General features: G+C 60.3%; 90 protein-coding genes and 2 tRNA genes (2 of these 92 running past the window's edge). 49 read left to right on the top strand and 43 right to left on the bottom strand.

Going from position 1 to position 115,343, the window contains the following annotated elements:
- The 4 genes from CKW30_RS12700 to CKW30_RS12685 all read right to left on the bottom strand — a co-directional run.
- Positions 1-696: the beginning of a molecular chaperone gene (locus CKW30_RS12700; protein WP_095180971.1), read on the bottom strand. 1,053 nt of this gene lie to the left of the window's left edge; the window shows 696 of its 1,749 coding nt (coding positions 1-696); the start codon lies at positions 694-696; the stop codon falls past the left edge of the window.
- Between the two features lie 66 nt (positions 697-762).
- Positions 763-1,623: an archaetidylserine decarboxylase gene (gene asd / locus CKW30_RS12695; RefSeq protein ID WP_095180970.1), complete on the bottom strand. Its 861-nt coding sequence runs from the start codon at positions 1,621-1,623 to the stop codon at positions 763-765.
- Between the two features lie 18 nt (positions 1,624-1,641).
- Positions 1,642-2,457: a thiosulfate sulfurtransferase gene (rhdA, locus tag CKW30_RS12690; protein WP_076565369.1), complete on the bottom strand. Its 816-nt coding sequence runs from the start codon at positions 2,455-2,457 to the stop codon at positions 1,642-1,644.
- Between the two features lie 42 nt (positions 2,458-2,499).
- Positions 2,500-4,038, bottom strand: a complete 1,539-nt coding sequence (locus CKW30_RS12685) for an HDOD domain-containing protein (RefSeq protein WP_095180969.1) — start codon at positions 4,036-4,038, stop codon at positions 2,500-2,502.
- A 166-nt stretch (positions 4,039-4,204) separates the two neighbouring features.
- Between CKW30_RS12685 and motA the strand changes: the two genes are divergently transcribed.
- Together motA and motB are read left to right on the top strand one after the other, a co-directional pair.
- On the top strand, positions 4,205-5,056 hold the full coding sequence (motA, locus tag CKW30_RS12680) for a flagellar motor stator protein MotA (protein ID WP_024011357.1): 852 nt from the start codon (positions 4,205-4,207) through the stop codon (positions 5,054-5,056).
- A 3-nt stretch (positions 5,057-5,059) separates the two neighbouring features.
- Entirely contained in the window at positions 5,060-6,100 is a 1,041-nt protein-coding gene (gene motB, locus CKW30_RS12675; RefSeq protein WP_095180968.1) for a flagellar motor protein MotB, read from the top strand.
- Positions 6,101-6,159: 59 nt separating this feature from the next.
- Here the strand turns inward: motB and CKW30_RS12670 are convergent, their stop codons facing one another.
- The 3 genes from CKW30_RS12670 to rsgA form a co-directional block, all read right to left on the bottom strand.
- Positions 6,160-6,645 (bottom strand): toll/interleukin-1 receptor domain-containing protein, encoded by a 486-nt coding sequence (locus CKW30_RS12670; RefSeq protein ID WP_041480739.1) that lies wholly within the window; start codon positions 6,643-6,645, stop codon positions 6,160-6,162.
- Entirely contained in the window at positions 6,645-7,604 is a 960-nt protein-coding gene (locus CKW30_RS12665) for a caspase family protein (RefSeq protein WP_095180967.1), read from the bottom strand. Before CKW30_RS12665 ends, CKW30_RS12670 begins: the two co-directional genes overlap by 1 nt.
- Positions 7,605-7,917: 313 nt before the next feature.
- Positions 7,918-8,949, bottom strand: coding sequence for a small ribosomal subunit biogenesis GTPase RsgA (gene rsgA / locus CKW30_RS12660; RefSeq protein ID WP_024011360.1), 1,032 nt, complete (start codon positions 8,947-8,949; stop codon positions 7,918-7,920).
- 107 nt (positions 8,950-9,056) lie between these two features.
- Here rsgA and orn point away from each other — a divergent pair, with 107 nt between their 5' ends.
- From orn to CKW30_RS12630, 6 genes are all read left to right on the top strand, one after another.
- Positions 9,057-9,599 carry an oligoribonuclease gene (gene orn, locus CKW30_RS12655; protein WP_016771957.1) on the top strand — a complete coding sequence of 181 codons (543 nt, stop codon included), beginning with the start codon at positions 9,057-9,059 and terminating at the stop codon, positions 9,597-9,599.
- Positions 9,600-9,750: 151 nt separating this feature from the next.
- The gene (locus tag CKW30_RS12650; RefSeq protein WP_177342722.1) at positions 9,751-10,365 is read left to right on the top strand and encodes a trimeric intracellular cation channel family protein; all 615 of its coding nucleotides are present in this window, start codon (positions 9,751-9,753) and stop codon (positions 10,363-10,365) included.
- A 177-nt stretch (positions 10,366-10,542) separates the two neighbouring features.
- Complete coding sequence (locus CKW30_RS12645; RefSeq protein ID WP_095180966.1) at positions 10,543-11,568, top strand: hypothetical protein; 1,026 nt, start codon at positions 10,543-10,545, stop codon at positions 11,566-11,568.
- 185 nt (positions 11,569-11,753) lie between these two features.
- Positions 11,754-14,273 carry a leucine-rich repeat domain-containing protein gene (locus CKW30_RS12640; RefSeq protein ID WP_143497952.1) on the top strand — a complete coding sequence of 840 codons (2,520 nt, stop codon included), beginning with the start codon at positions 11,754-11,756 and terminating at the stop codon, positions 14,271-14,273.
- 341 nt (positions 14,274-14,614) lie between these two features.
- Entirely contained in the window at positions 14,615-15,601 is a 987-nt protein-coding gene (locus CKW30_RS12635) for a hypothetical protein (RefSeq protein ID WP_095180964.1), read from the top strand.
- 80 nt (positions 15,602-15,681) lie between these two features.
- Positions 15,682-20,424: an RHS repeat domain-containing protein gene (locus CKW30_RS12630; protein WP_095180963.1), complete on the top strand. Its 4,743-nt coding sequence runs from the start codon at positions 15,682-15,684 to the stop codon at positions 20,422-20,424.
- A gap of 55 nt (positions 20,425-20,479) precedes the next feature.
- On the opposite strand, the gene queG is transcribed toward CKW30_RS12630, so the two are convergent.
- A complete protein-coding gene (gene queG / locus CKW30_RS12625; protein WP_095180962.1) occupies positions 20,480-21,580 on the bottom strand; it encodes a tRNA epoxyqueuosine(34) reductase QueG in 1,101 nt (366 codons plus the stop codon).
- A gap of 63 nt (positions 21,581-21,643) precedes the next feature.
- Here queG and CKW30_RS12620 point away from each other — a divergent pair, with 63 nt between their 5' ends.
- The 9 genes from CKW30_RS12620 to hflC all read left to right on the top strand — a co-directional run bounded on the left by CKW30_RS12620 (position 21,644) and on the right by hflC (position 31,715).
- A complete protein-coding gene (locus CKW30_RS12620; RefSeq protein WP_095180961.1) occupies positions 21,644-23,143 on the top strand; it encodes an NAD(P)H-hydrate dehydratase in 1,500 nt (499 codons plus the stop codon).
- Positions 23,131-23,601: a tRNA (adenosine(37)-N6)-threonylcarbamoyltransferase complex ATPase subunit type 1 TsaE gene (tsaE, locus tag CKW30_RS12615; protein ID WP_095180960.1), complete on the top strand. Its 471-nt coding sequence runs from the start codon at positions 23,131-23,133 to the stop codon at positions 23,599-23,601. The genes CKW30_RS12620 and tsaE overlap by 13 nt, the downstream gene beginning before the upstream one ends.
- 51 nt (positions 23,602-23,652) lie before the next feature.
- Complete coding sequence (locus CKW30_RS12610) at positions 23,653-25,032, top strand: N-acetylmuramoyl-L-alanine amidase (RefSeq protein ID WP_370593506.1); 1,380 nt, start codon at positions 23,653-23,655, stop codon at positions 25,030-25,032.
- Positions 25,029-26,936 (top strand): DNA mismatch repair endonuclease MutL, encoded by a 1,908-nt coding sequence (gene mutL, locus CKW30_RS12605; protein WP_095180959.1) that lies wholly within the window; start codon positions 25,029-25,031, stop codon positions 26,934-26,936. The genes CKW30_RS12610 and mutL overlap by 4 nt, the downstream gene beginning before the upstream one ends.
- Complete coding sequence (gene miaA / locus CKW30_RS12600; protein WP_095180958.1) at positions 26,936-27,907, top strand: tRNA (adenosine(37)-N6)-dimethylallyltransferase MiaA; 972 nt, start codon at positions 26,936-26,938, stop codon at positions 27,905-27,907. The genes mutL and miaA overlap by 1 nt, the downstream gene beginning before the upstream one ends.
- A gap of 95 nt (positions 27,908-28,002) precedes the next feature.
- Entirely contained in the window at positions 28,003-28,269 is a 267-nt protein-coding gene (gene hfq / locus CKW30_RS12595) for an RNA chaperone Hfq (protein ID WP_016771947.1), read from the top strand.
- Positions 28,270-28,281: 12 nt separating this feature from the next.
- Positions 28,282-29,583 carry a ribosome rescue GTPase HflX gene (gene hflX / locus CKW30_RS12590; protein WP_041480728.1) on the top strand — a complete coding sequence of 434 codons (1,302 nt, stop codon included), beginning with the start codon at positions 28,282-28,284 and terminating at the stop codon, positions 29,581-29,583.
- Between the two features lie 96 nt (positions 29,584-29,679).
- Complete coding sequence (gene hflK / locus CKW30_RS12585; protein ID WP_024011368.1) at positions 29,680-30,846, top strand: FtsH protease activity modulator HflK; 1,167 nt, start codon at positions 29,680-29,682, stop codon at positions 30,844-30,846.
- Positions 30,846-31,715 carry a protease modulator HflC gene (hflC, locus tag CKW30_RS12580; protein WP_016771945.1) on the top strand — a complete coding sequence of 290 codons (870 nt, stop codon included), beginning with the start codon at positions 30,846-30,848 and terminating at the stop codon, positions 31,713-31,715. Before hflK ends, hflC begins: the two co-directional genes overlap by 1 nt.
- 17 nt (positions 31,716-31,732) lie before the next feature.
- Here hflC and CKW30_RS26870 read toward each other — a convergent pair whose 3' ends face one another.
- Positions 31,733-31,939, bottom strand: coding sequence for a hypothetical protein (locus CKW30_RS26870; RefSeq protein ID WP_143497950.1), 207 nt, complete (start codon positions 31,937-31,939; stop codon positions 31,733-31,735).
- Between the two features lie 88 nt (positions 31,940-32,027).
- Between CKW30_RS26870 and CKW30_RS12575 the strand changes: the two genes are divergently transcribed.
- From CKW30_RS12575 to CKW30_RS12565, 3 genes are all read left to right on the top strand, one after another.
- The gene (locus CKW30_RS12575) at positions 32,028-33,215 is read left to right on the top strand and encodes an ATP phosphoribosyltransferase regulatory subunit (RefSeq protein WP_095180957.1); all 1,188 of its coding nucleotides are present in this window, start codon (positions 32,028-32,030) and stop codon (positions 33,213-33,215) included.
- A 54-nt stretch (positions 33,216-33,269) separates the two neighbouring features.
- Positions 33,270-34,559 (top strand): adenylosuccinate synthase, encoded by a 1,290-nt coding sequence (locus tag CKW30_RS12570; RefSeq protein WP_095180956.1) that lies wholly within the window; start codon positions 33,270-33,272, stop codon positions 34,557-34,559.
- Positions 34,560-34,698: 139 nt separating this feature from the next.
- Complete coding sequence (locus tag CKW30_RS12565; protein WP_041480726.1) at positions 34,699-36,633, top strand: methyl-accepting chemotaxis protein; 1,935 nt, start codon at positions 34,699-34,701, stop codon at positions 36,631-36,633.
- Between the two features lie 90 nt (positions 36,634-36,723).
- Here CKW30_RS12565 and CKW30_RS12560 read toward each other — a convergent pair whose 3' ends face one another.
- From CKW30_RS12560 to CKW30_RS12545, 4 genes are all read right to left on the bottom strand, one after another.
- A complete protein-coding gene (locus CKW30_RS12560; RefSeq protein WP_095180955.1) occupies positions 36,724-38,289 on the bottom strand; it encodes an iron ABC transporter permease in 1,566 nt (521 codons plus the stop codon).
- Complete coding sequence (locus tag CKW30_RS12555) at positions 38,289-39,299, bottom strand: extracellular solute-binding protein (RefSeq protein WP_016771941.1); 1,011 nt, start codon at positions 39,297-39,299, stop codon at positions 38,289-38,291. The genes CKW30_RS12560 and CKW30_RS12555 overlap by 1 nt, the downstream gene beginning before the upstream one ends.
- 185 nt (positions 39,300-39,484) lie before the next feature.
- Positions 39,485-39,571: transfer RNA gene (locus tag CKW30_RS12550), tRNA-Leu, on the bottom strand.
- A 180-nt stretch (positions 39,572-39,751) separates the two neighbouring features.
- A tRNA-Leu gene (locus CKW30_RS12545) sits at positions 39,752-39,838 on the bottom strand.
- A gap of 225 nt (positions 39,839-40,063) precedes the next feature.
- On the opposite strand from CKW30_RS12545, the gene rnr reads away from it, so the two are divergent.
- From rnr to dnaB, 7 genes are all read left to right on the top strand, one after another.
- A complete protein-coding gene (gene rnr / locus CKW30_RS12540) occupies positions 40,064-42,694 on the top strand; it encodes a ribonuclease R (RefSeq protein WP_024011371.1) in 2,631 nt (876 codons plus the stop codon).
- The gene (rlmB, locus tag CKW30_RS12535; RefSeq protein ID WP_095180954.1) at positions 42,691-43,458 is read left to right on the top strand and encodes a 23S rRNA (guanosine(2251)-2'-O)-methyltransferase RlmB; all 768 of its coding nucleotides are present in this window, start codon (positions 42,691-42,693) and stop codon (positions 43,456-43,458) included. The genes rnr and rlmB overlap by 4 nt, the downstream gene beginning before the upstream one ends.
- 296 nt (positions 43,459-43,754) lie before the next feature.
- On the top strand, positions 43,755-44,177 hold the full coding sequence (rpsF, locus tag CKW30_RS12530) for a 30S ribosomal protein S6 (protein ID WP_016771938.1): 423 nt from the start codon (positions 43,755-43,757) through the stop codon (positions 44,175-44,177).
- A 29-nt stretch (positions 44,178-44,206) separates the two neighbouring features.
- Positions 44,207-44,437: a 30S ribosomal protein S18 gene (gene rpsR / locus CKW30_RS12525; RefSeq protein WP_002551829.1), complete on the top strand. Its 231-nt coding sequence runs from the start codon at positions 44,207-44,209 to the stop codon at positions 44,435-44,437.
- Between the two features lie 36 nt (positions 44,438-44,473).
- Positions 44,474-45,367, top strand: coding sequence for a hypothetical protein (locus CKW30_RS12520; RefSeq protein WP_016771937.1), 894 nt, complete (start codon positions 44,474-44,476; stop codon positions 45,365-45,367).
- An 18-nt stretch (positions 45,368-45,385) separates the two neighbouring features.
- A complete protein-coding gene (gene rplI, locus CKW30_RS12515; protein ID WP_003221136.1) occupies positions 45,386-45,832 on the top strand; it encodes a 50S ribosomal protein L9 in 447 nt (148 codons plus the stop codon).
- Between the two features lie 119 nt (positions 45,833-45,951).
- Entirely contained in the window at positions 45,952-47,349 is a 1,398-nt protein-coding gene (gene dnaB, locus CKW30_RS12510) for a replicative DNA helicase (protein WP_016771936.1), read from the top strand.
- 39 nt (positions 47,350-47,388) lie between these two features.
- Here the strand turns inward: dnaB and CKW30_RS12505 are convergent, their stop codons facing one another.
- Together CKW30_RS12505 and CKW30_RS12500 are read right to left on the bottom strand one after the other, a co-directional pair.
- Positions 47,389-52,029, bottom strand: a complete 4,641-nt coding sequence (locus CKW30_RS12505; protein ID WP_256584328.1) for an NEL-type E3 ubiquitin ligase domain-containing protein — start codon at positions 52,027-52,029, stop codon at positions 47,389-47,391.
- 3 nt (positions 52,030-52,032) lie between these two features.
- A complete protein-coding gene (locus tag CKW30_RS12500) occupies positions 52,033-54,738 on the bottom strand; it encodes a hypothetical protein (RefSeq protein WP_143497948.1) in 2,706 nt (901 codons plus the stop codon).
- 229 nt (positions 54,739-54,967) lie between these two features.
- On the opposite strand from CKW30_RS12500, the gene CKW30_RS12495 reads away from it, so the two are divergent.
- From CKW30_RS12495 to CKW30_RS12480, 4 genes are all read left to right on the top strand, one after another.
- Complete coding sequence (locus tag CKW30_RS12495; RefSeq protein WP_016771932.1) at positions 54,968-57,271, top strand: YgiQ family radical SAM protein; 2,304 nt, start codon at positions 54,968-54,970, stop codon at positions 57,269-57,271.
- Between the two features lie 366 nt (positions 57,272-57,637).
- Positions 57,638-60,913 (top strand): DUF2126 domain-containing protein, encoded by a 3,276-nt coding sequence (locus CKW30_RS12490; protein ID WP_095180951.1) that lies wholly within the window; start codon positions 57,638-57,640, stop codon positions 60,911-60,913.
- Between the two features lie 88 nt (positions 60,914-61,001).
- The gene (locus tag CKW30_RS12485) at positions 61,002-63,488 is read left to right on the top strand and encodes a circularly permuted type 2 ATP-grasp protein (protein WP_095180950.1); all 2,487 of its coding nucleotides are present in this window, start codon (positions 61,002-61,004) and stop codon (positions 63,486-63,488) included.
- A complete protein-coding gene (locus tag CKW30_RS12480; protein ID WP_041480721.1) occupies positions 63,488-64,378 on the top strand; it encodes a transglutaminase family protein in 891 nt (296 codons plus the stop codon). The genes CKW30_RS12485 and CKW30_RS12480 overlap by 1 nt, the downstream gene beginning before the upstream one ends.
- Positions 64,379-64,586: 208 nt before the next feature.
- On the opposite strand, the gene CKW30_RS12475 is transcribed toward CKW30_RS12480, so the two are convergent.
- Together CKW30_RS12475 and CKW30_RS12470 are read right to left on the bottom strand one after the other, a co-directional pair.
- Positions 64,587-64,775 carry a hypothetical protein gene (locus CKW30_RS12475; RefSeq protein ID WP_016771927.1) on the bottom strand — a complete coding sequence of 63 codons (189 nt, stop codon included), beginning with the start codon at positions 64,773-64,775 and terminating at the stop codon, positions 64,587-64,589.
- Positions 64,776-64,843: 68 nt separating this feature from the next.
- The gene (locus CKW30_RS12470) at positions 64,844-65,431 is read right to left on the bottom strand and encodes a TIGR00730 family Rossman fold protein (RefSeq protein WP_095180949.1); all 588 of its coding nucleotides are present in this window, start codon (positions 65,429-65,431) and stop codon (positions 64,844-64,846) included.
- Between the two features lie 342 nt (positions 65,432-65,773).
- On the opposite strand from CKW30_RS12470, the gene azu reads away from it, so the two are divergent.
- A complete protein-coding gene (azu, locus tag CKW30_RS12465; RefSeq protein WP_095180948.1) occupies positions 65,774-66,217 on the top strand; it encodes an azurin in 444 nt (147 codons plus the stop codon).
- A gap of 157 nt (positions 66,218-66,374) precedes the next feature.
- Here the strand turns inward: azu and nadE are convergent, their stop codons facing one another.
- The 3 genes from nadE to CKW30_RS12450 all read right to left on the bottom strand — a co-directional run bounded on the left by nadE (position 66,375) and on the right by CKW30_RS12450 (position 69,544).
- Positions 66,375-67,202 carry an ammonia-dependent NAD(+) synthetase gene (nadE, locus tag CKW30_RS12460; protein WP_056787583.1) on the bottom strand — a complete coding sequence of 276 codons (828 nt, stop codon included), beginning with the start codon at positions 67,200-67,202 and terminating at the stop codon, positions 66,375-66,377.
- A gap of 4 nt (positions 67,203-67,206) precedes the next feature.
- Positions 67,207-68,430 (bottom strand): nicotinate phosphoribosyltransferase, encoded by a 1,224-nt coding sequence (gene pncB, locus CKW30_RS12455; protein ID WP_041480717.1) that lies wholly within the window; start codon positions 68,428-68,430, stop codon positions 67,207-67,209.
- A gap of 214 nt (positions 68,431-68,644) precedes the next feature.
- On the bottom strand, positions 68,645-69,544 hold the full coding sequence (locus CKW30_RS12450; protein ID WP_041480716.1) for a LysR family transcriptional regulator: 900 nt from the start codon (positions 69,542-69,544) through the stop codon (positions 68,645-68,647).
- 164 nt (positions 69,545-69,708) lie between these two features.
- On the opposite strand from CKW30_RS12450, the gene CKW30_RS12445 reads away from it, so the two are divergent.
- The 8 genes from CKW30_RS12445 to CKW30_RS12405 all read left to right on the top strand — a co-directional run bounded on the left by CKW30_RS12445 (position 69,709) and on the right by CKW30_RS12405 (position 79,822).
- Positions 69,709-71,199: an aldehyde dehydrogenase family protein gene (locus CKW30_RS12445; protein WP_095180947.1), complete on the top strand. Its 1,491-nt coding sequence runs from the start codon at positions 69,709-69,711 to the stop codon at positions 71,197-71,199.
- A 197-nt stretch (positions 71,200-71,396) separates the two neighbouring features.
- Positions 71,397-72,680: an FAD-binding oxidoreductase gene (locus CKW30_RS12440; protein WP_095180946.1), complete on the top strand. Its 1,284-nt coding sequence runs from the start codon at positions 71,397-71,399 to the stop codon at positions 72,678-72,680.
- A 368-nt stretch (positions 72,681-73,048) separates the two neighbouring features.
- A complete protein-coding gene (locus CKW30_RS12435) occupies positions 73,049-74,182 on the top strand; it encodes an ABC transporter substrate-binding protein (protein WP_041480713.1) in 1,134 nt (377 codons plus the stop codon).
- Between the two features lie 244 nt (positions 74,183-74,426).
- Positions 74,427-75,341, top strand: a complete 915-nt coding sequence (locus CKW30_RS12430) for a branched-chain amino acid ABC transporter permease (RefSeq protein WP_041480712.1) — start codon at positions 74,427-74,429, stop codon at positions 75,339-75,341.
- A gap of 3 nt (positions 75,342-75,344) precedes the next feature.
- Positions 75,345-76,646, top strand: coding sequence for a high-affinity branched-chain amino acid ABC transporter permease LivM (gene livM / locus CKW30_RS12425; RefSeq protein ID WP_095180945.1), 1,302 nt, complete (start codon positions 75,345-75,347; stop codon positions 76,644-76,646).
- Positions 76,643-77,515 carry an ABC transporter ATP-binding protein gene (locus CKW30_RS12420; protein WP_041480710.1) on the top strand — a complete coding sequence of 291 codons (873 nt, stop codon included), beginning with the start codon at positions 76,643-76,645 and terminating at the stop codon, positions 77,513-77,515. The genes livM and CKW30_RS12420 overlap by 4 nt, the downstream gene beginning before the upstream one ends.
- On the top strand, positions 77,512-78,228 hold the full coding sequence (locus CKW30_RS12415) for an ABC transporter ATP-binding protein (RefSeq protein WP_016771915.1): 717 nt from the start codon (positions 77,512-77,514) through the stop codon (positions 78,226-78,228). Before CKW30_RS12420 ends, CKW30_RS12415 begins: the two co-directional genes overlap by 4 nt.
- Positions 78,229-79,057: 829 nt before the next feature.
- A complete protein-coding gene (locus tag CKW30_RS12405) occupies positions 79,058-79,822 on the top strand; it encodes an SDR family oxidoreductase (protein ID WP_016771914.1) in 765 nt (254 codons plus the stop codon).
- Between the two features lie 95 nt (positions 79,823-79,917).
- Here CKW30_RS12405 and CKW30_RS12400 read toward each other — a convergent pair whose 3' ends face one another.
- From CKW30_RS12400 to CKW30_RS12370, 7 genes are all read right to left on the bottom strand, one after another.
- On the bottom strand, positions 79,918-81,051 hold the full coding sequence (locus CKW30_RS12400; RefSeq protein WP_095180944.1) for an AGE family epimerase/isomerase: 1,134 nt from the start codon (positions 81,049-81,051) through the stop codon (positions 79,918-79,920).
- A gap of 106 nt (positions 81,052-81,157) precedes the next feature.
- Positions 81,158-81,730, bottom strand: coding sequence for a HupE/UreJ family protein (locus tag CKW30_RS12395; RefSeq protein ID WP_041480708.1), 573 nt, complete (start codon positions 81,728-81,730; stop codon positions 81,158-81,160).
- A gap of 27 nt (positions 81,731-81,757) precedes the next feature.
- Positions 81,758-82,372: an urease accessory protein UreG gene (gene ureG / locus CKW30_RS12390; RefSeq protein ID WP_016771910.1), complete on the bottom strand. Its 615-nt coding sequence runs from the start codon at positions 82,370-82,372 to the stop codon at positions 81,758-81,760.
- 23 nt (positions 82,373-82,395) lie between these two features.
- Positions 82,396-83,070: an urease accessory protein UreF gene (locus CKW30_RS12385; protein WP_095180943.1), complete on the bottom strand. Its 675-nt coding sequence runs from the start codon at positions 83,068-83,070 to the stop codon at positions 82,396-82,398.
- Positions 83,067-83,567: an urease accessory protein UreE gene (ureE, locus tag CKW30_RS12380; protein WP_039756959.1), complete on the bottom strand. Its 501-nt coding sequence runs from the start codon at positions 83,565-83,567 to the stop codon at positions 83,067-83,069. Before ureE ends, CKW30_RS12385 begins: the two co-directional genes overlap by 4 nt.
- A 300-nt stretch (positions 83,568-83,867) precedes the next feature.
- On the bottom strand, positions 83,868-84,500 hold the full coding sequence (locus tag CKW30_RS12375) for a TetR family transcriptional regulator (RefSeq protein WP_056787610.1): 633 nt from the start codon (positions 84,498-84,500) through the stop codon (positions 83,868-83,870).
- Between the two features lie 154 nt (positions 84,501-84,654).
- Positions 84,655-85,038: a hypothetical protein gene (locus tag CKW30_RS12370; protein WP_041480705.1), complete on the bottom strand. Its 384-nt coding sequence runs from the start codon at positions 85,036-85,038 to the stop codon at positions 84,655-84,657.
- A gap of 383 nt (positions 85,039-85,421) precedes the next feature.
- Here CKW30_RS12370 and CKW30_RS12365 point away from each other — a divergent pair, with 383 nt between their 5' ends.
- A complete protein-coding gene (locus CKW30_RS12365) occupies positions 85,422-87,497 on the top strand; it encodes an AsmA family protein (RefSeq protein ID WP_095180942.1) in 2,076 nt (691 codons plus the stop codon).
- Positions 87,498-87,588: 91 nt separating this feature from the next.
- Here the strand turns inward: CKW30_RS12365 and CKW30_RS12360 are convergent, their stop codons facing one another.
- Positions 87,589-88,119 (bottom strand): bacterioferritin, encoded by a 531-nt coding sequence (locus CKW30_RS12360; RefSeq protein ID WP_041480703.1) that lies wholly within the window; start codon positions 88,117-88,119, stop codon positions 87,589-87,591.
- A 282-nt stretch (positions 88,120-88,401) separates the two neighbouring features.
- On the opposite strand from CKW30_RS12360, the gene CKW30_RS12355 reads away from it, so the two are divergent.
- Positions 88,402-89,280 (top strand): triacylglycerol lipase, encoded by an 879-nt coding sequence (locus CKW30_RS12355; RefSeq protein WP_095180941.1) that lies wholly within the window; start codon positions 88,402-88,404, stop codon positions 89,278-89,280.
- Positions 89,281-89,376: 96 nt separating this feature from the next.
- On the opposite strand, the gene CKW30_RS12350 is transcribed toward CKW30_RS12355, so the two are convergent.
- Positions 89,377-90,264, bottom strand: a complete 888-nt coding sequence (locus tag CKW30_RS12350) for a DMT family transporter (RefSeq protein WP_095180940.1) — start codon at positions 90,262-90,264, stop codon at positions 89,377-89,379.
- A gap of 96 nt (positions 90,265-90,360) precedes the next feature.
- On the opposite strand from CKW30_RS12350, the gene CKW30_RS12345 reads away from it, so the two are divergent.
- From CKW30_RS12345 to CKW30_RS12335, 3 genes are all read left to right on the top strand, one after another.
- Positions 90,361-91,155: a helix-turn-helix transcriptional regulator gene (locus CKW30_RS12345; protein WP_095180939.1), complete on the top strand. Its 795-nt coding sequence runs from the start codon at positions 90,361-90,363 to the stop codon at positions 91,153-91,155.
- Between the two features lie 63 nt (positions 91,156-91,218).
- The gene (locus CKW30_RS12340; protein WP_016771900.1) at positions 91,219-91,524 is read left to right on the top strand and encodes a PsiF family protein; all 306 of its coding nucleotides are present in this window, start codon (positions 91,219-91,221) and stop codon (positions 91,522-91,524) included.
- 331 nt (positions 91,525-91,855) lie between these two features.
- Positions 91,856-92,869 carry an AI-2E family transporter gene (locus CKW30_RS12335; RefSeq protein ID WP_016771899.1) on the top strand — a complete coding sequence of 338 codons (1,014 nt, stop codon included), beginning with the start codon at positions 91,856-91,858 and terminating at the stop codon, positions 92,867-92,869.
- 176 nt (positions 92,870-93,045) lie between these two features.
- Here CKW30_RS12335 and CKW30_RS12330 read toward each other — a convergent pair whose 3' ends face one another.
- Positions 93,046-94,320 carry an Hsp70 family protein gene (locus CKW30_RS12330; protein ID WP_095180938.1) on the bottom strand — a complete coding sequence of 425 codons (1,275 nt, stop codon included), beginning with the start codon at positions 94,318-94,320 and terminating at the stop codon, positions 93,046-93,048.
- A 290-nt stretch (positions 94,321-94,610) separates the two neighbouring features.
- Here CKW30_RS12330 and CKW30_RS12325 point away from each other — a divergent pair, with 290 nt between their 5' ends.
- The 3 genes from CKW30_RS12325 (at position 94,611) to CKW30_RS12315 (ending at position 97,488) form a co-directional block, all read left to right on the top strand.
- Positions 94,611-95,555 carry a DnaJ C-terminal domain-containing protein gene (locus CKW30_RS12325; RefSeq protein WP_024011397.1) on the top strand — a complete coding sequence of 315 codons (945 nt, stop codon included), beginning with the start codon at positions 94,611-94,613 and terminating at the stop codon, positions 95,553-95,555.
- A gap of 23 nt (positions 95,556-95,578) precedes the next feature.
- On the top strand, positions 95,579-95,884 hold the full coding sequence (locus CKW30_RS12320) for a chaperone modulator CbpM (RefSeq protein ID WP_016771896.1): 306 nt from the start codon (positions 95,579-95,581) through the stop codon (positions 95,882-95,884).
- Between the two features lie 203 nt (positions 95,885-96,087).
- A complete protein-coding gene (locus CKW30_RS12315; RefSeq protein WP_256584327.1) occupies positions 96,088-97,488 on the top strand; it encodes a hypothetical protein in 1,401 nt (466 codons plus the stop codon).
- A gap of 60 nt (positions 97,489-97,548) precedes the next feature.
- Here CKW30_RS12315 and ureC read toward each other — a convergent pair whose 3' ends face one another.
- From ureC to urtA, 11 genes are all read right to left on the bottom strand, one after another.
- A complete protein-coding gene (gene ureC, locus CKW30_RS12310; RefSeq protein ID WP_095180937.1) occupies positions 97,549-99,249 on the bottom strand; it encodes an urease subunit alpha in 1,701 nt (566 codons plus the stop codon).
- Between the two features lie 139 nt (positions 99,250-99,388).
- On the bottom strand, positions 99,389-99,694 hold the full coding sequence (locus CKW30_RS12305) for an urease subunit beta (RefSeq protein ID WP_095180936.1): 306 nt from the start codon (positions 99,692-99,694) through the stop codon (positions 99,389-99,391).
- Positions 99,691-100,227, bottom strand: coding sequence for a GNAT family N-acetyltransferase (locus CKW30_RS12300; RefSeq protein ID WP_095180935.1), 537 nt, complete (start codon positions 100,225-100,227; stop codon positions 99,691-99,693). Before CKW30_RS12300 ends, CKW30_RS12305 begins: the two co-directional genes overlap by 4 nt.
- Before the next feature lie 5 nt (positions 100,228-100,232).
- Positions 100,233-100,766, bottom strand: coding sequence for a GNAT family N-acetyltransferase (locus CKW30_RS12295; protein ID WP_095180934.1), 534 nt, complete (start codon positions 100,764-100,766; stop codon positions 100,233-100,235).
- Positions 100,767-100,775: 9 nt separating this feature from the next.
- On the bottom strand, positions 100,776-101,078 hold the full coding sequence (gene ureA / locus CKW30_RS12290; protein ID WP_003221215.1) for an urease subunit gamma: 303 nt from the start codon (positions 101,076-101,078) through the stop codon (positions 100,776-100,778).
- Positions 101,079-101,305: 227 nt separating this feature from the next.
- On the bottom strand, positions 101,306-102,145 hold the full coding sequence (locus CKW30_RS12285; protein WP_095180933.1) for an urease accessory protein UreD: 840 nt from the start codon (positions 102,143-102,145) through the stop codon (positions 101,306-101,308).
- A gap of 43 nt (positions 102,146-102,188) precedes the next feature.
- Complete coding sequence (gene urtE, locus CKW30_RS12280; RefSeq protein WP_016771889.1) at positions 102,189-102,887, bottom strand: urea ABC transporter ATP-binding subunit UrtE; 699 nt, start codon at positions 102,885-102,887, stop codon at positions 102,189-102,191.
- A gap of 135 nt (positions 102,888-103,022) precedes the next feature.
- Positions 103,023-103,892: an urea ABC transporter ATP-binding protein UrtD gene (gene urtD, locus CKW30_RS12275; RefSeq protein ID WP_016771888.1), complete on the bottom strand. Its 870-nt coding sequence runs from the start codon at positions 103,890-103,892 to the stop codon at positions 103,023-103,025.
- Positions 103,889-104,968 carry an urea ABC transporter permease subunit UrtC gene (urtC, locus tag CKW30_RS12270; RefSeq protein ID WP_095180932.1) on the bottom strand — a complete coding sequence of 360 codons (1,080 nt, stop codon included), beginning with the start codon at positions 104,966-104,968 and terminating at the stop codon, positions 103,889-103,891. The genes urtD and urtC overlap by 4 nt, the downstream gene beginning before the upstream one ends.
- Complete coding sequence (gene urtB / locus CKW30_RS12265) at positions 104,968-106,470, bottom strand: urea ABC transporter permease subunit UrtB (protein WP_095180931.1); 1,503 nt, start codon at positions 106,468-106,470, stop codon at positions 104,968-104,970. Before urtB ends, urtC begins: the two co-directional genes overlap by 1 nt.
- Before the next feature lie 215 nt (positions 106,471-106,685).
- A complete protein-coding gene (urtA, locus tag CKW30_RS12260) occupies positions 106,686-107,951 on the bottom strand; it encodes an urea ABC transporter substrate-binding protein (protein ID WP_056787644.1) in 1,266 nt (421 codons plus the stop codon).
- 162 nt (positions 107,952-108,113) lie between these two features.
- Between urtA and CKW30_RS12255 the strand changes: the two genes are divergently transcribed.
- Complete coding sequence (locus CKW30_RS12255) at positions 108,114-113,120, top strand: DUF4329 domain-containing protein (protein WP_095180930.1); 5,007 nt, start codon at positions 108,114-108,116, stop codon at positions 113,118-113,120.
- A 51-nt stretch (positions 113,121-113,171) separates the two neighbouring features.
- Here the strand turns inward: CKW30_RS12255 and CKW30_RS12250 are convergent, their stop codons facing one another.
- Together CKW30_RS12250 and CKW30_RS12245 are read right to left on the bottom strand one after the other, a co-directional pair.
- A complete protein-coding gene (locus CKW30_RS12250; RefSeq protein ID WP_095180929.1) occupies positions 113,172-114,545 on the bottom strand; it encodes a PepSY domain-containing protein in 1,374 nt (457 codons plus the stop codon).
- Positions 114,546-114,689: 144 nt separating this feature from the next.
- A protein-coding gene (locus CKW30_RS12245) for a TonB-dependent copper receptor (protein ID WP_095180928.1) crosses the window boundary here: on the bottom strand, positions 114,690-115,343 show its 3' portion. Its footprint extends 1,467 nt past the window's final position; only the last 654 of its 2,121 coding nucleotides appear in the window; the start codon falls outside the window, past its right edge; it ends in the stop codon at positions 114,690-114,692.

Below are 115,343 nucleotides of genomic sequence, written 5' to 3'. Positions count from 1 at the left end.
CCATGGCTCGATCACCTCGGCCAGACGAGCAATCTGGCTCTGGCGTAATTGATTGCAACGGGCACTGCCCAATAGCAGTGCGGCGATGTAGGTCTGTTCGACGCTCAGTTCGCTGGTCAAAAACGTCAGATCATCGCGCAGCCGCCGTTGTTGCAGCTGCAATTGCGCCGCGCTGCGATACAGCTGATGCAATTCGAACCACACGTGTTCCGGCGGTGAACTGTACAGCTGCGTGGCGCGCACCAGTTGCGCCTTGAGGGCATGCGCGGCGCGTTGCAAGGCGGTGCCGACCAACGTCGCGCGATCCTTGCTGTATTTGGGCAGGATGCGCAGAACGATCTGTTTATAGCCGATGGCCAACTGACCTTGCAGCGCCTGACACAGGTTGCTGACTTTGCGCGAACGCTCGTCGAGCATGATCGCCTGATGCAGAAAATGCCGTTCCAGATGCTGGCAGACGAAATACACCTCGGGCCGCAGCAGCTCAAGCAATTGCAGGCGATTGTCGCTGGGAGTGAGCAACAGGTTCAGTTCGCCGAGGCCTTGATACAGCAGGCGGGCGGTTTCGCCGATGTTGGCTTTGGGCAGGCTGGCGATCCAGCGCTTGAGGTCGCGCGGGCTGGCGTCGCAGAACGACAGGCGTGTTTGCGTGGGAGTCGGAGCGCGCAGCTTGGGAGAAAAGTTGGTCTGGCTCATGAGCAAAACCATAGCAGCAAATGCCGCAGTTTGCGGAAGCAGCCTCGGCTGCTTCCGCGAACAGAGTCACGCTTTTGGCAGTGCCAGACCTTGGCCCATCTGCACGGGTGAACCGGCCACCAGCTCTTCCGCCCACTTCACCTGATCCGGGCCAAACAGCACGATCGCCGTCGAACCGAGCTTGAAGCGCCCAAGTTCCGCGCCTTTTTCCAGATGAATCGGTGCGCGTGCGGCTTCGTCGTAGCGGAAGGTTTTCAGCTCGCGCTTCGGTGGCGTGACCAGACCGGCCCACACGGTTTCGATCGAAGCGACAATCATCGCACCGACCAGCACCACGGCCATCGGCCCGCGTTCGGTGTCGAAAATGCACGCCACGCGCTCGTTGCGGGCGAACAGCTCCGGGACGTTTTCGGCAGTGGTCTGGTTCACCGAAAAAATGCGGCCCGGGATGTAGACCATTTCGCGCAGGGTGCCGGCCAGCGGCATGTGCACGCGGTGGTAGTCCTTAGGCGACAGGTAAATGGTAGCGAAGTCGCCGCCCATGAACGGCGCTGCGTTGGCCGCATCCCCGCCGAGCAACTCCAGCACGCTGAAGCTGTGGCCCTTGGCCTGGAACACACGACCGTGCTCGATCGGGCCGAGCTGGCTGACCGCACCGTCGGCCGGGCTGAGGATCGCGCCCGGGGTCTCGTCCAGTGGACGCGCGCCGTCTTTCAGGGCGCGGGTAAAGAAGGCGTTGAAGTGCTCGTAAGCGGTCAGGTCTTCGACCAGCGCTTGCGACATGTCCACTTGATAACGCTTGGCAAACCATTGGATGAAGGCATTCTTGAACCAGCGCACGCGGCATTCGGCGATGCAGCCGGCCAGACGCGACAGCAGGTGATGCGGCAGCAGGTACTGGCTGAGGATAAACAGACGCTCTTTCATTAGTTGTCCTTAAAAACCTTAAATCTCGACTGGCGTGTCAGGGTGGTTGCCCCATTCGCCCCAGGAACCGGCGTAGCCCTTGACCCGCGGATAACCGAGGGCTTTGGCCACCAGATAAGTGAAGCCCGACCGGTGATGGGTCTGGCAGTGGGTAATGATTTCCTTGTCCTTGGTGATCCCGAGGTTTTCGAGGATCTGCGGCATGTCGCTGCGGATACGCAACTGACGCGTCTGGTCCATGCCGGCAGTCCATTCGAAATTGACCGCACCGGGGATGTGGCCACCCTTGGCGGCGAGGACTTTCTCGCCGGAATATTCCAGCGGCCCACGCGCGTCCCAGATCGCCAGATCGGCCGCGCCGAGACGGCTTTGCAGGTATTCGCGGGTGGCGGTCGGTTCGTCGTGCAGGGTCAGCGACACTGGGCCACCGACGGCGGCCGGCACTTGAATCGACATGGGCATGCCGTCCGCCAGCCAGGCCGGAAGACCACCGTCTATATAGTGGTACTTGTCGTGGCCAATGACATCGAGCAGCCAGATGAAACGCCCGGCCCAGCCGCCGCCCTCATCGTCATACACCACGTAGACCGCGTCTTTGCGATGACCGAGCTCACCAAACAACGCTTCCAGATCGGCCTTCGCCGGCATCAGCCCGGGGGCCGGTGGCTGGCCGAGCTGGGTGCGTTTCGGGTCGACAAAACGTGCGCCGGGCAAGTGACCTTCGGCATACCGGGCAGGGCTGGTCAGGTCCACCAGGATCAGTTCCGGGGACTCCAGACGCGGCAGCAGGTCGCTCGGCTCGATGACAAGCGGCAAGCCAGAGAAGTCAGACATGTGAGGTCTCCAGAGCACAAAGGGGAGGATTGTAGCGCAGGCTCATTGGCCACGGCTGCTAAAGCTGTGCAGGGCTTTTTCGATGCACTGCGCGGTTTTGCCGAAGGCTTGCACAGTGATGTCGGCGAAGGGGCCGCCGCCCTGATCGGCAACGACGATCATGATCACCCGACCATTGTTGACCAGCGAACGCAGAAACAGATGTTCGCCACGAAACAGCGTGCGCAGGCTCGCCGGTAACAAGGCCGAGAATTGTGCGTTGGTCTCCGGCGTGATCCGCACCTGCGCCTGCTGAGCGAGCAGGCGTTGCAGGACTTTGCTCTGGCTGACGACAAAACTCAGCGCCGCCGCATCCTTCGGCAAACCGGCGGTCTGGTGTACGCGCAGGGTCGAGTGCGTGCGGTCGGCCATCAGAATTATCACCCGGCGCATGCCGCTGGCCACCAGTGCCTCGCGGGCGGCGACGGTCAGGCTCATGGCATTGGTGAAGCGGCTGGGTTCGGCGAGCAGTTCGGCGCATTGCCGACGCCACTGGCCCAAGTCATCCGCATTCGGCGCTGCTGCCGGGAGCATGCCGGCCGGCAAGCGACGAGTGCCCCACGGCCAGATCAGCGAAACCGCCGGGTGCCACAAATCGGGCATCGCATGCTGACGCGCGCTGTTCGCCGCTTGCTGGTGCAACTGTTGCTGCACTTCGTCCATGGAAATCTGCAGATAGAGGCTGGTCAGGTACTGCCAGCGCTTGCTGTGCGGACTGTCCCAGGCCTGTTGCGCCGACAGCGCCAGCCCATTGGCCAGCAGCACGGTATTCGCCGGCTGGTTGAGCCAGCGGCGCAATGTCGGGTCATCGTCGAGGCGATTCTGCTGGCGCAGCGGGTGTTCACTGTCGCGGGCGATGCGCAGCACTTTGACCAGTTCGCGTTGTTCGCTGAGCAGCAATTTGTAGCCTTGCTCGACCCAGATCGGCAGATGCCAGGCGTGGACCAGTGCCTCGGCGATCTTCAACAGGCGCACGCCGAACAATTGCTTTTCGACCACACGTGCCGACTCGCCCTTGTGGATCACGCGCAGTTCCCACTCTTCGAGCAACTGCGGATACGTCAGTGCCAAGGGCCACAGCGGCGACAAAAACAGCAAGCTGCCCCAATGAATGTCCTGCCACAGCCGCGCGAGGCGACTGGCAAAAAAACCGTTGGCCTGTTGTGTCGCGTGTTGGCTGATCAGTTGCAATTGGCGCAAAGCCTTGGGGATTTGCCGGTGCGGTTCGGCGGGCAGGCGCGCGAGCAATTCTTCGGTGCGGGCAAGGCCCAGGCGATTGATTGCCACCTCAAGATTTTCCGCCGGCGCGGCCATGGTGCCGTGGGTGTGACGATTCGCCTCACGGATGACGCTCAAGGCCAGCGCCGGGCTGTCCTGCATCAGATCGGCGATGTCGCGCAGCGAGCTGCGATTGTCGCGGATCGCCCGGCAGACTTTGTCGTGAGCCTCTTGTGGTACGGGCAGGCGGACGCTGTCGAGCAGCTTGACCCAAGCCTGGAGCGTGGTCGGTATTACCGATGGAATGTTCGTTTCATTAGCCATGTCTGGACGAGATCTTCACTGACTGTAGACGCGCCCGGCATGGGCTAAATTGGCTTTTCGCCTGAACTGGCTATAGTCTGGCGCAGTTTTGCCGATAAGTAGAAGAAGAGATTTTTTAACTTCCGAATATGACCTTGAACCCGACTTAAACAAGTACCTTCTACCTATGGCTAAAATTATCGGCATCATCGTCGTATTCGCGAGCGTGCTCGGCGGATACGTGCTCTCCCACGGCAAGATTGCCGCTCTGATCCAGCCCTTCGAGGTGATGATCATCGGCGGTGCGGCCCTCGGCGCATTTCTCCAGGCCAACCCCGGTTACATGACGATGCACGTGCTCAAGAAATCCCTGAGCATGTTCGGTTCGCGCTTCACCCACACCTTCTACCTGGAAGTGCTCGGGCTGATCTACGAAATCCTCAACAAGAGCCGCCGTGAAGGCATGATGGCGATCGAAGGCGACATCGAAGATGCCGCCGCGAGCCCGATCTTCGCCAAGTACCCGGCGGTGCTCAAGGATGAACGCATGACCGCGTTCGTCTGCGATTACCTGCGCATCATGTCCTCCGGCAACATGGCTCCGCACGAACTGGAAGGCCTGTTCGACATGGAACTGTACAGCCTCAAGGAAGACCTCGAGCACCCATCGCACGCAGTCAACGGCATCGCCGACGGCATGCCCGGTTTCGGTATCGTTGCGGCGGTACTCGGTATCGTGGTGACCATGGCTTCGTTGGGCGAGGGCGACCAGGCGTCGATCGGTCTGCACGTGGGTGCGGCACTGGTCGGTACCTTCTTCGGTATTCTCGCGGCGTACGGTTTCTTTGGCCCGCTGGCACATTCCCTGGCCCACGATGCCAAGGAAGAACTGAACGTCTACGAAGCTATCAAGGCCTCGCTGGTGGCTTCGGCGTCCGGCATGCCGCCGTCACTGGCGGTCGAGTTCGGGCGCAAGGTTCTGTACCCGGCGCACCGTCCAAGCTTCGCCGAGCTGGAACAAGCGGTTCGCGGTCGCTAAGTCATGGAAAATAATCAGCCGATCATCGTCAAGCGCGTCAAGCGCATTGCCGCCGGGCACCACGGAGGGGCGTGGAAAATCGCCTTCGCCGACTTCGCCACGGCGATGATGGCGTTCTTCCTCGTGCTGTGGCTGCTGTCCACCGCTACGCCGGAACAGAAGATCGCCATCGCCGGTTATTTCAAGGACCCGGTCGGCTTCTCCGAAAGCGGCACGCCGTACATCATCGACTTGGGTGGCACGCCGACCCTGGCGCCGGAAAACACCCTCAACCCGGAAGTGAAGTCGCAGCCGCAACCGGACAAGGTCACGGTCGACACCGATCAGGTTGAAGGCATGGCCGAGCAAGTCGAGAAGGAGCGTCTCGAGCTGCTGTTGCAAGAACTGCAGAACAAGGTCGACGAGAACCCGCAACTGCAGAAGTTCAAGGATCAGATCCTCTTCGAAATCACCCCGAACGGCTTGCGCATCCAGATCATGGACGCCGAGAACCGGCCGATGTTCGACTCCGGGTCCGCACGCCTGAAACCGTACTTTGAAGACATCCTGCTGGCCATGGCCGACACCATCAAAGCGGTGCCGAACAAGATCAGCATCAGCGGCCACACCGACGCCAAGCCGTACATTGGCACTGGCGACTACGGCAACTGGGAGCTCTCGGCCAACCGCGCCAATGCGGCTCGCCGTGCCCTGGTCGCGGGCAGCTATCCGGATGAGCAGGTGGCGCGGGTGGTCGGTTATGCCTCGTCGGCGTTGTTCGATCGGGAAAATCCGTTCAACCCGGTCAACCGCCGGATCGACATTGTCGTACTGACCAAAAAAGCCCAGGCCGCCATCGAAGGTGCGCAGGGGCCTGAGGCAGCGAAACCGGCAGATCAGGGGCAGAACGGTGCTGCTCCGGCAGCCCCGGTTGATCCGAATGCGTTGCCGGCGGACAAACAGCCAGTGCCGGCTCACGAGTTGCGCGAGCGGTTGAATCTGTTTGACGATGCGGCGCCGAAACCGGCTGAGCCGGGTGGGGCGGCGCCTGCGCCGAAGCAGTGAGTGAAAAAAAGCCGACAGTGATGTCGGCTTTTTTGTGGCTATCACAGGCCGGCACAGTCTCAGAATCCCCGACGAATCCGGTTCTTCAACTGTTCATGAAACATCTCTGCATCGCGCTTGTAAGCCCCTTTGACCGATTCGCTGATCGAATCCAGCGCCATCGACCGCTTGTTCGACACCTCATCACGATACGCATCGATAAAGAAATCCAGATCGCTGGCCGTGCTCAGCTTCGGCCATTTGTCCAGATAGATCGGCAGTTGCGCAGGTCCGGTCTTGAACGTACAGATCCGCCGATTGCTGATCGTCGCCTCGCCAATTTCGAACGGCACCCACCACGACAGTGCAGTTGTCTCCGACACCACCGCCAGCAGATGCGTGCACTCGGTGATGTTGCGGGTAATGACTCCGGTGATGTCGTCGGTGGTCTGCGATTCCGGATCCAGTACGTCGAGGTAAGTCCTGATCTTCGCCTGGGTCAGGCGGGTGTTGATGGCGATCGCATGGGCGCGATCCATGTGGCGGTAGCTGATGAAGACAGGCATCAGAAATGTCCTTTGAGGGCGAGTTCGCGGTAATAGGCGCCGAGTGCCGTCAGGCGGCAGCCGGTCGAGTGAATGGCGGCGTAGTACATGTGCTCGGCGTCGACCGGCTCGATCAGGCTGTGGCGGTTGCACTTCTGCAACTGGGCAAAGACCTCGCCATGTTCAGGCACGAACGCCTTTTCGGTGGGCTCATAGCTGGGGTCGAGCGGGTAGACCGATTCGGCTTCGGCGAACCAGTCGGGCAATTTGCGCAGGATCTCCTTGGGGATCAGCGGCGAGACTTCGCGCAGGGAAATGAACTGCGACACATTGGTCTTGAACACCGGACGCTGTTCCCAGGCGCCGAGGGCGTTGTCGACAAAGGAATACAGACTACCGGGGGTGATTTTGCCGAGGATATTCGCCGCGCCGCCATGCAGCGCTTGCAGGAGCAGGCCGGTGAACACGCCGTGCTGCGCGCCCTCCAGCGCCGGCTCGGCTTTTTTGCAGGCGGTGAGGATCGTCATACCCTCGCTGACCATGCTGCTCTCGCTGCGCAGGGCGCGCACTTCGCCGGCCGAACCGCTTTCGCAGCAGTCGAGGATGATCACTTTGTTTTTGATCCGCGTGGCCTTGTCCGCCCAGTTCAGGATGTCGCTGATGCGGATGCCGTCCTTGGCGTTGCGGTAGTCCTGGGGTATCAGCATGCCTTCGTCAGTGTCGGCGTCGAAACCGCCATGGCCGGCGAAATACAGCAGAGCGACGTTGCAGTCACCGGAAAACAACTCGCGGATCTGGTCTTCGAGTTTTTGCCGGCTCAAATAATCCTCGGCGGACGTCAACACGACATTCTTGAAGTTGGGGTCGCCGTTGGCATTGGTTTTCAGCACCGAAGCCATGGCCATGGCGTCGTTGCAACAGCCGCTCAGGCCGCCGATATGCGTGTAATCGTTGATGCCGATGAACAGTGCCTTGCGCATGCTCATACCACCGTGTGCAGGCGGATCGCGCCGACGATGCTGTGGGCACTGCACGCGTGGATGTAGCGAGACGAATGGCGGATGAATAAAACACAGGTTGGCATGGCTTTCCTCGAAGGTCGCTGTGAGCGAAGGAGGAAAGGAATGTAGGCCGCTGGCTCAGGCCTACAAGGTCTGCGCGGCAAAACAGAAAGGTCCTGCAAGCAGCCGCGCAAAAGCCTACAGCAGAGGCTTATGTTTAAGTGGGGGAGAGCTGATTCAGATGCGGTCCGACAACCGGCAGCCCGTGGTGCGGGGCTGCCGGCGCGACTGTTTAATAACCGTTTTCGGGCAGGCTGGCGATGATCGAGCGATAGCTGTTCATCCGTTGCTGCTGGATGCGGCCATCTTCGAGCGCCTTGAGCAGCGCGCAACCCGGTTCGCGGTCGTGCTTGCAGTCGCGGAAACGGCAAGTGCCGAGCAGGTCATCGAACTCGATGAAACCGGCTTCGACATCGGCGCGGCTGACGTGGCCCAGACCGAATTCACGGATGCCCGGGGAGTCGATCAGTTCGCCGCCGCCAGGGAAGTGGAACAGGCGCGCGGTGGTGGTGGTGTGCGTGCCCTGACCGGACAATTCCGACAACGGCCCGACGCGGGTTTCGACTTCCGGCAGCAGGCTGTTGACCAGCGACGACTTGCCGACGCCGGACTGACCTACGAACACGCTGATGCGCCCGTCGAGCTGCTTTTGCAGTTGCTCCATGCCGTCGCCGTGGTGGGCCGAGACTTCCAGCACCGGATAACCCAGCGTGCGGTACACCGCCAGCAACGCGTTCAGCGCCGGGGCGTTCTGCTCGTCGATCAGGTCGAATTTGTTCAGCAGCAGAAGCGGGCGGATACCGGCATGTTCGGCGGCGACCAGATAGCGGTCGATCAGGTTGGCGTGCGGCTCGGGCAGCGGCGCGAAAACGATGACGATCATGTCGACGTTGGCGGCAACCGGCTTGAGCTGGCCACGACTGTCGGGGCGGCACAGTTCGGTGCTGCGCGGCAGTTGCGCGACGATCACGCCAATGCCTTGGTTGCCGGCGCGCCAGACCACTTTGTCGCCAGTGACCAGCGCTGGCAGGTTGGCGCGCAAGTGGCAGCGGAACACTTGACCGGCGAGTTCGCCGTCGACGGCTTCGACTTCGACCTGCACGCCGAAGTGGGCGATCACCAGGCCGTGTTGCTCTGGGCCAAGGTCGCCGCCCTCGAGGGCTTCGACCGCCGAGGACTCGCGTTTGGCGGCGCGTGCGGCGCGCTCGCCCTGGATCTTTTCGATGCGCCAGTTTTGACGACGATTGAGTTGGCGTTTGGCCATGGGTGTTCCGTCTGAAGAATGCAGCGATTAGGTAAAACGGCCGCGAGTTTAGCACGCCCGGCCACCGGCCTAGGCTAAACTGCGCAGCATTGCCTAGGAGCCCGAATATGCAAAACCCGCAGAACCTGATCTGGATCGACCTGGAAATGACCGGTCTGGACCCGGACAACGATGTCATCATCGAAATGGCCACTATCGTTACCGACAGTGAGCTGAACACATTGGCTGAAGGTCCGGTGATTGCCATCCACCATAGCGACGAAGTGCTCGCGCGCATGGACGAGTGGAATACCCGCACCCACGGCAACTCCGGTCTGACCCAGCGTGTGCGCGACAGCCGCATCAGCATGGCTGAGGCAGAAGCTGAGACCATCGCCTTTCTGGAAAAGTGGGTGCCGAAGGGCAAGTCGCCGATCTGCGGCAATAGCATCTGCCAGGATCGTCGCTTCCTTTATACCCACATGAAGGCGCTGGAAAGCTACTTCCACTATCGCAACCTCGACGTCTCCACGCTCAAGGAACTGGCCGCGCGCTGGGCGCCGGATGTGCGCGACAGCTTCAAGAAGGGCAGCACCCACCTGGCTTTGGATGACATCCGCGAATCGATCGCCGAGCTGCAGCACTACCGCAAGCACTTCATCAAGTTCTGATGCGGCGGCATCAGCCCTGACGCTTTCGCGAGCAGGCTCGCTCCCACATGGAATGCGGCTTATGTGGACGCGAGCCGGCTCGCGAGAGGCGCGCCCTCTTCTGGTGCGGCGCCGAAATGGCTAGACTGCGCGCCTTCCTGCCTGGACTGCCATCATGTTGCTGATGCTATATCTGATCGCCATTACCGCCGAAGCCATGACTGGCGCGCTGTCCGCCGGACGACGAGGCATGGACTGGTTCGGCGTGGTGCTGATCGCCTGCATCACCGCGCTCGGTGGCGGTTCAGTGCGCGATGTGTTGCTCGGGCACTACCCGCTGACCTGGGTCAAACACCCGGAATATCTGGTGCTGACCTCGGTGGCGGCGATGTTTACGGTGTTTGCCGCACGCTGGATGCGTCACCTGCGCTCGCTGTTTCTGGTGCTCGACGCGGTGGGGCTGGTGGCATTTACCTTGATCGGTTGCATGACAGCGCTGGAAATGGGCCACGGCATGCTGGTGGCCTCGGTCAGCGGCGTCATCACCGGTGTGTTCGGCGGCATCCTGCGCGACATTTTCTGCAATGACATTCCGCTGATATTTCGCCGCGAACTTTATGCCAGTGTTTCATTCGCTGCGGCATGGTGCTACATGTTTTGTCTTTATATAAATGTGCCGGGCGAACAAGCCATCCTGATCACTTTGTTTGGCGGGTTCCTGTTACGTCTGCTGGCCATCCGTTTCCATTGGGAAATGCCGAAGTTCGTCTATAACGACGAACATTGATCATTCTTGCGTTGGTGTATTGGAGGCTGGTTTAAAGGCATATGAGTTGCCGGCGGCTGGTGCACGCATATTTCTTACACTTTTCACTTTGATATTTTCTTGGTGGGTATGTAACTTTTTTTGCTGACATGTTTTCGATGTCACTATCAAGTTATATTCTCACAGAGGAGCTGTATTATGAGTGAAAGCATGGATGCTACAGGTAATCAACAAAACACTTCGCCCGTTCTTGTGGGGTTGTCCAGTCTGAAGGTCAAGTTTGACGCCAGTGATAACACTCAAAGCAGGGCACTTTTTGCTAATGGCCGGATGCAAGTCAAAGTTCAGGTGCTCGTTGCCGGAGTAGACGCCGACGGCAACGCTGTGCATGTACCGGAAGATGTACTGGAAAGCATCCAGCTTATTCATTACGCGACCGGCAAGACCTTGCGCGATGGTTGGGTCGCGAGCGCAGTCCAAGGGCGGTTTACGCGTGAGGCACGGCCTGCACCGGATGCCTTGGACAGGCACGATGATGATCTTGAGAATGACAGCGTTCATCCACAGGTGCGTACGTTCTGGGTTTCCTCGTCGAGCGCCGGAACGACTGAGGTCGGTGCGCGCCTGTCTCTCAACGGGGAGAGGATTTTGAGCAACGGAACCACCCCTGCCAGTGTTCATTACAGCAGCGTGACTCTGGAGGCTGAAAAGCCCGCGACATATGGAGTCTTTCAGTTGTATCAGAACAGGATTGGTAATGAGTCGCCTGGTAATCGTATCTGGAAGTACCATCTGGGGCTGTACCCGGACGGGAAGCAAATCCGCCTGGTCGATTGGATGGTCGAGGGGGCTGAAGAGGGCGAAAACCTCGATTTTGCGGGCGGGAACAGGCTTAACGAAATCAAAACCAATTATATGAAGTGCATTTTCGTCCGTCCCGAAAAAACCAGTGTGACCGTCACCTTGCCTGATAGGGGTGATCCGTTTGTATATGCTTTCACCGGCGATGCGCAAACATGGAATCACAAGCATTACAAAGTAAATACGCAAAGCGACGGAGAACTCACTATTGTGCAGGCGTTATCCGAATACTCGGAAAATACCGGTGCGCAAAAATATGGAAGTGTCCTCTACTTTATCGCTATCGATGAATATGGTACCGGGCATAAGTTGGCGATTCGCGTGAGTTTTTATGAGCGCAATTTGTCTCTTCAGCGAGGCTGAGTTTCATCATCCATTGATGCAATGTCTTGGGATGTAGTAGCTGTATATGCGTTTGGCATCGCGGCTGCAGATAAGCTGCCATGTTCGATGATCAGGCATATGCACGAAAGTGCTTTATCTGATGTCTTGCGCTGGCCCCGCAGCGATGTGTGGCCAGCGTCACCACTCCTCAAGGATGAGCATTCATGACTGGCAAACCGCCGAAAATCAAACCTGTATCTGCCCCAACCAGACCCATCGAGTCCAGCGGGGATGGCCTGCCCCGGGCTCTGAACCCGTCTTCGACAATGCCGCATTCGACTGTTGCACATCATCAGGGACCCTTGCCTTCGCCATCTTCTTCAGATTCGCTTGCAGTGATGCCTGTCATCAGTGTGAGCACGAGGCCGAAATATTCCACGATCGACGAGTTCGCAAGTGTGTCCGCAAGGAATTCGCTGGAGAACTACTGGATACCCACGCAAGAGCGTCTCGACAAGACCGATGCATGGGGCATCGCAATCATGAAGCAGCGTCAGTATGTTGCCGTCGCTGACAATCACATCGTACAAGTGGTCCGAGACCCCGAGAGCGGCCTGTTTCGCGCCACACATGCCAGAGAACTGCATCCTTCCGGTCCGCTGTTGAGGCCTGACAGCGAGTGCCGTTTGTGGCATCCGCTGGATGATCCTGAGTCGGCCAATCCAGTTGCAACTGTCTTTACCGGACAAAATCGCACGACAGAGCTTCCCGGCACGGAGTATTCAATAAAGGATTTCCCTCCACTGATGACCCAACGCATATTTGCCGTGAGCGGCGTCGACGCGATGATGGCGCACAGGTCCGACATTCATCCCGCTTCGCTGGCATTGCTGCAGGACACTGCGAGGCGCTTCGCCCTCGATCAAAAGATCCGCCAGTTCATCACCCAAGTGCAACATTCCGATCCGACCGTGCGTGCGCAAGCCGATTCACAACTGCAGGCTTTGTTAACGCTACAGGCAACTGATCTGAGCGAGCGCGTTATCGAACAGTCCCGCGCTTTGCTCTTTGAGCAGAGCGAGCGGGCGTTCGAACTCGATTGCGATGACAATACGTTGCAGATGCGACGGATTTTTCCTCATCTGCCCAAGACGATTGCTCAGGCGTTGTGGCGAGAGGCCAGTGCCGCCGACCACAGGCATTTGCGCCTGCGGCCGGGAATGCCGCGGCACATGGCAGAAAAAACGCTGGTGGCGCTACGCGAGGTGCGTCTCGCCAGGGCGTGCGAAGGAATCTATCTGGATGCGGTAGCCAGCCTGGACAGTGACCAACTGGCTTTGCAGATGCTCGGGCAGCTTGATCAGTGGCCGCGACAGATTCGTATCGAGATTCGTCTGCAAGCGTCAGAGGGTGAGTCATTGAGTGCTATTGGCGATGCTCGATCGCCAGTGCGGCACATATTGATTCGTCAGCATGAAGGCTACGTTATCCAACGCAGCGGCATCGCGTCCCCTCAGGATCGGATGGATCTGTATGCCGCCGTCTGGCGCCTTTTACTGCCCGGGCAGCGCCAGTTGCTCGGTGTAGCGCAGGGCGGTGGTGCGGCGCTGCGGCAACTGGTACGCGCACAGCCATTGCCGTCGCGCCAACGCGTGAGCGAATTGTTGGGACTGGCACCGGTGCAGGTAACGGCTGTTCCGGCCAGCGCCCAATACGCGCAAGCGGGGCTGCGAGGCGGCGGCGATGTCAACCCGATGTTGACAGGATCCGTTGTGGAACGTGTCCGTAGCCTCTATCCGCAACTTGATGACAAGGAGTTGGCCGCGTTCGTTTCCGAGCGCCTGGGATCTGAGCCGTCCACAGTTTTAGCGCGCCTGGAGACAGACCTCGCAATATTGCGCAATGAATTGGCGATCTGGAGTGCGGAAGGATTATCGACCCAAGCGGACTCTTCGCAGGACGCAATGCAGATCGCAGAACAGCGCCCGGCTCGCGAGCAATTTAGCGCAAAACTGCAAGATATCTGGCGACGCAAGTCGGTTTCCAGGTGGGGTTACGGTGACTATCATTTTTCCCATCATGTCGATTTTACTGGTGAGTTACCAAGATTATCCGCCAGGTTCGACTATGTAACAGAGTTGATATTGACTGTGGAAACGCCAGGCGCACGCATCGGCGCTTTTTTTGACAGTTTTCCCAATGTTCAATATTTGATGGTCACTGGCATAAAAATGGAGGACTTCCCGTCAGGGATATTCCAAATGCGCCAGTTGCGTCAACTGGTACTGGACGATTGTTCGCTTGAATTATCTGAAGCGACGGCTGAAGGTGTGTCCAGGATCGAGACGCTCACTTTGTTGAATCTGGCCAACAACCCTCTGACAGTTGCTCCGCATGTAGGCTTCATGACAGGTTTAACCGAGTTGATGCTATATAACGCCAATCTCTCCAGCCTACCCTCCGGCATAGACAGGCTGGGAGATCTTCGGGTCATGGCGTTACAGGATAATAATATCTCAGACGTAGGGGGCGATTTGTTCGATATTCCGGATACTCAAGATCTATATGTTGGTTTATTGAACAATCCGCTGAGTGACGAGTCGATGCGGCGGATTAATCAATACCTTGAAAATTCCAGTATGGACCGGAAAGTGGAAATCCAAACGGAAGAAGCAGTTTCAGATTTTGATTCCGATAGTGAGTCATCGGAGAGCGGATTTTCGACAGGTCCAGATAGCGACTGAGTGTTGTCGAAAGTAACGGATCGATCACGCTGCCAACATGATTTGGCAAACATAAGCTACTCGCCGACTCCCCTTCCGGTTCGGGTTGATTGAATTCGGAAGGGGTAACAGGCCATCGTGGGCCAGAATCAAAGGGGCGAAGGGCTTAGTGTTGAATCTCGTAACATGCAGATCGCATTTTTTGAAGTTATTAGCATCTGTGTGAATTATTAAAGATAATGTTGAAAGTTTGCTTTTTCACAAAATGTCAAATGTCGCGGCTGTTTATATTTAAATTCGACGTTAATACTTTGCCGAGCCCTTGAAGGGCGAAATATATTAATCGGCTGAGGTGTTATCAGATGTTTGATGAGCAAGTTGGTATTTCCCGTATCGAGGTAAAGCTCGACGCCACAAATCATGGCCAGCACAAAGTGCTTTATGCCAACGGTCGCATGCAGGTGCGTGTATTGGTGCTTCTGCACGGTATCGATAACAATGGCGACGGCGTATCGCTGCATGGACATCCTGCATTGCCGTCATTGCGGCTGATTGCCTACAACGGTGCTCGGCCTCTGGAGGGAGACTGGAGTGTTTCGATTCAGGAAAATCGTTACGCTCACGAAATGTCGGGTGGTGCAACGCGCCTGACAGAACTCCCTCGGGTTAGTGACAACCAGGTAAGCAACGCCGCAGATCCGGTACAGATTTTCCAGTTCTGGGTCTCGGCTTCCCGACCTGGAATTATGGAAGTGGCTGCCGAGATCTCCTTGAATGGCGTGGTATTGCGAAGTAATGGGGTTGGTTTCGACAGCAGTGTCACGCTGGAGGCGATTCCTCCAAAAGAGTACTCGCTGAGCAGCTTTTCATTGAGCAAGTATGATGAGAAACGGCAGAGGGGTCGATACGATTCGATTCAGCATTATCATATTGCCCTGCGCGCTGAAGGCAGGCAGATTCACCTCCTTGACTGGTACAGCAGTGAGGTGAAACTTGATCCTTATGATTCCGAAGAGGCGGTGCAAGTCTATGTGTCCGGTAATATCCCCGGAATACAAGGTAGTCGCAAAGTTTTTTATGGCTATATGGCACCGATATATGGCGTGCAAGCAACATTCCGCAGTCCCCTGAGCTACGTTACCGTCCCTATCAATAAGGTGCCTGGGCAATTAACCCTTGTTCAGTATCTTTCCGCTGACCCGCAAGCAGCACGGGAAAATGAAAGCGCATTCGAGTTTGCCGTGTTCGATGAGTTCGGTACGGAGCACCGCCTTTGTATCGATGGTGATAAAGAGCGGCTCACTTTTATTCTGGATCAATCCAGGCGGTCAATGAAGCAGCTTAGCTGACTTCGTTGTGTGGTCGGCGCTTTTTGCTGGCCAGTTTTAACTGCTCAACCTAAGTCTGGAAATAAAAGGACGGTTTACCAATGGAAAGTAATTTCTCTCCCTCTGTTCATTCAAACGCTTTCAACTTTGGTGAATTTGTTTCAGGAGGCGTTGATCCCCGCACGGGCATGTACACCTGCGCATTTTCGCTTGGCAAGTTGCACTCGGCGGATCTCAATGGTCCGGAGCTTGCACTTTCAGTGGGCTTTAATCCGCTCAATCAGGCGGATAGTGGTTTCGGCGTTGGCTGGTCTTTGACACTGACCAATTATGACTTGCGCAGCAAAGTGATGACCTTGTCCAACGGTGAGCGCTACAAGGCTGTCGAGACGTCTACCGGCCTTAAGTTCAAGGAAATGAAACTGCAAACGGCGAAAGTGTCAGTCGCTGGAGCAGGGCGCTATGAAGTTCGATACAAGGATGGCTGGCGTGAACTGCTCAAAGTCCTGGCCGGCACTCAGGTCGCCGTCGCGGAAAAAATAATCGCGGCGAACGGTGTGAGCATTACGCTGAAGCATGAGTTGTTCAACCAGTTTCCCCGATTGGCCGAAGTCCGTGATGCCAAGCGCTGCCTGTTGAAAATCACCCGCGCGGCTGGCCAGGTGACGCTGTCCCGGCATCCCGACACTACTTCCAGTTCCAACTACAAGCTGATCTTGAAAAACTCTCGAGTGACGGCCATCGAGCTGCCGGTTGGTAAGGGTTGGGACCTTGAGTATGAAGTCATCGCTGGAGCCAGCTATGTTCATCGCATCGTCAATCCGCTGCGCGGGGTCGAAATCATTCGCTACAAGCGGCACGGCCACCGCTTCATCAGCGGTGTGGAACGGACACTGCCGTTTGTGATTGCTCACGATGTCTACCCAGGGCGCGGCCAGCCCCGACTTTGCAAGACCTACACGTACTCCGACCATAACTTCCTTGGGCAGGGCCTCCTTCCTGCCAAGGATAGTGACCTGGATCCTCTCTATCTTGCGCCCGGCCACTACGTCTACACCTCGGACGAGCACTTGCTGGTCAGCGGCAAAGTACATACCCGCATCAAACGCACCTACAACAAATTCCATCTGTTGGTGGCTGAGGTTACAACCTGTGGTGACGCTCAGATCGCCACCACCACGGAGTATCACTGTTCCATTACCAAGCCATTCAGTGAGCAGGTTGCTCAGTTCCGCATGCCTAAGGTCCACACGGTGACGTACCTCGATCGGCGCACCCAACAGCAGCGTGTGGAAATCACCGTCACCGAGTTCGATGACGAAGGTAACTTGCTCAAGCAGGTCGAGCCCACTGGGGTGACGACGACCACGGAATTTTATCCGGCCAGTGGTGGAGATAACTGCCCAGAGGATCCGCTGGGCTTTTCCAGATTTCCGAAAAAGAGGACGGTGACTGCTGCCGCATCCGATGGTGCTTCGACAGTCACCTACTACGACTACGCGCTGCATCCGGCGCTGGACGGTGCGGAACTGGCATCCGTGTTACCGGTCGAGGAGCGTTTTTGTGAAGTGTTGGAAGGCGTTGAGGTATTGCGTTCGAAAACCGCACGCAGTTATTTGAATACGCCCGGGGATCCACTCAAGCATGGAGCCACGAAAGAGCAAAGTGTCGTTCTGAATGATAAAAAAACCGCTATCGAATTTTCCTATGAACTTGAGGGTGACAGGTTGCGAGTCAGGTCCAGCACGCGCGGATTTGACGGCACGCTGCAGACCAGTGAGAAAGTGCTGTCGACGCTGACCGGATTACAGGTCTCTGAAGTCGGTGTCGATGGCGAGCACATCGAGCATGAGTACGACGCAATCGGTCGGGCAGTGGGCAAAACGGTTGCTGGCGGCACCCCATATGCGGCCGTTACCCGGTGGACCTATCTGGCTGCCAGCAAACAGCATCCGGCGACAATGGTGACCACGGATCCTGCTGGCGGCGAGCAAAAAGTGACTTATGACGGGATGGAACGGGTGATCACCGTTCATGAAAAGGACTGCGACCATCCCGACAAGGACGGTCTGATTCAGACACGCACGCTTTATTCTGCGCTGCATGATTCGGTCGGCCACAAGGTGAAAGTGACGCTGACTGATTGGCGTGATGGCAAGCCTTATCCGGTCAGCACCGGCTACGAATTCGATTCCTGGGGCCAGGTCAGCAAGACGCTGCACGATGATGGACGTATCGAACACAGCGAGGCGGACCCGGTTCTTCGCCGGCAGACCCATTGGCTCCAGGGGATGGGCAAGACGATCACCCTCGTCAATGATTTCGGTAAACCGCTGAGTGTCGAGAGCTTCAATCTGAAGAACAAAAGTCTCGGCAAAACCGTGTACACCTATGACGGCTACGGGCGCACAACCAGTCAGACAGACCCTGTCGGCAATACCAGCCGATATGAGTACGACGTTTTTGACCGGATAACCCGCAGTGTCCTGCCCGACGCCACTGCGGTCGTGACCGACTACGCCGGGCACAGTGATGAAGGTCTGCCGATCAACATCAAGGTCGCTGACAAAGTGTTGGGGCAGCAAACTTATGACGGTCTGGGTCGCTTGATCCAGAGTACCGTGGGCGGACGTAAGACCGAGACTGGTTATGAAGCGGGCTTTAGCCAGCCGCAGTGGTACAAGAGTGCTGATGGCAAAAAAACCGAATTCACTTATTTGCGGGAACTGGGCGGCCTGCTGACTGAGCGCAAGGCAGGGGATCTGGTCACGACCATGACGTATGACCCCCTCAGTGGCAATCCCTTGACCTGTACCGAAAACGGCAGACAGCGCAATTTCGCCTATCACCCCTCCGGGCGTGTGAAAACCGAAACGACGACCCTCGGCGCTATCACCAAAGCAACCTCCAGTAGCTGGTCCCTGCAGGGGCGACCGATCAACCATGTCAATGTGCTCGGAGTCGAAAGCACATCCGAATACGATAAGCACGGCCGCCTGCTATCCACCTCTCAAGGCTCGCTTAAAACCGAATTCCACTACGACGCGCAGACGGGGATGCTGGACTGGACGAAAACCGAAGAAACGTCAATCAAGCGTCAAATGCTCACCCGGTTTGCCTATGACGATATCGGGCGTGAAACCCGCCGAACATTCGAGATTCAGGGGCAGCCAGACCAGACCCTGGAATCGACTTACACGCTGGCTGGCAAACTGGCGCAGAAAGTGTCCAGACGTGGCACTCAAGTGTTACGTGATGAACAGTTCACCTACGATGTGCGCGGGCGCTTGATCCAGTACGACTGTGCCGGCACGCAAAAGCCGCGCGATCCGTATGGCAAGGAAATTATCCGCCAGACATTCACCTTCGATGCATTGGATAACATCCTCACCGTGCAGACGAAGTTCCCGCTGGGGGTGAATCTGACCACCTTCAGTTACGACAATCCTGATCCTGCACAGCTCAGCGCCGTCAAACATTCCCACGTCGACTATCCCTCGGCAGTGACGCTGGAATACGACGCCAACGGCAGGATGATCAAGGACGACCAGGCGCGAACGCTGGCCTATGACGCGTTCGGACGTCTCGAGCAGTTGTCCAGCGCAGGGGGATCAGTGATTCGTGGCTACCATTACGACGGTTTCGACGATCTGGTGGAGCTGTCGCAAGCCGAAAAAGCAATTGTGCAGCGTTACTACTACGCAGGCCGGGTTGCCAACGAGGTGAGTGGTGAAAGTTCAACCAGTGTTGTGCGTCACGGTGGAGCGCTAGTGGGGCAACAGCAATCGGGGTTGAACCCCGACGCGCAGCTATACGCCACCGATCAGCAGCAAAGTGTGCTGGCAACGCTGGGCAAGGAGCAGCTCACCGATTGCGCCTACAGCCCTTATGGGCATCGTCCCGCCGAAGGTGGATTGTTCAGCGTGGCAGGGTTCAACGGCGAACAGCTGGATCCGGTTACCGGGCTGTATCTGCTGGGCAACGGTTACAGGGCTTATAGTCCGACACTGATGCGCTTTCTCGCCCCCGACAGCATGAGTCCATTTGGCGCGGGCGGATTGAATGCCTACAGTTATTGCCTGGGCGACCCTGTCAATCGTGTCGACCCTACCGGGCATATCTCCTGGCAATCGATCCTGGGCATCGGCCTCAGTGTTCTCGGAATTGTTGCCAGCGTGGTGACGATGGGCGCGGCGACGCCATGGGCAGTGGCGGCATTGGGGCTGGCGGTTGCTTCAGGCCTGGCGGGTATTGCCAGCGAGGTGGTCAATGAACTCGCACCGGGTTCTCAAGCGGGCGAGATTTTGGGCTGGATCAGTTTCGGTCTTGGGCTGGCTTCGGTGGGGGCAGGGCTGGCAGCTGGTGCCAAAGCGGGCATCAATGCTGGCAGGAAACTGGCTGGCGCCTTCAAGCAGGGCCTGAGTAGTAAAGGCTCCAAGGCAGCGGGTCAAGAGATGGCCCGAGGCATGATCAAGGGTAAGGGAAACAAGGCGGCGGCCAAGGCGAAGGCGAAGGCCAGCGCGGCCGTTCAGGAGGAGGCCGAGAAACCATGGTCACTCGTCAGGGTCGACCCCAAAAAGAACATCCTTGAGAAAGAGGGCCTTACCGGCTTGCTTGAAAAGGCCGAAACTTTCATGCAGCACATAGAGGCGGGTAACTCTCCGACGTCTTCTGCAGCGCTGATTCATGCCAAATACACGCCCATGCATGGTCCATCCGGCTCAGCATCAAAGCCGATGCATCTCTATCTGTCGCAAGGAGACCGAATATATATGACCGAAAACGCCAAGGAGCGGATCGCGGTCATCAACCAGCTGGGTGGTCATTTAAAGGAAAAAAAGTAGGTCGGAGCACGCAACGAAACGATACAAGGCGAAAGCAGGAACACTCAAGGTCCGGCTACGATTTGAACAGTGCGCTTGCCGGTTTTGCGAGCGCGCGGTGGGCGTGCTGTTCCAGTGCCCACTCGACATGTTCCCTGACCAACTCTGACGGATAATCGCGTCGCGCCTTCAACGCTTCCAGCACAGGAATCGTTGAAGGCGCATTCCCCAGCCCCACCGCCAGATTGCGTAACCAGCGCTCGTACCCGGCACGCCGCAACGGTGAACCTTCGGTGCTGCTCAAGAACTTTTCTTCATCCCACATGAACAGTTCAGCCAGCTCGGCATTATCGAGATTGTGCCGTGGCTTGAAATCGCTTTCTCCAGTCGGCCGAGCGAAGCGGTTCCATGGGCAGACGATCTGGCAGTCATCGCAGCCAAATACCCGATTGCCTATCAATGGCCGCAATTCTTCGGGAATCGCGGTTTTCAGCTCAATGGTCAAATAGGAAATGCAGCGCCGGGCGTCCAGCACGTACGGGCCGACAAAGGCGTTGGTCGGGCAGATATCCAGGCATGCGGTGCAACGCCCGCAATGTTCGCTGCTGTGCGGTTCGTCCACCGGTAGCGGCAGGTCGACGAACAGTTCGCTCAGGAAGAAATAACTCCCGGCCTTGCGGTTCAACACTAAGGTATTTTTACCGATCCAGCCCAGTCCAGCCTGTTCGGCGATGGCTTTTTCCAGCACCGGTGCGCTGTCGACAAACGCACGAAAGCCGAACGGGCCGATCTCCGCCTGGATCTTGTCGGCCAATTGTTGAACACGTTTACGGATCAATTTGTGGTAATCGCGGCCCAAGGCATAACGCGACACGTAAGCCTTCTCCGGCTCAGCCAGGCGTTTGGCCATTTCGGTATCGCCTGGCAAGTAGTCCATGCGCAGGGAAACCACGCGCAACGTGCCCGGCACCAGCTCTTCGGGATGCGAGCGTTTGCTGCCATGGGCGCCCATGTAGTCCATGTCGCCGTGGTAGCCGGCCTCGAGCCAGCGCTGCAGATGCTGCTCGTGTTCGGCCAGGTCCAGACCGCTGATGCCGACTTGCTGGAAGCCCAGCTCGCGGCCCCAATCCTTGATCGATTGGGCGAGGGCGGGCAGGTCTGTGGTGATGGCGGACATGAGGCGAGAGAAACCGGAGCTGAGGTGCGTATAATTCTGCCAGACATCGGAGCCCGAAGACGCATGCCGCAGACGAAAGATGAATTACCCGACGCGCTGTACCGCGCCGCGCAGGTGCGCGAACTCGACGCGCGGCTGATCGCCGCCGGCACGCCGGGCTTCGAATTGATGCAACGCGCCGCCCGCGCGACGTGGCGCGCACTGGTGCGCAAATGGCCGGGCGCGAACGAGCTGACCGTGCTCGCCGGCCATGGCAACAATGCCGGTGACGGTTATCTGGTGGCCGGGTTGGCGCTGCGGGCCGTCTGGACCGTGCGCGTTCTCGCCGTCGGCGATCCGCAACGTTTGCAGGGAGATGCCGCACTGGCCCATGCCGAATCCGTGGCTGCTGGTGTTGTGGTGCAAGGCTGGCAGGCGCAAAGCGAGCTGTGCGGTGTCGTCCTCGATGCCTTGCTCGGCACTGGCCTGAGCGGCGAAGTGCGTGAGCCCTATGCCTCGGCGATCAAAGCGATCAACGCCTGCGGCTTGCCGGTAGCGGCGGTCGATATTCCTTCCGGGCTGTGTGCCGATACCGGGTGTGAACTGGGTGTCGCGGTATGCGCCGATCTAACGGTGACCTTCATTGCTATGAAGGTCGGGCTGTTGACCGGTGATGCGGCGGATCATATCGGTGAGCTGGTCTTCAGCGACCTGCAAGCCCCCGACGAAATTTTCAGTGACATTCCTGTCTGCGCTCAGCGCCTGAGCGCCGCTAATCTTCCAGCACTTGCGCCGCGCGCGCCGACCTCGCACAAGGGCCGCTTTGGCCACGTGTTGCTGATCGGCGGCGATCACGGTTTCGGCGGAGCGATTCTGCTCAGCACGGAAATGGCCTTGCGCGGCGGCGCGGGCATGGTCTCGCTGGCGACTCGCCCAGAGCATGTGCCGGCGGCGCTGACTCGGGTCCCGGAGGCGATGGCGCTCGGCACTTCGTCAGCCAATCAACTGATGGGGCTGCTGGAAAAGGTTTCGGTGCTGGTGGTCGGACCGGGTCTCGGTCAGGCCAGTTGGGGCCGTGCCCTGTCGTCGGCGGCCGCCAATGCTGCGTTGCCGCAAGTGTGGGACGCCGACGCGTTGAACCTGCTGGCCAGCGATTTTGTCCAGTTGCCCAAGGATTGCGTGATCACCCCGCATCCGGGTGAAGCGGCGCGCTTGCTTGGCATCAGTACCGCCGAAGTGCAGGCCGATCGCCCGGCCGCTGCTCTGGCGTTGAGCAAAAAGTATTCAGCGGTAGTGGTTCTGAAAGGGGCCGGCAGTCTGATCGCCCATCCCGATGGGCGTCTGGCCCTATGTCATCAGGGCCATCCGGCGATGGCCACGGGCGGGTTGGGGGATGTGCTGGCCGGTCTGACCGGCGCATTGCTGGCCCAGGGCATGGACGCGTTCGATGCGGCATGCCTGGCCGTCTGGCTGCACGCCAACGCGGGTATGCAACAAGGCAAATTCGGCCGTGGGCTGGCGGCCAGTGATCTGATTCCAGCCATTCGTCAGTTGTTGGAGGAGCAAGCACCGTGTCTGAAGTAACCCTGTACCTGGCCGATGAACAGGCGATGAGCGACTTTGGCGCACGAATCGCCCGCGTCACCCAGGGCCATGGCCTGATTTTTCTTGAAGGCAATCTGGGTATGGGCAAAACCACCCTGTCACGGGGCATCATTCGCGGTTTGGGCCATGTTGGCGCGGTAAAAAGTCCCACCTTCACTCTGGTCGAGCCCTACGAGATCGGTGACATACGTGCCTTCCACTTCGACCTCTATCGTCTGGTCGATCCCGAGGAGCTGGAGTTTCTCGGCATCCGTGACTACTTCGAAGACGATGCCCTGTGCCTGATCGAGTGGCCCGATAAAGGTGCAGGCTTTTTGCCAAAGCCCGACCTGACCATTACCATTAGCCCGCAAGACAGCGGGCGTTCGCTGAAAATTTTAGCCCAGGGCTCGCGTGGCGAGACCTGGTGTGCCGCTTTGGCATTGGAATCCAATTAAATGATGGGGTTTGGTATGCGCTTTCGCGCGTTGGTGGCTGCCGCTGGACTGATGTTGATGGCAGTAACCGTCAACGCTGTGGCCGATTCAAAGGTCAACAGCGTGCGCCTGTGGCGGGCGCCGGACAACACGCGACTGGTCTTTGACCTCAGCGGCCCGGTGCAGCACAGCGTTTTCACCCTGACAGCCCCGGACCGGCTGGTGATCGACATCAACGGCGCCACCCTCGGCGCGCCGTTGAACGTGCAGACCGCGAACACGCCTATCACCGCGATGCGCTCAGCCCAGCGCACGCCGACCGACCTGCGCGTGGTCATCGACCTGAAAAAAGCCGTCACCCCGAAAAGCTTCTCGCTGGCGCCGAACGCGCAATACGGCAACCGTCTGGTGGTCGATCTGTTCGACAACCCGGCCGATGCCGCGCCGCCGCCAGCCCCGACGCCATCGGTGGCGACCGTGCCGGCGGTGCCGGTGACTCCGACCGAACCGGCGATCAAGCTGCCGCCAGCCCCGGCTGGCAAGCGCGACATTATCGTCGTGATCGATGCCGGCCACGGAGGGGAAGACCCGGGCGCGTCCGGCTCGCGCGGCCAGCGTGAGAAAGACGTGGTGCTGCAGATCGCCCGCGAACTGCAGCGTCAGGTCAACGGCATGAAAGGCTTCCGCGCCGAGCTGACCCGTACCGGCGACTACTTCATTCCTTTGCGCGGGCGTACCGAAATCGCCCGCAAGAAGGGCGCCGACCTGTTCGTCTCGATCCACGCCGACGCCGCGCCGTCCGCGGCCGCTTTCGGTGCTTCGGTGTTCGCCCTGTCCGATCGTGGCGCTACCTCCGAGACCGCCCGCTGGCTGGCCGACAGTGAAAACCGATCCGACCTGATCGGTGGTGCCGGCAACGTCAGCCTCGACGATAAGGACCGCATGCTCGCCGGCGTGTTGCTCGACCTGTCGATGACTGCGTCGCTGACCTCCAGTCTCAACGTCGGCCAGAAGGTGCTGACCAACATCGGTCGCGTTACGCCGCTGCACAAACAGCGCGTGGAACAGGCCGGCTTCATGGTGCTGAAGTCGCCGGACATTCCGTCGATCCTGGTTGAAACCGGCTTCATTTCCAATGCCAACGAAGCGAACAAGCTGTCCGCGTCGAGCCATCAGCAAGCGCTGGCCCGTTCGATCAGCAGCGGCGTACGCCAGTTCTTCCAGCAGAATCCGCCGCCGGGCACCTACATCGCCTGGCTGCGTGATTCCGGCAAGATTGCTCAAGGCCCGCGCGACCACCGTGTCGGCCCGGGGGAAACCCTGGCGATGATCGGCGTGCGCTATCAGGTTTCGCCGGCTACCTTGCGCGCCGCCAACAATCTGAAAAGCGATGAGCTGAAAGTCGGTCAGCACCTGACGATTCCTGGCACCGAACTGGCGTCGAAAGAATGAACCAGGTATTGAACACTGCGCGCATCGAGCTGCTCAGCCCACGACTGGCGAACCAGATCGCCGCTGGTGAGGTGGTTGAGCGCCCGGCTTCGGTGATCAAGGAGTTGCTGGAAAACAGCCTCGACTCCGGCGCCAAGCGTATTGACGTCGATGTCGAGCTGGGCGGCATCAAGTTGCTGCGCGTGCGCGATGACGGCAGCGGTATTTCCGCCGATGACCTGCCGCTCGCCCTGGCCCGTCACGCCACCAGCAAGATTCGCAACCTCGAAGACCTCGAACAGGTGATGAGCCTGGGTTTCCGTGGCGAGGCGCTGGCGTCGATCAGCTCCGTGGCGCGTCTGACCCTCACCTCGCGCACCCGCGATGCCGATCAGGCCTGGCAGGTCGAGACCGAAGGCCGGGATATGGCGCCGCGCGTGCAGCCGGCGGCGCATCCGGTGGGCACCTCGGTGGAAGTTCGCGACCTGTTCTTCAACACCCCGGCCCGGCGCAAATTTCTCAAGACCGAAAAAACCGAATTCGATCACCTGCAGGAAGTGATCAAGCGTCTGGCGCTGGCGCGCTTCGATGTGGCTTTCCATCTGCGCCACAACGGCAAGACCATTCTCAGCCTGCACGAGGCCCACGATGATGCAGCCCGCGCACGGCGTGTGGCGGCGATCTGCGGTTCGGGTTTCCTTGAGCAGGCGTTGCCGATCGAGATCGAACGCAATGGCTTGCACCTGTGGGGCTGGGTCGGTTTGCCGACCTTCAACCGCAGTCAGGCGGATTTGCAGTATTTCTTCGTAAACGGCCGTGCGGTGCGCGACAAACTGGTGGCCCACGCGGTACGCCAGGCTTATCGCGACGTGCTGTTCAATGGTCGGCACCCGACCTTCGCGCTGTTTTTCGAGGTCGATCCCGCAGCGGTAGACGTCAACGTGCACCCGACCAAACACGAAGTGCGTTTCCGTGACGGGCGCATGGTCCACGATTTCCTGTATGGCACGCTGCACCGTGCGCTGGGCGATGTGCGTCCGGAAGATCAATTGGCCGGCTCGGTCACCACGGCGATCGTTCGGCCGAGCGGGATCGAGGCGGGCGAGTTTGGCCCACAGGGCGAGATGCGTCTGGCAGCCAATGCGCTGCTGGAGCAGCCGCAGGCGCAACCGGCGTTCAACACGTCATCCGGCGCCAGCGCTGGCGGCGCTTATCAGTATCAATACACGCCGCGTCCGCAATCGGCGGTGCCTGCTGCCGAGGCGCAAGCCGCATACAAGGAATTTTTCGCGCCGCTGCCTGAAGCCAATGCCAGCGCACTGCCGACCGGTCAGGAAGATATTCCGCCGCTCGGCTATGCACTGGCGCAGCTAAAAGGCATCTATATCTTGTCTGAAAACGCCCACGGCCTGGTGCTGGTGGACATGCATGCCGCCCACGAGCGGATCATGTACGAGCGCCTGAAAATCGCCATGGCCAGCGAAGGTCTCAGTGGCCAGCCGTTGCTGGTGCCGGAGTCGCTGGCGGTCAGTCAGCGCGAGGCCGATTGCGCTGAAGAACACGCCGCCTGGTTTCAGCGTCTTGGTTTTGAATTGCAGCGACTGGGGCCGGAAACCCTGGCGATCCGGCAGATTCCCGCTTTGCTCAAGCAGGCCGAAGCCAATCGACTGGTCGGCGACGTGCTCTCTGACCTGATGGAATACGGCACCAGTGACCGTATCCAGGCGCACCTCAACGAACTGCTCGGCACCATGGCCTGCCACGGCGCGATCCGCGCCAACCGGCGTCTGGCCCTGCCGGAAATGAACGGTCTGCTGCGCGATATGGAAAACACCGAGCGCAGTGGTCAATGCAACCATGGCCGACCGACCTGGACCCAATTGGGCCTGGACGATCTGGACAAACTGTTCCTGCGCGGTCGCTGATGAGCCAGCTGCCTCCAGCGATTTTCCTGATGGGCCCGACCGCTGCGGGCAAGACCGATCTGGCCATCGAGCTGACCAAGGTGCTGCCGTGCGAGTTGATCAGTGTCGATTCGGCGCTTGTCTACCGCGGCATGGACATCGGCACGGCCAAGCCTTCGCAAGAACTGCTCGCCGAATACCCACACCGGCTGATCGACATTCTCGACCCCGCTGAAGCGTATTCCGCTGCCGATTTCCGTCGCGACGCGTTGCAGGCCATGGCCGAAATCACTGGGCGAGGAAAGATCCCGCTGCTGGTCGGCGGCACCATGCTCTATTACAAGGCTCTGGTCGAAGGTCTGGCGGACATGCCGGCAGCCGATCCCGAGGTCCGCGCGCAGATCGAGGAAGAAGCTGCACGCCTCGGCTGGCAAGCCCTGCACGAACAGTTGGCGCAGATCGATCCGGTGTCGGCGGCGCGCATCCATCCCAATGATCCGCAACGCTTGAGTCGGGCACTGGAAGTGTATCGAGTCAGCGGGCAGAGCATGACCGCTCTGCGCGAGCAACAATCTGTGCGAAGTACTGAAGCAGCCGCTTCGGGACGGCAACAATTGCCCTATACTGTCGCGAACCTGGCCATTGCTCCGGCGAATCGTCAGGTTCTGCACCAGCGAATTGAACAAAGATTCACAAATATGTTGGAACAGGGATTCATCGACGAGGTCGTAGCCCTGCGTAAAAGAAGTGACCTGCATTCGGGGTTGCCGTCTATACGTGCGGTAGGCTACCGCCAAGTCTGGGATTACCTGGACGGCAAGCTGACATTGGCCCAGATGCAGGAGCGGGGCATCATCGCCACGCGCCAATTGGCCAAACGCCAGTTTACCTGGCTGCGCAGCTGGGACGATTTGCATTGGCTGGACAGTCTTGATTGCGACAATCTGCCACGCGCCTTGAAATACCTTGGGACCATCTCCATATTGAGCTGAGTCCTTGCAATTGCCGTCTATCCTTGGGGGTGTGACGGCCGAAGCCATCTGAATTTACCTGTTTTTATTATTGAATCCTTAAAGGAGTGCGGCACATGTCAAAAGGGCATTCGCTACAAGACCCTTACCTGAACACTTTACGTAAAGAGAAAGTCGGGGTTTCCATCTATCTGGTCAACGGTATCAAGCTGCAAGGGACGATCGAGTCGTTCGACCAGTTCGTGATCCTGCTGAAAAACACCGTAAGCCAGATGGTCTACAAACACGCTATCTCGACCGTCGTGCCGGTTCGTCCAATTCGTCTGCCTAGCGCAACCGAAAACGAACAGGGCGATGCCGATGCAGCGCCGGGTAACGCCTGATAGGAGTCTCCTTTGTTCTTTGAGCGCCACGGTGGTGGTGAACGAGTCATCCTCGTTCACTTGGATGGACAGGACCCTGAGGCGCGCGAAGATCCGCAGGAGTTTCAGGAGTTGGCAAATTCGGCTGGCGCCGAGACCGTCGCGTTTTTTAACGTGCCGCGTCATCGGCCAACCGCCAAATATCTGATCGGCAGCGGCAAGGTCGAGGAACTGCGTGACCTGGTCAAGGCTGAAGAAGCCGATCTGGTGATTTTCAATCACATCCTCACGCCCAGTCAGGAACGCAACCTCGAACGTGTCTTCGAGTGTCGCGTGATCGACCGCACCGGGCTGATTCTCGATATTTTCGCCCAACGCGCACGCACCCATGAGGGCAAGCTGCAGGTCGAACTGGCCCAGCTTGACCACATGAGCACGCGGCTGGTTCGCGGCTGGACTCACCTTGAGCGTCAGGGTGGCGGTATCGGTATGCGCGGTCCGGGTGAAACCCAGCTGGAAACCGACCGCCGTCTGCTGCGGGTTCGCCTGCGTCAGATCAAGGGGCGGCTGGAGAAGGTGCGCAGTCAGCGCGAGCAGTCGCGCCGTGGCCGATCCCGTGCGGACATCCCTACCGTTTCGCTGGTGGGATACACCAACGCCGGCAAATCGACACTCTTCAACAACGTGACGAAGTCCGAGGTGTACGCGGCCGATCAGTTGTTCGCCACGCTCGACCCGACCCTGCGCCGGCTGGAGCTTGACGACCTCGGTCCGATCGTCCTCGCCGACACCGTGGGGTTCATTCGTCACCTGCCACACAAGCTGGTCGAGGCATTTCGGTCTACGCTCGAAGAGTCGAGCAACTCCGACCTGCTGTTGCACGTGATCGATGCAGCCGAACCGGATCGCATGTTGCAGATCGAGCAGGTGATGGTGGTGCTGGGCGAGATTGGTGCCCAGGACTTGCCGATCCTCGAGGTCTATAACAAACTCGATTTGCTTGAAGGCGTCGAGCCGCAGATCCAGCGCGATGCCGATGGCAAGCCGCAACGGGTCTGGCTCTCGGCGCGTGATGGCAGCGGTCTGGAATTGCTTGAACAGGCCATCGCCGAGTTGCTCGGCAGTGATCTGTTCGTCGGTACCTTGCGCTTGCCGCAACGATTCGCTCGGCTGCGTGCGCAGTTCTTCGAACTCGGGGCGGTGCAGAAAGAAGAATACGATGATGAAGGTGTCAGCCTGCTGGCCGTTCGTTTGCCCCGGATCGAGTTGAATCGATTGGTAAGCCGCGAAGGATTGCAGCCGATGGAATTCATCGAGCAACACACTTTGCAATAAAAGCCTGACAAAGCGGTTGTGCCGCAACGGCAGGCATTCTGTAGCATTGGTCGGCGCGCCGTGGGTGCGTCTTTGCTTTATCAGATGGAGAGCGCTATGGCTTGGAATGAGCCGGGTGGCAACTCGAATAATCAGGATCCCTGGGGTGGCAAGCGCCGCAATAACGGCGACCGCAAGGGGCCACCGGATCTCGACGAGGCCTTCCGAAAGCTGCAGGAAAGCCTGAACGGGTTGTTCGGTGGTGGTAAGAAACGCGGTGATGACGGCGGCGGATCGGGGCGCAGCAGTGGCGGCTTCGGCGGTCTGCTCGGCATCGGTCTGGTCGTGCTGGCGGCTGTCTGGCTGTACAGCGCGGTCTACGTGGTGGACGAGCAGGAGCAAGCCGTGGTGCTGCGCTTCGGCAAGTACTACGAGACTGTCGGCCCGGGCCTGAACATCTACTTCCCGCCGATCGACAAGAAGTACATGGAGAACGTGACGCGTGAGCGTGCGTACACCAAGCAGGGCCAGATGCTGACTGAAGACGAGAACATCGTCGAAGTGCCGCTGACCGTGCAGTACAAGATCAGCAACCTGCAGGACTTCGTGCTGAACGTCGATCAGCCGGAAATCAGTCTGCAGCACGCGACCGAAAGTGCACTGCGTCACGTGGTCGGTTCTACCGCCATGGACCAGGTGCTGACCGAAGGTCGTGAATTGATGGCCAGCGAAATCAAGGAGCGTCTGCAACGTTTCCTCGATACCTATCGCACCGGTATCACCGTCACCCAGGTCAACGTACAGAGCGCAGCAGCACCGCGTGAAGTGCAGGAAGCTTTCGATGACGTGATCCGCGCCCGTGAAGACGAGCAGCGTTCGCGCAACCAGGCTGAAACCTACGCCAACGGCGTTGTGCCGGAAGCCCGTGGTCAGGCCCAGCGCATCATCGAAGATGCCAACGGTTATCGCGACGAGACCATCTCGCGCGCCAAGGGTGAGGCCGATCGCTTCACCAAACTGGTCGCCGAGTATCGCAAGGCACCTGAAGTCACCCGCGAGCGTCTGTACCTGGACACCATGCAGGAAGTCTTCAGCAACACCAGCAAGGTGCTCGTGACCGGCAACAAGAACGGCCAGAGCAATCTGCTTTACCTGCCGTTGGACAAAATGATCCAGAACAGCTCGGGCAACGCACCGGTGACCGGTTCGGCCGCCAGCAACAACACGGACGTCACGCCGCATGTCACTGACGTGCCGCAGACGCGTACAAGGGAGACCCGCTGATGAGCAATAAATCGCTGATCGCCCTGATCGTTGGCGTCGTTGTGGTACTGGTGGGCTGGAATTGCTTCTACATCGTCGCTCAGACCGAGCGCGCGGTGCTGCTGCAATTCGGCCGTGTGGTTCAGGCGGATGTCCAGCCAGGTCTGCATGTGAAAGTGCCTTACGTCAACCAGGTGCGCAAATTCGATGCGCGTCTGCTGACGCTGGATGCGCCGACGCAGCGCTTCCTGACCCTGGAAAAGAAAGCCGTGATGGTCGATGCCTACGCCAAGTGGCGGGTGAAAGATGCCGAGCGCTTCTACACCGCGACTTCGGGTCTGAAGCAGATCGCCGACGAGCGTCTGTCCCGTCGTCTCGAATCGGGGCTGCGTGACCAGTTCGGCAAGCGCACCCTGCACGAAGTGGTGTCGGGTGAGCGTGATGCGCTGATGGCTGACATCACTGCATCGCTGAACAAGATGGCGGAAAAAGAGCTGGGTATCGAAGTGGTTGATGTCCGGGTCAAGGCCATTGATCTGCCGAAGGAAGTGAACCGCAGTGTGTTCGAGCGTATGAGCACCGAGCGTGAGCGTGAAGCTCGCGAGCACCGCGCCAAGGGTAACGAGCTGGCCGAAGGCATCCGTGCCGACGCCGATCGTCAACGCCGCGTGCTGCTGGCCGAAGCCTATCGTGAATCCGAAGAGGTTCGCGGTGACGGTGACGCCCAGGCAGCTGCGATCTACTCCAAGGCCTACGGTCAGGATCAGGAGTTCTACGGTTTCTACCGTAGCCTGCGTGCCTACCGTGAAAGCTTCGCGAACAAATCCGACGTCCTGGTCCTCGACCCAAGCAGCGACTTCTTCCGTTACCTGGAAAAAGCCAAACCTTGATACGACGTTGACCTGAATCATTCCGCCCGGCGGCTAAAACCTCGGGCGGGGTGATCCTTTCGGAAAACGTGTGTATGATGCGGCAGCCGGGAAATTCCCGGCTTTTTTGCGTCTGCACGTTTGATTGCTGTTTTTGTTGCAGGCATCGGGTTTGAATAGCCCGAGCGTTTTTCGAGGAAAGTGATGGGCGAAGCCGCCAGCCGGCCTTTCGCTGCGTCGTTCATGCGCGTGCGTTTTGAACGCTCCGGTCATTTTCTGCTTCACTCAAGGCTCGCCTAGTGCTGGCCGCCCGGATCAAAGGGGAATGGCGTAATGGCAACGGTAGACCGCTGGCTGCTGCCAGATGGCATCGAAGAAGTACTGCCACCGGAGGCGGCGCGCATTGAAGTCGCGCGTCGTCAGGTGTTGGATCTGTTCCAGAGCTGGGGTTACGAGTTCGTCGTGACTCCCCATATCGAGTACCTGGAATCCCTGCTGACCGGCGCGGGCCAAGACCTGGATCTGCGTACCTTCAAGGTCATCGACCCGCAATCGGGCCGGCAGATGGGTTTCCGTGCCGACATCACACCGCAGGTGGCGCGTATCGATGCGCACACCCTGCGCCGCGAAGGCCCGAGCCGTCTGTGCTACGCAGGCAGTGTCCTGCACGCCCAGCCGCGTGCATTGTCGTCCTCGCGCAGCCCGATCCAGCTGGGCGCCGAGCTGTACGGCGACGCCAGCCCGAGCAGCGACGTCGAAGTCATCAGCCTGATGCTGGCCATGCTGCAACTGGCCGATGTGCCGGACGTGCACATGGACCTCGGGCATGTCGGCATCTACCGTGGTCTGGCGCGTGCCGCTGGTCTTTCCGGTGAAGTCGAGCAGCAGTTGTTCGATGCCCTGCAGCGCAAGGCCATCGATGAAGTGATTACCCTGACCGAAGGTCTCCCGGCCGATCTGTCGGGGATGCTGCGTGCCTTGGTTGATCTGTGCGGCGGCCGTGAAGTATTGAGCGCTGCCCGCGAGCGTCTGGCCAATGCGCCGGCGCCGGTGCTGGCGGCGCTGGAAGACCTGCTGGCGATCGCCGAGCGTCTTTCCGTGCGCTTCCCGCACCTGCCGCTGTATTTCGACCTCGGTGAGTTGCGCGGCTACCACTACCACACCGGTGTGGTGTTCGCGGTGTTCGTGCCGGGCGTTGGCCAGTCCATCGCTCAGGGCGGTCGTTACGATGACATCGGTGCCGACTTCGGTCGCGCCCGTCCGGCGACTGGTTTCTCTACCGATTTGAAAACCCTGGTGACCCTGGGGCGTGCTGAGATCGAGCTACCGTCTGGCGGTATCTGGATGCCTGACAGTACGGATGCGGCACTCTGGCAGCAGGTTTGCCAGTTGCGCAGTGAGGGTCAGCGTGTCGTTCAGGCCTTGCCTGGACAACCTTTGGCCGCCGCCCGTGATGCGGACTGCGACCGGCAATTGATTCAGCAGAACGGGCTTTGGCAAGTATCGCCACTGGCTTCTTGAGTTTTCCTGCCGGCCATCGCCGGCACCAAGTTTGCGCGAATGAGGACAAGTGTTATGGGTAAGAATGTCGTAGTCCTGGGCACCCAGTGGGGTGATGAGGGCAAAGGCAAGATCGTTGATCTGCTGACCGAACATGCTGCCGCCGTAGTGCGCTACCAGGGTGGCCACAACGCGGGTCACACGCTGGTGATCGACGGCGAGAAAACCGTCTTGCACCTGATTCCGTCGGGCGTGCTGCGCGAAGGCGTGCAATGCCTGATCGGCAACGGCGTGGTGGTTGCACCTGACGCCCTGCTGCGCGAGATCACCAAGCTGGAAGAGAAAGGCGTACCGGTGCGCGAGCGCTTGCGTATCAGCCCGTCCTGCCCGCTGATCCTGTCCTTCCACGTTGCGCTGGACCAGGCCCGTGAAAAGGCCCGTGGCGAGCTGAAGATCGGTACTACCGGTCGCGGCATCGGCCCGGCGTACGAAGATAAAGTTGCCCGTCGTGGCCTGCGTGTCGGCGACCTGCTGAACATGCCGCGCTTCGAAGACAAGCTGCGGGAACTGGTGGATTACCACAACTTCATGCTGGTCGGTTACTACAAAGAGCCAGCCATCGAATTCGAAAAGACCCTGGCCGAGTGCAAGCAATACGCTGAGCTGCTCAAGCCGCTGATGCTCGACGTGACTGCCGAGCTGCACGATCTGCGTCGTGCCGGCAAGGACATCATGTTCGAAGGCGCGCAAGGTTCGTTGCTCGACATCGACCACGGCACCTACCCGTACGTGACCAGCTCCAACACCACTGCGGGTGGCGTGGCGACCGGTTCGGGCGTTGGCCCGATGTTCCTCGACTACATCCTGGGCATCACCAAGGCTTACACCACTCGCGTCGGTTCCGGCCCGTTCCCGACCGAGCTGTTTGACGAAGTCGGTGCACACCTGGCCAAGCAGGGTCACGAGTTCGGCGCTACCACCGGCCGTGCCCGTCGCTGCGGCTGGTTTGACGCCGTCATCCTGCGTCGCGCTATCGATGTGAACAGCATCTCGGGCATCTGCCTGACCAAGCTGGACGTACTCGACGGTCTGGAAACCATCAACATCTGCGTCGGCTACAAAGACGCGCAAGGCAATGCTGTTGCCCCGACCGATGCTGACAGCTACGTAGGCCTGCAGCCTGTGTACGAAGAAGTGCCAGGCTGGAGCGAATCGACCGTGGGTGCAAAAACCCTGGAAGAGCTGCCGGCCAATGCTCGTGCCTACATCAAACGCGTTGAAGAGTTGATCGGCGCGCCGATCGACATTATTTCGACGGGCCCGGACCGCAACGAAACCATCGTTCTGCGTCATCCGTTTGCTTGATAAGTCGTTGATGTAAAAAACAAAGGCCCCTTAATCGGGGCCTTTGTCGTTTATGCCTGTTGGACGGCATGACCTTTGCTGTGAATCTGTCTACAAGAGTGCCATCAAATTAATGGCGTCAGAAGTAGAGGGATTTAAAGTGTCAGCCGTTCTCTCACTGTTACAAAGCCGTTTGTTGCGGCCAGTGTTCGTTACCCTTGGTATCGCCCTTTTGGTGCAGGTGTTGGTGGCGGTTGCCCTGACGCGGAGCACGGTGACCGCGCTGGAAGCCGATCTGGCTGTGCGCCTGGGTGCCGACAGCCAGAAACTCTCCGGTGAACTGGAGCAGGCCGGGCGTGAAGTCACTTCAAGTCTTGATGCGTTATCGGCCAGCACTCGTCAGCGCCTGACGGTCGGCCTGTCCGCGCGTCTGAAAGAAGAGCAGGCGCAGCTGCGAGCGACGCTGGAAAAGGATCTGAAGGATTCGGCCAACGACATGGCGCAGTTGCTTGCATCCGTAGCGCCGCGTGCCATGTGGGACAGCGACGTGCCGACGCTCTCGGAGTTCGCCCGCCGCGCCCAGCGCAATCCCAACGTGCTGTTCGTGGTGTATGACGACGCCACCGGCCAGCATCTGACCCGTTATCTCAACCGTGAAAACCCGATCAACAAGGCCTTGCTGGAAAAAGGTCAGGGCGAGCGCGCGCTGGATAAAGTGCTGGATGCGGCGAAGAATGATCCTTCGGTCTACTACCTCGAGGCCTCGATCAATCCCAACGGCGTGGAAATCGGCAAAGTGCTGATGGGTGTGTCCACAGCCTCGGTGGAAACCGATCTGGCCGAGCTCGACAAGCGCTTCCTGGCGCTGATTGCCAGCAGCGATCAACTGGTCGGCGACAGCCTTAAAGGCGCAGCGGCGGACAGCGCCAAAGCGATGCAGGCGCGCCTGCAATCGGCGCAAGCCACCGCTGGTGAAATGAAAGCCAACACCGCACAAACCGTTCAGGAAGCTGCCGCCACTCTTCGCTGGCGCATTGGCCTTGGCCTGGCACTGGTCGGTTGCGGCGTGCTGCTGTTGCTGGCCGTGGTGCTCGGTCATCGGGTGGTCAATCGTCTGAAAATGCTCAATGCAGCGATGGACGATCTGGCAGCAGGCGAGGGTGATCTGACCAAGCGTGTGCAGATCAACAGCAAGGATGAAATCGGCGACATGGCCTCAGCGGTCAATCGCTTCGTGGATAAATTGCAGCCGATCGTACGCGAGGCGGGTGATGTCGCTCAGCGCACTGGCGTGGAAATCGGCGCGATGACTTTGCGCAACGCTGGCGCCGATGCGGCTGCCGGAATGCAGCGCGATGAAGTTGCAGAAAGCCTGCGCGCGCTGTCGCAAATGGCAGACGAGGCGCAGTCGGAAAGTCAGGCGATGCAGGCGGCGCTCAAGCAGGTTGTCGATATTCGTCAGGCCACCGATGAGAACACCCGGACTTCGGCGAAGGTTGGTAGCCTGATCGAAGCGCTGGCCGGGCAGGTCGATACCGGGGCGAAGGTTATCGAGCGACTGGCGCAGCAGAGCGAGCAGATTGAGGTGGTGCTGACGGTGATTCACGGCATCGCCGAACAGACCAACCTGCTGGCATTGAACGCTGCGATCGAGGCGGCGCGGGCCGGTGAGACCGGGCGTGGTTTCGCCGTGGTCGCCGATGAAGTTCGTGCGCTGGCGAGCAAGACGCAAAGCTCCACGGGTGATATTCAAGCGCACATCGTCGCTCTGCAACAGGGCGCACGTGAGGCAGTCGAGGCGATTGGCCAGGCCGGACGGCAGGCCAGCGAAGGTTTGCTGGTCTTGCGCGACAGTGCGCGCTTGCAGCAATCGGTGCAGGCTTCGGTCGAGCAGGTGCATGCGGCGATCGGTCTGGCGACGCAAGCAGCAGCGCATCAGGCGCAGGGTGCACAGGCAGTGCGTGGGCGCGTCGAAACGATTCACGCCCAAGCCGAGAAAGCGGCGCAGGCAGTGGTGGAAACCACGGCCAGTGGCAAGGTGCTGGATGGTCTGGCGGCGCAGTTGAAGGCTAGCCTGGGGCAGTTTCGCGCTTGATGTTATCCGGGCTGGCATCTTCGCGAGCAGGCTCGCTCCCACAGGGAAACTCAATCCATTGTGGGAGCGAGCCTGCTCGCGAAAGCGGTATCAGCGGCTCAGATACATCCGCGTCGTCAGCAGATAAACCGGCAGCCCCGAGACCACAATCAACAACGCCGCATAAGGCGCCGCCGCCGCAAACTCGACATTCGCCGTATGCGCCCAGACCTCGGTCGCCAATGTATTGAGTCCGGTTGGGCTGAGCAGCAACGTTGCCGTCAGTTCCTTCATCGCATCGAGAAACACCAGCGCAAACGCCGCGCCCAGTGCCGGGAAAATGATCGGTAATGTCACCCGGCAAAAAGCCGTGAACGACGATGCGCCCAAGGTCCGCGCCGCTTCTTCCAGCTGTGGCGCAGCCTTGTTCAGTGCCGTACGAATCGGCGCCTGCGCCAGTGGCAGAAACAGCAGCGCATAGGCGATCAGCAGCAAGCCCGACGTCTGATACAGCACCGGTACGTAATGCAGGGCGAAATACACCAGCGTCAACGCAATCACCAGGCCCGGCAGCGCGTGCAGCAGATAAGGCAGGCGTTCGGCCCAGATTGCCAATTGGCCTTTGTAGCGCACCACCAGCAAGCCGACTGGAACCGCCAGTACCAGGCACAGCGCCGCGCCGCCCAGCGACAGTGCCAGTGACGACAACAGCGCTTCGGTGATCGCCGCTACCGGGAACGCCGCCGATGAGCCGACCGCCAGCCAGTAGGCCAACATGCCCAGCGGAACGCCGCTGCCGATAATCGCCAGCAACAGGCAATACAACTGACCTGCCGCAGCCCATGGCCCAAGCTTTACTTGCTCAGCCTGTCGCGCTGCACCTTGGCCGGTGCGCACATGCCGGCCCTTGCCGCGCACCCGCAGTTCCAGCCACAACAGCAGCAGGCACAGCGCCAGCAACACCGCCGAAAGCATCGCTGCGTTGGCGTTACTGAATTCCAGTTCGAATTGCTGGTAGATCGCCGTGGTAAAGGTCTGCAAACCGATGATCGACAGCGCGCCGAATTCCACCAGCATGTGCAGGGCAATCAGCAGCGAGCCGGCCAACAGCGATGGCCACAACAGCGGCAGGGTGACGCGGAAAAACACGCCCCAGCGATTCTGTCCCAGCGTGCGGGCGGATTCTTCGAGAGAGGGATCGAGATTGCGCAGGGTCGCCGCGACTGGCAGGAAGATCAGCGGATACTTCGACAGGCTCATCACCAGAATCGCTCCGCCGAGGCCTTCGAACTGCGCACTCAGCGACACCCAGGTGAAGCTGCTGACAAACGCCGGCACCGCAAACGGCAGGCACAGGATCACGCCCCACAGGCGTCGACCCGGCAGATTGCTGCGTTCCAGTAGCCATGCCAGCGACAGGCCGATCACGGCGCAGGTGATCGTCACGCCGACCATCAGTGCCAAGGTGTTGCGCAACAGGCCAAACACATACGGGCGCCACAGCAAATGCAGCGCCTCGGCCCAGCCGGCCTGCCAGGCTTTCACCCCGACGTAGGCCAGTGGCAACAGGCTCAGTACCACCAGTAGCAATACCGGCAGCACCAGCCAGATCGACGGCCGCTTGCGCCTTGGCACATAACCCCCGCGCGCGGCGGGGGGCGATAACGATGCTGCCATCAGTTCAGGCCAACTTCGCGTTCCAGTTCCAGCGCTTCTTCAGCGTTGCCCAGATCCGCCGGGGTGACGTTCGGCGCTTCCAGTTCGCTGAACGGCTTGAGACCGCGATCCGATTCCATGCCTTTGTGCAGCGGATATTCAGCGGTGGTCTGGGTGATCACGCGCTGACCTTCTTCGCTGGCCATGAAGGCGAGGAATTGCTGGGCTTCTTTTGGATGTTTGCTGGATTTCAGTACGGCAGCGCTGGACACGGTGATCAAGCCGCCAGCGTCGCCGCCGGTGAAGTAATGCAATTTGGAATCGAGCTTGCCCTTCTCGCGTTGCAGGGCGAACCAGTAGTAGTTGTTCACCAGTACGGTAGCGACTTCGCCGTTTTCCACCGCTTTGAGCGCGACCATGTTGTTGCTGTAGGTCTTGCCGAATGCGCGCAGGCCGGTCAGCCATTCTTCGGCGGCGTCACGACCGTGCAGCTTGATGATCGCTACGGCCTGCTCCTGGAAGGCGCCGCTGGTCGGAACGAAGCCGACCTTGCCCTGCCACTGCGGCTCGGAAAATTCCATCACCGATTTCGGCAGGTCTTTTTCATCGATCAGTTTCGGATTGAACGCGACCACGCGTACGCGGGCGGTAACGCCGATCCAGGTGCCATTGGCGGCGACGTATTTTTCCGGCAGAACTGCCAGCGTGGCGTCATCGGCCTTGGCCAGCAGACCCTGTTCGCCGAGGTTATTCAGCGGCGGCGACTCTTCGGTGTAGATCACATCGGCGGGGGAGCGGTCGCCTTCTTCGATGATCTGGCTGGCGAGCTGGTTGCTGCTGCCTTTGCGCACGTTGACGTGGATGCCGGTCTTGGCTTCGAAAGCCTTGGCAATCGCGTCGCCGACTTCCTTGTGCTGGCCGTTGTAGAGAGTCAGGGAAACCGCATCGGCAGCCTGGGTGAGGGGAGTGGCGAGTGCCAGGCCGAGGAGGGTGAAGGTCAGGCCTCGGCGCAGGGTATTTCGAAACGTCATTCGCAGGGTTCCTCACTGTCGCATTGCAAAAACTTGCAACAATGATAAACGATATTGTTTCTCATGTGCGCCTTGTGGGGCGACTGGCAGTCTTGTAGGGATGGCGAAATTCAGGAAGCCAGAAACGCAAAAACCCGCTTTCGCGGGTTTTTGTGAAATCCAAGGCGTGAACCTTGAATTTGAATTGGTGCCCAGAAGAAGACTCGAACTTCCACGACCGTAAGGTCACCAGCACCTGAAGCTGGCGTGTCTACCAATTTCACCATCTGGGCAATCATCGCAAGCGTTGCCGCTGTTGATGTGGCGCACTATACGGAGGCCTTTTTGATCTGTAAACCCCTGATTTGGTTTTAATAAATCAGTGTGAACAAAAGCTTTCCCGCAAATGCAAAAAACCCGCTTTCGCGGGTTTTGTGTGAGTCTTGAAACTGATCTAGTCTCAAACTCGAAATTGGTGCCCAGGAGAAGACTCGAACTTCCACGACCGTAAGGTCACCAGCACCTGAAGCTGGCGTGTCTACCAATTTCACCACCTGGGCATCATCGAAAGCGCTTGTGCGTCGTCGATGGCGCGCACTATACGGAGCGCCTTTTTAACTGTAAACCCCTACTGCAGAAAAAACTGAATTTTTTTACCAGCGGCGTTCAAAACCCTATCAGAGCGTCGATACAGGGCCATGCAAAGCCTTATAGAAGCGGAAATTTCCCGTTTCCCGGCGCCTATGCCAAACTAACCCGCATATAGACAAGGTGAAAACTCTCTAATGGCCGATTGGCAGTCCCTCGATCCCGAGGCCGCTCGTGAAGCGGAAAAATACGAAAACCCTATTCCCAGCCGCGAACTGATCCTGGCGCACCTCGCCGATCGGGGTTCGCCTGCTGCCCGCGAGCAACTGGTCGAAGAGTTTGGTCTGACCACCGAAGACCAGATCGAGGCCCTGCGCCGCCGCTTGCGCGCCATGGAGCGCGACGCTCAACTGATCTACACCCGCCGTGGCACTTACGCGCCGGTGGACAAGCTCGACCTGATCCTCGGCCGCATCAGCGGTCACCGTGACGGTTTCGGCTTCCTGGTGCCGGACGACGGCAGCGACGACCTGTTCATGAGCCCGGCGCAAATGCGTCTGGTGTTCGACGGTGACCGCGCGCTGGCCAGGGTTTCCGGGCTCGACCGTCGTGGTCGCCGTGAAGGCGTGATCGTCGAAGTGGTTTCCCGCGCTCACGAAACCATCGTCGGCCGCTACTTCGAAGAAGGCGGCATCGGTTTCGTCGTTGCCGACAATCCGAAGATCCAGCAGGAAGTGCTGGTCACCCCGGGCCGCAACGCCAATGCGCAGATCGGTCAATTCGTCGAGGTGAAAATCACCCACTGGCCAACGCCGCGTTTCCAGCCGCAAGGCGATGTGGTCGAAGTGGTCGGCAACTACATGGCGCCGGGCATGGAAATCGATGTTGCCCTGCGCACCTACGATATCCCGCACGTCTGGCCTGAAGCGGTTGTGAAAGAAGCCGCCAAGCTCAAGCCGGAAGTTGAAGAAAAAGACAAAGAGAAGCGCATCGACCTGCGTCATCTGCCGTTCGTCACCATCGACGGCGAAGACGCCCGCGACTTCGACGATGCGGTCTACTGCGAAGCCAAACCGGGCAAGCTGCGTCTGTTCTCCGGTGGCTGGAAGTTGTACGTGGCGATTGCCGACGTTTCCAGTTACGTGAAGATTGGCTCGGCGCTGGACAACGAAGCTCAGGTTCGCGGCAACTCGGTGTACTTCCCCGAGCGCGTGATTCCGATGCTGCCGGAGCAACTGTCCAACGGCCTGTGCTCGCTGAACCCGCAAGTCGATCGTCTGGCCATGGTTTGCGAGATGACCATCTCCAAGTCCGGCGAAATGACCGACTACTGCTTCTATGAGGCGGTGATCCATTCCCACGCCCGTCTGACCTACAACAAGGTCAGCGCGATGCTGGAAACGCCGAAGGCTACCGAAGCGCGCAAATTGCGTGGCGAGTACACCGACGTCGTCCCGCACCTCAAGCAGCTCTACGCGTTGTACAAGGTATTGCTGGCCGCCCGTCATGTGCGTGGCGCGATCGATTTCGAAACCCAGGAAACCCGGATCATCTTCGGCTCCGAGCGCAAGATCGCGGAAATCCGTCCGACCGTGCGCAACGATGCGCACAAGCTGATCGAGGAGTGCATGCTGGCCGCCAACGTGGCCACTGCCGAATTCCTCAAGAAGCACGAAATCCCTGCGCTGTATCGCGTTCACGCCGGTCCGCCGCCAGAGCGTCTGGAAAAGCTGCGCGCGTTCCTTGGTGAGCTCGGCCTGTCCCTGCACAAGGGCAAGGACGGTCCGTCGCCGAAGGATTATCAGGCTTTGCTCGCGAGCATCAAGGATCGTCCGGATTTCCACCTGATCCAGACTGTGATGCTGCGTTCGTTGAGTCAGGCGGTGTACAGCGCTGAAAACGACGGCCACTTCGGCCTGAATTACGAAGCCTATACCCACTTCACTTCGCCGATCCGTCGTTATCCGGACCTGCTCACGCACCGCGCGATCCGCAGCGTGATCCATTCGAAACAGGACACCCCGCACGTTCGTCGTGCCGGTGCGATGACCATTCCGAAAGCGCGCATCTATCCGTACGACGAAGCGGCGCTGGAGCAGCTTGGCGAGCAGTGCTCGATGAGCGAGCGTCGTGCCGACGAAGCGACCCGTGACGTGGTGAACTGGCTCAAGTGCGAGTTCATGAAGGATCGCGTGGGCGAATCGTTCCCGGGCGTAATCACCGCTGTTACCGGTTTTGGTCTGTTCGTCGAGCTGACCGATATCTACGTCGAAGGCCTGGTGCATGTCACCGCGCTGCCGGGCGATTACTACCACTTCGATCCTGTGCATCACCGCTTGGCGGGCGAGCGCACCGGTCGCAGTTTCCGTCTTGGCGACACCGTTGAAGTACGCGTCATGCGCGTCGACCTTGATGAGCGCAAGATTGACTTCGAGATGGCCGAGAAAACCATCAGCGCGCCGATCGGTCGCAAGAAACGTGGCGCCGAAACCGCTGCGCCTGCTGCCAAGGCTGCGGAAGAAAAGGCTCCAGCGAAAACCGCCAGCCGTCGTCCGGCCAAGGAAAAGGTTGCCGAAGCCTATCGTCCGAGCGATGCCGTGGCGAAAAACGCCGAGCTGCGCAAAAGCCGTGAATTGAAGAAGGCCTTGCTGGCCGATGCGAAAAACGGTGGTAAAGCGGCGTCCGGGGGAAAGACCGGACGGTCGGCGCCTGACAGGGCGACCGACGGCAAGCCAGCCAAACCGAGCAAACACCGTAAGGGCCCGCCAAAAGCGGGTTCCGCTCCAGCCAAAAGTGGCGGGGCGCGTAAACCGAAGGCGAAGTCATGAGTCAGTTGGAAAAAATCTACGGCGTTCACGCGGTAGAAGCGTTGCTGCGTCACCACCCCAAGCGCGTCAAGCAGATCTGGCTGGCGGAAAGCCGCAACGATCCGCGCGTGCAGACGCTGGTCGAGCTGGCCAACGAAAACCGTGTTCAGGTCGGCCAGGCCGAGCGTCGCGAAATGGACGCCTGGGTTGAAGGCGTGCATCAGGGCGTTGTGGCTGAAGTCAGCCCGAGTCAGGTCTGGGGCGAGGCGATGCTCGACGAGTTGCTCGATCGCACCGAAGGCGCGCCGCTGTTGCTGGTGCTCGACGGCGTGACCGATCCGCACAACCTCGGCGCCTGCCTGCGTTCGGCCGATGCGGCCGGTGCGCTGGCGGTGATCGTGCCGAAAGACAAGTCGGCCACGCTGACGCCGGTCGTGCGTAAAGTTGCCTGTGGCGCGGCGGAAGTGATCCCGCTGGTGGCCGTGACCAACCTGGCGCGCACGTTGGAAAAACTTCAGCAGCGCGGTTTGTGGGTAGTCGGCACCGCTGGTGAAGCCGAGGTCAGCATTTATGACCAGGACCTGACCGGTCCGACCATCCTGATCATGGGCGCCGAAGGCAAAGGCATGCGTCGCCTGACCCGCGAGCACTGCGACTATCTGGTGAACCTGCCGATGGCCGGCAGCGTCAGCAGCCTCAACGTCTCGGTCGCCACCGGCGTGTGCCTGTTCGAGGCCCAGCGCCAGCGCGGTGCGAAGGCCAAGGCTACTGCGAAGAAGTCCTGACCTGCTGCAAATCCCCTGTAGGAGCTGTCGGGTGAAACGAGGCTGCGATCTTTTGATCTTGCTTTGAAAAAGTCAAAGTCAAAAGATCGCAGTCTTCGGCAGCTCCTACACGGGTCGCCCGGTGATTGTTCAAATAATCACCAATTGCCTTGCGCGCCCGCAGTCCCTTCTCTACAATTGCGCCCCTTGCTGTGACGGCAGGTACGCATGTGCCCCGCACCAGCAAGTCCATAAGTGTCATTCACTCCTTGTCTGACCGTTTTTGAGCGGCAGGCTACAACCCGTAAGGAGCATTCATGCGTCATTACGAAATCATCTTTCTGGTCCACCCGGATCAGAGCGAGCAAGTCGGCGGCATGGTTGAGCGTTACACCAAGCTGATCGAAGAAGACGGCGGCAAAATCCACCGTCTGGAAGACTGGGGCCGTCGTCAACTGGCCTACGCAATCAACAATGTTCACAAGGCTCACTACGTGATGCTGAACGTTGAGTGCACTGGCAAGGCCCTGGCCGAGCTGGAAGACAACTTCCGCTACAACGATGCAGTGATCCGTAACCTGGTCATCCGTCGCGACGAAGCCGTTACCGGCCAGTCCGAGATGCTCAAGGCTGAAGAAAACCGCAGTGAGCGCCGTGAGCGTCGCGACCGTCCTGAGCACGAAGGCGCCGAAGGCACCGACAGTGATGACAGCGACAACAGCGATAACGCTGACGAGTAATCCACGGACCTTATTAAGGAGCCTATCAAATGGCACGTTTCTTCCGTCGTCGTAAATTCTGCCGCTTCACCGCTGAAGACGTGAAAGAGATCGACTACAAAGATCTCAACACTCTGAAAGCCTACGTATCCGAGACCGGCAAAATCGTTCCAAGCCGCATCACCGGTACCAAAGCTCGTTATCAGCGTCAGCTGGCCACCGCTATCAAGCGCGCCCGCTTCCTGGCCCTGCTGGCCTACACCGACAGCCACGGCCGCTGAGACCGGGCAGTCGACAAGTAGCAAAGGATTGAATGCATGCGCGCCTTAGCTGAGTTCATCATGCGAGGCCGAATGCAGGCCACTCTCGTGGTGGCCGGATGTGCAACATTGCCGTTGTTGTATTGGTTGGGTGCTGCCGCCGGGAGCCTTGTGCTGCTGCGGCGCGGATTGACGGACGCCCTTGGCGTTCTGTCACTGGGACTGCTGCCGGCCTTGATCTGGTGGCTGTATGCCGACGACCCACGGGCACTTCTGGTGCTGCTGGGGTCTTCGGGGCTTGCGTTGGTTTTGCGCGCAAGCGAATCCTGGGTCCGCACGCTGCTGGTCAGCGTAGTGATCGGAGTGGTGTTTTCAGTGGTGCTCGGGGTCGCGTTTGCGGCCCAGATCGAGATGCTCGCGCAGGCCCTCATAAAGGTCATGCCGGCACTTCTCGGTGAGACCTACAAGCAATTGTCGGTCGATGAGCAAGCGCGTTTCGCGTCCCTGATTGCACCGGTCCTGACCGGACTGATTGCGGCCTTGTTGCAGATCGTCAGCGTGCTGAGCCTGATTGTCGGGCGGCATTGGCAGGCGTTGTTGTACAACCCGGGTGGTTTCGGTCGCGAGTTTCGCGCCATCCGCATCCCGCTGGGGCCGGCGATGTTACTGCTGGCGTTGATGCTTCTGGGCCCGAATCTCGGTGCACAGATGGCCATGTTGACGCCGTTGTGCAGTGTACCGCTGGTGTTCGCCGGGCTGGCCCTGATTCACGGGCTGGTCGGGCAGAAGCGACTGGCCGGTTTCTGGCTGGTGGGGTTGTACGTCACGCTGCTGTTGTTCATGCAGCTGATCTATCCGTTGCTCGTGGTTCTGGCCATTGTCGACAGCCTGATTGATTTTCGCGGTCGTCACGTGTCGAAAGACACCGACAGCGCGAACGGTGAAGGTTAAAAGTTAGAGGATTTTCACATGCAACTGATCCTTCTGGAAAAAATCGCCAACCTGGGCAACCTGGGCGACAAAGTAAACGTTAAGGCCGGTTACGGCCGTAACTACCTGCTGCCTTTCGGCAAGGCTACCGCTGCGACCGCTGCCAACCTGGCTGCGTTCGAAGAGCGTCGCGCCGAGCTGGAAAAAGCCGCCGCAGACCGTAAGGCATCGGCTGAAAGCCGTGCTGCCCAACTGGCCGAGCTGGAAGTGACCATCACTGCCACCGCTGGCGACGAAGGCAAGCTGTTCGGTTCGATCGGTACCCACGACATCGCTGACGCACTGACCGCCTCCGGCGTTGAAGTGCAGAAGAGCGAAGTTCGTCTGCCGAATGGCACCATCCGCAACGTGGGTGAATTCGACGTGGCCGTGCACCTGCACGCCGAAGTTGAAGCCACCGTACGCGTTGTCGTGGTAGCAGCTTAAGCAACACGGATCGGCTGGCGGCTTGTTCGTCAGACGGTTAACATCGGGCACGATCCTGTTTACAGGTCGTGCCCTTTGTCTTTCTGAATTCCCTGCTTTTCACTAATACTCAAGTGGCCATGAACGATATCTCCGCTCCCGAGCAATACGATCTGCAAACCGCTGCCCTGAAGGTGCCGCCGCATTCCATCGAGGCCGAACAGGCCGTACTCGGTGGTCTGATGCTGGACAACAACGCCTGGGAACGCGTGCTCGATCAAGTCTCCGATGGCGATTTCTATCGACATGACCACCGTCTGATCTTCCGAGCGATCGCCAAACTGGCTGATCAGAACTCGCCGATCGACGTCGTGACCCTTGCCGAACAGCTGGACAAGGAAGGTCAGACGTCGCAAGTCGGCGGCCTCGGCTATCTTGGCGAACTGGCGAAAAACACCCCGTCCGTCGCCAACATCAAGGCCTATGCGCAGATCGTCCGCCAGCGTGCGACGTTGCGCCAACTGATCGGCATCAGTACCGAGATCGCCGACAGCGCCTTCAACCCCGAAGGCCGCACCGCCGAAGAGATCCTCGATGAAGCCGAACGGCAGATCTTCCAGATCGCCGAAGCGCGGCCGAAGACCGGCGGCCCGGTCGGCGTCAATGAGTTGCTGACCAAGGCCATCGACCGGATCGATACCCTGTTCAACACCGCCGACGCCATCACCGGTCTGTCTACGGGTTACACCGACCTCGATGAAAAGACCAGCGGCTTGCAGCCGTCCGACCTGATTATCGTCGCCGGCCGTCCGTCGATGGGTAAAACCACCTTCGCGATGAACCTGGTGGAAAACGCCGTGTTGCGCAGCGAGAAGGCTGTCCTGGTTTACTCCCTCGAGATGCCAGGCGAATCGCTGATCATGCGTATGCTGTCTTCGCTCGGCCGAATCGACCAGACCAAGGTGCGTTCCGGCCAGCTCGAAGATGACGACTGGCCGCGCCTGACGTCAGCGGTCAACCTGCTCAATGATCGCAAACTGTTCATCGATGACACCGCCGGTATCAGCCCTTCGGAAATGCGCGCGCGGACCCGGCGTCTGGTGCGTGAGCACGGCGATGTCGGCTTGATCATGATCGACTACCTGCAACTGATGCAGATCCCCGGTTCCAGCGGTGACAACCGCACCAACGAGATTTCCGAGATCTCGCGATCGCTGAAAGCGCTGGCCAAGGAATTCAACTGCCCGGTAGTCGCCCTGTCGCAGCTCAACCGCTCCCTCGAACAACGCCCCAACAAACGCCCGGTCAACTCCGACTTGCGCGAATCCGGAGCGATCGAGCAGGACGCCGACGTGATCATGTTCGTTTATCGCGACGAGGTGTATCACCCGGAAACCGAGCACAAGGGCATTGCCGAAATCATCATCGGCAAACAGCGTAACGGCCCGATCGGGTTTATTCGGCTGGCGTTCATCGGCAAGTACACGCGCTTCGAAAACCTCGCGCCGGGCAGTTACAACTTCGACGACGACGAGTAACAGCAGACCGGATCATCCGGCCTGCTGTCGTGGTCGGTTTCAATCGGCCGAAGCTGCCGTCTCGCTGCTTGCAGTTGTTTCGACTCCGTCACCGGGGCGAATTTCCTCGCGGGTCAGTGCCTGGATCAGCGTCGCTTCGCTGATGGCCAGCTGTGCTGTGACGTCATTGGTTTGCGCCTGATATTCGGTTTCGGTCAGGGCATTTGTCGCAGACTGCGCGTCCAGTGCGGCCTGTTTCTGTTGATAGGGCTGACGTGCGGCGTCGAACCGGGACGAGTATTTGTGCGTGATGAAGTCCTGCCAGAAATCCATCGATACCAGAGCCTGAAACTCATCGGGGGAGTCGTTCAAGGCGATGACCTTTCGGTAGGCCACTTCCAGCATCGGCGATGTGACGCCGGCCATGCCGATAAAGGACAGTGTCTGCGGCTGAAACGGTAACTGCAGCCGATCCTTGAGCCCAAAGCGGTAGGCCATCGTCATCTCGTGCGGGTCGCGCAAGCGCAGCTGATGGATATTGCGCTCCCTCGCTGAAGTTTGCGGATCGTCGACGATTGCCCTGCTCGCAGCGATTTCGGCTGCGGCCAGATCATCGACCTGTCTGAGTCTGAACAGGCTTCTGGACAGGTCCACCAATCGAGCACCATCGCCGTCTTGCCTCGCCTGCATTCGCGCCTTGTGCGTCATGGTCAGTACTTGCATGTCTGTAAACGTGGCAGCGGCAAGGTCAGTGCAGCCAGCCTCGCAGGCGCGATCAAAAACGTCTCTGCGCAGCGCACGTGTCTGCACGCTGTTCTCGCTGATCGCATCGACCACGTCCCAGATCTGTCGGCGGAAATCGGCATGGTGGGCGAGCTTGGAAATGATGTTGAAAAAGCCATCTGAGCCCACCTGTGCTTTGAGCCTGTTCAATTGCTCGGCGCGAATCATCGCCTCGTCTGCCGTCATGCCGACGGTCAACTGCGGATAGACCGAAACAGAGTTCGTTGCCACTGCTTGCGGGTGGGCTGCCGAAAGAGAAGTCGTCAGCAGGTTCAATGGATTGTAGAGCGATGCTGCGGAGCGGTTCAGCCATTCACCGTAGCCGGCCAGGCGTTCTCGTGTGTATGCGCTCAGGGGATTACCGCTTATCTGAGTGCCACTGTTGACCTGAATCGAATGCGTCAGGCGATCCGCTGCCGGTGCGACGACAAAGTCGGGCAGACTCGTGATCCGGTTGTCGTTCAGATGGACCTTGCCCAGCAGGGGCTGATCGAACAGTCCGGTTGGCCAGCTTTCGATGCCCGTATTGGACATGTCGACCTCGCGCATGTCAGTGATCGCACTGAAATCCGGGCTCACGCTCAAGTGCGGGTTGTCGTGAATCCACAAGGCCCTCAGAGTGGTTCTCCCGGCCAGTATCTGCGCGGTCTCGGCGGTGAGTTCCAGTTGATTGCCCTGCAGGAACAACCGCGTCATCCCGTGCATCTCGCCGATGGCCGGAGGGAGATCCCTGAGTCGATTGTTCGCCATGTTCAGCCAGCGCAAATGCCGGAAGCGGGTCAGGAAACCTTCCGGGGATTCGGTGAGATTCATGTTGTTGAGTTTGAGTGAGCCGACATGGCTGAAGTCGCTGCTCAGATCCGGCAGGGTTGGCAGTGTCAAACCGCTCAAATCCAGTTCAAGACCTATCGGCGTGCCGTCGAAGGCGTGTTGCTCGGGCGTTTCACGTCGCCAGCAACTGATGATCCGGTCACGTGCCTCGATGCGCTCATTGCGGGTTTGAGTGTTGGCGTGCAATTGATTGACGCGGATATAGCGCAGACGATTGCTGCCTCCGGAAAAAACCCAGTCATCCAACTGGTTTTTCAGCACGGCGAAATCCTGCTCGAGCGCCAACAGCCTGGTCGCGACAGTGCCCTTGTCATGGCTCCAGATAAAATCCCGGCAGGCCTTGATGCTTTTGCCCGGAAACAGTCTTCGGTAGCGTTGCGCTCGCGAGTTCTCAGTATCGAATACGGCGGGGTGGGCTGGAGTCATCAACTCGGGATGCAGTTCATTGAGTCTTCGCCAGTAGCCATCGAACTTTCTCCAGTAAGGCGAAGGGAAGTCGTTGCCCTCAATCAGCGTGCGGTTGTTGATCCGCGCGACCACGGCCAATTGATCGGCAGGCGGGTTGATATGCGCGTCGGGGACGATGCGCAGTTTATTGTTGCTGAGGTCGACGCCGGTCAAGGTGGTCTTGTCAGCCAGCCCGAGGGGCCACTCGCTGATTCCGGTGTTCCTCAGCTCCAGTGTCTGCAGTCCGGACATCGCGCTGAAATCGGGCGGTATCTGCAGTGGGTTGTCAGAGAGCTTGACGGTAACCAGCTGATGCAATGCACTCAATGCACCAGCGCTGTGCTCATCGAGTTTTATCTGGTTTTCAGTCAGATTGAGGTGGGCGAGCCGGCTCATCCCGCTGATGGCTGCGGGCAATTTTTTCAGGCCGGAGCGGGTGATCGTCAGAATGTCCAGATCAGGCAACCGCGACAGGAACGTGTCGGCAGTGTCGGACCAGACGACGTTATTGAGGATGAGCATTTTCAACCGACTGAAGTCGGCCGTCAGTGACGGTAGCGGTCCGTTCACTGCTGGCAGCATGAGCGACGTCGATTCCTGGAGCCAGCAGTCCTTGATAGTCCGGGCAATGTATTCTGCCCGAAGCTTTTCCTGGCCGGCGGCGCTGGATGCTGCCGACGTGCTGTCGGCGACGTAAGCCTGCAGCTGTGCGTCGAGCACCTTGAACTCCTCGAAACGCCGGCTGATCGTGGCTTCTGCATCATCCCCCAGACCGATCAGGTATTCCCGGGCAGTTTGCGGGGTTCTCTCTGGATGCATCTGCAGCAGCATGGCGACTTCTGGAATGTCGCCATCAATCCGGAATGCAGCCGTGCGTGCGCTGGTGATCAGTGCCGGGTATTGCGCCGTAACCCGCTGCCAATAGACTTCCAGCCGCCGCCAATAACCGCTGGCGAAGGGATTGCCTTCGATCAGGGTGACGCGGTTGATATTGGCGATGGCGAGCAACTGATCACTCGCCGGGTTGATGATTGTCTGTGGAATTTCGCGCAATCGGTTGTCGCGCAGATCGATTGACTCTATCGCTAGCTGATCTCGCAGCCCCGTTGGCCATTCATCCAGCCCGGTGTTGCGCAGACTCACGGTCTTGAGCTGGAGCATGCCGCTGAAGTCCAGGGTCTTGCCCAGCGGGTTGTCCGACAGATCAAGGCTTTCCAGTTGGCTGAGCGAAGCCAGCTCGCCGGCGGTTTGCTCGCTCAGTTCAATGCGGTTCGCTCGCAGGTCCAGTTCCTTCAGGCCGGGCATCTGCGTGAGGTTCGCCGGCGGTGTATCGAGCGCCGAAGCGTTGATTTTCAAGCGCTCAAGGGCTGTGAACCGCTTGAGAAAAGTTTCGGAGCCCGCCGACCATGCCACCGCCTGCAAGTGCAGCGTGCGTACATGGCTGAAATCTGCCGAGAGCGCAGCGATGCCGGCGCCGCCAAGATCCAGCTGCAGCGTTGTGCCCGTCTGCCGTTTCCAGCAACGCTTGATCTCTTGCGCGGCGCGCTCCACCGAGGGATCGGCCGCCCCGCCGGCCAGCGTACTGGTCTTCAGCCACGTCGCGAGTTCCAGCTTCAAGGTCTTGTATTCAGTCTCGACGCGGGTCAAGAAGCCTTGTACATCGTCGCTGTGGGGGCTCAGCAGCGTGCGGATCTGCTCGCTGTCCAGAGAGGGATAAAGTTTTCGCAGTCGCGATTGTGGCGTGCGCAGTCGGTTGAACGCGGTGTTGAGCCGTTCCCGCAGCCCCGGTGAAGCCGGTTGGTCGGGACTGCCACGCTGCATTCCGCCGGCTCCGCCGACTAAGATGCCTTGCCAGCCCTGACGGGCATCGAACACCACAGGCTCGGATCTGCCAGGGCGCGTAGCGCTGTAGATGTTGTCTACGTCGGCGGCGACAGGATCTTGCGGGCGAACGATGCGCATCACTTCGGCCAGAGGCGTCGATGCATCGGGATCGTGCAAGACCTGATAGCCGTGATTATCGATCACTGCATAGAGCTTGCCGTCATGGCGGTGCAGCCCGTCGCTGTCGGGTGAGCTGGTGCTGAAGTCGAGCGGCGTGCGAAACGCCTGCAGACGCGCCCCCGATAAAGCGAAGGTGCTTGGTTGCGAAAATTCCAGCGCATGCCATCGACCACTCTCGGGGTCGTGCAGCATCAGCGGTCCGGAGGGGATCGATTCACTGGCCAGCCTGGCGCGCCAGAGGCCGCTCTGCGCATCCTTGCCCACCTGCACGAAGCCACCATCGATCATTTCCACGTAATGGCGGCCCTTGAATGTTCTCAGGCCTTCAGCGTCGGCATCGGGCAAGCCGATCGTTGCACTGAGCCGGTAATGCTCAGGCGGGTGGCCCACATGAGCGAAGGCGTCATGCATTGAAGCAATCGCCTGCACTGTGACGTTGGGAGCAGGAACGATTGCATCAGGATCGATACCGTCTGTGGGCCTGTTCGCGCGGATTGACGGGCCGCTCAACGTGGTCGGATCCAGGCCGGGGCGCGGGGTCAGGTTGAGGCGTGGCGGGGGCGTATCCATGGATGTGTCCGGTCGAATATGTGAATGACCGGGAAGCGTCACTTTCGACGGCGGTTTGCTTGGCATGTCTTACATTCCTTGTAGTCGTTGCACGGTAGCTTCTTCAGCGGAAGCTGCCGGCCTGTTCGGCGTCATTGCCTGAGGCTGTGTCATCGGGTGAGCGGAGGCGGCGGCCAGGTCGAAGATTTTCTGCGCTGTGCGTCCATCGAGATATTCGCGCCAGACAGGTTGATGCGGCCGCTGCGCCAGTTCTTCCCTGCGCTGCGATTGAATACCCCTGCTGCTTTGTTCAAGGGTTTTCAAATGCGCGCCGCGCACGTTGAAATTCAAGTCCGGGGAATCCTGTCTCGCATAATGAAAATGTGCGTGCCAGAGGGGATCGTGGGTATGTGCATCGGTGACTAGATAGATGTCGAGATATTGCCGGTCCGAACCCTTGCCACGTTTCAATCGGCTCTCGATTTTCCGGGCGTTCACGTGGCCCTTGTCGATCAGGTACAGCAGTCGGTCGACGTTCAGAACATGCTTGTCCTTATAGATTCGCAGGCGGATGTTTTCGCCCTCATTGCGCAGACGTTCACTGGCGTCCTGCAGGCGCCGAATCAGCGCGGCGCTCTCATCATCGGCCAGTTCCGCCCGCTGCAACTGCAATACGGTGTCATCCATTGCCCCGGCGCTGCTTTCGAGCATCTCGACAATGTTGTCCGGATGGTTTCTTTGCCGTTCTTCGTGCAGGGCAGCGCGAACATGCGCGTCGACACGGTCAAGGTGCCGAGTGGCTTCGGCAACCAATGACGGCAAGCTCCTCTGCGGCGTTGTCCGCGGCGAACGCCATTCACCGCGTCCTCGGTCATAGGTCTGTGACGGCTGCCTGGGATTGTGGAGGTTGCGGACCTCAATCACCTCTTCGTTTTGCGCGGTGCGTCGAGACTCGCCGACATTGAGCTTGTAGACGCCGTTTTTCTTTGCCCGAAAGATGAGCTTGGGCGGCGGTTGGAGACCGCTTCTGTCCTGGGCCGGAATGAACTCGAAATCAATGTTCTGCTGGTCGAACGTCAGCACCGGACGGTCAGCCTGATGGAGAAACTGGTTCAAGCGGCCTACCAGCGTCTGCTCGAATATTTCGATTTCCGCAGTGATCTCCCTGCGTGAAGTGGCGTGCTGCTCCCCCGGTGCCAGATCAAGGCGTTCGAACCAGTGGCGGATGGCTGTGCATTCCTGGAACAGGTTATTCAATACGGCAGGGTGGGAAACTTCGGGAACTGCGCCAAGCGCTCCGTAAACAAAGGTCACCTGACCAAAGCGGGTGGCCAGTTCCGATGCCAGAGGGGCGTTGCCGGCCGATTGTGGGGTATCCAGCATCAGACTTTTGGTCAGGACCCAGGAGGCAACAACGTTACGGGTGTCCATTGGTGAAAGAACATCCGCGCTGAACTCGTCTGGAGAGACCCGCCATTTGTTCACCAGATTGTCGGCGATTTGCTGGCGCTCTTTCAGATGACTCAGCATCCTGCCCAGAACGTTGACTGTTCGCGGCAGCCGCTCCGGGTCGAGGTCGATCATCGGACCCTCCAGGGCGTGGCGCGTCAAGCCGCATTCGATCAGTTGCTGATAGGCGAGCATCTGTTTTTTTTGCAGCCTGATTATGTTGTTCAGGTAAGCGTCCTGCTTCATGAAGCGCTTGATCGAGGATTTTTGCTCCTCGTAGTATTTCAGCGCCTTTCCAAGGTGTTTCAGTTCTTTGTGGCAGTGAACCTCGCGATCAAGCAGCGCCATTGTTTCGCGTCGAACGGTTTGCGCATGCTCTCCCTGCGCGTTACTCGCCTCCAGCCAGGCGTTTATCAGCTGTTCACGTTTATCCTGATCCTGCTTGATCCGCTTGTTGATACCCTCGAGTGCGACTGTCACCTCCAGATGCAGCCATAAGTCTGAGGGTCGCGCCGCTGCGCCTCTCGGCATTCCGGCTACACCTGTCAAGGAGGTTCCGCGCCAGCCGGATTGAGCGTTGAAAGTAATTGCTTCCGACCTGCCGGGACGTGATGCGACGTAAACGTTTGTCGCATCGGCGGCGATCGGATCTTCAGGGCGAACGATGCGCATCACCGCTCTGTGCGGTGTCGAGGCCTCGAGATCATGCAGAACCTGATAGGCGTAGCTCTCGATCTGCACATAGAGTTTGCCGTTGAAGCGCAACAGGCCATCGCCGTCCGGCTCGACCGTGCTGAAATCCAGATCGGTGCGAAACGCCTCCAGCCGGGTCGTGGACAAGGGGTAGGTGGAGGGCGCCGAGGTGTCGATGGGCTGCCAGAGACGGCTGTCGGTATCGAAGCGCAATAGCGGTCCCGACGCGTGCAATTCGCTGGGCAATTTTGCCCGGTAGAAACCGCTGGCCGAGTCCAGACTCACCTGTACGGTGCCACCCTCCGGTACCTGGACATACTGGCGTCCATTGAGCGTCGACATGCCTTCGGCATCGGCCGCCGGCAGCACAACCAGCGAAGTGATCCAGTAATCCTTCAAAGGGCGGTCGTGCACAAAGGCAACAGATTGCGCTACCGCCGCCGTTCTGACCGCCGCCCGCGCAGGCATGGGGATAATGTGGTTGAGCACGTGATCGATCGCTGTTGCGATCGTTGTTGTCGGGCGCGTGGGAATCCTGAGCCCCGACGTGCCATCGAAGGACAGGGGGAAACCAGGCCGGGTTAGCGAATAATCGGGTCGCGGATTATGGATCGAGACGGTAGTGATGCCTCTGATTGGCGGTTTGGGTGACATTGCCTGTCTTCCTTTACATTGAATGCCCCGTTACTCCCGGGGGAGTGCTGCGGGCGGGCGGCTTCCTTGCCGTTTTGGTGCGTCGTACGCTCAGCGAAAACTCGTGATGTGTCGCGGGCTGGCTGCGCGAGACCAGCTCGCAGAGAAACCGACCACCGTCGTCGGAATTGGTCAAAATTTGTGCTATATTCCGCGCCCGCGATTTTTCACTTCAACACCGGTCGTCGACATGCAAGCAGCCAAGCCGTTATTTGACTATCCAAAATATTGGGCCGAATGTTTCGGGCCAGCGCCATTCCTGCCGATGAGCAGGGAGGAGATGGATCAGCTCGGCTGGGATTCGTGCGACATCATCATTGTTACCGGTGATGCCTACGTCGATCATCCGTCGTTCGGCATGGCGATCATCGGCCGGCTGCTGGAGTCGCAAGGTTTCCGCGTCGGGATCATCGCGCAGCCGAACTGGCAGTCCAAAGACGACTTCATGAAGCTCGGCGAGCCGAACCTGTTCTTCGGCGTCGCGGCGGGCAACATGGACTCGATGATCAATCGTTACACCGCGGACAAGAAAATCCGTTCCGATGACGCGTACACGCCCGGCGGCATGGCCGGCAAGCGTCCGGATCGCGCCAGTCTGGTCTACAGCCAGCGCTGCAAGGAAGCCTACAAGCATGTGCCGATCGTGCTCGGCGGCATTGAAGCCTCGCTGCGCCGCATCGCCCACTACGACTATTGGCAGGATCGCGTGCGCAACTCGATCCTGATCGACGCCAGCGCCGACATTCTGCTGTACGGCAACGCCGAGCGGGCCATTGTCGAAGTTGCCCAGCGCCTGTCGTGGGGCCACAAGATCGAAGACATCACCGATGTGCGCGGCACCGCGTTCATCCGTCGCGACACGCCACAGGGCTGGTACGAAGTTGACTCCACGCGCATCGACCGTCCGGGCAAGGTCGACAAGATCATCAACCCGTACGTGAATACCCAGGACACCCAGGCCTGCGCCATCGAGCAGGAAAAAGGCCCGGTCGAAGATCCGCAGGAAGCCAAGGTCGTGCAGATCCTGGCCAGCCCGCGCATGACCCGTGACAAGACCGTGATTCGTCTGCCGTCGATGGAGAAGGTGCGCAACGACCCGGTTCTTTACGCCCACGCCAACCGCGTGTTGCACCTGGAAACCAACCCGGGCAACGCCCGTGCGCTGGTGCAGAAGCATGGCGAGCTCGATGTCTGGTTCAACCCGCCGCCGATTCCGATGACCACCGAAGAAATGGACTACGTGTTCGGCATGCCTTACGCCCGTGTGCCGCACCCGGCGTACGGCAAGGAGAAGATCCCGGCCTACGACATGATCCGTTTCTCGGTGAACATCATGCGTGGCTGCTTTGGTGGCTGCACCTTCTGCTCGATCACCGAGCACGAAGGCCGCATCATCCAGAACCGTTCCGAAGAGTCGATCATTCGCGAAATCGAAGAGATCCGCGACAAGGTGCCGGGTTTCACCGGGGTCATTTCCGACCTCGGCGGCCCGACTGCGAACATGTACCGCATCGCCTGCAAGAGCCCGGAAATCGAATCCGCCTGCCGCAAGCCTTCGTGCGTGTTCCCCGGTATCTGCCCGAACCTGAACACCGACCATTCGTCGCTGATTCAGCTGTATCGCAGCGCCCGTGCCCTGCCGGGTGTGAAGAAGATCCTGATCGCCTCCGGTTTGCGTTACGACCTCGCCGTCGAGTCGCCGGAATACGTCAAGGAGCTGGTGACTCACCACGTCGGCGGTTATCTGAAGATCGCCCCGGAGCACACCGAGGAAGGTCCGCTCAACCAGATGATGAAGCCGGGCATCGGCAGCTATGACAAGTTCAAGCGCATGTTCGAGAAGTACACCAAGGAAGCGGGCAAGGAGCAGTACCTGATTCCGTACTTCATCGCTGCCCACCCGGGCACCACCGACGAAGACATGATGAACCTTGCTCTGTGGCTCAAGGGCAACGGCTTCCGCGCCGACCAGGTGCAGGCGTTCTACCCGTCGCCGATGGCGACCGCCACGGCGATGTACCACTCGGGCAAGAACCCGCTGCGCAAGGTGACGTACAAGAGCGACGGCGTGACCATCGTCAAGAGCGAAGATCAGCGTCGTCTGCACAAGGCGTTCTTGCGTTATCACGACCCGAAAGGCTGGCCGATGCTGCGTGAAGCGCTGATCCGCATGGGCCGCGCCGATCTGATCGGCCCGGGCAAGGATCAACTGATCCCGGCGCATCAGCCGGCCACCGACAGCTACCAGAGCGCCCGTCGCAAGAACTCGACGCCGGCCGGCAGCCACAAGGTCGCCAAAGAGAAGACCACCAAGATTCTCACTCAGCACACCGGTCTGCCGCCGCGTGCCAGTGATGGCGGTAATCCGTGGGACAAGCGTGAACAGGCCAAGGCTGCGGCATTCGCCCGCAACCAGCAGGCGGCCAAGGAGCGCAAGGATGCGGCCAAAGGCAAAGGGCCGAAGCCGACACGCAAGCCGGTCGTGCCGCGCTAAACACTGCTTGAGCTGAACAGAACGCCAACCTTCGGGTTGGCGTTTTGCATTTCAGGCCTCAGGAAATGCAGTGAGCCCACTGGCCCCATCGCTGGCAAGCCAGCTCCCACAGGGATCTTTAGTGGCCGCCGTTCTGTGAGCGACAGAGAAACCTGTGGGAGCTGGCTTGCCAGCGATGGGGCCCGTTCAGACACTTCCATCAATGACTGCCTGCCACAAATAGAAGCAAACTCGCCAAAGCATTTCCTCGCATCGCCCGGTTTTGGTGCTGTACTGCCTTGAGCATTTCGCGAAAGCGCGCAAGCCTGTGCATGGCATAAGTCTTGCGCGCTTTCCCATACGCCCAAGGCTCGCAGGAGGCACGCCGTGTCGATTCATGTCGCATTGCATCACGTCACGCATTATCGCTACGACCGCGCTGTCGAACTCGGCCCGCAGATCGTCCGCCTGCGCCCGGCGCCCCACAGTCGCACGCGGATTCTGTCCTATGCGCTGAAAGTCTCGCCCGAGCAGCATTTCATCAATTGGCAGCAAGACCCCCAGGGCAATTACCTGGCACGTCTGGTGTTCCCCGAGAAAACCGCAGAGCTGCGCATCGAAGTCGATCTGGTCGCGGAAATGGCGGTGTTCAATCCGTTCGACTTCTTCCTCGAACCGTACGCCGAGAGAATTCCGTTCAGCTACGCCGCCGATGAACGCAAGGAGCTGGCGCCGTACCTCGAAACCCTGCCGCTGACGCCAACGTTCAAGGCTTACCTGGACTCCATCGACCGCACGCCGCTGCCTGCGGTGGATTTTCTGGTGGCGCTCAATCAGCGCCTCAGTGAAGACATCGGCTACCTGATCCGCATGGAGCCCGGCGTGCAGACTCCTGAGCACACACTGCAACACGCCTCCGGTTCCTGCCGTGATTCGGCATGGTTGCTGGTGCAGCTGTTGCGCAATCTCGGTCTGGCGGCACGGTTTGTTTCCGGTTACCTGATTCAACTGACCGCCGACGTGAAAAGCCTCGACGGCCCGTCCGGCACTGAAGTCGACTTCACCGACCTGCATGCCTGGTGCGAGGTGTATTTGCCGGGTGCCGGCTGGATTGGCCTTGATGCGACGTCCGGGCTGTTCGCCGGGGAAGGGCATATTCCGTTGGCCTGCAGTCCCGATCCGTCCTCGGCGGCGCCGATCAGTGGTCTGGTCGAACCTTGCGAGACACAGTTCAGCCATGAAATGTCGGTCGAGCGAATCTGGGAAGCGCCACGCGTCACCAAGCCCTACACCGATGAACAGTGGCGGGCGATCCAGGCACTGGGCCGGCAGATCGATGCCGACCTGCTCGAAGGCGATGTGCGCCTGACCATGGGCGGCGAGCCGACCTTCGTCTCCATCGACGATCCGGACGGCGCCGAATGGAACACCGCCGCGCTGGGGCCGGACAAGCGCCGGCTGTCCGCCGAACTGTTTCAGCGCCTGCGCAAGCAATACGCACCACAGGGGCTGGTGCATTTCGGCCAGGGCAAGTGGTATCCCGGCGAGCAGTTGCCGCGCTGGTCGCTCAATTGTTACTGGCGCCGCGACGGTCAGCCGATCTGGCACAACGACGCATTGATCGCCGACGAACAGCAGGACTATGGCGCCGACGGCGCACTGGCCGGACGCTTTCTCGCCAGCGTCGCCGAGCGTCTGAAGTTGCCTGCGCGCTTCGTCTTCCCGGCTTACGAGGATCATCTCTATTACCTCTGGCGCGAGGACGCGTTGCCCGGCAACGTCAGCGCCGAAGATTCGCGTCTGGAAGAGCCATTGGAGCGCGCGCGATTGCGCAAGGTCTTCAGTCAGGGCCTGAACAAGGTGATCGGCCAAGTGCTGCCGCTGGCGCGCACGGCCAAGGGCGATCAATGGCAGAGCGGGCGCTGGTATCTGCGCGATGAGCACTGTCGCTTGGTGCCGGGGGATTCGCCGCTGGGTTACCGCTTGCCGCTGGCCTCGCAGCCGTGGGTGAAAGCGGCGGAATATCCGTTCATCTATCCCAACGATCCGAATCAGGACTTCGCTGAACTGCCGGATCCGGCGCAGCTCGGTGTGCACGGCGAACCTGCTGCGCTGGATGAGCGGGTGCCGAAAATCGATGAGTCCGCCGACTGGCTGACCCGTACCGCATTCTGCGCCGAGGCCCGCGAAGGCCGGCTGTATCTGTTCATGCCGCCGCTGGAGCGGGTCGAGGATTATCTGGAACTGGTCTCGGCCATTGAGGCCACTGCCGAAGAATTGCATTGCCCGGTGCTGCTGGAAGGCTATGAACCACCAAGTGATCCGCGCCTCAGCAATTTCCGTGTCACTCCGGACCCGGGCGTGATCGAGGTCAACGTGCAGCCATCGGCAAGCTGGGACGAGTTGGTCGAGCGCACCGAGTTTCTCTATGAACAGGCACGGCAAACCCGCCTGACCACCGAAAAGTTCATGATCGACGGGCGCCACACCGGTACCGGCGGCGGCAATCATTTCGTCCTCGGCGGCGCGACACCAGCGGACTCACCGTTTCTGCGGCGGCCGGATCTGCTGCGCAGCCTGATCAGTTACTGGCACAACCATCCTTCGCTGTCGTACCTGTTTTCCGGGCTGTTCATTGGTCCGACGTCCCAGGCTCCACGGGTTGATGAGGCGCGCAATGACGCCTTGTACGAACTGGAAATCGCCTTTGCGCAAATGCCGGAACCGGGCGAGGAATGTGCACCGTGGCTGGTCGATCGACTGCTGCGCAATTTGCTGATCGACGTCACCGGCAATACCCATCGCGCCGAATTCTGCATCGACAAACTGTATTCACCGGACGGCGCCACCGGGCGTCTTGGCTTGCTGGAACTGCGCGCTTTTGAAATGCCGCCCCATGCGCGCATGAGTCTGGCTCAGCAGTTGTTGCTGCGGGCGCTGGTCGCGCGGTTCTGGCGCGAGCCTTATGCGCCGGCGAAACTCGCGCGCTGGGGCACCGAGCTGCACGACCGCTTTCTGCTGCCGCACTTTATCGAAGAGGATTTCGCCGACGTTATCGTCGAACTCAACAACGCTGGCTACCCGTTGCGCGCCGAGTGGTTCGCGGCGCATCTGGAATTTCGTTTTCCCAAGGTCGGCGACTACGCCGTCAATGGCATCGAGCTGGAGCTGCGTCAGGCGCTTGAACCCTGGCATGTCCTGGGCGAGGAGGGCTCGGCGGGCGGCACGGTGCGCTACGTCGATTCATCGCTGGAGCGCTTGCAGGTCAAGCTCAACGGCCTGCCGCCACAGCGCTATCTGCTGACCTGTAATGGCGTCGCGGTGCCGTTGCACCCGACCGGACGAGTAGGCGAGTTTGTCGCCGGGGTGCGCTTTCGGGCCTGGCAACCAGCCAACTGTCTGCATCCGACCATAGCGGTGCACGCACCATTGGTATTCGACCTGCTCGATACCTGGATGGGGCGTTCGCTGGGCGGTTGCCAGTATCACGTGGCCCATCCCGGCGGGCGCAATTACGAAACCTTGCCGGTCAATGCCAATGAAGCGGAGAGCCGGCGCATGGCGCGGTTTTTCCGCCTCGGACACACGCCGGGGAAACTTCCCGTACCCAAAGTAGAAATCAATGACGAGCTACCGATGACCATCGATCTGCGCCGTTTCTAGAGCCTACGCAACACGCGGATTTTTCGTATATCCGCGTGTCATGTGCCTGCGTTAGTCTGACCGTTCCCTGCTGTCTGCCGAGCTTTCCATGCCTGACCTGCTAGACCGCTACCCGCTGACCGCGGGCACCTATCACGAACTGCTCGACGGCAGCGGCGCGGTGCGCTCGCATTGGCGGCGCCTGTTCGATCAGTTGCAGCGCAGCAGTCCGGCGCAACTGGTGCAGCGCCAAGCCTTGCTGGCGCGGCAGATTCAGGAAAACGGCGTTACCTACAACGTCTATGCCGATCCCAAGGGCGCTGACCGGCCGTGGGAGCTGGATCTGCTGCCCCATGTGATCGCGGCAGATGAATGGCAGCAATTGTCCGCCGGCATCGCTCAGCGTGCGCGCTTGCTCAATGCAGTGCTGGCGGATCTGTACGGTCCGCAGCGGTTGATCAGCGAAGGCCTGCTGCCCGCCGAGCTGGTATTCGGACACAACAATTTTCTCTGGCCCTGTCAGGGCATTGCCCCGCCCGAATCAGCCTTTTTGCATTTGTATGCCGTGGATCTGGCGCGCACACCGGATGGTCGCTGGTGGGTCACTGCCGATCGCACCCAGGCGCCGTCCGGGGCCGGCTATGCGCTGGAAAACCGCACCATCGTCTCCCGCGCCTTTCCCGATTTGTACCGGGATCTTAAGGTCCAGCATCTGGCCGGTTTCTTCCGCACCTTGCAGGAAACCCTGACCCGTCAGGCACCGGAGGGCGATGACGCACCGCTGGTGGTGCTGCTGACACCGGGGCGATTCAATGAAAGTTATTTCGAGCACCTGTATCTGGCGCGTCAGCTCGGCTATCCGCTGGTCGAGGGCGGCGATCTGACGGTGCGCAATGCCACCGTTTACCTGAAAACCCTCAGTGGCCTGCGCCGGGTGCACGCGATCATGCGCCGCCTCGACGATGATTTCTGCGACCCGCTGGAACTGCGTACCGACTCGGCGCTTGGCGTCCCCGGTCTGCTTGAGGCGGTGCGGCAGGGGCGGGTGCTGGTGGCTAATGCGCTCGGCAGCGGCGTGCTTGAATCGCCGGGCCTGCTGGGTTTTTTGCCGAAGATCAATCAGTACCTGTTCGGCGAGGAACTGATCCTGCCGTCGATCGCCACCTGGTGGTGCGGTGAAGCGCCGGTGCTGGCGCAGGCGCTGGAAAAACTTCCGGAGCTGTTGATCAAACCGGCGTTCCCGTCGCAGAGCTTCGCGCCTGTTTTCGGCCGTGATTTGAGTGAAAGCCAGCGCCTCGAGCTGGCGCAGCGTATGCAGGCACGGCCTTATGCCTACGTCGCGCAAGAGCTTGCGCAACTGTCGCAGGCGCCGGTGTGGCAAGCCGAAGACGGTCATCTGCAACCCCGCGCGATCGGCATGCGCATGTATGCGGTGGCCAGCCACGATGGCTACCGCGTGTTGCCGGGCGGTCTGACCCGAGTGGCGGCCGAGGCTGATGCCGAAGTGGTGTCGATGCAGCGCGGCGGGGCGAGCAAGGACACCTGGGTGCTCAGCGACCGTGCGCCGAGTGGCGAGCAGTGGAAGGCGCAGCGCAATGTCGGCGTGCACGATCTGGTGCGGCGCGATCCTTACCTGCCATCGCGGGTAGTGGAGAATCTGTTCTGGTTCGGCCGCTACTGCGAACGCTGCGACGACAGCGCGCGGCTGCTGCGCATCATGCTCACGCGTTACGTCGATGGCGATGATCCGCAGGCGCTGCAAGCAGCGGTCGATCTCGGCGAGCGGCTGGCCTTGCTGCCCGATGAAGGCGAACTGCCGGAGCGCCTGCTCGCTGCGTTGCTGGGCGAGGATTGGTCGTTCAGCCTGCGCTCCAACTTGCAACGCCTGCAATGGGCCGCCTCGCAAGTGCGCGGCAAGCTGTCCCGGGAGAACTGGCAGGCGCTGGTCGAATTGCAGCGCGAGGCGCTGGAGCTGGAAGTCGATGAACCGGACTTCGGCGAACTGCTGGATTTCCTCAACCGTCTGGTGATGTCGCTGGCGGCGCTGTCGGGGTTTGCGCTGGATGACATGACCCGCGATGAAGGCTGGCGCTTTCTGATGATTGGCCGGCGCATCGAACGCCTGCAATTTCTCAGCAGCAGTCTGGCGGCGTTTCTGCGCGGCGCGGGTGCGTTCGATCAGGCGGGGCTGGAGTGGTTGCTGGAGTTGGGTAACAGCAGCATCACCTACCGCTCACGCTATCTGGCGGTGGCGCAATTGATTCCGGTGCTCGATCTGCTGTTGCTGGATGAGCAGAACCCCCACGCGGTGCTGTTTCAGCTGAAACTGGTTACCCGCACGCTGAAACGCTTGAACGACGATTTCGGCGCACCTCGCGAAACTGCGTTGCCACAGTTGGTCGAACGTCTGTCGCGGTTTGATCTCGGTTGTCTGGAGAACCCGCTGTTCGGCAAATCCAGCGTACGTGCCGCGCTGGATGGTCTGGCCGATCTGTTGCAGGAAATCGCCGAAGCCAGCGGCCAGGTATCGGATCGTCTGGCCCTGCGCCATTTCGCCCATGTCGATGATGTCAGCCAGCGAACGGTGTCCGTGTGATGAGTGCTCAATATCAGATCTTCCACGACACCTGTTATCACTACGACAGCCCGGTTTCCCTCGCGCAGCAACTGGCGCACCTGTGGCCGCGCGAATGCAGCTGGCAGCGCTGCACCGAGCAGCAGTTGCTGATCAGCCCCGAACCGACCATGCGCCGGGATGAGCTGGATGTTTTCGGCAATCCGCTGACACGGTTGGCCTTTGAGCGGCCCCATGACCAATTGCAGGTCAACGCTCGGCTGACGGTCGAGGTGCTGGCGCGCCCGGCGCTGGATTTCAATCACTCGCCGGCGTGGGAGCAAACCCGCGATGCGCTGACCTACAGCAGTCAGCCGTTGTCCGCCGACTTGCTCGAAGCCTGTCGCTACCGGTTCCAGTCACCTTATGTGCATTTGAAGCGCAGCTTCGTCGAGTTCTCGCAAAGCTGTTTTCCGCCAGGGCGACCGTTGCTGCTCGGGGTGCAGGCGCTGATGCAGAAGATCTTCAGCGAATTCACCTTCGATGCCGAAGCCACCCAGGTGGCGACGCCGCTGGTGGAAGTGCTGGAGCGTCGACGCGGCGTGTGTCAGGACTTCGCTCATCTGATGCTGGCCTGTGTGCGCTCGCGCGGACTGGCGGCGCGTTATGTCAGCGGCTACCTGCTGACCCAGCCGCCGCCGGGGCAACCACGCCTGATCGGCGCCGACGCCTCGCATGCGTGGGTATCGGTGTTCTGTCCGGTATCGGGCTGGGTGGATTTCGATCCGACCAACAATGTGCGGCCGGCGCTGGAACACATCACGTTGGCGTGGGGAAGGGATTTCTCCGATGTGTCGCCGCTGCGTGGGGTGATTCTCGGTGGCGGTAATCACGACCCGGAAGTGCGGGTTACGGTGATGCCTCAGAATTGATGAGTCTTCAAATGTGGGAGCGAGCCTGCTCGCGAAAGCGTCAGGTCAGCCAATACATTTGTAACTGATACGCCGTTTTCGCGAGCAGGCTCGCTCCCACAGGGATTTTGGTGTGTCAGAGAAAGCAGGGCTGTGAAGGCCGGCAGCAGAACTGCCAGCCCCGTCACAAATCCGCAGGGTCTGATTCGATCATCAAACCCGGTGGGGCTCAGGCGTCGGGCGTCTGATCTTTCGGTGCATCGGATGCATCAACATCATCATCGGTCGCCACTTCACCGTCAGGGTTCAGTGCCGCTTCTTCAGCGGTTTGCTTCTTGCGCTGAAGCTTTTCCTCTTTCTTCTGTTCCTTTGCCAGGTCTCGTTGACGTTTGGCGAAGGAGTAATTGGGTTTGGCCATGGGCGATCCTCTGGGGTCGAAGGTGAGGTTGAGCGGCGCGTATTCTGCCCTGTATCGGTGTCCGGGGGTTAACCGGGTTTTTGGTCGACCCACTTGGGTGTGACGGTCGGCTGCCACTGATCGAGGGCGTCGAGCAGGGAATCTGGCGATTCGCTCACTTGCAGCATGTCACGGTGTGGCGCGCGAACGAAGCCTTCGCCGACGATATGATCGAGAAAAGCCGTGAGTTTGCTGTATAAACCGTTCACTTCCAGCAGCCCCAAAGGCTTGCCGTGGTAGCCGAGCTGGCCCCAGGTCCAGACTTCGAACAGCTCTTCCAGCGTGCCAAGGCCGCCGGGCAGGGCGATGAATGCATCGCTGAGTTCGGCCATCCGCGCCTTGCGCGCATGCATGCCGTCGACCACTTCTAGGCGCGTCAGGCTCTTGTGGCCGATCTCCTTGTCCATCAGGCTTTGCGGAATGATGCCGATCACTTCGCCGCCAGCGGCCAGCGCGGCATCAGCCATAATGCCCATCAAGCCGACCGCGCCGCCGCCGTAGACCAGCGTCAGATTTCGCTCGGCCAATGCCCGGCCAAGGGCCACGGCAGCCTCAGTGTAGGCCGGCACGGTACCGGCATTGGCACCGCAAAACACACAAACGGATTTCAGCGACATGCGTTACTCCTGGGTCGATCAGGCGCACAGGGTAACGGCTGGCACGCTGCGCTCCAAGGGCTAGACTTCGCGTTCGGGTGATTCAAAAGTACCGCTGGCGCCACAAGCGTAGGCGGCGAGCAAGCTGCACAACAGGCCGTTAAAGAACATGACTGGCACTCCGTTTCAGTAGGTGGGCCGATCATAGGGCTGGCCGTACGAAATGGCCGTTAGATTGTGTCGATGGGTGTCATAGCCTGAAAGTTGTATACAATTTTTGACTCAAGTCATATGAACTTGCGATGATTTCAGGCAGTCTTTCCACCACTAGCGTGTTTGTTAACCCTGCCTTGGAGATTCACCATGTTTTCCAAAGTTGTTGCGGTATCCCTGCTGGCGCTGGCCAGCAGCCAATTGATGGCTGCCGAGTGCAAAACCACCGTTGATTCCACCGATCAGATGACCTTCAACACCAAGGAAATCGTGATCGACAAGAGCTGCAAGACCTTCACCGTCGAACTGACCCACTCCGGCAGCCTGCCGAAGAACGTCATGGGCCATAACCTGGTGATCAGCAAAAAAGCTGACATGCAGCCAATCGCTACCGACGGCCTGGCAGCCGGTATCGACAAGAACTACCTGAAGGATGGCGACGCCCGCATCATCGCGCACACCAAGATCATCGGCGCCAAGGAAACCGATTCGGTGACCTTCGATGTGGCCAAGGTAGCTGACGGTGACTACGGCTTCTTCTGCTCGTTCCCTGGGCACATCTCGATGATGAAAGGCACTATCGTCGTCAAGTAAACCAGGCACAAAAAAAGCGTCCCCCCGGGACGCTTTTTTTGTGTAGGAGCTGCCGAAGGCTGCGATCTTTTGATCTTGATCTTCAAAGCAAGATCAAAAGATCGCAGCCTCGTTGCACTCGTCAGCTCCTACAGGCTCGTGCAGGCATTTCCATACCTCAAGGCGCAAACGGCATCACGCGTTTGTGATGGGTCTTGTTGTACGTGTCGACAATGATCTTCGCCGCCTCGTCCCGCACCGCTTCACCGTGCAGAAACGCATCGATCTCGGCATAGGTCACGCCGTGCGCCGCTTCGTCCGGCTTGCCCGGCGACAAGTCTTCGAGGTCAGCCGTCGGCACTTTCTCGACCAGCGATTCCGGCGCACCAAAGCTGCGGGCAATCGCACGCACCTGATTTTTCACCAGGCCGCTGAGCGGGGCGAGGTCGCAGGCGCCGTCGCCGAATTTGGTGAAGAAGCCCATCACCGCTTCTGCCGCATGGTCGGTGCCAATCACCAGACCGCCCGCCACTCCGGCAATCGTGTACTGCGCCACCATGCGCATCCGCGCCTTGGTATTACCCAGCACGAAGTCCACCGACGCCGCCGGTTTGCCTTCGAACGCCGACACCTGAGCCGCCAGCGCCTTGACCGCCGGGCCGATGTTCACGGTGTGGATTTCGTCAGGGGCGATGCAATCGAGCGAGGCCTTGGCGTCGTGCTCGTCGAACTGGGTTTCATACGGCAGGCGCACGGCGATGAATTTGTAGCGGTCGTCGCCGGTTTTTTCGCGCAGTTCACGTACCGCGCGCTGGGCCAGGAGGCCGGCGGTCAGTGAGTCGACGCCGCCGCTGATGCCCAGCACCAGGGTCTTGAGCCCGGAATTGACCAGACATTCCTGGATGAACGTCAGGCGCCGGGCGACTTCGGCCTGCAGGGCCTGATCGTCGGCGAACGGTGGTTGCACCTTGAGCTGCTCAGCAATCTCACGCTGTACGGCTTGCATGAATTCACTCCTTGCTAGATAGACTGGATTCGGCAGGAACCTTGAACACATGTCGCAAATAGGCGACGAAATTCGGATCTTTGCAGTGGGTCTTGCCAGGCTCGTCGGAGATCTTCGCCACCGGCTGGCCGTTGCAGGCGGTCATTTTAAGCACGATGCTCATCGGTTCGACACCCGGGATATCACAAGTGAGGTTGGTACCGATGCCGAAGCTCACATTGATGCGACCGTGCAGCGCGCGGAAAATCTCCAGCGATTTGGGCAGGGTCAGACTGTCGGAAAACACCAGGGTCTTGCTCATCGGGTCGATGCCGAGCTTGTGATAGTGCGCGATGCACTTTTCACCCCACGCCACCGGGTCCCCGGAATCGTGGCGCAGGCCATCGAAGAGTTTGGCGAAGAACAGATCGAAATCGCCAAGAAACGCATCGGTGGTAATGCAGTCGGTGAGGGCGATACCGAGCAGGCCACGGTATTCGCGAACCCAGCAATCGAGCGCGGCGATCTGGCTGTCGATCAGGCGCGGGCCGAGTTGCTGATGGGCCATGATCCACTCGTGGGCCATGGTGCCCAGCGGTTTCATGTCCAGCTCGCGGGACAGATGTACGTTGCTGGTACCGACGAAACGCCCGGGGAAATCATGCTTGAGCACGTTGACCACTTCGGCCTGCACGCCAAAGGAAAAGCGTCGACGCGTGCCGAAATCGGCAACCTGCAGTTGCGACAGCTCATCGGCCGAAGCATTGGCGGTCAGCCAGTCGAACTTGCGATACAGCTGTTCGCGTGCCTGCTCCAGCGAAGTCTCCCGGTAGCGATAGCGATTGCGCACTTCGCTGACGATCGCCAGCAGCGGCACTTCGTAGAGGATCACATGCAGCCACGGCCCGCGCAGGCGGATGAACAGCTCTCCGTTCTCGATGCCGGTGTGCAGGTAGCGCAGGTTGAAGCGGAACAGGCCGAGGAAGCGCAGAAAATCCGGTTTCAGAAAGCTGATGCGCTCGAGAAAACTCAACTGATCGGCACTCAGGCTCAGCTCGGCCAGACGCTCGATCTGGTGGCGGATCTCGGCCAGATACGGACGCAGATCCTCGGCGTTGCGGCAGCGGAACTCCCATTCGACTTCGACGTTGGGGTAGTTGTGCAGCACCGCCTGCATCATCGTCAGCTTGTAGAAGTCGGTGTCGAGCAGGTTCTGCACGATGCGATCGGCAAACACACTCTCGCTCATAAACGGGTCTCCAGTTGCGCCGCGCCTGGCGCGGTCTATATCGATGGCGCTAGTGGCGCATATCGGCGGTGGGGATTGCCAGCATTTTTTCAGAGCGCCGCAGATCCACTGTGGGAGCGAGCCTGCTCGCGAATGCGGTGTGTCAGTTAAAGATGATGTGGCTGACCCGACGCTTTCGCGAGCAGGCTCGCTCCCACAGGGATCCCGGTTGACCTCACACCGGGCTATCGATTTGTTCAAGCATCCATTTCACAAAATCCCGCACCTTCGGCACTTCCGCCGCGTGCTCCGGGTAGGCCAGGTAATAGGCATCGCTGCTGGGCATCGCATGCTGCCAGGGTATGACCAGTTTGCCTTCGGCCAATTCCTCTTCCACCAGAAACCGCGGCAGCAGCGCCACGCCACAGCCGACCTGGGCGGCGCGGATGCACATGTAAAAGGTTTCGAAACGCGGCCCGTGGTAGCTGTGTTCGGTGTGGTAGCCCTGACTGTCGAACCAGTCGTGCCAGGCCTGCGGTCGCGAGGCATTTTGCAGCAGTACCAGGTCGGTGAGTTGCGTCGGGTCAGTGAATGGCGTGTCCGGCAGGCTGCCCGGGGCGCAGACCGGCACCAGTTGTTCGCCGAACAATTTCAGGCATTCGGTGCCCGGACGCGAAGCCTGGCCGAAATAGAAGGCCAGATCGCTGCGCCCCTGCAACAGATCGTCGGCTTCCTGCTCGTTACACAGATCCAGATGAATCGACGGATGGCGCAGGCGCCAGCCTTTCAGGCGCGGCACCAGCCAACGGGCGCCGAAGGTGGAAGGGGTAGAGACTCGCAGGACTTCGGTCTCGCCGCCGTAGGAACGCAGGTAATGCGTCGACATCTCCACTTGGCTGAGGATTTTTCTGACCTCGACCAGATACAAATCCCCGGCCGGCGTCATCTGCAAGCGCCGACGCACGCGGCGGAACAGCAAGTGCTGCAACAGTTCTTCAAGCTGTGCGACCTGTTTGCTCACCGCACTCTGGGTCAGGTTCAGCTCTTCGGCGGCGCGGGTAAAACTCAGGTGCCGGGTCACGGCCTCGAAGCATTGCAGCGCGGTGATCGAGGGCAAGTGGCGTCTGTTCAGCATGGCCAGTCCTTTTTCTTGTCTTTCGCTAGGCAGCATGAATAAACGGAATGATATCTGGCGTAAAGGTCGTTTGTTGCATCGCCGCAGTGAGGCTACAACTAAAGGCCTGCCCGGCCATGCAAAGGATGGCCGCACACATTCTGTTTTTGCTTGAGGAGAGACCGATGGTAGCCGCATTGCTTGATCGTCTGGGAGTCAACCCGGCCCTGTACCAGAACGGCAAGGTGCCGGTGCATTCGCCCATCGATGGCGGTGAAATTGCCTCGGTGAACTGGGAGGGCGCTGCCGAAGTCGAGCAACACATCAGTCGCGCAGATCATGCATTCGAGCAATGGCGCAAGGTGCCGGCACCGCGTCGCGGCGAGCTGGTGCGTCAGTTCGGCGAAGTGTTGCGCGAATACAAGGCCGATCTCGGCGAGCTGGTGTCGTGGGAGGCTGGCAAGATCACTCAGGAAGGCCTGGGTGAAGTACAGGAGATGATCGACATCTGCGATTTCGCCGTTGGCCTGTCGCGCCAGTTGTACGGTCTGACCATCGCCTCCGAGCGCCCGGGCCACCATATGCGTGAAACCTGGCATCCGCTCGGCGTGGTCGGCGTCATCAGCGCGTTCAACTTCCCGGTCGCAGTGTGGGCGTGGAACACCACCCTGGCGCTGGTCTGCGGCAACCCGGTGGTGTGGAAGCCATCAGAGAAAACCCCGCTGACCGCGCTGGCCTGTCAGGCGCTGTTTGATCGCGTAGTGAAGAATTTCAGCGATGCCCCGGCGAGCCTGTGCCAGGTGGTGATCGGCGGTCGCGATGCCGGCGAAGCGCTGGTCGATGATCCGCGTGTTGCGCTGATCAGCGCCACCGGCAGCACGCGCATGGGCCGCGAAGTGGCGCCGAAAGTCGCCGCGCGTTTCGCCCGCAGCATTCTTGAACTGGGTGGCAACAACGCGATGATCCTCGGCCCGAGCGCCGATCTGGACATGGCAGTGCGCGCGATTCTGTTCAGCGCCGTCGGCACCGCCGGGCAACGCTGCACGACTTTGCGCCGTCTGATCGCCCATGAATCGGTCAAGGAAGAAATCGTCACGCGCCTCAAGGCTGCCTATTCGAAAGTACGCATCGGCCATCCGCTGCAAGGCAATCTGGTCGGCCCGCTGATCGACAGGCACAGCTTCGAAAACATGCAGGATGCGCTGGAACAGGCGCTGAGCGAAGGCGGCCGGGTATTCGGCGGCAAGCGTCAATTGGAAGAGCAATTCCCCAATGCTTATTACGTGTCGCCGGCCATCGTGGAAATGCCCGAGCAGAGCGACGTGGTCTGCAGCGAAACCTTCGCGCCGATTCTCTACGTGGTCGGCTACAGCGATTTCGAGGAAGCGCTGCGCCTGAACAATGCCGTGCCGCAAGGCCTGTCATCGTGCATTTTCACCACCGATGTGCGTGAGGCCGAGCGGTTCATGTCGGCGGTCGGCAGTGACTGCGGCATCGCCAACGTCAATATCGGCCCGAGCGGCGCGGAAATCGGCGGCGCGTTTGGTGGCGAGAAAGAGACTGGCGGCGGCCGTGAATCCGGCTCCGATGCCTGGCGCGCGTACATGCGCCGGCAGACCAACACCGTCAACTACTCGCTGGAATTGCCGTTGGCGCAGGGCATTACATTCGACTGACAGGTGGAGATCCTCTGTAGGAGTGAGCACTGTGGCGAGGGGATTTATCCCCGTTCGGCTGCGAAGCAGTCGTCGCTTTTGAAATTTTGGGGCCGCTCCGCGACCCAGCGGGGCGGTGCGACGTTTCGCTAAATCCCCTCGCCACAGGGGGCTCACTCAGGTTTGTGTGTTTGTTGGGTTTCTGTTGGAGTCTGGCAATGCCGTTACGCGAAGAATGTCTGTGGGAAACGCTCACGCCACAACGCCCGGATAACGCCGCGCTCAGTGGCGAGGTCAAGGTCGATGTCTGTGTGATCGGCGCCGGGTTCACCGGGTTGTCAGCGGCGCTGCATCTGTTGGAAAAAGGCAAAAGCGTCTGCGTGCTGGAAGCGCATCGCGCAGGGCATGGTGGGTCCGGGCGCAACGTCGGGCTGGTCAACGCCGGCATGTGGATTCCTCCGGACGAGATCGAAGCCGGGTTCGGCGAGGCGGTCGGCAGTCAGCTCAACCGCATGCTTGGTGCAGCGCCGGCGCTGGTGTTCAGCCTTGTGGATAAATACAACATCGATTGCCAGTTGCGCCGCGAAGGCACTTTGCACATGGCGCATAACGCCAAGGGCGAGGCGGATCTGCGCAGTCGCGAGCAGCAGTGGAAGCGCCGTGGCGCGCCGGTCGAACTGCTGACCGGCAAGGCCTGCGAGCAAGCCACCGGCACGCAGAAAATCGCCGCCGCGCTGCTTGATCGCCGCGCCGGCACGCTCAATCCGATGGCCTATGTCACCGGGCTGGCCAATGCCGTGCGCGGGCTCGGCGGGCAGATGTTCGATCATTCGCCGGTGACTCGCCTCGAGCGCATCGGGCAGAACTGGTCGGTGCAAACCGCCCAGGGTTCGGTACTCGCCGAACAAGTGGTCATCGCCTCCAACGCCTACACCGAAGGCGACTGGACCGAACTCAAGCGCAATTTCTTTCCCGGTTATTACTACCAGGTCGCCTCGGTGCCACTTACCGAAGACGCTGCGCAAGAAATTCTCCCGGGCGGGCAGGGCTCGTGGGACACCCGTCAGGTATTGAGCAGCATCCGCCGTGACAAGGACGGGCGCCTGTTGCTCGGCAGCCTCGGCAATGGCAACCAGAAACCGACCTGGTTTCTCAAAGCCTGGGCCGATCGGGTGCAGCAGCATTACTTCCCCAATCTGAAGCCGGTCGAGTGGCAGTGCACCTGGACCGGGCGCATTGCGTTTACCCCTGATCACCTGATGCGCCTGTTCGAGCCGGCGCCGGGACTGGTGGCCGTCACCGGTTATAACGGTCGCGGCGTCACCACCGGCACGGTGGTCGGCAAAGCTTTTGCCGATTACCTGTGCAACGGCAATCCGCAGGCACTGCCGATTCCCTTCGCACCGATGCAGCCCCTGGCCGGTGTGGGCTTGCGCAGTTGCCTGTACGAGGCCGGGTTTTCCCTGTATCACGCGGGCCAGTGCCTGCGCATCGTCATTTGAGTGTTGAAATTTGTTGCCGCAAGCGGCGCTTTTGCATCCAGCGACTAGCCTGTAATGGTGCGGGTTGTAGCAGTACCGCACCAGCAGTGTGCAGTTCGGTGACGCGGGCTGTTACAGGCTGGTTGCACGTCGTTTGCCGCTGCGGTTGCAATGATGGCGCGTGCGGGTTGCGCCTGAAAAAACAAATGGTTTCACCTTCCGCGGTTTAGACGGTTGCACGCCCAATGAAAATGGGACCGAAACAGTCGAAATAACAACAACGCAGCGACTTTTTGAAGAATAAAAAACCGATGGCACGGGCCTTGCTCTGAGCTTTGAGTGAAGTGAAGTCGCAGTGCCAACTAAAAAAAACCTTGGAGCACCACCTCATGTCCCAGACGTTTTACAAGAAAGGCTTTCTGGCCCTCGCAGTCGCTACTGCGCTGGGTGTTTCTGCGTTTGCTCAAGCTGATATCAAGATCGGTGTAGCGGGTCCTATGACCGGTGCCAACGCGGCATTCGGCGAGCAGTACATGAAGGGTGCACAGGCGGCGGCCGATGCGGTCAACGCGGCGGGTGGCGTCAACGGGGAAAAAATCGTCCTGGTCAAAGGCGACGACGCCTGCGAACCGAAGCAGGCAGTGACGGTCGCCAAGGACCTCACCAACCAGAAAGTCGCCGGCGTGGTCGGTCACTTCTGCTCCTCTTCGACCATTCCAGCGTCGGAAATCTACGACGAAGCCGGGATCATCGCGATCACTCCGGGCTCGACCAACCCGCAAGTTACCGAACGCGGCCTCAGCGCCATGTTCCGTATGTGCGGACGTGACGACCAGCAAGGCATCGTTGCCGGCGACTACATCGTCGACATGCTCAAGGGCAAGAAAGTCGTCGTGCTGCACGACAAGGACACCTACGGCCAAGGCCTGGCTGACGCCACCAAGGCTCAGCTGGAAAAACGCGGCGTCAAGCCTGTGCTGTACGAAGGCCTGACCCGTGGCGAGAAAGACTTCAGCACCATCGTCACCAAGATCCGTGGCGCCGGCGCCGATGTCGTCTATTTCGGCGGCCTGCACCCGGAAGCCGGTCCGCTGGTTCGCCAGCTGCGTGAACAAGGTCTGAAAGACGTCAAGTTCATGTCCGACGACGGCATCGTGACCGACGAACTGGTGACCACCGCTGGCGGCCCGCAATTCACCGATGGCGTGCTGATGACTTTCGGCGCCGACCCGCGCCTGTTGCCGGAAAGCAAGACCGTAGTGGACGCGTTCCGCAAGGCCGGCACTGAGCCTGAAGGCTACACCCTGTACGCCTACGCCTCGGTTCAGACCTTGGCGGCAGCGTTCAATGGCGCGAAGAAAAACGACGGCGAAGCCGCTGCCAAGTGGCTGAAAGCCAACCCGGTGAAAACCGTGATGGGCGAGAAGACCTGGGACGCCAAAGGCGACCTGAAAGTCTCCGACTACGTGGTTTACCAGTGGGACAAGGACGGCAAATACCACCAGCTGGAAAAGCAGAAGTAAGGGCTGAAGCGATCATCTGATCACCACCGATCCCCTGTGGGAGCGAGCCTGCTCGCGAAGACGCACTGACAAACAACCTCTGCGTTGAGTGTTCAACCGCTTTCGCGAGCAGGCTCGCTCCCACAGAGGGATCAGTGGTGATCGGGCTGATCACGCTCCGACATTGCTCCGACGTACATCTGTATTTTTCCTAGAAGAACCGCGCGCCGATGGCGCGCAGGTTCTCACTGCGTGAGATTGCGTTATGGATGGTATTTTCCTGCAGCAACTGGTCAATGGCCTGACCCTCGGGTCGGTCTATGGCCTGATCGCCATCGGCTACACAATGGTCTACGGCATCATCGGCATGATCAACTTCGCCCACGGCGAGGTTTACATGATTTCCGCTTACCTGGCGGCAATCAGTCTGGCTCTGCTGGCTTACTTCGGTATCGAATCCTTCCCGCTGCTGATGCTCGGTACGCTGATCTTCACCATCGTCGTCACGGCGGTGTATGGCTGGGTCATCGAGCGTGTCGCCTACAAACCCCTGCGTAACTCGACCCGCCTGGCGCCGCTGATCAGCGCTATCGGTATTTCGCTGATTCTGCAGAACTACGCACAGATCGCTCAGGGCGCCAAACAACAGGGCGTGCCTACGCTGCTGACCGGTGCCTGGCGTGTTGAAGTCGGCACCGGCTTCGTGCAACTGACCTACACCAAAGTCTTCATCCTGATCGCCGCGTTTGTCGGCATGGGGCTGCTGACCTACATCATCAAATACACCAAGCTCGGCCGCATGTGCCGTGCGACCCAGCAAGACCGCAAGATGGCCTCGATCCTGGGGATCAACACCGACCGGGTGATTTCCTACGTGTTCATCATCGGTGCAGCCATGGCGGCACTGGCCGGTGTGCTGATCACAATGAACTACGGCACGTTCGACTTCTATGCCGGCTTCATCATCGGCATCAAGGCGTTCACCGCAGCGGTTCTGGGCGGCATCGGTTCACTGCCCGGCGCGATGCTCGGCGGGATCATCCTCGGCATCTCCGAGTCGCTGTTCTCCGGTCTGGTCAACTCCGACTACAAAGACGTGTTCAGTTTCTCGCTGCTCGTCCTCGTACTGGTCTTCCGGCCGCAGGGCCTGTTGGGCCGTCCTCTTGTGTCGAAGGTGTAAGCGATGTCTGCAACCACTGAAAAATCCATCGATATCAAAAAAAGTCTGGTCGAGGCGATTCTTACTGGCCTGATTGCGCTGATCGTGTTCGGGCCGATTGTCGGCGTGGTCCTCGACGGCTACAGCTTCAACCTCGAAGCAACCCGTGTGGCGTGGATCATTGCCATCGTCATGGCCGGTCGCTTTGCCCTCAGCCTGTTCCTGCAAACCCCCAAGGGCCTGAAGATCCTCGACGGGTTCGAGAGCAGCGGTTCCGGCGTGCACGTGCTGCCGGCGGACTACAAATCGCGGCTGCGCTGGATCATTCCGCTGATCATTGTGCTGGCGATCATCGTGCCGTTTGTCTCCAACTCCTATCTGCTGGGGGTGGTCATCCTTGGTTTGATCTACGTGCTGCTGGGGCTGGGGCTGAACATTGTGGTCGGTCTGGCCGGGCTGCTCGATCTCGGTTACGTGGCGTTCTACGCCATCGGCGCCTACGGTCTGGCATTGGGTTACCAGTATCTCGGTCTGGGTTTCTGGACCGTGCTGCCGCTGGCGGCAATCACCGCAGGCCTGGCTGGCTGCATTCTCGGTTTCCCGGTGTTGCGTCTGCACGGTGACTATCTGGCGATCGTGACCCTGGGTTTTGGTGAAATCATTCGTCTGGTGCTGAACAACTGGCTGTCGCTGACCGGCGGCCCGAACGGCATGCCGGCGCCATTGCCGACGTTCTTCGGTCTGGAGTTCGGCAAGCGGGCGAAGGATGGCGGGGTGCCGTTTCATGAGTTCTTCGGCCTGACCTACAACCCGGACGTGAAGTATTACTTCATCTACGCGGTGCTGTTCCTGGTGGTGCTGGCGGTGTTGTACGTCAAGCATCGGCTGGTGAAGATGCCGGTCGGTCGCGCCTGGGAAGCCCTGCGTGAAGATGAAATCGCCTGCCGCTCGATGGGCCTCAACCACGTACTGGTCAAGCTCTCGGCGTTCACCATCGGTGCGTCGACGGCGGGTCTGGCCGGGGTGTTCTTCGCCACCTATCAAGGCTTCGTCAACCCGACCTCGTTCACCTTCTTCGAGTCGGCGCTGATCCTCGCCATCGTCGTGCTCGGCGGCATGGGTTCGACCATCGGCGTGGTCATCGCCGCATTCGTGCTCACCGTCGCCCCGGAACTGCTGCGTGGCTTCGCTGAATACCGCGTGCTGCTGTTCGGCATCCTGATGGTGTTGATGATGATCTGGCGACCACGCGGGTTGATCCGCATCAGCCGCACCGGGGTCAAACCACGCAAAGGTGCCATTCACTACGAGAGGACTGCGCCATGAGTGAAGTCGTACTCTCTGTTGAAAAACTGATGATGCATTTCGGTGGCATCAAGGCTTTGAGCGATGTCAGCCTGAAGGTCAAACGCAATTCGATCTTCGCCCTGATCGGCCCCAACGGTGCTGGCAAGACCACGGTGTTCAACTGCCTGACCGGTTTCTACAAGGCCACGGGCGGCAAGATCGAACTCAACGTGCGCGGCCAGCAGACCAACGTCATCCAGTTGCTGGGCGAGTCGTTCAAAGCGACCGATTTCGTCTCGCCGAAATCCTTCCTCAGCCGCATGTACTACAAAATGTTTGGCGGTACTCACCTGGTGAACCGTGCCGGTCTCGCCCGTACGTTCCAGAACATTCGCCTGTTCAAGGAAATGTCGGTGCTGGAAAACCTGCTGGTGGCGCAGCACATGTGGGTCAACCGCAACATGCTCGCCGGCATCCTCAACACCAAGGGCTATCGCAAGGCCGAGAGCGATGCGCTGGATGTCGCGTTCTACTGGCTCGAAGTGGTCGATCTGGTGGACTGCGCCAACCGTCTGGCCGGTGAGCTGTCCTACGGCCAACAACGGCGTCTGGAAATTGCCCGGGCCATGTGCACGCGGCCGCAGATCATCTGCCTCGACGAACCGGCCGCCGGCCTCAATCCTCAGGAAACCGAAGCGCTCAGCGCGATGATCCGGCTGCTGCGCGACGAGCACGATCTGACCGTGGTGCTGATCGAACACGACATGGGCATGGTCATGAGCATTTCCGATCACATCGTGGTTCTCGACCACGGCATCGTCATCGCCGAAGGCGGGCCGGAAGCGATCCGCAACGATCCGAAAGTGATTGCGGCTTACCTGGGCGCTGACGAAGAGGAGCTGGTATGAGCCAACCGATCCTCGAACTGCGCAATCTGGACGTGTTCTACGGCCCCATCCAGGCGCTCAAGGGCGTTTCATTGCAGATCAACGAAGGCGAGACCGTCAGCCTGATCGGCTCCAACGGCGCCGGCAAGTCGACCTTGCTGATGTCGATCTTCGGCCAGCCCAGAGCGGCGGGCGGGCAGATTCTCTATCAGGGCGTCGACATCACGCAGAAGTCCTCGCACTACATCGCCTCCAACGGTATCGCGCAGTCGCCGGAAGGGCGGCGGGTTTTCCCCGACATGACCGTCGAGGAAAACCTGCTGATGGGCACCATCCCGATTGGCGACAAGTACGCCAAAGAGGACATGCAGCGCATGTTCGAGCTGTTTCCACGGCTTGAAGAGCGACGCAATCAGCGGGCGATGACCATGTCTGGCGGTGAACAGCAGATGCTCGCCATCGCCCGTGCGCTGATGAGCCGGCCGAAGCTGTTGCTGCTCGATGAACCGAGCCTGGGTCTGGCGCCGATCGTGGTGAAGCAGATCTTCGCCACGCTGCGCGAGCTGGCGAAAACCGGGATGACGATTTTCCTCGTCGAGCAGAACGCCAACCATGCGCTGAAGCTGTCGGACCGGGCGTATGTGATGGTCAACGGCGAGATTCGCCTGACCGGCACCGGCAAAGAACTGCTGGTGAATGAGGAGGTGCGTAACGCCTATCTTGGTGGGCACTGATTCTTCTCGCGGTTGCACACAGCCCCGGCGACAAGAGTCCCGGGGCTTTTTTATCCTTCAAACTCACTGTGTAGGAGCTGCTGAAGGCTGCGATCTTTTGATATTAAAAAAATCAGAAGATCGCAGCCTTCGGCAGCTCCTACATGGAATCAAGGCATGACATCAAGCGGAATTCAGAATTGTGGAAAACAAATTCTCCCAGCTGCCAAAGCGCGACATATAGACGCTGCAAATGGCTGTTTTTGCACAGTTTTGACTTGTCCCCGGTTACTGTGGAGCTGGCTGTGAATAACGTGGGTGTATCTGGCTGCAAGCCTTATGAAACGTGGCTTGCAGGGATGTGTTTGTTTTTTGATCAGGCATTTTTGCTGGAGCGCGCGGCGTCGTTGTCAACCTTTTTCTGGGGAGCAGAGACATGGCAATTCCATGTGCGCAAGCCTGTGGATAAGTCTGTGACTAAACTCTGGAAAGACCTCGCGGAGCGCCGTAATTGCTGGCCTCGCGCAATCACCCGGTGACACCGTCCGTCGTGCAAAATGCCCTGTCCCGCACATCCCCCGCCTCACGGTCAAGCAAAAAACTTTCCATTTCGCCCGCAAAGCCTTGTGTGGCGCGGCTTTGCACGTTTGCACTTGCCCCCGGAAACTGTGGAGCAGATTGTGGATAACATGCGTGCACATGGCTACAGGCCACGCAGGCTAAGGTCCTGGCGCACTTGGTTGATTTTTGTACAGTTGGCAAGTGTTGCCCGTATTCGCGAGGGCGGGCATGCTGCCTGCTGATTTTCTATTCCAAGGGCTGCCGTGGCGGCCGAAGCAAGGAGAACACGATGTCCGACACCCTGTTTATCACCGGCGCGACGTCCGGTTTTGGTGAAGCCTGTGCCCGGCGTTTTGCCGAGGCTGGCTGGAAGCTGGTCCTGACCGGCCGTCGTGAAGAGCGCCTCAATGCCCTGTGCGCCGAACTGTCGAAGCAGACCGAAGTGCATGGTCTGGTTCTCGATGTGCGCGATCGCAAGGCGATGGAGGAGGCGATCGCCAACCTGCCGCCGTCCTTCGCCAAACTCCGTGGCTTGATCAACAACGCCGGCCTGGCGCTCGGCGTCGACCCGGCACCCAAGTGCGATCTGGATGACTGGGACACCATGGTCGACACCAACGTCAAAGGCCTGATGTACGCCACCCGCCTGCTGCTGCCTCGGCTGATCGCCCACGGCCGTGGTGCCGGTATCGTCAACCTCGGTTCCATCGCCGGTAACTACCCGTACCCGGGCAGCCACGTGTACGGCGCGAGCAAAGCCTTCGTCAAACAGTTCTCGCTGAACCTGCGTTGCGACCTGCAAGGTACTGGCGTGCGGGTCAGCAACATCGAACCCGGCCTGTGCGAAAGCGAGTTCTCGCTGGTACGTTTTGCCGGTGACCAGGAACGCTACAACGCCACTTACGCCGGCGCCGAGCCGATCCAGCCGCAGGACATCGCCGAGACGATTTTCTGGGTGATGAACACCCCCGCGCACATCAACATCAATAGCCTCGAACTGATGCCGGTGAGCCAGACCTGGGCCGGGTTTGCCATCGAGCGTAACAAGGCTTGATACCGCGCTGAGGCCATTCGCGAGCAGGCTCGCTCCCACAGGGGAATGCATTCCAAGATGTGGGAGCGAGCCTGCTCGCGATAGCAATTGGTCGGTCAGCGAAGATACGCAGCCAAACCGTGATAGCAAGTCGCCAAATGATAAGGCGTGGTCGAAGGCATGTCCTTGCGACTGACCTCTCCATTCTCATCGCGACACTCATGCCAGCCGCCGGCATGCAGAAACCGCTGCTGCAACGCCTGCAACTGGCGCAGCACCACCGCTTCGCTGTCCGCCCGCAAGGTCAGCGCACGCAGGTATTCGGCTTGAGCCCAGATCCGTTGGGTGGAATCTCTGGGCCGACCATTGCTTTCCAGATCAAGCATCGCCCGCACCGCGCCGCAGGACTCCAGCACGCCATACTGCTCGGTAAAGGCAAACGCCCGATCCAGCGCCCGGTGCAGTTTCGAATCGCGCAACAGCGCCGACGATTCGAGCAGGAAATACCATTCGAACTGGTGCCCCGGCTCGTACCAGTTATCCACAGCGCCCAGCGGCTTCTCCATCAACACGCCATATTGCGGATCGACGAACTGCTTGTGCATGGCTGTGCATAACTCAAGCAGGGCGTTGTGCGTCTGCAGGTCTTCACGCACGGCGAGGGTGGCCAGAAAAGCTTCGGCCAGATGCATCAGTGGATTTTGCAGTGGCCCGGTTTGCAGGGTGAGCCAGTCACGCTCAAGGCAGGCTTCGTACAAACCGTCGCCGGTGGCGAATCGGCGGCCGATGATTTCCAGCGCGGCGTTCAATGTCGACTCGGCCAGCGAATCCCGGGACTTGTCCCAGTAATGCGCGCAGGCGAACAGGATGAAGGCGTGGGTGTAGAGATCCTTGCGTTGATCCAGCGGCTTGCCTTGCGCATCGATGCTGTAGAACCAGCCGCCGTGCTCGGCATCATGGAAATGCCGTTGCAGCGAACGGAACAACGCGGCGGCGCGGACTTCGGCGTTATCCACAATCCCGATCAGGCTGGAGAACAGATACAGCTGCCGTGCGCAGGCCATCGCCCGATAGCGCTGCACTGGCAGCGGTTGATGCGCGGCGTCCAGCGCCTCGTACGGCAACGCCATGTCGGCATTCCAGCCCGGGCCTTGCCACAGCGGCACGATCACGTCGAGGAAATGCTGCTGCACTTGGCCAAACAGGGCGGTCAATTCGGGCAGGGCGGTGGAGCGGGAAGCGTGGGACATGGGCGGGCGTCACGGGCTGGGGCGATTGCGCGACATGGTAGCAGAGAGGCAGCCTTTAAAGGTTTGGTGTCTGATCGGCCGTCATCGCTGGCTCAGGCGATAGAGATTAGCCTGCGAGCAACCACACCCCAGTCGCCGCCGAAGCCGCACCCGCCAACCGCACCAGCGGCGCCGCTGCCTGCGGAAGAACTCGCACCACGCCATAACCGAGCGCATGCAAAACCGCTGTCGCCGCGACAAACCCGGCCGCATACGCCCACGGGCTGCTCATTTCCGGCAGCTCCAGCCCATGCGCCACGCCATGGAACAGCGCAAACAGCGCCGTCGCTGCCACCGCCATCACCAGCGGCGGACGCACGGCCAGTGCCACGGCCAGGCCCAGCGCCAATACCGAAGCAGCAATCCCGCTTTCCAGCGCCGGCAACTCCAGCCCTTCAAAACCGAGCAGGCCGCCCAGCAGCATGGTGCCGACAAACGTGCACGGCAGCGCCCAGCGCGCCGCGCCTTGTTGCTGCGCCGCCCACAAACCGACGGCGAGCATTGCCAGCAAGTGGTCGAGCCCGCCGATCGGGTGGCTGATGCCCGCGACGAGGCCGCTGTCGCCATGCCCAGGGTGCGCGAAGGCCAGTGCCGGTGTCAGCAGCAGCGCCACGGCGCCAAGAATGCGTTTGAGTGTCATGGATAAGCTTCCTTGTTGATAAGTGGTTCAGGCGGCGGTCAGCAGGCCCTGGCGTTCGATGAAGGCGATGATTTCTTCAAGGCCCTGACCGGTTTTCTGGTTGCTGAAAACGAACGGCTTGCCGTTGCGCATGCGTTTGGTGTCGCTGTCCATCATTTCCAGCGAGGCGCCCACCAGTGGCGCGAGGTCGATCTTGTTGATCACCAGCAGGTCGGACTTGCAGATCCCCGGGCCGCCCTTGCGCGGCAGCTTGTCGCCGGCGGAGACGTCGATCACGTAGATGGTCAGGTCCGACAGCTCCGGGCTGAAGGTCGCCGAGAGGTTGTCGCCGCCGGACTCCACCAGAATCAGATCCAGCCCGGGAAAACGCCGGTTCAGTTGATCGACCGCCTCGAGGTTGATCGAGGCGTCTTCGCGGATCGCCGTGTGCGGGCAGCCGCCGGTTTCCACGCCGATGATCCGCTCCGGCGCGAGGGCTTCGTTGCGCACCAGGAAATCGGCGTCTTCGCGGGTGTAGATATCGTTGGTGACCACGGCGAGGTTGTAGCGCTCGCGCAGGGCCAGGCACAGGGCCAGGGTCAGTGCGGTTTTGCCGGAACCGACCGGGCCGCCGATGCCGACGCGCAGAGGTTGTGTATCCATTTCATTCTCCAAAATAAACAGCCCTAAGAGCGGAAGAGACGGCTGTACTGGCGCTCGTGGGCCATGCACGCCAGAGACAGGCCAAACGCGGCGCTGCCGATGTGTTCGGGGTTGATGTGGGTCGCGTCGTACTGCGCCTGTTGCAGCAGCGGCAGCAGTTCGCTGGTCAGGCGCTGGGCGGCTTGCTGGCCCAGCGGCAGGGTTTTCATCAATACGGCGAGCTGGTTTTCCAGCCAGCTCCACAGCCACGCGGCAAGAGCGTCCTGCGGGCTGATGCCCCAGGCGCGTGCCGCCAGTGCCCAGCACAGGGCGAGATGCGGTTCTGTGGTCTGTTCAAGAAAGTCGCGGGCGGGCGCATCGAGTTCCGGCAAACCGTTCAACAACTGCTGCAGGGAGTAGCCCATCTGCCGGCTCTCCAGATGCAACTCGCGGGTTTCGCGACTGGCGCGGTGGCTCTCGCAGAGTTGTCGTAATTCGGCCCAGTTTTCATCTGCTGCGGCCTGGCAATGCGCCAACAGCAGCGGCGCTTCGAAGCGCGCGAGGTTGAGCAGCAGTTGATCGCTGATCCAGCGGCGGGCGCCGTCCGGGTTGTGGACCCGGCCATTATCCACCGCCATTTCCAGACCCTGGGAATAGCTGTAGCCGCCAATCGGCAATTGCGGACTGGCCAGACGCAGCAGCGCCCAGGCCGGATTCACAGGCGCACGCCGAACTGGTGGAGTTTCGGCGCGTAGTTGAAGTCTTCGTCGCCGTGGCGGGAATGATGATGGCCGCCGCCGTAAGCGCCGTGTTCCGGCTGGAACGGCGCTTCGATAGCCTCGACCTGCGCGCCGAGCTGTTCGAGCATCGCCTTGAGCACGTAATCGTCGAGCAGGCGCAGCCAGCCATCGCCGACTTGCAGGGCGACATGGCGGTTGCCGAGGTGATAGGCCGCGCGGGTCAGTTCGAACGCATTGGCGCAAGTGACATGGAGCAGTTGTTCAGGGCGGGCGCAGACGCGCACGACACGGCCGTCTTCAGCCTGCAGGCATTCGCCGTCATACAGCGGTGGCTGGCCGCGCTCCAAAAACAACCCGACGTCTTCGCCTTCGGCACTGAAACAGCGCAAACGGCTTTTGCTGCGCGCTTCGAAGGTCAGGTGCAGCTCGGCGGCCCAGACGGGTTGAGGGTCGATTCTGCGATGAATCACCAGCATCGGAAAGCTTCCAGCAATGAACGTTGAATGGGCTAGAGCAAGCGCCGCGCCAATCGGGTGATCTGTAGGAAATAGCTGTCGGCGCTTGCCTGATCTTTCAACAGGCGCGGCGATTCTGGAAGGTTTTGGTGCATGAAGGATTTGTCATGCACCAATTCGATGCCGTGACGGATGTTCAATGTGGGAGCGAGCCTGCTTGCGAATGCGCCGTGTCAGACAGATGTATTCAGCTGACCCAGCGCTTTCGCGAGCAGGCTCGCTCCCACAGGGGCTTTGCGCTGTGTCAGATAGAGAAGGGGATTACTCGGTACTGCCCAGCCCTTGCCAGTGCTTGAGGCCGATAAAGATGAAGCGCAGTTGCTGGGTGATCTTCGCTTGCGGGGTCAGATGCTCCGGCAAGGCCTCGGCGGGCGGGTCGATGATGTCGGGGAGGGTGGCGAACACCGATTTGACGATCAGGTCGGCGATCACGCTCAGACCGGCGATGTCCAGATGTTGCAGCTTGGGCATCAGCGCCAGGTCCGCCGCGAGGTCGGCGCTGATGTTCTCCCGCAGGCGTCCGATCGCCTGGCGTACCGGCAGCGAGCCGCCGTATTGTTCGCGGGCGAGAAACAGGAATTGCGAGCGGTTGGCGTTGACCACATCAAGGAAGATGCGCACCGAAGCGTCGATGATGCCGCCCATGACGAATTCGTTGTGCCGCACCAGGCGGATGGTTTCGCGGAAGGTCTGGCCGACTTCGCTGACCAGCACCAGCCCCAACTCGTCCATATCGGCGAAGTGCCGGTAGAAACCGGTGGGCACGATGCCGGCGGTCTTGCTCACTTCGCGCAGGCTCAGGCTGCCGAATCCTCGGCCGCTTTCCATCAGGTGGCGGGCAGCGTCCATCAGGGCGTTGCGGGTCTGTTGTTTCTGTTCGGCGCGGGGCAGCATCGCAGGGTGTGTTCTTCGGCAGGACAAGCGCCGCACTCTAGCAAATCGGCTTTGTCGGCGTCGAACGGGGAGTCATGCAGCGAGGGATTCACAGAAGCTGAAAAGTCAAAAGCCCAATCCGCTGATTGGGCTTTTTCGCTGGGCCGTCATAGGCTCAGCTCACGGCGCTGTTGCGTTCGATTACACGATCACCACCACCTTCGGCGAGGGCTTGACCTTGTGGAGTCTTGTCGTAGCCATCTTCCACCAGGCCTTTTTCTTCGAGACGATTGCGGCCGTTTTCAGCCAGGGTCTGGCCCTGTGGGGTTTTGTCATAGCCATCTTCAGCCAGAGTCTGACCTTGAGGGGTTTTGTCATAGCCGTCTTCAGCCAGAGTCTGGCCTTGTGGGGTTTTGTCGTAGCCGTCTTCAGCGAGCGTCTGGCTGAACACCGAGTGGCTGTCTTTGACTTGCGGAGTGGCCTGATCGGCAGCGGGCAGGGCAAAAGCTGTGCTGGCTAGCATGGACAGGGTAAGGCTGAGCAGTAATTGGCGTTTCATGATAGTGGCTCCTTGGGAGGGCGATAAAGTGGGTACGAGGGCAATGCTACTCTCGATATGTCGATATAAAAGTTCATAAACGCAATGGTAATAATCAACAGAATTGATTATTCGGCGCGAAGGCTCTAGATCGGGCCTTTGCGGGCGACGGTTTTGCACCGTCGTGGGTATTTTCGACTCACTCGTGCCTCGCAAAAGTGCGGGTCGCGGTAACACTGCTCGACCGATCGGTCAGTTTTGCTGCGCTTTTTATGGCTTAAACTGCCTTTCGATTAAACCTGCGGGCCTTTCGCCAGTCACAGACTGCATAGGGGCCGCTTAGGTCTGCCGTTTCAGCTGTGCGTCGGGTAATCGGCGTGCGGTCGTGATCAGGAGCTTTGTGCATGACGCGCACTGGAAAAATCTTCAGCTGGATCTTCGCCATGCTCGTGCTGCTGCTGGCAGCCTTGATTCTGATCATCGTGTTCTTCGACTGGAACCGGATCAAACCGACCATCAATGCCAAAGTCTCGGAAGAACTGCACCGGGCGTTTGCCATCAATGGCAACCTCGCAGTGATCTGGCAGCGCGAGCCGGAAGAGGGCGGCTGGCGCTCTTGGGTGCCTTGGCCGCACGTGGTCGCCGAGGATCTGAGCCTGGGTAATCCTGACTGGTCGAAGCAGCCGCAGATGGTCACTCTGAAACGTGTCGAGCTGCGCATTTCGCCGCTGGCCCTGCTGGCCCAGCGCGTGGTGATTCCGCGCATCGACCTGACCGAGCCGAATGCCGAGCTGCAACGTCTGGCCGATGGCCGCGCCAACTGGACGTTCAAATTCGATCCCAAGGACCCGAACGCCGAGCCTTCGAGCTGGGTGGTCGACATCGGCGCGATCGGTTTCGACAAGGGCCACGTGACCCTCGACGATCAGACCCTGAAAACCAATCTCGATGTGTTGATCGACCCGCTCGGCAAGCCGATTCCATTCAGCGAGATCGTCGGCGACAAAGCGGCGAAAACTGCTCAGGACAAGGGCGGCGCACCGCAGGACTATGCCTTTGCGCTCAAGGTCAAAGGCCAGTACCACGCGCAGAACCTCACCGGGCAGGGCAAGATCGGCGGGTTGCTGGCGTTGCAGGACGCGAGCAAGCCGTTCCCGTTGCAGGCCCAGGCGAAGATCGGCGATACCCGTATCGAACTGGCCGGCACCCTGACTGACCCGCTGAATCTTGGCGCTCTTGATCTGCGCCTCAAGCTCGCTGGAGACAGCCTCGGCAATCTCTACCCGCTGACCGGCGTGACCCTACCGGACACCCCACCGTACTCCACCGACGGCCACCTGATCGCCAGGCTGCATGACGAAGCCGGGGCGAAATTCACTTATGAAAAATTCAACGGCAAGATCGGCGACAGCGACATCCACGGCGACCTGACCTACGTGGCCAGCCAGCCACGGCCGAAACTCAGCGGTGCGCTGCTCTCCAATCAACTGCTGTTTGCCGACCTCGCGCCACTGATCGGCGCCGACTCCAACACCGAGCAAAAGGCCCGTGGCGGCGCGAGCAAGCAACCGGCGGACAAAGTCCTGCCGGTCGAAGAATTCAAAACCGATCGCTGGCGGGCCATGGACGCCGATGTCGAGTTCACCGGAAAACGCATCGTCCACAGCGAGAAGCTGCCGTTCAACGACCTCTATACCCATCTGAAACTCAACGACGGCGAGCTCAGCCTGGAACCGCTGCGCTTTGGTGTCGCCGGCGGCACGCTGGATGCGCTGATTCGCCTCAATGGCCGCACCGAGCCGCTGGAAGGCCGTGCGCGTTTGACCGCACGCAAATTCAAACTCAAAGAGTTGTTCCCGACCTTCGAGCCGATGAAGACCAGTTTCGGTGAGCTCAATGGCGATGCCGACATCAGTGGCCGGGGCAACTCCGTGGCCAAGCTGCTCGGTGGTGCCAACGGTAATCTGAAGATGCTGATCAACGACGGTGCAATCAGCCGTGAGTTGATGGAGCTGGCCGGGCTCAACGTCGGTAACTACGTGGTCGGCAAGATCTTTGGCGACAAGGAAGTGAAGATCAACTGCGCGGCGGCGGACTTCGACATCAAGACCGGCCTGGCCACGACACGGCTGTTTGTCTTCGATACCGAGAACGCAATCATCTACATCGATGGCACGGCGAACATGGCCACCGAACAACTCGATCTGACCGTGACCCCGGAATCCAAGGGCTGGCGTCTGATCTCGCTGCGCTCGCCGCTGTATGTGCGCGGCAAGTTCATCAAACCGGATGCCGGCGTCAAAGCCGTACCGTTGATGCTGCGCGGGGCGGGGATGGTTGCGCTGGGCGTGATTGCCGCACCGGCGGCGGGATTGCTGGCGCTGGTGGCGCCGAGCGGTGGCGAGCCGAATCAGTGCGCGCCGTTGCTCGAGCAGATGAAGCAGGGCAAGGCGCCGGTAACCGTTAAACCCAGTAAGTAAGCAGGGCAGATCAAAAGTTCGCAGCTCCTACATTTGGAATGCGTTTCACCTGTAGGAGCTGCCGAAGGCTGCGATCTTTTGCTGTTAAGGGTTACAGATCGTTGAGGATGTCCGCCATGTCGTCGGCGTGTTCTTCTTCCTGGGCGAGGATGTCTTCGAAGATGCGGCGGGTGGTCGGGTCTTTGTCACCGATGTACTGGATGATTTCGCGATAGCTGTCGATAGCAATGCGCTCGGCCACCAGATCTTCGTAAACCATTTCCTTGAGCGTGTTGCCGGCCACGTATTGCGCGTGGGACATCTTGCTGAGCAGGTCAGGGTTGAACTCAGGCTCACCGCCCAGTTGCACGATCCGCTCGGCGAGGCGATCGGCGTGCTCGGCTTCCTGGTTGGCGTGTTCGAGGAATTCGTCGGCGGCGACGTTGGCTTTCAGGCCGCTGGCCATGAAGTAGTGGCGCTTGTAGCGCAAGGTGCACACCAGTTCGGTGGCCAGCGACTCGTTGAGCAAACGCAGTATTTCTTCACGGTTGGCGTTGTAGCCCTCGGTGACCGCGCCGTTTTCCACGTGTTGCCGCGCGCGTTCGCGCAGGGTTTGAACATCAGACAAATGCACGTCACTCATTTCATTCTCCTGGAGGCTAATCCGATAAGCGCCACGTTCTGAAGACGCGGTCGCTACCCAGGTTGTGAGTCTTGAGCGAAGCGAAAAGTTTTATGCGATTTACGCCGGACGCGCTGCAGGAACTGCTGAAGACTGCTATGTCGGAAGAGTCAGACCGGTTTCGGTGGAGCGGGTGCTGGCGGACTGGAATAGGCTTATCGTTGAGTTGTCATCGCCGAGGTGGATGCTTGGCGGGCGTCTTGCAGGTCTGGCATCCACTCACCGCGCACAAGGATGTAACCCATGTCGACACGTTATCCATTGGTGCTGGTGCCGGGCATGCTCGGCTTTATCCGGCTGGTGCTTTACCCGTATTGGTTCGGCATCATCAAGGCCTTGCGCCGTGGTGGTGCGACGGTGGTCGCGGTGCAGGTTTCGCCGCTCAACTCTACTGAAGTGCGCGGCGAGCAGTTGCTGGCGCGGATCGAGGAAATCCTGCGCGAGAGCGGGGCGCAAAAGGTCAATCTGTTCGGCCACAGCCAAGGCGCGTTGACCGCACGATATGCGGCGGCGAAGCGTCCGGATCTGGTGGCCTCGGTGACTTCGGTGGCCGGTCCGAATCATGGTTCCGAGCTGGCTGATTATCTGGAAAAGCACTGTCCCGGTAGCAGTGCCAAGGGCCGCTTGCTCGAAGCGTTGCTGCGCTTGATCGGCTGGGTCATGGCATTGCTCGACACGGGTTATCACGGTCCGAAACTGCCGGTGGATATCCACGCTTCCCACCAATCGCTAACGACGGCGGGCGTTGCATTATTCAATCAGCGTTATCCACAAGGGCTGCCGGAAGTCTGGGGCGGCCAAGGGCCGGAAGAGGTCAACGGTGTTCGTTATTACTCCTGGTCAGGGACGCTGCAACCGGGCAAGACCGATCGTGGCGGCAATCTTTTTGACGGCACCAACCGAAGTTGTCGCTTGTTTGCCAAGACCTTCGTCCGTGAGCCGGGGCAGTGCGATGGCATGGTCGGCCGTTACAGCTCGCATCTGGGCACGGTGATCGGTGATGACTATCCGCTGGATCATTTCGACATCGTCAATCAGTCGCTGGGACTGGTGGGCAAAGGCGCGGATCCGATAAGGCTGTTTGTCGAGCATGCGGCGCGGCTGGAGGCTGCAGGGTTATAGCCAAACAGACCGCGTCATCGTTCTTCGCGAGCAGGCTCGCTCCCACAGGTGTCTGCATTTCAATGTGGGAGCGAGCCTGCTCGCGAAGGGGCCTTATCAGGCAACGCTGATCCTGCGGCCCAACACGGTGGTCCAGCGCTCCGACAAAACCACCCCACCCAAGGTCAGCAAACCGCCCACCAGGTGATACATCGCCAACTGTTCCTTCAGCACCACCGCTGCAATCAACGCGGTAATCAGCGGCAGCAGATTGAAGAACAACGTCGTCCGGCTCGGTCCCAGCCGCTGCACCGCTTGCATCCACGCCAGCGGCGCGACCATCGAAGCCAGCAGGCATGCATAGAGCACCAGCGGCACGTTCTGCAGATTCAAACCGGTCTTCGGCGAAACAGCGAACAACGGAAACAACACCACAATCGCCACCAGCACCTGCAAGTACAGCAGCACCAGCGGCGGCAGGCGCAGTTGCCACTTTTTCAGCAGCGTGCTGTAAACCGCGTAGGCCAGCGTGGCGATCAGCATCATCGCATCGCCCAGATTGACCCCGTGTTGCAGCAGCGCTCCGAGGCTGCCGGATGACACCACCACCAGCACGCCAGCGAACGACAGCACCGCACCGACCAGCGCACCAGCCGTCAGGCGCTGGCCGAGGCTGATGATCGCCATGGCCAGCGACATCAATGGCATCAGCGACAGGATGATGCCCATGTTGGTCGCGGTGGTCAGTGTTGCGGCGAAATAGGCGAGGCTCTGATACACCGCCATGCCGAGCACGCCGAGGACGAAAATCCGCCCCAGGTTCGGCCGAATCTGCGGCCAGTGGGCGATGACTTTCTTCAGCATGAATGGCGTGAACAGCACGCCGGCCAGCAGCCAGCGATAGAAACCGATCTCGGCGGGGAAGATTGCCCCGACCGCCAGTTTGTTGATCACGGTGTTGCCGGCCCAGATGAAAATCGCCAGCAGGGGAAATGCGTATTGCATGGGACAAAACCAGAACGTTGATGAAGGGCGATTATCGCCTGTCTGGATGCAGGCCTATACTGCGATCCAGACAACCTGCCTCTGCATCCGGACAGCATGAACAGCAAACACATCGATCTGCTCGATTTCAGCGAACTGCCGTCAGCGGTGTATTTCCGCTACGCCGATTTCAATGCCCACGAATATGCCGCGCCACACCGGCATCCTTGGGGCACGCTGGAATACGCGGCCCATGGCGTGCTGCACATGGATGTCGACGGCAGTCGCTTCATGTCGCCGCCGCAATACGCGGTGTGGGTGCCGCCCGAGGTCGAGCACAGTTTCTACAGCCATCAACCGGTCAACTACCGCGCGGTGTGTCTTGATCCCGACGTCTGCGCGCGATTGCCGTCGCGGGCCTGCACGCTGGCAATCAGCGACATTCTCAAGGCCATCCTCAAAGACTTCGCCGCCCGCGATGTGAAGATCCCCGAGCATGAAGCCGATCAGCGTCTGGCCCAGGTATTGGTCGATCAACTGCAACAGGCACCGGTGCAGGAATGTTATCTGCCGTACGCGAGCAGCCCGGGCTTGCTGACGATTCTTGACGCCTTGCAGGCCGCGCCGGGCGACAACCAACCGTTGGCGCATTGGGCCGCGCAAGTGCATGTCAGCGAGCGCACTCTGGCGCGGCAGTTTGTTCGTGAGCTGGGCATGAGTTTTGGCGAGTGGCGTCAGCGCTTGCGTTATCTGGCGGCGATCGAGGCGCTTGAGACCTCGCGTTCGGTGCAGGAAATCGCTTTCGACCTCGGCTACAGCAGCGGCTCGGCATTCATCGCCATGTTCGCCCGCCAGGCCGGGTGCACGCCGGAGCAGTATCGGCGCAGCCACCTCGAGGGCAGGAAGGTGTAACAAGCTTTGACTACACTGCGATAGAGGCCGCATCCATCGGTGCGGCAACAAGGAGAAAACTCCATGAAGATGTTGCGTGTGCCGTTGTTGATGATCGGGCTGCTTGTGTGTTCCCAAGGTTTCGCCGCCACGGCGCAACAGAACAAGATGACCACCTGCAATGCCGATGCGACCGCCAAGAGCTTGAAGGGCGATGAGCGCAAGGCGTTCATGAGCACCTGCCTGAAAGCGGCACCAGCGGCCAACGATGGCAAGGAGCTGACCCCGCAGCAGCAGAAGATGACCACCTGCAATGCCGATGCGAAAACCAAGGCACTGACGGGCGATGCGCGCAAGGCGTTCATGAGTGAGTGTCTGAAGAAAAAATAAGGGGGCGCCATGGGTGTCCGATTGACTCGGTCGGCTTGAGATTTTCCCTCACCCTAACCCTCTCCCGGAGGGAGAGGGGACCGACCGCATTGATGCCGACAGGAACTGGGGTCTGAAATACCGGGTCGATTGCGGATTCGGCACTGCACGTTCAGGTCGGAAAATTTTTCGAGCCCCCCCCAATCTGTCCCCTCTCCCTCTGGGAGAGGGCTAGGGTGAGGGGGAAATTCGCAAGCCTTGCACGAAAATCCGAAACCCCGCATATCCCTAGTGCTAACCCAGGATCGCTGGCAGACTGCCCATCCTTTCACGCCGTTCGTTTTGAGGCTGTATGCCAACGTTTTCTCAGCGTCATGTTGTGTTCTGGGTCAGCTGCATCATCATTTTTGGCGGTTTGCTGCTGGTGCTGCCGCTGCGCTTGTTGCCCAGCCTGCTGGCCGGGTTGCTGGTGTTCGAGCTGGTCAACATGCTCACCCCGCAACTGCAACGGCTGATCGAAGGGCGCCGTGCGCGCTGGTTGGCGGTGGCGCTGCTCGGCACGCTGGTGGTGAGTGCGCTGGCGCTGATCTTCGCCGGGGCCATCAGTTTCCTCCTGCATGAAGCGGAAAACCCCGGCGCTTCACTCGACAAATTCATGGGCGTAGTCGATCGCGCGCGCGGGCAGTTGCCGCCGTTCATCGATGCCTACCTGCCGGCGAGTGCAGCGGAATTTCGCGTGGCGATCGGCGAGTGGGCGAGCAAGCATCTGGCCGACCTGCAACTGGTCGGCAAGGACGCCGCGCACATGTTCGTCACCCTGCTGATCGGCATGGTGCTCGGCGCGATCATCGCCCTGCAGCGCATCCCCGACGTGACCAAGCGCAAGCCGCTGGCCGCCGCTTTGTTCGACCGTTTGCATCTGCTGGTGCAGGCGTTTCGCAATATCGTCTTCGCGCAGATCAAGATTTCCCTGCTCAACACCGTGTTCACCGGGATCTTCCTCGCGGTGATCCTGCCGATGTTCGGCATCAAGCTGCCGCTGACCAAAACCCTGATCGTGCTGACCTTCCTGCTCGGCCTGCTGCCGGTGATCGGCAACCTGATGTCGAACACGCTGATCACCATCGTCGGTCTGTCGCTGTCGATCTGGGTGGCGATCGCAGCGCTGGGCTATCTGATCGTTATCCACAAGCTCGAATACTTCCTCAACGCGCGCATCGTCGGCGGGCAGATCAGTGCCAAGTCGTGGGAGTTGCTCCTGGCGATGCTGGTGTTCGAAGCCGCGTTCGGTTTGCCGGGGGTGGTGGCAGGCCCGATTTATTACGCGTATCTGAAGAGTGAGCTGAAGCTGGGCGGGATGGTCTAAGGCCAGGCAACTGAATTGAATGCATCTGTGGCGAGGGGATTTATCCCCGATGGCCTGCGCAGCAGGCCCCTGCTTTCAAGCTCAGGAGCGGGGCCGCTTCGCGGCCCAACGGGGATAAATCCCCTCGCCACAGGATAAATCCCCTCTCCACAAAGGCTCTTCGCCACAGATTGTGATCAGGCCATCGAACCGTAACGCTTCATCGCTTCAATCGCCAAACCGCTACCAATGCTGCCAAAGATGTTGCCTTCGACATGCCGGGCGTTCGGCAGCATTGCCGAGACGCTGTTGCGCAGGGCCGGGATGCCGCTCGAACCACCAGTGAAGAACACCGTGTCGACCTGATCGACTGCTACGCCGGCGTCATTCAACAGCTGCGTAACGCTGCCGCGCACGCGCTCGAGCAAGGCTTCGATCGCCGATTCGAACAGCGCGCGGCTCAGCTCTACGCTCAGCCCGGCTTCGATGCGGTCCAGCGGCACGTGGCGGCTGTCGGCGTGGGTCAGCTGGATCTTGGTTTCTTCCACTTCCATCGCCAGCCAGTGCCCGGCGCGCTGTTCGATCAGCTTGAACAGGCGATCGATGCCGCCGGTGTCTTCGATGTCGTAGCGCATGCTGCCCAGTGCCAGCGTGGATTTCTGCGAGTACACCGAGTTGATCGTGTGCCAGGTCGCCAGGTTCATGTGGTGGCTGGTTGGCATGTAGGCGCCGCTCTTCATGCGGCTGCCGTAGCCGAACAGCGGCATCAGGCCTTGCAGACTCAGCTGTTTGTCGAAGTCGGTACCACCGATGTGCACACCGCCGGTGGCGAGGATGTCATCGTGACGGTTGTCGACACCGCGACGCTCGGGCGACAGGCGCACCAGCGAGAAGTCGGAGGTACCACCGCCGATGTCGACGATCAGTACCAGCTCTTCTTTCTCGATGGTCGACTCGTAGTCGAACGCTGCCGCGATCGGCTCGTACTGGAACGACACGTCCTTGAAGCCGATTTTGCCCGCTACCTCGACCAGGGTGTCTTCGGCCTCCTGGTCAGCCAGCGGATCGTCGTCGACGAAGAACACCGGGCGACCCAGCACCACTTGCTCGAATTCCCGACCAGCGGCGGTTTCGGCGCGGCTCTTGAGCTGGCCGATGAACAGCCCGAGCAGATCCTTGAACGGCATCGCCGTGCCGAGGACGCTGGTGTCGTGCTTGATCAGCTTGGAGCCGAGCAGGCTTTTCAACGAGCGCATCAGCCGGCCTTCGTAGCCTTCCAGATACTCGTGCAGGGCCAGGCGACCGTAGACCGGGCGACGTTCCTCGATGTTGAAGAAGACCACCGACGGCAGGGTGATCTTGTCGTCTTCCAGCGCAATCATGGTGTCCATGCCGGGGCGCAGCCAGCCGACGGTGGAGTTGGACGTGCCGAAGTCGATGCCGCAGGCACGGGCTGGAGAGGCGTCTTTCATGTCTTTCGGTTTCCGGTCAAAAAAACGGCCGCGCAGTGTATGTCAGTGCGCGGCAGATTCGAAGGCCGGTCATCCGCTATTTCGCCCCCAGACAGTTGAAAACCACCGCATCGCCCCAAACTTGCTGGCATGGGCCGGCAGACACACCGGCGGTCGCAAGAACCGTCGTCCACTGCCGATAAACTTCTGCGGCGCCACCCGGTCACAAACTTGAGATCGGTCAACCCGGCACGTGCCAATCGGCGCATGCTGGTCTCGGCGCGAAATCGATAACGTATGGTGATCCTTCCATGGACTTCAAAGACTATTACAAGATACTCGGCGTGGAGCCGACAGCCGACGACAAGGCCATCAAGGCGGCCTATCGCAAGCTGGCGCGCAAATACCACCCCGACGTCAGCAAGGAAAAAGACGCCGAGGCCAAGTTCAAGGATGCCTCGGAAGCCTATGAAGCGCTGAAAAGCGCCGACAAGCGCGCCGAATACGACGAACTGCGCCGTTATGGCCAGCACGGTCAGCCGTTTCAGGGCCCACCGGGCTGGCAGAGCCGTGGCGGCTTCGGTGGCGGCGGTGGCGACACGGGCGACTTCTCGGACTTCTTCAGTTCGATCTTCGGCAATCGCGGCCCCGGTTTCGGTGGCGCCGAGAGCCGCCAATCACGCGGACGTCGAGGGCAAGACGTGGAAATGGAACTGCCGGTCTTCCTCGAAGAAACCCTGTCGAACGAATCGAAGAAAGTCACCTTTCAGGTGCCGCAATACAACGCGCACGGCCAGCATGTCAGCAACACCAGCAAGAGCCTGAACGTGAAGATTCCGGCCGGCGTGACCGATGGCGAGCGAATTCGCCTGAAGGGCCAGGGCGCACCGGGCATCGGTGGCGGGGCGAATGGCGACCTGTACCTGACCATTCGGTTTGCGCCGCACCCGAAATTCGATGTCGAAGGCGAAAACCTGATCATCACCTTGCCCCTGGCTCCGTGGGAATTGGCATTGGGCACGGAAGTGGCCGTGCCGACCCTGACCGGCAAGATCAACCTCAAGGTCCCGGCCGGCAGCCAGAATGGCCAGCGCATGCGCGCCAAGGGCCATGGCCTGCTGAACAAGGCCGGCGAACGCGGTTATCTGTTCGTGCAGCTCAAGGCCGTGATGCCCAAAGCCTCCGACGATGAGGTCAAGGCGCTGTGGCAGGAACTGGCGAAGAAAGCCGCCTTCAATCCGCGAGAGAACTTCTGAACCCGACGACGGAGTAGCCCATCATGAGCAGCCCCCTGATCGTTCAACTGGACCTGGCAGAATTCTGTGAGGCGGCCGATTTGTCGGACGTCTACGTGATCGAAATCGTCGAGCACGGCATCCTCGAACCTCAGGGCGCGCAGCCCCGGGAATGGCGCTTCACCGATTACGAATTGGCCTTGGCCAAGCGCGCCGCCAAGCTGCGCCGTGATCTGGAACTGGAGTGGGAAGGCGTGGCGCTGGCGCTGGATCTGCTGGACGAGGTGAAGCAGTTGCGTGCCGAGAACCGCATGTTGCGCCAGCGTTTGGGGCGGTTGGTGGTCGAATAAATTGTTTGAGGCCGTGAGGTCCTAGCAGGCCTCATCGCGTGCCGGCCCGCTCCCGCCTGATTAATGTTTGCGGGTGTTTCGTCCGGTATGAACCGGCAGGATGGTCTGATAGTTTTCCGGGCACATGTTGGCAATGGATGCCAACGGTCGTAGCGCCAGCCAGACTGGCCAGCGCTGCGCAATCTTTGCAAGGAAGCCTGTCAATGCCAGTCAGACCCAAGCCGCCCAAGCCGGGCGTAGGCGATGTGAACACCCCTGTACGTACCACCCCGGATCCAGTTGCGCACGGTATCGAGTCGTCGCACCTGACCCCCGGCCCGTTCATTCGCAAGACCCCGCCCGATGCCAGTGAGCCCGGCAGCAACACGCAGCAAATGGAAACTGCAGTTGCCCCGCACAGCGTGCACGTCGACCCGACGCCGTCTACATCTGGTCCCGTCCCGAAGCTTAAAACCTCGGCTCTGGAGCGTTACCTGATTGCCTCGACAGCCCCTCTACCGCAAGCGGACGTTGACGGGTTTCGCGTATTCAAAGGACGCCAATACGCGGACCTGCAGGGCGGTGGTACGGTGCTGATCGGCGTCGATGCCGAGACCGGTCTGCATCGGGCCAGATTGTCCAGCGAGCTGCAGCCGTCCGGCCCTGTGCTTGCCTACGATCCGTTGACCAAGCACTGGTACGCGCTTGAAGAGTCCGGCGCGTCGCCGGACGCTGCCGCTGTCCCGGGTAAAAGCCGCAGGGTGGCGCGCCAGAGCGATGAAGACTATGAGTCTGCCGTTGAGGAGCTGCCCGACGATGGCGGTGTAACGCAGGAACATTTTTATCTGGCGTCCGAGTCGATGCCCGTTAAACCCTTCACCGCTGAGGAATTGCGTGCAATGCGCAGCGAAACACGGTTTTCGTTCCTCACCAATCGGCCCGGGGTCTACGACCGTGCCAATAACGGCAAATACCCTTTCCGGGACATGGCCGGCCGGCCTGTCAGGATAAAGAAGCTCCAGACCCTTGCGCGTTTCGAAGACGGCAGCCGTTATACCTCCGAGCAGATCAAGCCTTACATCAAGTTTGGCGCCTACGAGCATGTCGCGCGGTTGTATGAAGAAAAGCTGCAATGGCGATTGTTCACCGAGGCCGACATGACGGTGCCCGGAGAGCGGGCCCTGGTCGGCCAGTCAATGGTGGTCGCCAACCGGCGCATCACCCGAGGCGAGGTGGTCGGTGTCTATGCTGGCGCGATCATGCCGGGACGTCTTGTGCCGCTGCCCCAGCAGTCATACACCATGAAGGTCGGCGTCCGTTATCAACCAGGGCCTGGATATTTGATCCCCGACGAATTCGCGCTGGTCGGTGACACGATTATTTCCCGGATCAACACGCGCTTTTGGTATGACGCCACGGGCAAACCAGTTCGTCAGGCTACGGAGGGTTACAACGTCGAGTTCGTCCCGTTCGATGTCGAAGCGCAACAGTGGATAGGCAAGGAACTGGTCACCCGAGACTTCATTCTCAACGCCATCTTCGCTACCGAAGACATTCCGGCGGGAACCGAGTTACGCATCGATTACAACTACAGCGATGCGGACATCGCGAAACTGTTCCCGTGATTGCCTGAGCGATCGCGACTGAATACGGACCTGCGCGTCCGTATTCAGCGCACGCCTTCATCAGAACAGAAAATAGCGCTGCGCCATCGGCAGCGTTTCCGCCGGTTCGCACCACAGCAACACGCCATCGGCCTTGACCTGATAGGTCTGTGGATCGACATCGATGTTCGGCAGATAGTCGTTGTGGATCAGGTCGGTTTTCTGCACGTCTCGGCAGCCCTTCACCACAGCGATCTGCTTCTTCAATCCCAAGGCTTCCGGCAATCCGGCCTCCTGCGCCGCCTGGCTGATAAAGGTCAGGCTGGTGGCGTGCAGCGAGCCGCCGTAGCTGGCAAACATCGGGCGGTAATGCACCGGTTGCGGTGTTGGAATCGAAGCGTTGGCGTCGCCCATCAGGCTGGCGGCAATCGCACCGCCCTTGAGGATCAGCGTCGGCTTCACACCAAAGAACGCCGGGCGCCAGAGCACCAGATCGGCCCACTTGCCGACTTCGATCGAGCCGACTTCATGGCTGATGCCATGGGTGATCGCCGGGTTGATCGTGTACTTGGCGATGTAACGCTTGGCGCGGAAGTTGTCGTTGTTTGCGCCGTCCTGTGGCAGCGGGCCGCGCTGTTTTTTCATCTTGTCGGCGGTCTGCCAGGTGCGCGTGATGACTTCGCCGACACGGCCCATGGCCTGACTGTCGGAGCTGATCATCGAGAACGCGCCGAGGTCGTGGAGGATGTCTTCGGCGGCAATGGTTTCGCGGCGGATCCGGCTTTCGGCGAAGGCGACGTCTTCGGCAATGCTCGGGTCGAGGTGATGGCAGACCATCAGCATGTCGAGGTGTTCGTCGATGGTGTTGCGGGTGAACGGCCGGGTCGGGTTGGTCGAGCTTGGCAGCACGTTGGCAAAGCCGCAGGCCTTGATGATGTCTGGCGCGTGGCCGCCACCGGCACCTTCGGTGTGATAGGTGTGGATGGTGCGGCCCTTGAACGCGCCAAGGGTGGTTTCGACGAAGCCGGATTCGTTGAGGGTATCGGTGTGGATCGCCACCTGCACATCGTACTGGTCGGCGACGTTGAGGCAGTTGTCGATGCTCGCCGGAGTGGTGCCCCAGTCCTCGTGCAGCTTGAGACCGATGGCACCGGCCTTGACCTGTTCGATCAACGGCTCCGGCAGGCTGGCGTTGCCCTTGCCGGTCAGGCCGATGTTCATCGGGAAAGCATCGGCGGCCTGGAGCATGCGCGCCAGATGCCACGGGCCGGAGGTGCAGGTGGTGGCGTTGGTGCCGGTGGCAGGCCCGGTGCCGCCGCCGATCATGGTGGTGACGCCGCTCATCAGCGCTTCTTCGATCTGCTGCGGGCAGATGAAGTGGATATGCGTGTCGATGCCGCCAGCGGTGAGGATCATGCCTTCGCCGGCAATCACTTCGGTGCCGGCGCCGATGGCGATGGTCACATTGGGCTGCACGTCAGGGTTGCCGGCCTTGCCGATCGCGGCGATGCGCCCGTCTTTGAGGCCGACGTCGGCCTTGACGATGCCCCAGTGGTCGATGATCAGTGCGTTGGTGATCAGCGTGTCGACCACTTCGGCGGCGAGCAATTGGCTCTGGCCCTGGCCGTCGCGGATGACTTTGCCGCCACCGAATTTCACTTCCTCGCCGTAGGTGGTGAAGTCCTTTTCGACTTCGATCCACAGCTCGGTGTCGGCCAGGCGCACCTTGTCGCCGACGGTGGGGCCGAACATGTCGGCGTAGGCTTGACGGGAAATCTTCATTCGTTCGCCTTGAGATTCAATTGGGTCTGAAATCGCTCGCATTACTCGCTTTCGCGAGCAGGCTCGCTCCCACATTTGATCGCGTTCTCATGTGGGAGCGAGCCTGCTCGCGAAGGGGCCAGAGCGGGCACCGTGTTGTTTAGAGATCACCCATGATGCGGCCGGCAAAGCCGAACACCCGGCGATGCCCGGCGTAATCCACCAGTTCGACTTCACGGCTTTGCCCCGGCTCGAAGCGCACCGCCGTGCCCGCCGGAATATTCAGGCGCATGCCGCGACTGGCGGCGCGATCGAAGGTCAGCGCGTCGTTGGTTTCAAAAAAGTGGAAATGCGAGCCGACCTGAATCGGCCGGTCGCCGCTGTTGGCGACTTTCAGGCTGAGGGTGCGACGGCCGACGTTGAGTTCGATGTCGCCGGGCTGGATCTGGTATTGGCCAGGAATCATCGCTGGGCTCCTTGCAGGACTTTGTAATAGAGCGCGGTCGGGCGATAGGTGCCGTTGGGGTCGCAGGCGTAATCAGGGATTTCGCCGGCGCGCACGTAGCCCAGCGCCTTGTAGAAATCTTCCGCCGGCGAGCCGGCCTCGGTGTCGAGATAGAGCATGCCGCGCTTGTGCTTGGGCGCTTCGAGTTCCAGCGCCTGCATCAGTTGCTGGCCGAGGCCACGGCGCCGCGCGTGTTCGCGCACCAGCAGTTTCTGCACTTCGGCGCGGTTCAGACCATTGGCCTTCTGGCACAGGCCCAATTGCACGCTGGCCAGCACCTGCTCGTCCTTGACCACCACCCAAAGCAGCGTGCTGCCCTTGTTGATGTTGTCCTGCACCTCATCGAAATATGCGCGCGCCTGCACCTCATCGAGGTCGGCCATAAAACCGACGCTGGCGCCGTAACCGACGGCGTCGAGCAGCAGATCGATCAGGCCCTGGCGATAGTGGGCAAAGCTTTCAGCGTTGACGCGGCGCAACTGGGCGGCGTTCATCGACATCACTCCTTGTGAGTATCCGGCGGCTGTGCGCCGGGATTGAGGGTCAACTGCATGAAGGTCAGATCGAGCCAGCGGCCGAACTTGGTGCCCACTTGCGGCATCTGCCCGGTGATGCTGAAACCGGCGCGCTCGTGCAGGCGAATCGACGCGGCGTTGCCACTCTCGATGGCAGCGACCATGACGTGTTTACCGCAGGCGCGGGCGCGTTCGATCAACGCGGTCATCAGTTGCGGGCCGAGGCCGTTGCCGCGTTGATCGCTGCGCACGTACACCGAGTGCTCGACGGTGTGGCGGAAACCGTCGAACGGCCGCCAGTCGCCGAACGAGGCGTAACCCAGCACCGCGTTGTGGCTGTCGACGATCACCAGAATCGGGTACGCCTGCAACTGACGCGCGTCGAACCATGCCTGGCGATTGCCGAGGTCGACCGCTTGTTCGTTCCAGATCGCCGTGGTGTTGAGCACGGCGTCGTTGTAGATGTCGCGGATCGCCGGCAGGTCGGCCCGGCTTGCATCGCGAATGGCGTAAGTCATGGCGCGGCCTCAGACGATCGGCTGGTGAACGGTGACCAGTTTGGTGCCGTCGGGGAACGTCGCCTCGACCTGGATTTCCGGGATCATTTCCGGGATGCCTTCCATCACTTGTTCGCGGCTGAGCAGGGTGGTGCCGTAGTGCATCAGCTCGGCCACGGTCTGGCCGTCGCGGGCACCCTCCAGCAGCGCGGCGGAGATGTAGGCCATGGCTTCCGGGTAGTTGAGTTTTACGCCACGGGCCAGCCGCCGCTCGGCGACGAGGCCGGCGGTGAAGATAAGCAGCTTGTCTTTTTCGCGTGGGGTCAGGTCCATGGTTCGGGTTCCATCAGGGCAGATTCGGGTGGCTCTCGAGAAGTGTGGGGTGCCAGTTGGAGCAGCCCCTCACCCTAGCCCTCTCCCGAGGGAGAGGGGACTGATCTTGGTTGTTTTCAATGGCCAATTCAGTCAGCAATATTCGTTCAGGCAGATAAATTTATTTCAGACGACTCGGTCAGGCTCCCTCTCCCTCCGGGAGAGGGCGGGGGGTGAGGGTCGGGGTTTCAGGTGCTCCATATTCTTGGCGCGATAGCTTCGCGCCCCAGCAGCGCAGGTCTGAGCAATCGCCACAAATCGATGAGCCAGGCGCGGGCGAGCAACGCCTCACTGGCCAGGCACCGTGCCACCAGCAACCCCGGCAACTGAGTCAAATCCCCGCGTACCTCATGCCCCAGCGAGCGGCAGCGCTCCAGCAACTCGGCGTCTATCTCACCGGTGACCAGCAGCGTCGCGAACACCGGTTGCCCGTCCAGGCCGATCGGCGAGTCGAGTAAACCGTCCGCACCGACAATGCGCTGCCGTTCGTGCCAGAGCAACCGACCGTCGCGGCGGATGTCCAGGTGCGCCTGAAAATGCCCGAGGTCAAAACGCTCGCCGCTGGCCGGCCGACCGAGCGCCACCACGTCCCAGTAGAACAGCCGCGCATCGCCTTCAAGCTCGATCGTTGTGGTCAACTCGGCCTGCGCGGCGCTGTAGACGATGGTTTCCTGCGGCAGCCATTCCAGTGTCGCACCGGCAGCGACTTTCAAGTCGAGCTGTTGATACGCCGGCCCACCCGCGCGATACCACTTGGCGGCGCCGGGGCTGGTGATTTGCGCCCAGGCGTTGTGTTCGACGCGGGCCTTGATGTCCAGCCGATCACCACCGGCAATTCCGCCCGGTGGATGGACGATGATGTGCTGGCAGACTTGCGGGCCTTCGGCGTACAGATGCTTTTGCACGCGCAGCGGGCCGAGGTGGCGGCGCATGACCGGGCGCGTGCAATCGCCGAAACGCGCGTAGGCCAGTTCCAGCTCGGCGTGCCAGCTCGGGGTAAACAGGGCAGGTGCAACAATCGAATTCATGGTTTGTGATTATCGTTAGGAAGCTACAGATTAGACCGGCGCGTTAGATCGTGACCAGCCCGCGTACACCCTCGGCCTCCATATTTTCACCGCGACCCTGCTGAACGATCTCGCCCCGCGACATCACCAGGTATTGATCGGCCAGTTCTGCAGCAAAGTCGTAGAACTGCTCGACCAGCAGAATCGCCATGTCACCGCGCGCCGCGAGCTGCTTGATCACCGCGCCGATTTCCTTGATCACCGACGGTTGAATGCCTTCGGTCGGCTCATCAAGAATCAGCAGGCGCGGGCGGCTGGCCAGCGCCCGGCCGATTGCCAGTTGCTGTTGCTGACCGCCGGACAGATCACCGCCACGGCGCTGCTTCATTTGTAGCAGCACCGGGAACAATTCGTAGATGAAACCCGGGACTTCTTTGGCTTCTGAGCCTGGAAAACGCGACAGGCCCATCAGCAGATTTTCTTCTACCGTCAGGCGCCCGAAGATCTCACGGCCCTGCGGCACGTAGGCGATACCAGCATGCACGCGCTGATGCGGTTTGAACGTGGTGATCGGTTTGCCTTCCCAGTTCACCGCGCCTTCCTTGGCCGGCAGCAGGCCCATCAGGCATTTGAGCAGGGTGGTCTTGCCCACGCCGTTACGCCCGAGCAGGCACGTGACTTCGCCGACTTTCACGTCGAAGCTGAGGCCGCGCAGGATGTGGCTACCGCCGTAGTACTGATGCAGCTTGTCGACTTGCAGCATGTTCGAATTCTCCCCCGGTGATCGTTCCCACGCTCTGCGTGGGAACGCATCCCGTGACGCTCCGCGTCACATAACGGCGGACGCAGAGCGTCCATGGCGGCATTCCCACGCAGAGCGTGGGAACGATCTAGGTCTTCAGCGGCCGAGGTAGACCTCGATCACCCGCTCGTTTTCCTGCACTTGCTCAAGCGAGCCTTCCGCCAGAACGCTGCCCTGATGCAGCACCGTGACGTGGTCGGCAATCGAGCCGACGAAGCCCATGTCGTGCTCGACCACCATCAACGAATGCTTGCCCGCCAGCGATTTGAACAACTCGGCGGTGAACTCGGTTTCGGCGTCGGTCATGCCCGCCACCGGTTCGTCGAGCAGGAGCAGCTGCGGGTCCTGCATCAGCAGCATGCCGATCTCGAGAAACTGCTTCTGGCCGTGGGACAGTAGGCCGGCCTGGCGATTGACCGAGGTGGTCAGACGAATCGTCTCAAGCACTTCGCTGATGCGGTCCTTCTGTTCGCCGCTCAGGCGTGCACGCAAACTCGCCCACACCGACTTGTCGGTCTTCTGCGCCAGCTCAAGGTTTTCGAACACGCTCAAGGCTTCGAACACCGTTGGCTTCTGAAACTTGCGGCCGATGCCGGACTGGGCAATCTGCACTTCGCTCATCTGCGTCAGGTCCAGGGTTTCGCCGAACCAGGCCTTGCCGTGACTGGGCCGGGTCTTGCCGGTGATCACGTCCATCAGCGTGGTCTTGCCCGCGCCGTTGGGGCCGATGATGCAGCGCAGTTCGCCGACGCCGATGTACAGGTTGAGATTGTTCAACGCACGGAAGCCGTCGAAGCTGACGCTGATGTCTTCCAAAGTCAGGATCGTGCCGTGACGCGTATCGAGGCCAGGGCCGACGCGCTGGCCGAGGCCGATCGAGTCGCGGCTGGTGCCTTCGTCCTTGTTCGGTTCCACGGGGAAAAACGCCGGCTCCAGCATGAATTCAGCACTCGCTGTGACTCTCATTGTTCACCTCGTTTCTTGAGCAGCCCGATCACGCCCTTGGGCAGGTACAACGTCACGACGATGAACAGCGCGCCGAGGAAGAACAGCCAGTATTCCGGGAAGGCCACGGTGAACCAGCTCTTCATGCCGTTGACCACGCCGGCACCGAGCAGCGGCCCGATCAGCGTGCCGCGCCCGCCAAGGGCGACCCACACCGCCGCTTCGATTGAGTTGGTCGGAGACATTTCGCTGGGGTTGATGATGCCGACCTGCGGCACGTATAGCGCTCCGGCGAGACCGCACAGCACCGCACTCAGCACCCAGACGAACAGCTTGAAACCGCGCGGGTCGTAGCCGCAGAACATCAAACGGTTTTCCGCATCACGCAGCGCTGTCAGCACGCGACCGAACTTGCTCTGCGCCAGGCGCCAGCCGATGAACAGACTGGTTACCAGCAACAACACCGTGGCCAGAAACAACACCGCGCGCGTGCCCGGTTCGGTGATGCCGAAACCGAGGATCGTGCGGAAATTGGTGAAGCCGTTATTGCCTCCGAAACCGGTCTCGTTGCGGAAAAACAGGAGCATGCCGGCGAAGGTCAGGGCCTGGGTCATGATCGAGAAATACACGCCTTTGATCCGCGAACGGAAGGCGAAGAAGCCGAACACCAGCGCCAGCAATCCCGGCGCCAGCACCACCAGACACATGGCCCAGAGGAAGCTGCTGGTGCCGGTCCAGTACCACGGCAATTCGCTCCACGACAGGAAAGTCATGAACGCTGGCAAGCCATCGCCGGCCGCCTGACGCATCAGGTACATGCCCATCGCATAACCGCCGAGGGCGAAGAACAGACCGTGACCCAGCGACAGCAAACCGGCGTAACCCCAGACCAGATCCAGCGCCAGAGCAACGATGGCGTAGCAGAGGATTTTGCCGACCAGCGTCAGCGTGTAGGCCGAGACGTGCAGGGCATTGTCCGGCGACAACAACGAGAGCAGCGGCAGAACGATCAGCAGCGCGAGGATCACCCCGCCGACCGCGAGCGTGACTTTCGGCCCGGCCTTTTGTGTGGCCGTGACTAACAGAGGCTGGTTCATCAGTCGATCACCCGTCCTTTCAGTGCGAAGAGGCCTTGCGGACGTTTCTGAATGAACAGAATGATCAGCGCGAGGATCAGGATCTTGCCGAGCACCGCACCGATCTGCGGTTCGAGAATCTTGTTGGCGATCCCTAAGCCAAATGCGGCGAGCACGCTACCGGCCAATTGGCCGACGCCGCCGAGCACCACCACCAGGAACGAGTCGATGATGTAGCTCTGGCCAAGGTCGGGACCGACGTTGCCGATCTGGCTCAGCGCCACGCCGCCCAACCCGGCGATGCCCGAGCCGAGGCCGAAGGCGAGCATGTCGACGCGCCCGGTCGGCACGCCGCAGCAGGCGGCCATGTTGCGGTTCTGGGTGACGGCGCGGACGTTGAGGCCGAGGCGGGTCTTGTTCAGCAGCAGCCAGGTCAGCACCACCACGAACAATGCGAAAGCGATGATGACGATGCGGTTGTACGGCAGCACCAGATTGGGCAGCACTTGTATACCGCCGGACAGCCACGCCGGGTTGGCCACTTCAACGTTCTGCGCGCCGAACAACAAACGCACAAGCTGAATCAGCATCAGGCTGATGCCCCAGGTCGCGAGCAGGGTTTCCAGTGGCCGACCGTAAAGGTGGCGGATGACCGTGCGTTCCAGCGCCATGCCGATGGCGGCGGTGACGAAAAACGCCACCGGCAGCGCGATCAGCGGATAGAACTCGATGGCTTGCGGCGCGTAACGCTGGAGCATCAACTGCACGACGTAGGTCGAGTAGGCACCGAGCATCAGCATCTCGCCGTGGGCCATGTTGATCACCCCGAGCAGGCCGAAGGTGATCGCCAGGCCGAGGGCCGCGAGCAGCAGAATCGAGCCCAGCGACATGCCGCTGAAGGCCTGGCCGAGCACTTCGCCGATCAGCAGCTTGCGCTTGACCTGAGCGAGGCTGGTTTCGGCGGCGGTGCGCACGCCGGCATCGCTTTCCACCCCGGGCTCGAGCAGGCCTTCGAGGCGTGTGCGTGCCAGCGGGTCGCCGGTTTCACCGAGCAGACGTACCGCCGCGAGGCGCACCGCCGGGTCGCTGTCGACCAGTTGCAGATTGGCCAGCGCCAGGCTCAAGGCGGCATGCACGCTTTGATCTTTTTCCCCAGCGAGTTGCCGGTCGAGAAATTTCAGCTGCGCGGGTTTCGCGCTTTTCTGCAATTGCTGCGCGGCGCTCAGACGGATCTTGCTGTCAGCGGCGAGCAATTGATGGCTGGCCATTGCGGTGTCGATCAGACCCCGCAGGCGATTGTTCAGGCGCAGGGTTTTCGCTTGGCCGTCGATCGTCAGTTCGCCTTGTTGCAGGGCGTTGAGCAATTCGATACGCGCCGGATCGGGCTGCGCGGCCCAGGCTTCCAGCAGTTTGGCCTGTTGCATCGGGTTGGCCGCGACGAAGTCTTCGGCGTCGCCGGCGTGGGCCAGGAGTGGCAGCAACAGTGCGATGGCGAGAAGTACGCGGTGTATGGCAGTGGGCATTAGTGGTGTCCTGTTCAACCGCCCCCTCACCCTGACCCTCTCCCGGAGGGAGAGGGGACTGACCGAGGTGTCTGGACGATGTGCTGCGACCTGCGAACTCGAGTCGAACTCAGGGTCTGAAGAGCATGAAGATCGGCTCCCTTTCCCCCTCTCCCTGAGGGAGAGGGCTGGGGTGAGGGGGAAGTCTCATGCTCGCCTCAAAAACTGAATTCGCCTCAGTTGCTCTTCACCGCATAATCCGGCTTCTTGTCGTTGCCCTGAATGAACGGGCTCCATGGTTGCGCGCGGATCGGGCCTTCGGTCTGCCACACGACGTTGAACTGCCCGTCGCTCTGGATTTCGCCGATCATCACGGGCTTGTGCAGGTGGTGATTGGTCTTGTCCATGGTCAACGTGTAACCGGACGGCGCAGCAAAGGTCTGCCCGGCCAGTGCTTCACGAACCTTGTCGACGTCAGTGGATTTGGCTTTCTCGACCGCCTGCGCCCACATGTGGATGCCGACGTAGGTGGCTTCCATCGGGTCGTTGGTCACGGCTTTATCGGCACCCGGCAGGTTGTGTTTCTTCGCATAGGCTTTCCAGTCCGCGACGAATTTCTTGTTCGCAGGATTCTCCACCGACTCGAAGTAGTTCCACGCCGCGAGGTTGCCCACCAGCGGTTTGGTGTCGATGCCGCGCAGTTCTTCTTCGCCGACCGAGAAAGCCACCACCGGTACGTCGGTGGCTTTCAGGCCCTGGTTGGCCAGCTCTTTATAGAACGGCACGTTGGAGTCGCCGTTGACGGTGGAAATGACGGCAGTCTTGCCGCCGGCGGAGAATTTTTTGATGTTGGCAACGATGGTCTGGTAATCGCTGTGACCGAACGGCGTGTAGACCTCTTCGATGTCTTTGTCGGCCACGCCTTTGGAATGCAGGAACGCGCGCAGGATCTTGTTGGTGGTGCGCGGGTAGACGTAGTCGGTGCCGAGCAGGAAGTAGCGCTTGGCGCTGCCGCCTTCTTCGCTCATCAGGTATTCAACGGCGGGGATCGCTTGCTGGTTCGGCGCGGCGCCGGTGTAGAAGACGTTCGGCGACATCTCTTCGCCTTCGTACTGCACCGGGTAGAACAGCAGACCGTTGAGCTCTTCGAACACCGGCAGTACCGATTTGCGCGACACCGACGTCCAGCAACCGAACACCACCGCGACCTTGTCCTGGGTCAGCAGCTGTCGGCCCTTTTCAGCGAACAGCGGCCAGTTGGAAGCGGGGTCGACCACCACCGGCTCGAGCATCTTGCCGTTCACACCGCCCTTGGCGTTGATCTCGTCGATGGTCATCAGTGCCATGTCCTTGAGCGATGTTTCGGAGATCGCCATGGTCCCGGACAACGAATGCAGAATCCCGACCTTGATGGTCTCGGCGGCCTGGACAGTCCAGGTCATGCCCATCGCGGCAATGGATGCCGTGAGTGTGAAAGCCTTGATCAAACTGCGACGCTTCATTGTGCGATCTCCATGAACATTCGATTTTTTCTGGTTGGCAGATGCGGACGACTGAAGCTGTGTTTTGCAAAGGCTGTGCCCGGTCGCGTTCAGGCAAGAAAATGTCGTGCCAGAGCGCTTGCGCGCTGAAACCGTGCACCAGGAGGGGACGGTAGTCGGCCGATGGTGCGTCGAGTTGCGCCAGATTGGGGCGCCCGCTGGCACTCAGATGCGGATACAAAAGCGATAACCCTGTACCACAGCTCGAGAAAACCGAAGGGCCACACTCAGTTGCTCATCCGATTCTCAGCGCAGGTTTTTATGAGTCATGTCTCAGGCCGATCCGGTCGTACCGCAAGTTCTTCAGCAACGTTCAAGCTGCCCCCACTGAGCCCGGCTTTTCTGACTGAAGAAGACGCCGCCTATTGGGTGCACACACGAATTCCACTCAACCCGGACAAAGAGTACGGCAGCGTGGTCCTGCTGCGACCGGACGGGAAATTCCTCGCCACCTCTCCCATCGCAGGTGAAGCCACGCGCTTCGACTTCGGCACGATTGTGCAGACCGATGCCCTTGGCGGCATGCTCCATCCCTTGGGCTACCGATGTATCGCCAGCGTACACAGCCATCCGCCGCTACATGACCAGTTCCGCAATGGCAATCGGCGTCAGGATGAAACCCTGCTCAGGCTGTTCATGAGCTTCTATTCAGGCGGCGATTTCATTGGCGATGTGTCGGCGCGGGATTTTTTCCGCAGCGCTTACCTTTCAGGCCCGGATGGCAGCTTGCTCAAATACGTCTCGAGCGGCTCGCCCGAGGAACGCGACTACTTCCTCTGGCAGCAGTCCGGCGGGCCGTCGGGCCATCCGGCTGGGGCCTATGACGTGATGGAGGTGATCAACAAGCTGGCGACCGTGGGTGAACTCAAAGTCATTGTTTCGAATGCCGACTGGGGCTACTCGGTGGGGCGCGTACCTGCGGACTGGAAGGCCGGCGCGTCGTTCTCCACGGGTGTGGTCACCGAACTGCCGCTGATGACCCGGGTATGCGTCAATGCCGAACGCGCCGTGCTTGCCGCCTTGAAATCCAGAGGCGCGCACGCAGCGGGTCTGCTGTTGAAGAAGTTGACCGGCGAGGAGTATGTCGCCACCCATGCGCGCCCGGCCGGACTGGCTGCATGGGATCCTGAGCGAATATTTCCGGTTGATGCCCAAGGGCAATTGCAGCTGCCGAGGGGTTATTTGCTGGAGGGTTTCTACTTCGCCTCGCGGCCCGACCCTGCGCAGTTTCCACCCGCTCAGCCGTGGCTCTACGAGAACTTCTTCACGCCCCGGGAGATCGCCGTCGCTATCGAAGCGAATGCCCGCAGCAAACATCTGGCGAAAGCAGGGCATGCGTTGTCGCTATACATGCGGGCGCAGGATCATGCGATGTTGAAGTACCGCTTCAGCGGCGATTCGATCGAAGCGGCACTGAGCGTTACGCAGTCGGACGGCACGGTCGGTGACAATGGGGTGCAGGCAAGGCTGGCGGCCGGCACACTGGATACCCGCGCATTTGTCTCGATGCTGGTACTGGCTGGCACCCTGGAGGTCGTGCGCGGCAGTGCGCTGTGGGCGCATCTGGGGCCGGTGGATCTGCAATGGCAACCCTTCGCCAATTTCCCCTGGCCGCAATTGAGCGGCGCTTTTCTGTGCGCCGATGATGCCGTGCGCCATGCCCATGAACTCGCCGGCCTGCGCCGTGACAAACCGTACGCCGGGTATGTTTTTCAGCGCAGCGACAAGCGCTTCGTGGCGACCGAACCGTTGCCGGGAGATATCGACACGCTCAGTCAGGGCAGGCTTTATCCGATGGACAATCATGGGCGTCCGGTCTTTCCCGACGACCATGCGCTGCACGCCCGTTACGTCTCTCACATTGCCATGTCGCAACTTTTGCCGGTGGATACGGAGCTTTTTGGCTGGGCGTATCAGGAAGCGGCTGTGAGCTTGCAGATGTTGAGTGTGGCGGAGGTCAGGCAAGTCCTGCTCGACGAGATTGCCTTGTATGTCAGCGCGGCGCCGGACAGCCTCGTCAGGTATGAGGTCATCGGATCTGCGGGCTCCACGGAATTGGCCCGGCGCCTGGGCACGCGCCAGCATCCGGGCGCCCTGGCGCTGGAACTGGACAGCGGCCGTAAACGCCCGCAGGACTTCATACGTGAACAGGCAGCGGCCGGACGTTTAACGGTTCTGATCGATAATGAACTGTGGGGCTATCGCGGGCGGGTGCCGGCTACCTGGTCGCTGCGTACAACGCCCGCGCCTTCGCCCGCGCCGCAGTTGCCGGTGGTGCAACTGCCGCCGCTTCTGTATCCCCAGCCGGACAGAGACAAGCCGATCCTGCCCAAACCCACGCCACTCCCGCAGCCGCAAATACCGTTGCCGCCGCTGACGTTGCCGTTGCCCTGGAAACGCCTGGAAGGTGTGGCATTCGGCGCGATTTTCCCCTCGGCGGATGAGGCTGCACGGGACCGATGCATGGGGGACTTTCGTCCACAGGGCGAAACGCGCGCGTACTTCGGCTTCATTCTCAGGCACAAGAGCCGGCCAGAGTATGTGGCTACCGAGCTGGTGCCCGTCAGTGATCAAGGCAAAAATCTGTTCAGGCTCGATTCGGTTTTCGCCGACCTGCCCTCAGAGCCCTGGCATGCGTTGCCCGAGGGCTTCGAACTGCACGGCAATTTTTATGCGTCGCAACGAGCCGGTGATCCAACGAAAAGCCCGGATGAATGGCTGGCGCATTACTTCATCTCGCCGGACCACCTGACAGCCTCGATGTATTACGGCGGCCGGCGCCCGGTCATGGTGTCGGACGCTCCCGCAGCGCTTTATATCGCCGTGCGCGATGGTGCTTTGCTCAAATATGTGTGGAGCAAGTCCAGCAAACTGTTTCATGACGCCTCGTCCCAGCGCACGCTTGAACAGATCAAAAGCGATCTGCCCGCTGGCAACCGTCTACCGACCGACTTTATCCATGAGGTCGCCAGCAGCGGCGAGCTTTCCGTCATGCGCACCGGTCTGTGCTGGGACCGGGCGGGGCTGGTGCCAGCCACCTGGCAACCGTACGCAAATCTCGAACGGCGCCGGCTCGGTCCGGTTTTTCTGACGGCTGACGACGCGGCCGTCCACGCCAGGACGCTCGTGCCTCTGGTGACCGACAGGGTGCATGGCGGGCTGATTCTGGAGACGGTCGATAAGCGCTACGTCGCCACAGTGCCCGTTGAAGTCAGCCATGAGGATTTCGATTTCGCCGATATCTGCCCTGAGGAAAGTCGCGCCGCCGGATTGTTTCCTGCGGGTTGTCGCATCGTGGCGCGGTACCGCTCGCGCGTCGCCCAAGAGGTGTCATTGGTCTTGGCGCCTGTGCAAAAGCAGGTGTACCAGAACGTGTTTTCGGTCGAGGTGCTGGAGTCGGCGTTCAACAAACGCGGCATCAAAGAGGAATACCGGGTGGCGGCGGACGGTTCGCTGATTCGCTATACACCCGCCCCACGGGATGAATACCTGTTCTGTCCGGATGGCGCGGTGATCGGCTATCGGCCGCAAGCCGAACTGCTTTCGCAACTGCTTGATCAGGGCGAGCGGCTGTCCGTCGTCGATGCAAAAGCGATAAGACAGCGCTTGCGCGATCGGCAATTGAAACCCGTCGAATGGGTGAACGATCTGGCCAGGGCCGGGCGTCTGTGGGTGGTCGCCGTAAGCGCGATCTGGGGGCAACCGCGCCAGATTATCCAGTGGGCACCATACTCCGGGGATCTGTTGCCGGCCGCCGATTATGACAAGGTGTTGAGCAGCCCGGTCGGCAGCCCGCTGTTCATCCAGGCAGACGCTGCCGCGCGGTACGCTCATCAATTCTCCTCGAGCAGAGATACGCAGACCTTCGGCTACGTTTTGAACGGCCCTGAAGACCTGTTGGTGTCCACTCTGCCAGTTGCGGTGCAGCGTTCGGGGTTGGCGCTGGATCGGGTTTTCGAACAGGGCAAGCTGCCGTCAGGTTTCAGTCTGAGCGCCATTTATTTGCGAGCAGCCCTGCCACCTCTGGGCGCGCGGCCGGACGATATGCGGCACTTTTTTCTGCTGCCCAACGATGTCCAGGCAGCCTGCGCATGGGCCAACACGCCCCAGGGGTACCGGCCGATCTACTTCTCCTGCGCCGATGGCGCGTTGTTGAAATTGCAACTGCATGCATTCGAGCCCGGCACTTTCTACGATGAGTTCGGGCAAGTGCAACTGCGCCCCAATGCCTTTGTGTCGAAGGTGGAAGCGGCGGTCGATGAGCGGGGCATTGCCAGTGGTACGTTCAGATTTGTCGACTATGTCCAACGGATGGCTCATGCCGGCCGACTTGAGGTAATTGAAACCAGTGAATACTGGTCGCGGCATGGTCAGGTGGATGAACACTGGCAGCCACGGCTGACCGAGGTGTCCAGTGAGCAACGCTGGCGCGAGCATCCGGCGCCAGCGCTGGGACCTGTCTTTCATCATCCCGATGATGCCGCCTGCCATGTTCATGGGCGGGTAGCCGGCCAGGCGGTAATAGGCACCGGTTATGAGAGTGCGATTCTGGCGAACCCGTCCAGCCGTCGCTTCGTTCCGCTTGAGCCGATCGTGTATTTGGCCAACGAGGACAATCCGCTGTTGCGCATACTGCGTACCGTCGCGGATCCGGCTGTCAGTTGGCGCGATCCGGCGCCGCGCTATCCCGAGGGTTACTCGGTGATGGCCACCCATCAATTGCATGTCTCGGGCAACACCACGCTGGCGGCGGACGTGGATCAGGTCTATGCCAATTACGCTGCGCCTTCGCTGGTGCATGCGCATACCCATGCACCCACGGAAAAAGGCCTGCATATCCTGCACTACTACTATTCAACGCCGCACGATGTGCTGCTCAAGTACACACCCGTGTATTCAAGGGCGGAAAGAGATCTGTTGCTGACCCGCTCAGCCACTTTCGAGGGCGGACGCTGGATCAGCCGGCTGAGCCCTGGAGAGTTTCTTTCGCGGCTTATGGCGCTGGGTGAGTTTCGGGTGCTGATCGGCGGTTATTACTGGCGCCAGACCGGCCGCATGAACACTACCTGGCGAAGCCGTCGTCAGCAGACCCCGACACCCGGAACCGTGCGCTTGCGCGACGAGTTGTAAATGAAATGAATGAACAGGCGCGGGCCGCCGCAACGGCCCGCGCCCGTCACATCAACGCTGCACCTGCGCGGCGCGCTGGCCAAGTCGGGGCACGAGAAACCGGTCGAGCAACCAGACCACCACCAGCGACGCCCCCACCAGTGGAAACACCACCGCCAGCACCAGCATGATCGCCACGCCGGTTTTCCACTTCGGCAGGTCATGGCGCAGCGGCGGCACACCGAATTTGCCTTCAGGCCGACGCTTCCACCAGATCACCACGCCACTGACGGCGCTGAGCAGAATCATCAGGCAGATCAGCAGCACGACAATCTGGTTGAAGGTGCCGAACATCTTGCCTTCGTGCAGCATCACGCCAATTTCCGTGGCGCGCGCGACGGTGCCGTAGTGCTCGAAGCGGACATCGGCGAGGACTTTGCCGGTGTACTGATCGACGTGCAGGGTGGCGTCGTTGCGCGGGTCATCGGCGAACACGGCAATGGTGAACACGCCGGTGGCGGTGGTCGGCAGGGTGATGCTGTAGCCCGGTTCAACCTTGCGTTCACTGGCGATGTTCTGCACGTCCTGCAGGCTGATCGCGGGTGCTGCGGGGCCGGCATGGGCATTGCCGTGATTCATGTGTTCGGCGTGGTCGCCGGACATCGGCATCGGCGTATTTTCCATCGCCCATGGCACGGTCTGGCGGGTGGCGCTGTTGAGGCTGCGTGCCTCGATGTCGGAGGTCGGTACGTTGTCCCACATCGCTGCCGGAAACACATTCCACACTTGCGCGTATTGCTTGCCCCAGAAACCGGTCCAGGTCATGCCACTGAGCAACATCACCAACAGCAATGTCGCGCCCCAGAAACCGGTGACCGCATGCAGGTCGCGCCACAACACCCGACCGCGACGGCTCAGGCGCGGCCACAGAATGCCCGCCGCCTGACCACGCGGCCACCACAGGAACAGCCCCGAGACCACCAGCACCACGCCCCAGCCAGCGGCCATTTCGATCAGGCGATCGCCGACTGTGCCGATCATCAATTCGCCGTGGATCGCACGGGCGATGGCTTGCAGGTTCTGCTTGGCATCCTGCTCGCCGAGGATGTCACCGTGGTACGGATCGACGAACACGTTGAGTTCATGACCGGCGTTCTTCACCACGAATTGCGCGCTGCGCTCAGCATTCAACGGCGGCAGATACTGAGTGACCTGGCCTTGTGGATAAGCGCTTTTCACCCGTTGCAGCAAGTCATCGGCCGGCACCGTGTGGTGCCCGGCCGGTACTTCGAGCAGGCTGCTGTACATCAGCGAATCGAGCTGCGGTTTGAACAGATAAATGATCCCGGTCAGGGCCAGCATCACCATGAACGGCGCGACGAACAGCCCGGCATAGAAATGCCAGCGCCAGGCCAGGTTGTAGAAATTGGATTGAGGCTTTTGCATCACGTGTGCTCCGCTTGGCTTGGTTCTTTTCGTTGTCTGTTTACCTGTGGGAGCGAGCCTGCTCGCGAAGCGGTTGTTCAGTCGATATCAATGCCGACCGTGGCGCCGTCTTCGCGAGCAGGCTCGCTCCTACATGGGTGGGTGTCAGAAACTCATATCCACTTTGGTCCAGAGCGTGCGCCCCGGTTCATTGATTGCTTGCGGGTCGTTGGCCGGATAGCCGAAGCCGGCATTGCCGGCCAGATTCAGGTGTTCGGCGTAGGCTTTGCCGAACAGGTTGTCGACGCCGCTGCTGACTTTCCAGTGCTGGTTGATGCGGTACGCGCCGTTGAGCGAGAACACGCCGAAGCCCGAGCTCTGGGCGTAATCCTTGCCGACCACGTTGCCCTTGTTCGCGTCGATGCGGTGCTGCGCGGCGACCACTCGCCACAATGCGCCGGCGCTCCACTTGGCCTCGCTGTAGGTCAGGCCGAAGCGCGCATCCAGCGGCGGCATCTGCGGTAATGCCGAGCCGTCACTGCTGTTCTTGCCCCAGGCATAGGCCAGGGTCGCATCGGCTTTCCAGTTGTCGGTCAGGTTGTAGGCAGCTCCGAGTTCGCCACCCATGATCCGCGCGTCGATGTTCTCGGCGCGCGAGGTGCTCATGCCCATCATTCCCGGCGTGTAGTCGAACAGGATGTAATCGCGTACCACACCGATGTAACCCGAGGCCCAGGCTTCGAGGTCGGCGCTCTTGTAGTTCACGCCGAAGTCGAACTGCGTGGTCTTTTCCGGTTTGATCGAGTCGAACGCATTGAC

The sequence above is a fragment of the Pseudomonas sp. Irchel 3F6 genome, from assembly GCF_900187595.1.
GTDB classification, from domain to species: domain Bacteria; phylum Pseudomonadota; class Gammaproteobacteria; order Pseudomonadales; family Pseudomonadaceae; genus Aquipseudomonas; species Aquipseudomonas siliginis.
Note: the sequence above shows the minus strand (reverse complement) of the source record. Positions and strands in the feature narration are given on the sequence as shown.

Excerpts from the sequence above, each read along its gene's own strand:
- asd (WP_095180970.1), bottom strand. The coding sequence starts at position 1,623 with ATGAAAGAGCGTCTGTTTATCCTCAGCCAGTACCTGCTGCCGCATCAC.
- rhdA (WP_076565369.1), bottom strand. The coding sequence starts at position 2,457 with ATGTCTGACTTCTCTGGCTTGCCGCTTGTCATCGAGCCGAGCGACCTG.
- CKW30_RS12685 (WP_095180969.1), bottom strand. The coding sequence starts at position 4,038 with ATGGCTAATGAAACGAACATTCCATCGGTAATACCGACCACGCTCCAG.
- motA (WP_024011357.1), top strand. The coding sequence starts at position 4,205 with ATGGCTAAAATTATCGGCATCATCGTCGTATTCGCGAGCGTGCTCGGC.
- motB (WP_095180968.1), top strand. The coding sequence starts at position 5,060 with ATGGAAAATAATCAGCCGATCATCGTCAAGCGCGTCAAGCGCATTGCC.
- CKW30_RS12670 (WP_041480739.1), bottom strand. The coding sequence starts at position 6,645 with ATGCCTGTCTTCATCAGCTACCGCCACATGGATCGCGCCCATGCGATC.
- CKW30_RS12665 (WP_095180967.1), bottom strand. The coding sequence starts at position 7,604 with ATGCGCAAGGCACTGTTCATCGGCATCAACGATTACACGCATATCGGC.
- rsgA (WP_024011360.1), bottom strand. The coding sequence starts at position 8,949 with ATGGCCAAACGCCAACTCAATCGTCGTCAAAACTGGCGCATCGAAAAG.
- orn (WP_016771957.1), top strand. The coding sequence starts at position 9,057 with ATGCAAAACCCGCAGAACCTGATCTGGATCGACCTGGAAATGACCGGT.
- CKW30_RS12645 (WP_095180966.1), top strand. The coding sequence starts at position 10,543 with ATGAGTGAAAGCATGGATGCTACAGGTAATCAACAAAACACTTCGCCC.
- CKW30_RS12640 (WP_143497952.1), top strand. The coding sequence starts at position 11,754 with ATGACTGGCAAACCGCCGAAAATCAAACCTGTATCTGCCCCAACCAGA.
- CKW30_RS12635 (WP_095180964.1), top strand. The coding sequence starts at position 14,615 with ATGTTTGATGAGCAAGTTGGTATTTCCCGTATCGAGGTAAAGCTCGAC.
- CKW30_RS12630 (WP_095180963.1), top strand. The coding sequence starts at position 15,682 with ATGGAAAGTAATTTCTCTCCCTCTGTTCATTCAAACGCTTTCAACTTT.
- queG (WP_095180962.1), bottom strand. The coding sequence starts at position 21,580 with ATGTCCGCCATCACCACAGACCTGCCCGCCCTCGCCCAATCGATCAAG.
- CKW30_RS12620 (WP_095180961.1), top strand. The coding sequence starts at position 21,644 with ATGCCGCAGACGAAAGATGAATTACCCGACGCGCTGTACCGCGCCGCG.
- CKW30_RS12610 (WP_370593506.1), top strand. The coding sequence starts at position 23,653 with ATGTTGATGGCAGTAACCGTCAACGCTGTGGCCGATTCAAAGGTCAAC.
- mutL (WP_095180959.1), top strand. The coding sequence starts at position 25,029 with ATGAACCAGGTATTGAACACTGCGCGCATCGAGCTGCTCAGCCCACGA.
- miaA (WP_095180958.1), top strand. The coding sequence starts at position 26,936 with ATGAGCCAGCTGCCTCCAGCGATTTTCCTGATGGGCCCGACCGCTGCG.
- hfq (WP_016771947.1), top strand. The coding sequence starts at position 28,003 with ATGTCAAAAGGGCATTCGCTACAAGACCCTTACCTGAACACTTTACGT.
- hflK (WP_024011368.1), top strand. The coding sequence starts at position 29,680 with ATGGCTTGGAATGAGCCGGGTGGCAACTCGAATAATCAGGATCCCTGG.
- hflC (WP_016771945.1), top strand. The coding sequence starts at position 30,846 with ATGAGCAATAAATCGCTGATCGCCCTGATCGTTGGCGTCGTTGTGGTA.
- CKW30_RS26870 (WP_143497950.1), bottom strand. The coding sequence starts at position 31,939 with ATGAACGACGCAGCGAAAGGCCGGCTGGCGGCTTCGCCCATCACTTTC.
- CKW30_RS12575 (WP_095180957.1), top strand. The coding sequence starts at position 32,028 with ATGGCAACGGTAGACCGCTGGCTGCTGCCAGATGGCATCGAAGAAGTA.
- CKW30_RS12570 (WP_095180956.1), top strand. The coding sequence starts at position 33,270 with ATGGGTAAGAATGTCGTAGTCCTGGGCACCCAGTGGGGTGATGAGGGC.
- CKW30_RS12560 (WP_095180955.1), bottom strand. The coding sequence starts at position 38,289 with ATGGCAGCATCGTTATCGCCCCCCGCCGCGCGCGGGGGTTATGTGCCA.
- CKW30_RS12555 (WP_016771941.1), bottom strand. The coding sequence starts at position 39,299 with ATGACGTTTCGAAATACCCTGCGCCGAGGCCTGACCTTCACCCTCCTC.
- rnr (WP_024011371.1), top strand. The coding sequence starts at position 40,064 with ATGGCCGATTGGCAGTCCCTCGATCCCGAGGCCGCTCGTGAAGCGGAA.
- rlmB (WP_095180954.1), top strand. The coding sequence starts at position 42,691 with ATGAGTCAGTTGGAAAAAATCTACGGCGTTCACGCGGTAGAAGCGTTG.
- rpsF (WP_016771938.1), top strand. The coding sequence starts at position 43,755 with ATGCGTCATTACGAAATCATCTTTCTGGTCCACCCGGATCAGAGCGAG.
- rpsR (WP_002551829.1), top strand. The coding sequence starts at position 44,207 with ATGGCACGTTTCTTCCGTCGTCGTAAATTCTGCCGCTTCACCGCTGAA.
- CKW30_RS12520 (WP_016771937.1), top strand. The coding sequence starts at position 44,474 with ATGCGCGCCTTAGCTGAGTTCATCATGCGAGGCCGAATGCAGGCCACT.
- rplI (WP_003221136.1), top strand. The coding sequence starts at position 45,386 with ATGCAACTGATCCTTCTGGAAAAAATCGCCAACCTGGGCAACCTGGGC.
- dnaB (WP_016771936.1), top strand. The coding sequence starts at position 45,952 with ATGAACGATATCTCCGCTCCCGAGCAATACGATCTGCAAACCGCTGCC.
- CKW30_RS12505 (WP_256584328.1), bottom strand. The coding sequence starts at position 52,029 with ATGCCAAGCAAACCGCCGTCGAAAGTGACGCTTCCCGGTCATTCACAT.
- CKW30_RS12500 (WP_143497948.1), bottom strand. The coding sequence starts at position 54,738 with ATGTCACCCAAACCGCCAATCAGAGGCATCACTACCGTCTCGATCCAT.
- CKW30_RS12495 (WP_016771932.1), top strand. The coding sequence starts at position 54,968 with ATGCAAGCAGCCAAGCCGTTATTTGACTATCCAAAATATTGGGCCGAA.
- CKW30_RS12485 (WP_095180950.1), top strand. The coding sequence starts at position 61,002 with ATGCCTGACCTGCTAGACCGCTACCCGCTGACCGCGGGCACCTATCAC.
- CKW30_RS12480 (WP_041480721.1), top strand. The coding sequence starts at position 63,488 with ATGAGTGCTCAATATCAGATCTTCCACGACACCTGTTATCACTACGAC.
- CKW30_RS12475 (WP_016771927.1), bottom strand. The coding sequence starts at position 64,775 with ATGGCCAAACCCAATTACTCCTTCGCCAAACGTCAACGAGACCTGGCA.
- CKW30_RS12470 (WP_095180949.1), bottom strand. The coding sequence starts at position 65,431 with ATGTCGCTGAAATCCGTTTGTGTGTTTTGCGGTGCCAATGCCGGTACC.
- azu (WP_095180948.1), top strand. The coding sequence starts at position 65,774 with ATGTTTTCCAAAGTTGTTGCGGTATCCCTGCTGGCGCTGGCCAGCAGC.
- nadE (WP_056787583.1), bottom strand. The coding sequence starts at position 67,202 with ATGCAAGCCGTACAGCGTGAGATTGCTGAGCAGCTCAAGGTGCAACCA.
- pncB (WP_041480717.1), bottom strand. The coding sequence starts at position 68,430 with ATGAGCGAGAGTGTGTTTGCCGATCGCATCGTGCAGAACCTGCTCGAC.
- CKW30_RS12450 (WP_041480716.1), bottom strand. The coding sequence starts at position 69,544 with ATGCTGAACAGACGCCACTTGCCCTCGATCACCGCGCTGCAATGCTTC.
- CKW30_RS12445 (WP_095180947.1), top strand. The coding sequence starts at position 69,709 with ATGGTAGCCGCATTGCTTGATCGTCTGGGAGTCAACCCGGCCCTGTAC.
- CKW30_RS12440 (WP_095180946.1), top strand. The coding sequence starts at position 71,397 with ATGCCGTTACGCGAAGAATGTCTGTGGGAAACGCTCACGCCACAACGC.
- CKW30_RS12435 (WP_041480713.1), top strand. The coding sequence starts at position 73,049 with ATGTCCCAGACGTTTTACAAGAAAGGCTTTCTGGCCCTCGCAGTCGCT.
- CKW30_RS12430 (WP_041480712.1), top strand. The coding sequence starts at position 74,427 with ATGGATGGTATTTTCCTGCAGCAACTGGTCAATGGCCTGACCCTCGGG.
- livM (WP_095180945.1), top strand. The coding sequence starts at position 75,345 with ATGTCTGCAACCACTGAAAAATCCATCGATATCAAAAAAAGTCTGGTC.
- CKW30_RS12420 (WP_041480710.1), top strand. The coding sequence starts at position 76,643 with ATGAGTGAAGTCGTACTCTCTGTTGAAAAACTGATGATGCATTTCGGT.
- CKW30_RS12415 (WP_016771915.1), top strand. The coding sequence starts at position 77,512 with ATGAGCCAACCGATCCTCGAACTGCGCAATCTGGACGTGTTCTACGGC.
- CKW30_RS12405 (WP_016771914.1), top strand. The coding sequence starts at position 79,058 with ATGTCCGACACCCTGTTTATCACCGGCGCGACGTCCGGTTTTGGTGAA.
- CKW30_RS12400 (WP_095180944.1), bottom strand. The coding sequence starts at position 81,051 with ATGTCCCACGCTTCCCGCTCCACCGCCCTGCCCGAATTGACCGCCCTG.
- CKW30_RS12395 (WP_041480708.1), bottom strand. The coding sequence starts at position 81,730 with ATGACACTCAAACGCATTCTTGGCGCCGTGGCGCTGCTGCTGACACCG.
- ureG (WP_016771910.1), bottom strand. The coding sequence starts at position 82,372 with ATGGATACACAACCTCTGCGCGTCGGCATCGGCGGCCCGGTCGGTTCC.
- ureE (WP_039756959.1), bottom strand. The coding sequence starts at position 83,567 with ATGCTGGTGATTCATCGCAGAATCGACCCTCAACCCGTCTGGGCCGCC.
- CKW30_RS12375 (WP_056787610.1), bottom strand. The coding sequence starts at position 84,500 with ATGCTGCCCCGCGCCGAACAGAAACAACAGACCCGCAACGCCCTGATG.
- CKW30_RS12370 (WP_041480705.1), bottom strand. The coding sequence starts at position 85,038 with ATGAAACGCCAATTACTGCTCAGCCTTACCCTGTCCATGCTAGCCAGC.
- CKW30_RS12365 (WP_095180942.1), top strand. The coding sequence starts at position 85,422 with ATGACGCGCACTGGAAAAATCTTCAGCTGGATCTTCGCCATGCTCGTG.
- CKW30_RS12360 (WP_041480703.1), bottom strand. The coding sequence starts at position 88,119 with ATGAGTGACGTGCATTTGTCTGATGTTCAAACCCTGCGCGAACGCGCG.
- CKW30_RS12355 (WP_095180941.1), top strand. The coding sequence starts at position 88,402 with ATGTCGACACGTTATCCATTGGTGCTGGTGCCGGGCATGCTCGGCTTT.
- CKW30_RS12350 (WP_095180940.1), bottom strand. The coding sequence starts at position 90,264 with ATGCAATACGCATTTCCCCTGCTGGCGATTTTCATCTGGGCCGGCAAC.
- CKW30_RS12345 (WP_095180939.1), top strand. The coding sequence starts at position 90,361 with ATGAACAGCAAACACATCGATCTGCTCGATTTCAGCGAACTGCCGTCA.
- CKW30_RS12340 (WP_016771900.1), top strand. The coding sequence starts at position 91,219 with ATGAAGATGTTGCGTGTGCCGTTGTTGATGATCGGGCTGCTTGTGTGT.
- CKW30_RS12335 (WP_016771899.1), top strand. The coding sequence starts at position 91,856 with ATGCCAACGTTTTCTCAGCGTCATGTTGTGTTCTGGGTCAGCTGCATC.
- CKW30_RS12330 (WP_095180938.1), bottom strand. The coding sequence starts at position 94,320 with ATGAAAGACGCCTCTCCAGCCCGTGCCTGCGGCATCGACTTCGGCACG.
- CKW30_RS12325 (WP_024011397.1), top strand. The coding sequence starts at position 94,611 with ATGGACTTCAAAGACTATTACAAGATACTCGGCGTGGAGCCGACAGCC.
- CKW30_RS12320 (WP_016771896.1), top strand. The coding sequence starts at position 95,579 with ATGAGCAGCCCCCTGATCGTTCAACTGGACCTGGCAGAATTCTGTGAG.
- CKW30_RS12315 (WP_256584327.1), top strand. The coding sequence starts at position 96,088 with ATGCCAGTCAGACCCAAGCCGCCCAAGCCGGGCGTAGGCGATGTGAAC.
- ureC (WP_095180937.1), bottom strand. The coding sequence starts at position 99,249 with ATGAAGATTTCCCGTCAAGCCTACGCCGACATGTTCGGCCCCACCGTC.
- CKW30_RS12305 (WP_095180936.1), bottom strand. The coding sequence starts at position 99,694 with ATGATTCCTGGCCAATACCAGATCCAGCCCGGCGACATCGAACTCAAC.
- CKW30_RS12300 (WP_095180935.1), bottom strand. The coding sequence starts at position 100,227 with ATGAACGCCGCCCAGTTGCGCCGCGTCAACGCTGAAAGCTTTGCCCAC.
- CKW30_RS12295 (WP_095180934.1), bottom strand. The coding sequence starts at position 100,766 with ATGACTTACGCCATTCGCGATGCAAGCCGGGCCGACCTGCCGGCGATC.
- ureA (WP_003221215.1), bottom strand. The coding sequence starts at position 101,078 with ATGGACCTGACCCCACGCGAAAAAGACAAGCTGCTTATCTTCACCGCC.
- CKW30_RS12285 (WP_095180933.1), bottom strand. The coding sequence starts at position 102,145 with ATGAATTCGATTGTTGCACCTGCCCTGTTTACCCCGAGCTGGCACGCC.
- urtE (WP_016771889.1), bottom strand. The coding sequence starts at position 102,887 with ATGCTGCAAGTCGACAAGCTGCATCAGTACTACGGCGGTAGCCACATC.
- urtD (WP_016771888.1), bottom strand. The coding sequence starts at position 103,892 with ATGAGAGTCACAGCGAGTGCTGAATTCATGCTGGAGCCGGCGTTTTTC.
- urtC (WP_095180932.1), bottom strand. The coding sequence starts at position 104,968 with ATGAACCAGCCTCTGTTAGTCACGGCCACACAAAAGGCCGGGCCGAAA.
- urtB (WP_095180931.1), bottom strand. The coding sequence starts at position 106,470 with ATGCCCACTGCCATACACCGCGTACTTCTCGCCATCGCACTGTTGCTG.
- urtA (WP_056787644.1), bottom strand. The coding sequence starts at position 107,951 with ATGAAGCGTCGCAGTTTGATCAAGGCTTTCACACTCACGGCATCCATT.
- CKW30_RS12255 (WP_095180930.1), top strand. The coding sequence starts at position 108,114 with ATGGTGCGTCGAGTTGCGCCAGATTGGGGCGCCCGCTGGCACTCAGAT.
- CKW30_RS12250 (WP_095180929.1), bottom strand. The coding sequence starts at position 114,545 with ATGCAAAAGCCTCAATCCAATTTCTACAACCTGGCCTGGCGCTGGCAT.